Consider the following 112,572-nt stretch of genomic DNA (forward strand, 5'->3'; position numbering starts at 1 on the left):
CGGAGGTGGGTAGGGCGGCACCTGCCGGGGATCGACGAGTGACATCAGCGCCAGCTTGCCATAGTTCGTGCCCACGGTTTCGGTTCCTGCCCCCGCTTCGCGAGGGGGCGGAATCGCAGGCCCGTGGGCACGAAGAGCAAGCGGCTGTCGGCTTACGGGCTGGTGACCGTCCGGCTCAAACCCGCCGTTCCGGTCGTGCCATTACCGTCTCCGCCGTTACCGCCAGTGACGTCCTGCGCGGCGCCTCCCGCGTTGACGGTGAGCGTTGCGTTGCCACCGGTGCCGCCGACGCCGCCGGGGTTGGACCCGTCGCCGCCGTTGCCGCCCGTCACGTCGGTGTCAGCCACTACGGACCCGGTGGCGTTGAGCATCGCGTTGCCGCCGGCACCACCCTTGCCTCCAGCGAAGCCCTGTCCGGCGTCACCGCCGTAGGCGCCGCTATCGGTCACGTGGGAGCCAGCGAAGGCCCTCAACAGTGCACCGCCACCGACTGCGGTCGCGCTGCTCTCGCCGGCTATGGCGACGCTGTTCTCAATGATTCCGTCTCCGCGGCCCTCGACGTAGCCATTCCTACCGATCACACCGGCGATACCGTCGCTACCGGTCGCCGAGCTGCCCGAGACCTTGCTTGTGTCGAAAACCCGAACTCGTCCTTCGCCGCCGTTGGAGCCGTTGACGCCGTTGAGGCCCGCGCCGCCGTCCCCCCCGGTGCCGCTGCTGGTCGTAACCGAGCCACCGGTTGAAAGGTTGCTCGCCCAGACTGCACCAACACCGCCACTGCCGCCGGTGGCCGCGTCGCCGGTACCGCCGTCGCCCCCGCGGCCGGTGCCGTCCGCTGTGGTGTCTGTACCAAGCGCAGCCACTTGGCCCAGGGCGCCCGCACCGCCGGTGCCGCCATTGAAGGCGTCGCCGCCGCGACCACCGAACCCGGAGCCTGACGCGTCACCGCCCGACGTCAGGGTGCCGGAGTTGTTGTAGCCGGAAAGGACGTTGCCTTCTCCGCCCACACCGCCCCGACTACCGGCGCCGTCGGCGTCTCCGCCGTCGCCGCCGACCGCCAGGCCGGACGCCGTGCCGCCGGCGCCGCCCAAAGCTCCCGAGTCGGAGTAGCCCGCGCGCACGACGCCGGAGCCGGCACGGCCACCCGTCGCCGCGAGGCCGTCGGCGTCACCGCCATTGCCGCCCCGGGCCTCTCCGGACGCTTCGCTGTTGTTCACGAGTGCGTAGATCCCGCCGGTGCCCGCGCTTCCGCCTGTGCCTCCGTTGCGTGCTTCCCCGCCAGTACCGCCGTACACGTCACCGTGGGCGTACGCATTGGTGGTCGAGGCAGCGTTGGCCAGCAGCGAAGCCGCGCCACCGTTGCCGCCCGTGCTCGACGGCTCGTACCCATCGCCACCGTTGCCGGCGGTCACCGTGCCTTTAGCCCTGTTGTTCACGCCTTGTGCGAGCAGGCTGGCAGTTCCGCCGAGGCCTCCCGTGCCGCCGTCGATGCCGTCGCCGCCGTTGCCGCCGGTCGCTGACCCGGACGCCGCCGCGCCGCTTCCGGAGGCGCTGACGGTGGCGGTGCCACCTGCGCGGCCGATGCCGCCGTTGACATCCGCACCGCCGTTTCCTCCCTTGGCGTGGGCGTCCGATACGGTGCCGCCATTGCTGCTTGTGAGCGTCGCACTGCCGCCGGCAGCGCTGTCGCCACCGTTGCCGCCGGTCGCGGAGCTGTTCGAGATGATGCCGCCAGTAGACGCGCTCGCCGTGGCGGTTCCACCTGCGCCACCGGGGCCGGCGTCGCCACCGACGACGTGGGTGTCGATGATCGAACTAGCCGGTCCGCCGGTCGCCGTGATGCTTGCGCTACCCCCGACCGCACCGTCGCTGCTGTGCCCCGCCGTCGCGGAGCTGTTGCTCACGGAGCTGCCTGCACCGCCAGTGACGTTGATGCTCGCGGCGGCCCCCGCGCCTCCCGTGGTGCCCTCGCCGCCAGCCGCGGTGCTGTTGATGATCTTGTCGTTGTTACCCCGTGCGGTGAGGCTGGCTCCACCGCCATTGCCGCCGTTGACGCCGTTTTGGCCTGCGCCGCCGTTGCCTCCGGTCGCCTTGCCGTCTGCTTCGCTGTTCACGCCGGCAACGCCGGAGCTTTGTCCCGAACCGATGACGGCTTGACCACCGGCACCACCGGTGACATTCGAGCCGGTACCGCTACCGCCGTCGCCTGCGATGACGGTTCCACTTGCCTGGGAGTTGTTGCCCTGCGCGGTGATCTGCGCTCGCATATTGGCGAGGGAAGACACGTAACCACCGCCGGTCCCGCCGTCCATACCGTCACCGCCGTCGCCGCCGTATGCGCTGCCGGAGGCAGTGGAGCCAGTCCCGGCGGCGATGACGGAGGCAAAGCCGGCGTCGCCGCCATGGCCGCCAGTCGAACCGTTTCCGCCGTCACCACCGCGGGCGTAACCGCTGGCGTTGCTGTTGTCGCCGAGGCCGCTGAAAAGACCGGTCTGGATGTAGCCCGCGCCACCGTTGCCACCGGTGCTGCCCACTCCGTCGGCGTTCCCACCGTTGCCACCGATACCAGAGCCCGAGGCTGTGCTGCCTGCCCGCAGAGCGGAAATCGCGCCCTGAGCGCCGGCCCCGCCGACACCGCCGTTGCTGCCTTGGCCGCCGTCGCCGCCGACTGCGCCGTCACCAGTCGCCGAGGCGTGCCCGCCGTTTTGGGCCAGGATGGAGCCTTCTCCACCGACGCCACCGGTGCCGGTGCCGATCGAGTCGCCCCCGGCGCCGCCAAAGGCGTCGCCTGTAGCGGTGGAGCCGGAACCGTCACTCCAGATGACTGCCGCCCCGCCGGTGCCACCGACGCCACCGACCGCGGCAGTCGTGCCGTCACCGCCCGTGCCGCCCTGACCACCGGTGGCCGTGCCACTAGCCGTGCCGCCGTTGACCGCATCGATGATGGCGGCGCCGCCACCACCACCGCCGCCGCCGCCGCGGCCGGGTTCGCTGGTCGTGCCCGCCGCTCCGGCGCCGCCGGCTCCGCCAGGTCCTCCGGTGGCACCGGCGCCATGGCTCGCGCCCTTGCCGCCGGACCCGCCGGCGCCGCCATCACCGTTCACGCCGCCGGCAAGCGTGGTCACGCCGCCCGTACCTCCTGTGCCGCCGGCCCCACCGGCCTGCGGAATTCTTGAACCAACGAGGTATACGCCGTCGCCGCCGGTTCCTCCTGCACCGCCTTTGCCGGCGATCGGACCGTCACCGCCGTCTCCGCCTTGGCCGCCCTTGCCGGCGGTCAGGGCGGTACCGCCGCCGACGCCGTCGCCGCCACGTCCCCCGTCACCGGCGGCGCTATTGACGGCACCGTTCGCGCCCTCGACACCATTACTCACGAGGAAGCCGAAGAGCCCACTGCCGCTGCCGGCCGCTCCACCGTTACCGGCGCTGCCGCCGGAGGTCCCGCCCTTACCGCCGTTACCGCCGTCGTACTGGCCAATGGAGGCGTCGCCCTTGGCACCCTTTCCGCCGGTTCCACCGGCACCCTGGCTGCCGCCCGCGCCGCCATTGCCCGCACTTACGAAGAAGAATCCGGTGGCGTTGCCGCCGGCACCCCCGTCGCCGCCGGAACCGCCGATGCCGCCATCTTCACCGTTGCCAGGACCGTTGCCCCAGTCCTCATTCCAGTCGCCGTCGCGTCCGGTGGCACCGGTGAGGCCGGTGCCGCCCTGGCCCCCGTCGCCGGCGATGCTCAGGAACCAGCCGCGGCCATCGCCACCGTCGCCACCATCACCTGCGGTAACGCCGGCCGCGGCCGCGCCGCCGTCGCCACCGCCACCTCCGATGCCCATGAATCGACCGCCATCACCGCCGTCACCGCCGTCGAGGCCCGCCCACCCGGCTCCGCCGGTGCCGCCGTTGCCGAACCAGCCGGCATCGCCGCCGTTACCCCCGGCCACGCCAGCGGCCACTCCGTCGTAGCCATCGCCACCGTCGCCAAACCAGAGCCCGCCGTTGCCGCCGTTGGGATTGTCGATGGTGCCGTCTGCGCCGTTGCCGATCAAGTACTGCCCGGAGATTTGGTTGATCGCCCCGCTGATCTGGGCGCCGAGTGGGTTATCGATCAATAACAGCTGTCCCGTGGAGTGCAGCGGCTGGTACACCAGCCAATTGACGACATCCGCGATGTCATACGAAGCGGGACCCATGAGCGTCGGCACGGTCGCCGCTCCGGGAAGCAGGCCCGGCACCTGCTGCTGGCTGGTGACAGCCGACGGTTGGAGGTTCGGCATCAACCGGTTCTCGGCGAGGTTGGTGCCGTCCAACGAGTACGCGGATTGGCGACGCGCCCAGGCCAACACCGCCCACAGGCCTGGTAAGTCGGTAGGCGTCGTCGGTCCGTTGGGTGTCAGGAAGGTGCCGAGGGTAACCACGGAGAGCAGTCCGCTGATCGGGGTGATCGGCGCAGGGGTCACGGGTGTCGGTTCAGGGGACGGGGAAGCGATCGCGGTGATCCCGGATAGGCCCGGTTCTGTTGTTTGGCCGCGACGTGGACCGTCGAGCGTTGGCGAGGGGGACGGGGCGATAGCAGCCAAACGCAGGCGTTCACTCAGAGACGAGGTGGACTCGTGCAGTCCCACGACGACCTTCCCGGCCAGACCGCCCAGCGCTTCGCGGCCGGTCGGCACATCGGCAGACTGGCGTGACAACGTCCCGGACTGCCGGTTGACCTCTGCGACGCCCGATCCTTCAGCAGGCACCTGCGAGTTCGGGTCTTGCACCGGCTCCGCCTCAGGAAGAGGGGCGGCGCCGTCGTCGGTGGCGTCGGCGGGTAAGAGCCCGATATCGCTCGCACCGTCCGCAATGGCATCCCTCGTCTCGGTGACGCGATCGCGCAATCGTTGTTTTACACCGTCGAGCACATCCTGCGGTGAGCTGATCCTGAGTTCGGGGCGCTGTGGTTCGTTGCCGGTGGTGTCGGCATTGGCGAGCTTGCGCTCGATCTGAGCCCCACCATCAGTCGGGGTTTTTTTGCCCTCGGTGAAGCGATCGCGCGGACGGTGTCCAACTCGCTCGCCCTCCCGCGACGAACCGATCGTGACCTTGGGGCGGCGCGGTTTGTCGCCCGTGCTGGCGTCGTTGCTGCTGTCATTCCTGTCGCTGATAGTGCTGCTGTTGCTGTTGTCGTTCTTGTCGTTGGCGTCCGTGGACGAGGCGTTCGAGTCATTCGAGGCGCCGTTCGGTGACGCCAGGGCCGCCGGGCTGCCCACGAGCCACGCGGTGCCCACGCCCATCACCACCGCCAGCGCACCAACCCGACCCACAAATTGACTGTGACCCGACATATCAGGAATCTCTCTCTCGCTTGACCTGCTACAGAATTTGCCAGACGGCCCAGCGGCCCCCGGGGATGGCAGCGTACGCACCCGGCTGAACCCTCACACACAAATTGCCTTCGCGGGCCAGATTCAAGAAATTGACTCCAGCGAGCAAATCAACATCGTCCAAAGTCGCTGTACGCCGGGCCCTCGGACCATCGGCCCAGGTCGGTATCATGCCGGCTTGACCCGCTGAAAGATCCTCTCGGTACACGAGTAACCATTTGTGACGGTCCTCGCCGTGACCTAGACCAGCCACCAAGCGCGCCCGCGGGGTATGTCATCGGCAAACAAGATCAGAAGCGATGTCGAACCTTCGATGTCGTTGCCGAGCCGGTCGATACGGCTGCGATGAACGAAATAGAATCGAAATGATGGCGTTCGGCCGGGCGTTGCCAGGGATAGCCTGACCGTTTCCCGACGCAATGAGAGGACTTTGTGGATCGCGCGGTGAGGGGCTGGCTCGGACCACCGCCTACAGGCGCGGTCTCGGCGCGGCGCGGCGTCTCCTCGGTAAAGTGATAAGTGGAGTGGCCGCCCGATTCGGCATTCGCATCACATTCCCGGGCCAGAGGTGATGACTTGAGTGCGACTGATCGACCCCTGCGCGCCGACGCCGTGCGCAATCGCGCGCGCGTGCTGGAAGTCGCTTACGACAGCTTCGCGGCTGAGGGCCTAGCGGTGCCGATCGACGAGATCGCCCGGCGCGCGGGTGTCGGCGCCGGCACGGTGTACCGCCACTTCCCGACCAAGGCGGACCTCTACCGCGCGGTCCTCAAGAACCGGATCGAGAGCCTCGTCGCGGAGGGCCGCGCCCTTACCGAGGGATTACCGCCCGGTGAGGTGCTATTCGCTCTGCTGCGCTCCCTGGTTCTGCAGTGGGGGGCGACCGACCGCGGGCTGAAGGATGCCCTAGCGGGGGATGGCATCGATGTCACGACCGACATCCCCGAGGCAGAGGAGGCGTTCCTCGAACTGCTCGGCAGCTCGCTGAAGGCGGCCCAGGTTGCGGGGTCCGTCAGGCGCGACGTCGACGTGCGCGACGTGAAGGCGATCCTCGCCGGTTGCTTCGCCATCCAGGACACCAGTCCCGAGGACGCCGAGCGGCTCACCGAAGTCGTGTTGTACGGCCTGCGCCCGTCCCGCTGAGTCCCGCACATCGTGTCGAGAGATTTTGCCGCTCGGCCTCAGCGGTAGTTCCGACCGCAGGTGGAATTTTACAGGCGGCGATGCAGTCGGTGAAGAAAGCCAGCAGGTCGTCGCGCGACGGCGCCACACCCGGCCGTGGCACCACGAAGCCATCGGAACTTTCCCTCGTTTGGATCCTGTGCCAGCACCTCGAGCCGATGGGCATGGACCGTCGCGAAACAGGCGAGGACGTCGGGCGACGTGAGCGCCACGGGTGCGTCCGGGGCCAGTCGGTCGGCGCGCGTCGCTCGGCCAGCACGTCGACGCCAGTGCAAAGGTCGAGGTGCCTGAGCCGGCTGCCGTCCTGGATCAGCGCGGTCGCCTCGCCGCGTGGGGTGTGGCCCAACGCGGGGTGGCTCAACCGCATGCGCCAGTGTCGTCAGATCCGTGTGGATCGACGCCCGACTTGGCACGGAGCGATCTTGCACTCGCCATGGGCGAGTGCTAGAAATGCAGTTGGCACTCGCGACCGGCGAGTGCTAGGTCGGGACGGTGAGGCAACGGGCCGCATCCGCGGAGCACACCCGAGCCGTCCGTCGCGGGCACTGCACCCGACCGCAGATGTGCCATCCCCAATCCGGAGGAACACTTCGCAATGGCCAAGACAATTGCGTATGACGAAGAGGCCCGCCGCGGCCTCGAGCGGGGCCTGAACAGCCTCGCCGACGCGGTAAAGGTGACGCTGGGCCCCAAGGGGCGCAACGTCGTCCTGGAGAAGAAGTGGGGCGCCCCCACGATCACCAACGATGGTGTGTCCATCGCCAAGGAGATCGAGTTGGAGGATCCGTACGAGAAGATCGGCGCTGAGCTGGTCAAGGAAGTCGCCAAGAAGACCGACGATGTCGCGGGCGACGGCACCACCACCGCCACCGTGCTGGCCCAGGCGCTCGTGCGCGAGGGTCTGCGCAACGTTGCGGCCGGCGCCAACCCGCTCGGTCTCAAGCGCGGCATCGAGAAGGCCGTCGAGAAGATCACCGAGACGCTCCTGAAGTCGGCCAAGGAGGTCGAGACCAAGGACCAGATCGCTGCCACCGCCGCGATCTCGGCCGGTGACACCCAGATCGGCGAGCTGATCGCCGAGGCCATGGACAAGGTCGGCAACGAGGGTGTCATCACCGTCGAAGAGGCTCAGACCTTCGGCCTGCAGCTCGAGCTCACCGAGGGTATGCGCTTCGACAAGGGCTACATCTCGGGTTACTTCGTCACCGACGCCGAGCGTCAGGAAGCGGTCCTCGAGGATCCGTACATCCTGCTCGTGTCGTCGAAGGTGTCGACGGTCAAGGATCTGCTCCCGCTGCTGGAGAAGGTCATCCAGTCCGGCAAGCCGCTGCTGATCATCGCCGAGGACGTCGAGGGCGAGGCGCTGTCCACCCTGGTCGTCAACAAGATCCGCGGCACCTTCAAGTCCGTCGCCGTCAAGGCCCCGGGCTTCGGTGACCGCCGCAAGGCGATGCTGCAGGACATGGCCATCCTCACCGGTGGTCAGGTCATCAGCGAAGAGGTCGGTCTGTCGCTCGAGACCGCCGACGTCTCGCTGCTGGGCAAGGCCCGCAAGGTCGTCGTCACCAAGGACGAGACCACCATCGTCGAGGGTGCCGGTGACTCCGACGCCATCGCCGGCCGGGTGGCCCAGATCCGCGCGGAGATCGAGAACAGCGACAGCGACTACGACCGCGAGAAGCTGCAGGAGCGCCTGGCCAAGCTGGCCGGCGGTGTTGCGGTGATCAAGGCCGGCGCTGCCACCGAGGTCGAGCTCAAGGAGCGCAAGCACCGCATCGAGGACGCCGTCCGCAACGCCAAGGCGGCCGTCGAGGAGGGCATCGTCGCCGGCGGTGGCGTGGCCCTGCTGCAGGCAGCCCCGGCGCTGGAGGATCTGAAGCTCGAGGGTGACGAGGCCACCGGCGCGAACATCGTTCGCGTGGCGCTCGAGGCCCCGCTGAAGCAGATCGCCCTCAACGGCGGCCTGGAGCCCGGTGTGGTGGCCGAGAAGGTCCGCAACTCGGAGAAGGGCGTGGGCCTCAACGCCGCGACCGGCGAGTACGAGGACCTGCTCAAGGCCGGCGTCGCCGACCCGGTCAAGGTGACGCGTTCAGCGCTGCAGAACGCGGCGTCCATCGCGGCGCTGTTCCTGACCACCGAGGCTGTCGTCGCCGACAAGCCGGAGAAGGCGGTCGCTGGGCCGGCCGACCCGACCGGCGGCATGGGCGGCATGGACTTCTAAGTCCTGGTCATCACGGAAAGGCCCGGCTCCTCACAAGGGGGCCGGGCCTCTTCCATTTTTCCCGTGACACAAGCCCACACCCGGCGGGGCTGGGGCAGGCCGGGGGTGCCAGCGAGGCAGGGGGCGGACGTTACTTCTTCAGCGGCACGCAGTCGTGCAGGCAGTCGGGACTCGTCGACGGCGACTCCGGGGTGGCCTTGCGGTGCAGGACGGCCTTGATCGGCTCGATTGAGACCGACTCGTCGGCCTGGTGCGCGCGGCCGTCCACGATCAACGAGTAACCGCCGGGCGATGTCGGTGGCCAGACGATCGTGACGTCGCCGTGGCGCGCGGTGTTCTCGCGGGTGTGCCTGCCGACGGTGCCAATGTCGAGCATGCCCTCGCCGAACACCGGGTCGACGGCGACGGTGTGCGCGCGATAGTCGTCGCCGACGGTGATCAGATAGGCGAAGCCGAAGTCGGCCAGCACGTCGGCCAACCGGTCGAGGTCCACCTTCACGCTCATAGCCCGAGAATACGTCGGGGAGGCCCCGCGTTAGGTTCGTGTATGCCTTTGCCGCCGCCGTCGCCCACCACCACCGCCGTCGTCACCGGGGCCTCCTCGGGAATCGGCGCCGACATCGCCCGTGAACTCGCCGCGCGCGGTCACGGCGTCACGCTCGTCGCCCGTCGCGAGGACCGGCTGCGCGACCTGGCCGCCGAACTCGGCGACACGGTCCGGACCGAGACCATCGCGTGCGACGTCGCCGACCCCGAAGCGCGCGCGCAGCTGCACGGCCAGATCGCCGCGCGCGGCCTCACCGTCGGCATCCTCGTCAACAACGCCGGGATCGGCACTATCGGCTCGGTGACGAAATCGCCCGTCGCCGACGAGATCGCGCAGGTGCGCGTCAACGTCGAGGCCGTCATCGACCTCACCACCCGCGCGGTCCAACAGATGGTGCCCCGTGGGCGCGGCGCGATCCTCAACGTCGGGTCCACCGCCGGCTTTCACGGGTTCCCCGGGCAAGCGGGCTACGCGGGAACCAAGGCGTTCGTCAAGACGTACACCGAGGGTGTGCGGGCCGAACTGGAAGGCACCGGCGTCACGGTCGCGATGCTTGCGCCGGGACCGGTGCGCACGGAGTTCCTGCAGGCCGCCGGTATGGACGAGCGCAAGTTCGCGGCGGCGTTCCCGAAGTTCATGTGGATGCCGTCGCGCGAGGTGGCCAGAATCGGCGTCGACGCGCTCGAGCGCGACCGCGGGATCGTGATCGCTGGACGCCAGAATCTGTTGAGTACCCGCTTGCTGCAAGCACTTCCGCGCAGGCTGCTGTTGAGGACGCTCAGTCGCCAACACCCCGGGCTGCGCCGCGACCGCTCAGCCGTCTGAGGTCGGCCAGCGCCGCATCCAGCCGTCGACCGGCAGGGCCATGCCGTTACACAACGTGCAGATCGTCCGGTACCAGCCGACCGCGACCAGCAGCTCCATCCGCTGCTCGTCATCGAGCTTGTCACCCAACGCATTCCAGGTGCGATCCGACCACGTGCCGGTTCGCTCCATCTCGTCGACAGACGCAATCAACACCCGCTCGAAGTCACCGAAACCCGGATCGTCGTCGAGAACCAATGCGTCGCACTCGCGTTCGCTCACGCCGGCGATGGGTCCCCAGAACGCCGCCTGGCCGCCCCATTCGTATTCGCACTGCAGCAGCGCGCAGATCCGCAGGATCGCGATCGTGCGCAACCGGGCCGGCAGCTTGGCATCGACGTAGAGCGACTCGCCCATCTTGCGGAGCCGAGAAGCGAGATTCGGATGTCGTTGCAGGCACCGCACCAGCATCAGCGGCTCATAGGTGCGGTCGGGATGCCCCCCCACGCATTGATGGCCGCGGCGTCTTCCTCGCTCCACGGGAGAGCAAGCGGCGCAACGCGACTCATGCAGTGGGCGCCGGCTGACGCCCGCGGATCAGCTTGCCGGGACGCGCGGCGGTCGGTGTGCCGTTCTCGGCGATGATCTCGCCGGACACGACGGTCGCGACGTATCCCTCCGCGTTCTGATCCAGGCGGCGGCCACCCGCAGGGAGGTCGTAGGCGATCACCGGCCGGTGGAGACGCATCGCGTTGTGGTCGATGACGTTGAGGTCGGCCTTGTAGCCGACGGCGATGCGCCCACGGTCGGCCAGGCCGGCCACCCGGGCGGGCACCGAGGTCAGCTCGCGCACCGCCTCGGGCACCGACAGTCGACCCGACGCGCGATCGCGCGACCAGTGCGTCAGCATGTACGTGGGAAAGCTTGCATCGCAGATCATTCCGTAATGCGCGCCGCCGTCGCCGAGCCCCAGCACGACGTCCTCGCGACGGATCAGGTCCGCGACCGTGTCGAGGCTGCCGTCGCGGAAGTTGGCCAGTGTCACCAGCAGGATGGCGTGGCCGTCGTCGTCGAGCAGCCTGTCATAGGCCTCCTCGAGCGAGGTGACCCCGCGGGCACGGGCCCGGCTTGCGATGCTGTCCGAGCGCGGCGGCTCGTAGTTCGGCGGGTCGCCGAGCGGGAACATCCACTCGAACGCCTGCGCCGCGAACATCAGCGGATGCCCCTCGCCCGCCGGCTGGTCGGACAGGATACGTTCGCGCACTTCGGGTTTACGCATCTCGGCTACACGTTCGGCCAAAGGCAGTGACGCCAGCTCCTGATAGCTGGGGTACATCACGAACGGGTTGCCCGAGAGTTCGAGGCCGAGCACCAGCCCGATGGGTCGGGGGAAGATCTGCGCGGTGATGTCGCCGCCGTCGATGTTGGCCTTCTCGACCATCGTCAGCGCGTCGAGGAAGAACGGGTCGCCGGCGTTGCCGATGGCCAACGTGAACGTCACGGGCAGGCCGACGTCGGCCGCGACCTCGAACACCGTTCGCAGTACGGGCTCGTAGTCGCCGGCCACCAGGTCGGGCACGAACTGGATCAATCCGCCACCGGCATCGTCGACACCGCGTGCGATCGCCTCGATTTCGGCACGGTCGGCGTCGTAACTCGGAATCGGCAGGCCGCTCTCGGTCTTGTGCAAGGTGAAGCGCGACGACGCGAAGCCGAGTGCACCCGCCTGCACCGCCTCCGCGGCGAGTTTGCGCATCATCGCCAGGTCCTCGGCGGTGGCCGGTTCGCGGTCGACACCGCGCCGGCCCATCACGTACACCCGCAGCGGTGAATGCGGCAGCAGCGCCGCCACGTCGATGTCCCGCCGCCCGGCGTCGAGCGCGTCGAGGAACTCCGGGAACGTCTCCCAGTGCCACGGCAGCCCGTCGACCATCACCACCCCGGGGATGTCCTCGACCCCGGCCATCACGTCGACCAGCACGTCGTGGTCCTCCGGACGGCACGGTGCAAACCCCACCCCGCAGTTGCCCATCACGACGGTGGTCACGCCGTGCGCCGACGACGGGGTGAGACGGTCGGACCAGATCGCCTGGCCGTCGTAGTGGGTGTGCAGATCAACGAAGCCCGGGGTGACGAGGAGGCCCATCGCGTCGATCTCCCGCGCTCCCGGTCCGTCGACCTTGCCGACCGCGGCAATGACGCCATCGGCGACCGCGACATCGCCGACGAACGGCTCACCCCCGAGACCGTCGACGATGGTGCCGCCCCTGATGACGAGTTCGTATGTCATACGTCGAATCTACGATGTGCTCGTGATCGACCACTTCGGAATCAACTGCGCCGACTTCCAGACATCGAAGGCGTTCTACGACAAGGTCCTGGGCGTGCTCGGTTACACCCGCCAACTCGACTTCCAGATCGCCATCGGATATGGCCGCGACGGCAAACCGGACTTCTGGATCGCGGATATGAATGCCGGTGACGCGAAGGGCCCCAACCGCGAGGTGCACTTCGCCTTCCAGGCCGCCGATACCGACGCCGTGCAGGCGTTCTACGACGCCGCGATCGAGGCCGGCGCGGAGTCCCTGCATGCCCCGCGACTCTGGCCGGAGTACCACCCCGGGTATTACGGCGCCTTCGTCCGCGACCCGGACGGCAACAACATCGAGGCCGTCTTTCACGGGGCGCGCCCACCCGACTGACGTATACCGTCGGGGCCATGGCTGATTCAGAGGCGGCAGTGGTCCGGGACATCCTGCGCGACGCGTTCACACGGCTCATCGAGCACGTCGAGAACCTCACCGACGGGCTCACCCCCGAGTCCGCGATCTTCCGCCCCACCCCGACGGCCAACAGCATCGCTTGGCTGGTCTGGCACAGCGCCCGCCAGCAGGACGTGCAGCTCGCCGGTCTCGCCGGCACCGAGCAGGTCTGGTTGCGCGACGGGTGGGTCGATCGGTTCGGGCTCGACCTGCCGCGCGAAGACATGGGCTACGGCCACAGCCCCGAGGAGGTGGGCCGCGTCCGCGCACCGGCCGATCTGCTCGCCGGCTACGCCCACGCCGTGCACAAGGCGACCCTCGAGTACATCGCCTCGGTCACCCCCGACGAGCTGAGCCGCGTCATCGACGAGAACTGGGATCCGCCCGTGACCGCCGCCATGCGTCTGGTGAGCATCTTCGACGACGGCGCTCAACATCTTGGCCAGGCGGCCTACGTCCGCGGCATCACGTGATCCGGTGGTGGCCGGCGCTCGCTGTGACGGCGATGCTGCTGCTGGGTTGGCTGGTCGGCAAATCTTCGACTCCCGTTGACGATTGGTTTCAGCGCTTCAGACACAGCCCCCTGCGACGGCTGACGGTGATCGCCGACCCCCGACTGCTTCTCGCCCTCGCGCTGGTGGTGCTGGCGGTCGCCTGTCTGCAGCGTCGTTGGTGCCTGGCGGCGATGACCGTGGTCGCTCCCATCGTCGGCATCACGGTCGTTCGGATTCTCAAACCGGTCTTCGACCGGGACAAGGGCGGCGGGCTCGCCTATCCCAGCGGGCATCTCACCGCGACGACCATCGTGATCGGGTTGGCTGTCATCGCCGCGGGAGCGGCGTGGTGGGCGGTCGTCAGCGCCGTTGTCGCCGTGGCGCTGGCAATGCTCGGTGTGGGGGTCACGTTCCACTACGTCACGGACGTGGTCGGAGGCGTCCTGCTCGGCTCGGCGGTCGTATGCGCCGCGGCCGGCGTCGCCCGTCGAGACCATCGGCACAATCCGTCACCCGGCTCAGCTAACTCGCACTCCGCGACAATCGGTGGATGACGATGCCCGACAAGCCTCCCGGCTTGCGTGAGCGAAAGAAGCTCCGAACGCGGGCGACAATCCGGCGTGAGTACGTCCGCCTGATCGGCCTGATCACCGACGCGCTGACGCAGCGGCCGGGCGCGCCGACCGATCCACTCGAGCGCCGGGTGCTCGCGGGCGCGATCGTCGGCGTGCTGATCGGCGCCCCGCACGGCACTCCGTTGCCCGGCGGTCCCATCTCCGACAGCCTCCAGGCGCTCGACCGGATGCTGAAGAAGCCCGCCGTAGAAACTTGACACGTGTCAACCCCGGTGCGATCTGCGTCACACGCGACGGTTAGCATGGGGTCATGACTGCGACGTCCGACGTTGAGCTGCCCGACACCAGCACCATCCGCAACCCCGCGACCGGCGCCGTCGCGGGCACCGTGCGCTGGACCGACCCCGCCGACGTACCGCGCATCGCGGCCGGCCTGCGCGAGGCGCAGCGGCAGTGGGAGGCCCGCGGCGCCAAGGGCCGCGCGAAGGTGCTGGCCCGCTACGCCGTATGGCTCGGCGAGCACCGCGAGGAGATCGAGTCGCTGCTGATCAGAGAGACGGGCAAGTCCGCCGTCGACGCAGCGCAGGAAGTGCCGCTGCTGATCATGATCGCGTCGTACTACGTCAAGACCATGGAGAAGGCGCTCGCGCCGGAGAAGCGGCCGGCACCGCTGCCTTTCCTGTCCATCAAGAAGATCGAGGTGCACTACCGGCCGCGACCGGTCGTCGGGATCATCGCGCCGTGGAACTATCCGGTGGCCAACGCGCTGATGGACGCCATCGGTGCGCTCGCCGCAGGCTGCGCGGTGCTGCTCAAGCCCTCCGAGCGCACGCCGTTGACCGCCGAACTGTTGCTGCGCGGCTGGCTGGATTCCGGTGCGCCGGAGGTGCTCGCGTTGGCGCAGGGCGCGCGCGAGGTCTCCGAGGCCGTCATCGACAACGCCGACTTCATCCAGTTCACCGGCTCGAGCGCCACGGGTGCGAAGGTGATGGAGCGCGCCGCGCGCCGACTCACGCCTGTCAGCCTCGAACTCGGCGGTAAGGACCCGATGATCGTTCTGGAGGACGCCGACATCGACCTCTCCGCGCACGCCGCGGTGTGGGGCGCGTTCTTCAACGCCGGGCAGACGTGTGTGTCTGTGGAGCGGGTGTACGTCCTCGAATCGGTCTACGACCAGTTCGTCGCGGCGGTGGTGCGCGACGTCGAGAAGCTGAAGATGGGCGCCGGCGACGGCTACGACTTCGGATCGATGATCGACGAATCGCAGGTCGCCGTCACCGCACGTCATGTCGACGACGCGCTGGCCAAGGGTGCGCGGGCGTTGACCGGCGGTAAGCGGCCCGAGGGTGAGGGCAGCTTCTACCCGCCGACGGTGCTCGTGGACGTTGACCATTCGATGCTCTGCATGACGGAGGAGACGTTCGGGCCGACGCTGCCGATCATGAAGGTCGCCAGCGTGGACGAGGCGATCCGGTTGGCCAACGACAGCCCGTACGGCTTGAGTGCGGCGGTGTTCTCCAAGGACATCGAGCGGGCCAAAGACGTTGCGATCGAACTGGATTGCGGCGCGGTCAACATCAACGACGTGATCTCGAACCTGATGTGCACGACGGCTCCGATGGGCGGCTGGAAGACGTCGGGCCTCGGCGCGCGCTTCGGCGGGGCCGAGGGGTTGCGCAAGTACTGCCGCCAGGAGACCGTGGTGGCGCCGCGGACCAACGTCGGTGCGGGGGGCACGTACTACAACAATTCGCACAAGGCGCTGAAGCGGATGAACACGTTGATGACGAAGCTGGCGCTGATCACCCCGAAGCGGGCCGCCAAGTAGCCGACACCCGCCCTTCCCACGGCGAGGGTACGGTTCTTGACGCGTCTACTCGGGTTTCGTGTCCGGAACCGCACTTTCGGTGAGGGGAGGGTCGCGTGCGGTTGTTCACGACCGTGTTCCTGTGGCTCATCACCACGGCATTGCTGGCCGTCGCCGTTGCGACCATGTGGGCGCAACGCAACATTGTCGACGACGGCGGGTTCGCGGCATTGGCGGAATCGGCGGCTGAAGAGCCGCAACTGCAGCACGCGATGGCAAGGATCCTCGCCACCGAAGTGTCCACGGCCATGGACGACACCGGGTACGACGTCGACTACGAGCTGATCATCGGCACGGCCTCGGCTTACACGGCCAACCCGACATTTCCCGGCCAGTTCGCGCTGGCCACCAAGGTCGGACATCGCTGGATGTTCACCGACGCGGCGCAGCGTGTCGAGGGCACCGACCAGTGGATGCTCGACCTCGGTCCGATGCTCGCCGACGAATCGTTCCGGAACACGTTGGGAAATATCGGTGTCTCACCCGTCGAATCTCTGCCGATCCCCATCACGATCTCGGAGGACTGGCGACCCGGTCAGCTGAGGTGGGCGTCGACGTGGGGGCCGTGGATCAGCCTCGGCTCGACCATCCTCACCGGCGTGTTCGCGCTGCTGACACTGGTGGCCGCCCGCAGCCGCGGCAGAGCTCTTGCCGCCCTCGGTGTTTCGGCGCTTCTGGTGGGTGCAGCCGGATGGGCCGGCGTGGAGGTGGCGGGTCGCTCCGTCAACACAGCGCTGAACCGGCTCTCGGGCGACATCCGGGAGGTCGCCGACGTGATGGTGGCCCAGGCGGAGGGCAGCATGCACGACTGGCTGAACCTCACGCTGGCCGCCGGCGGGGTACTCGTGGTGTTCGGCGTACTGGTCGCGGTGCTGGGCGGGTTACGCCGACGCGACGTTTAGCTCAGCTCGGTATTGCTACCGTCGATGCATGCCGTTCGTCACCGACATCGTGGGCCCGCAGCGGCCCGTCGAGGCGTGGCCGCCGTTGGTGGTAGGCGCGCTGCGGCGCACGAGCACCATCGACACCCACCCCGACGGGGCTGATTCCGTCGTCGACCTGCGGGCGCGCGACATCGTCGTGCGGGTTGGCGGGGTGAGCGTCCTCGGCGAGATCGCCCTGCGCGCCCATCTGGCCGACCGGGTGATCGGCGAGATCGCGTCCGCTCCGGACGACGAGCGCCTGGGTCGGCTGATCGGCAAACGCGTGGGGCCCGGATTCCGCTCCGCTGTCGCCGAACTGTTCTCTGATGACGTCCGGCGATCCACCCTGCTGCACCTGCTGCTCGACGACTGGGTCGGGGCGGCGCTGGTCTCCGGTTATGCACGGCAGCACGCGTCGATCGTCGCGGGGACCGAGGAGAAACTGCCACCCGGTACCGCCGACCGCATGGCGGGCATCTGCGCGGGCTTCGCGCCCGACGCGTCGCTGGTGAACTACGCACGGCGCCTCGAAACCATCCCCTCGGTGCACGGGCCGCATGCCCCGCCCATCGACGTCGACGGCGTGCACACCGTGGAACCCCTTCGCGCACATGGCATGCGGCGGATGCGGCGGCTTGATCTGCTGCCAGCAGACGAGGGTTCGGCCCGCTTCGACGCCCATTTCCGCGACTCCCATGTCGACGGCGGCGGCGTCGAGACGATTGTGCACGAGTACACGCTCGGCGGTGCGGTGGATGTGGCGACGCGGATCGTCACGTCGATCAACGCGGACGTCCGTGTGCTGCCGTGGCAGGAGTGTCCCGGCGCGATCGGAAGCGCACAACGGGTGCGCGGGATGAGACTCGCCGAGGTTCGCGACCGCGTCCGGGGCGAGTTCGTCGGCACCAGCACGTGCACCCACCTCAACGACACATTGCGCGCGATCAGCAGCCTCGATGCAATGTTCGACCTGCGCTTACGGCTCGATGACGTGTGACGGATCGGGCCGCTTGTCCGGCGGCGCCTGGCTGTAGTCGCCCCACGGTCCGTCGCGCTGCTCGACCGCGGCCCGAACCCCCTGTGCCCCAGCCGTTTCGATGAACGACAGTGCATCGGGGGTGTTGCGCATCAACCCGTCGAGGATGCCGCCGAGGGTCTGGGTGGAGGCCAGGCCCATGTTCTCGTATGCCTGATTGACGATCAGCTTCTGCGCCTGCAGTTGCGACAACGGGACGGTGGCGAGTTTGTGCGCTACCTCCCTGACGCGCGCCTCGAGGTTCTCGAACGGGACGGACTCATTGATGAGTTCGACTGCGGCGGCTTCCTTTCCGGTCAATGGCTCGCCGGTCAGTGAGTGCCACTTGACCTTTGCGAGGCTCAGCCGGTACAGCCACATGCCGGTGAGATAGGCACCCCACATCCGGGCGTAGGGGGTGCCGATCACAGCGTCGTCGCTGGCGATCACGATGTCGGCGCACAACGCGTAGTCGCTCGCGCCGCCCACGCACCACCCGTGCACCTGGGCGATCACCGGCTTCGATGCCCGCCAGATCGCCATGAACTTCTGCGTGGGACCGGTTTCGCGAGCACTGACCATCGCGAAGTCCTTGCCCGGATCCCAGCGGCCGTCGGTGTTCATCGCCTCGCCCCAGTGCGTGAAACCGCCGCCGAAGTCGTAACCGCCGGAGAAGGCGCGTCCGGCACCGCGCAGCACGATCACCTTGATCGCGGGGTCACGTTCGGCCAGGCCGATCGCCTTCTCGATCTCGTCCGGCATCGGCGGGACGATGGTGTTGAGGTGATCGGGCCGGTTCAGCGTGATGGTCGCGATGGGTGGCTCCGCGGCGTAGAGCAAGGTCTCGAACGGCGCAGTTGTCGACATGGGTGAAGTTTGGCAGAGAACGGAGCGTCCGTTGCCGATGACGTTGGACCGGTCGGCGTTGGAGTTCGGAGTGAGGCGGGCGAGTCAGTCCGCGTCATCGCCGCAATAGAAAGGCGGAACCGCCCGCCCCGGGCCGCACCGCCAAATAAGGCGTGCCTATCCTCTGACCAGCCAGGAATGCTATGTTTTGCCTCTCCTAACTACGAGGTGCGAATGAACCGTTATCTTGCCTGGGCAACCCCCATCGCCGTCGCGGGCCTACTCCTGTCCGGATGCTCGAACGACAGTTCGTCCTCGAGCAGCGAGACGACTTCCGCCAGCGGAACCGCGGCCGAGACCACCAGCGCCGCACGCGCGATCGATCCTGCGGTCCTGGACAAAGCGGCAGCCGACTACAAGGCGTACGCGCAGAGCAACATCGACGAACTCCAGCGTGTGGTCAAGGTCTTCACCGACGCGGTGCGTGCGGGCGATCTGAAGGCCGCCCAGGACGCGTTCGCGCCGTCACGTCAGCCGTGGGAGCGCATCGAGCCGATCGCCGGCCTGGTGGAAGAGATCGACGGCAAGATCGACGCCCGCGTCGACGACTTCGCAGGCGTCGACGACCCGAAGTTCACCGGCTGGCACCGCCTCGAATACCTGCTGTTCGAGAAGAACACCACCGAGGGCGGGGCCCCGTTCGCCGACCAGCTCGACAAGGACGTAGCCGACCTCAAGGCGCAGTTCCCGTCTGTCGAGGTGAAGCCGATCGACGTGTCCAACGGGGCGGCCGAACTGATCGAAGAGGTGTCCGAAGGCAAGATCACCGGCGAAGAGGACCGCTACTCCAAGACCGATCTGTGGGACTTCGACGCGAACCTGCAGGGTGCACGCGATGCCGTCGGGAAGCTGAATCCCGCTCTGGTTCAGGCTGATCCGGCGCTGCTGGGAAAGATCGACGCGGGCCTGAACTCCGTATTCGACACGATGCGGCCGCTGCGCCGAGGTGACGGCTGGGTGCTGTTCTGCACCGAGAAGGACCCCTACCCGTCACCGCGTTGCCCCGAGGTCACCGTGACACCGGACGTCATCGACAAGCTCAAGGCCGAACTCGCCGGACTGTCGGAGAACCTGTCGCAGGTGTCGGGAGTGCTGAAACTGAAGTGACGCAGGGCCGGTCGGGTCTCTCGCGCCGAGGCTTCATCACTTGCGCGTTGGGCACGGGTGCCGCGGTAGGGGCCGGTGCGGCCCTCGCGGGGTGCTCGAAGCAGGAATCCGGTTCGTCCGCCTCGAGCGGGACGTTCGTCCCGTTCGAGGGTCCGCATCAGACCGGTATCACCGCGCTGCCCATCCCCGAACAGGGCCTGATCGCTTCGTTCAACGTCCTGTCGAAGGATCCCGACGGCCTCAAACGCACCCTCGAGGAGCTCACCGAAGAGATCCGCGGTCTGATGGCGGGTAAGCCGCCCGAGGTGCGCGATCCGGAGTATCCCCCGGTCGACTCCGGCATCCTCGGTGAACAACCGCCCGCGGACAACCTATCGGTCGTCGTGGGTGTGGGGGCGTCGCTGTTCGACCACCGGTTCGGGCTGGCCGATCGCAAACCCAAGGAACTGGTCACCATGCCGTTCCTGGCCAATGACCGCTTAGATCCCAAGCTGTCGCACGGTGATCTGTCGATCGTCATCGAGGCGGGTCACAATGACACGGTCGTGTTCGCGCTGCGTCAGCTGATGCGCCGCACGCGCAGCGATCTGGTGTTGCGGTGGATGGTCGACGGTTACGCGCGGGGCATCGGCGCCGGCCAGGCGTCCGAAGCCGCCACCCCGCGAAACCTGCTGGGGTTCAAGGACGGGACTGCCAATCTCGATGTCGACGACGGCGACGTCATGGATCGCCACGTATGGGTCGGCCCGCAGGACGGCGAACCCGAGTGGACCGTCGGCGGCTCGTATCAGGCGATCCGCATCATCCGCATGTTCGTCGAGTTCTGGGACCGAACCCAGCTCGCCGAGCAGGAGGCGCTGATCGGGCGTAGCAAGGTCAGCGGTGCACCCTTGGGCCTGACGGGTGAATTCACCGACCCCAACTATCCAGAAGACCCGGACGGCAAGCGAATTCCGCTCACCGCCCACATCCGGCTGGCGAACCCCCGGACGCCGGAGACCGAGGACAATCGCATCCTGCGCCGCGGCTTCAATTACTCGCGAGGATTCGACGGCGCGGGCCGACTGGACCAGGGTCTGGCATTCATCGCCTACCAGCGCAGTCTGGAGAAGGGCTTCCTGACCGTGCAGCGCCGGCTCAAAGGGGAACCGCTCGAGGAGTACATCCTGCCCGTCGGCGGCGGCTTCTTCTTCATGCTGCCCGGTGTCAGCGGACCCGACCGTTTCCTCGGCGACGGGTTGTTCAGCTGAGCACCGACCACAGGAACTCGTAGATCAACGCCGAGCGAAATGCGGTCTGCGCGTTGTCCGCTGCACCGGCATGGCCGCCCTCGATGTTCTCGTAGTAGTGCACCGGGTGGCCCGCGCTCTCCAGTGCCGCGGTCATCTTGCGCGCGTGCCCCGGATGTACTCGGTCATCCCGCGTCGACGTGGTGATCAGCACCGGCGGGTACCGACGATCGGCCGAAATATTCTGGTATGGCGAATATTTCGAGATGAACTCCCAATCACCCGGCTCGTCGGGATCTCCATACTCGGCCATCCACGAGGCGCCTGCCAGCAGCAGATGGTATCGGCGCATGTCGAGCAGCGGCACGCTGCACACCAGCGCCCCGAAAAGCTCGGGGTATCGCGTCAGCATCACGCCCATCAGCAGGCCGCCGTTGCTGCCGCCCTGGGCGCCGAGCTGCTCGACCGTGGTGATTCCTCGGGCCACGAGATCGCGTGCGACGGCGGCGAAGTCCTCGTAGACGAGATCCCGGTTCTCCCGCATCGCCTGCGTATGCCACTTCGGTCCGTACTCGCCGCCGCCGCGGATGTTCGCCAGGACATAGGTGCCTCCGCGGCTGAGCCACAGCCGGCCGAGCACTCCGCTGTAGCTCGGTGTGTTGGCGACCTCGAAGCCGCCGTACCCGCTCAGTAGCGTGGGACCCGGAGTTTGGCTATGCCGATGCGCGACAACAAAATACGGGATCATGGTGCCGTCGTCAGAGGCGACGAAATACTGATCCACCCGCAGGTCGGCTGCATCGAAGAACGACGGCGCGCGTTTGACCTCGGTGACGGCGTCGCCGGCCACCCCCCACAGCAGCCGAGACGGGGTGTCGAAACCGCTCGAGTCGAGGAAGATCTCGTCTCCGTACTCGTCGGCATCGACCAGCACGGTGTTGGTGTTCGGCGGGATACCGGGTATGTCGGCCCGCTGCCAGGTTCCCGGCGTCACGATCTGCACATGGCTGATCACGTCGACGAGGGTGACCAGGATCAACCGATCGCGCGTCCAGGCGTAGTCCTCCAGGCTGGAGTGCTCGTCCGGCTGGAAGACGACAGCCAGATCCCGTTCGCCATCGAGGAATTCGGCATATTTCGCGGCCAGTAGCGACCCGGCGCCATATGTCATCGACCCCACCGTCCAGTCGGTGCGCGGCCGGATCAACAGCCACTCCCGGTGCACGGAGATCCCGGCGTCGGTCGGCACGTCGATCCGGATCAGCGAGTCGCCGCGCAGCTCGTAGCGCTCCCGGTTGAAGAAGTCGAGCGACCGCGTGATCAGTAACCGCTCGAACCCCGGCGTCGGGTCGTAGCCGCAACCCACGCTGACGTCGGCGGCCTTGCCCTCGAACAGCGTCGACGCGTCGGCCAGCGGCAAACCGCGCTTCCAGCGCTTCACGATGCGTGGATAGCCGCTGTCGGTCAACGAGCCCGGCCCGAAGTCGGTCCCGACCAGCACGGTGTCGCGGTCCTGCCAGGTGACGCTCGACTTGGCCTCCGTCAGGGCGAACCCGTCGGCGACGAACTGGCGTGTGGTCAAATCGAATTCGCGGACGACGGTGGCGTCGGCGCCGCCGCGGGACAATTCGATGAGCGCGAGCGAGAAATCCGGTTCGAGCACTTCGGCACCCGCCCACACCCAGTTTTCGCCGTCTTCGGCGGCAATCGCGTCGATGTCGATCAGCACGTCCCACTCCGGCTGCTCGGTGCGGTAGCTGTCCAGGGTCGTGCGTCGCCACAGGCCGCGGGGATGGTCCGCGTCGCGCCAGAAGTTGTACAGATACTCACCTCGCCGCCGGACGTACGGGATGCGGGCGTCGGTGTCGAGCACCTCGAGCGCCTCGTTGCGCATCTGCTCGAACCGTCGCCCACCGAAGCGGGCGACCGTCGGGTCGTTGTGCTTGCGTACCCAGTCGAGTGCATCGTCGCCGGTGACGTCCTCGAGCCACAAATACGGGTCGGTGCCGGTCTTCTCTTCGCGCAAGCGCTCATCGGTGCCGGTCTTCTCTTCGCGCAAGCGCTCATCGGAACTCACGGGAACCATTGTGGCGGCCGAGCGTAGTGTGAGCTCGGTTACACCGTTCGAGGGAGGTCAACGATGACTGTCTACGCCCGTCCAGGCGCTGCGGACGCGCTGATGTCGTACGAGTCGCGCTACGGCAACTTCATCGGCGGGGAGTGGGTGCCGCCGGCCTCAGGCGAGTACTTCGAGAACCCGACACCGGTGACAGGTCAGGCGTTCTGCGAGGTGCCGCGGTCCAACGAGACCGACATCGAGTCAGCGCTCGACGCCGCGCACGGTGCGGCCCCCGCGTGGGGTAAGACGGCTCCGGGCGAGCGCGCGGTCATCCTCAACAAGATCGCCGACCGCATCGAGGAGAACCTCGAGTCGCTGGCGCTCGCCGAGTCGTGGGACAACGGCAAACCCATCCGCGAGACGCTGGGCGCCGACCTGCCCCTGGCCGTCGACCACTTCCGCTACTTCGCCGGGGCGATCCGCGCGCAGGAAGGCTCGCTGTCGCAGATCGACGACGACACCGTCGCCTACCACTTCCACGAACCGCTCGGCGTCGTCGGCCAGATCATTCCGTGGAACTTCCCGATCCTGATGGCGACGTGGAAGCTGGCCCCCGCGTTGGCCGCCGGTAATGCCGTGGTGCTCAAACCGGCCGAGCAGACACCGGCGTCGATCCTGTATCTGATGAGCCTGATCGGCGACCTGTTGCCCGCCGGCGTACTCAACGTGGTCAACGGTTTCGGGTTTGAGGCGGGCAAGCCGCTGGCGTCGTCGAACCGCATCGCCAAGATCGCATTCACCGGCGAGACCACCACCGGTCGGCTGATCATGCAGTACGCGTCGCAGAACCTGATCCCCGTCACGCTGGAGCTCGGCGGCAAGAGCCCCAACATCTTCTTTTCGGACGTGATGGCCGAGGGAGACGACTACCAGGACAAGGCGCTCGAGGGCTTCACGATGTTCGCCCTCAACCAGGGCGAGGTGTGCACGTGCCCGTCGCGCAGCCTGATTCAGGCCGACATCTACGACGAGTTCCTGGAACTGGCCGCAATCCGCACGAAGGCTGTGCGGCAGGGCGATCCGTTGGACACCGAGACGATGATCGGTTCGCAGGCCTCCAACGATCAGCTCGAAAAGGTGTTGTCCTACATCGAGATCGGCAAGGACGAAGGCGCCCGCGTCGTGACCGGCGGCGAGCGCGCCGAACTGGGCGGCGACCTGTCCGGCGGCTACTACGTCCAGCCGACGATCTTCGAGGGCAACAACAAGATGCGGATCTTCCAGGAGGAGATCTTCGGGCCCGTCGTCGCGGTGACATCGTTCACCGATTACGACGACGCGATCGCCATCGCCAACGACACGCTGTACGGCTTGGGTGCGGGCGTGTGGAGCCGCGACGGCAACACCGCCTACCGCGCCGGGCGTGACATCAAGGCGGGCCGGGTGTGGACGAACTGCTACCACGCCTATCCCGCGCACGCGGCGTTCGGTGGCTACAAGCAGTCCGGCATCGGGCGCGAGAACCACCGCATGATGCTCGACCACTATCAGCAGACCAAGAACCTGCTGGTGAGCTACAGCGACAAGACCCAAGGCTTCTTCTGACGGTGTCACCGTCCGCGCCCCACCCGCCGTCGGCGGAAGAAGGAGCCCCGCCGAAGCGGGCGTTGATCACCCACGCCGCGGCCGAACTGGTGGCGCGACTGCAGGACAGGCACGGCGCGCTGATGTTCCATCAGTCCGGCGGCTGCTGCGACGGGTCGTCACCGATGTGCTACCCCGACGGAGACTTCATCGTCGGCGACCGCGACGTGCTCCTCGCCCTCCTCGACGTCGGACCGGATCTCCAACCCGACGGTGTGCCGGTGTGGATATCCGGGCCGCAGTTCGACGCGTGGAAACACACGCAGCTGGTGATCGACGTCGTGCCCGGACGCGGCGGCGGCTTCAGCGTGGAGGCGCCCGAAGGGGTGCGATTCCTGAGCCGCGGCCGCGCGTTCTCCGAGGTCGAGAACGGCCTGTTGGCCGATGCACCCATCGTGACCGGAGCGGATTTCGCCAGGGGTGTCCGCCCGCCGTCGTCGGACACGCACATCGTCGGTAATGCAATCGATGCATGTCCGATACCTGGCGCGCCGAGCGGATAACGGGGGCACCGCAAGCCGCCCCCGTAGCCTTCCAAACGTGATACCGCTTCCGCGTGCATGGGTGCTGACCAGCGCATTGCTGGTCGGTACGGCGGTGGGCCTGGTCCTCGGGATCGCCGCGACCCTGGTGATTGACACCCCGATCCGACCCGACGTCGTGGTCGCGCTCGTCGTCGGCGTGCCCGGCATGTTGGGGCTGTTGGCGATCCTGACGTCGGCTCGGCGCTGGGTGACGACGGCCGGTGCGTTCCTCCTCGCGATCGCGCCCGGTTGGTTCGGTGTGCTGGTGGCGATTCAGGCGGTGCACGGTGACTGAGACCACCGAGACGCTGTCCGGCGATCCGACCGAGCCCTACACGCCGACGTTCACCACCGGTGAGTTCCAGGCGATAGGAACGACGGCCGTCACGGAGCGCCCGTCCGAGCCGGTGGTCGTTCCCGCGCAGCCCGTCGTGGTTCCCGGCAACTTCCAGTACCTCAAGCGCTGGAAGTTCGTCCTCGTCGTCGCGGCGGTGTGGGCGCTGTCGGCGGTGGCGGGATGGGCGCTGTACCACTGGTGGTACCACTCGATCGACAAGACGGCGCCGGTTTTCGTCGTGCTGGTCTTCGTCGTCACGACGACGGTCGCCGGCCTGCTGCTGGCCATGGCGATCGAACGCCCGCTAGTGTCGGCGCTGTCGATCGCGCTGACGTCGGCACCCTTGGCGGCGGTCGCGGGAGCGGCGGTGCTGCACGGTCTCTACTACTGCGAATGGGCAAGTCGGTGTTTCGCGGGAGTGCTTCCTTACTAGGGTGGGGGAGTGACCCACTATGACGTCGTCGTACTCGGAGCAGGCCCCGGCGGGTATGTCGCGGCCATCCGTGCCGCGCAGCTCGGACTGAACACCGCCATCGTCGAACCCAAGTACTGGGGCGGCGTCTGCCTCAACGTCGGGTGCATCCCGTCTAAGGCGTTACTGCGCAACGCGGAGCTGGCGCACATCTTCACCAAAGAGGCCAAGCAGTTCGGCATCAGCGGCGAGGCGACGTTCGATTACGGCGTCGCGTTCGACCGCAGCCGCAAGGTCGCCGAGGGTCGGGTCGCCGGTGTGCATTATCTGATGAAGAAGAACAAAATCACCGAGATCCACGGGTACGGGAAGTTCAAAGACGACCACACGCTCGAGGTCGACCTCAACGAGGGCGGCACCGAGACCGTCGAGTTCGACAACATCATCATCGCCACCGGTAGCAGCACCCGCCTAGTGCCCGGCACATCGCTGTCGGAAAACGTGGTCACCTACGAAGAACTCATCATGACGCGCGAGCTGCCGTCGTCGGTTGTCATCGCGGGTGCGGGCGCCATCGGCATGGAGTTCGGCTACGTGATGAAGAATTACGGCGTCGACGTCACGATTGTCGAGTTCCTGCCCCGCGCGCTGCCCAACGAGGACGCCGAGGTTTCCAAGGAGATCGAGAAGCAGTTCAAGAAGCTCGGTGTCAAGGTCCTGACCGGTACCAAGGTCGAGTCGATCGACGACGACGGCGGCGGCGAGGTCACCGTGACCGTCAGCAAGGACGGCAAGTCGCAGGACCTCAAGGCTGAAAAGGTGTTGCAGGCAATCGGATTCGCCCCGAACATCGAGGGCTTCGGGCTCGACAAAACCGGCGTCGAGGTCACCGACCGCAAGGCGATCGGCATCGACGACTACATGCGCACCAGCATCCCGCACATCTACGCGATCGGTGACGTGACGGGCAAGCTGCAGCTGGCGCACGTGGCCGAGGCGCAGGGCGTCATCGCCGCCGAAACCATCGCGGGCGCAGAGACTTTGCCGCTCGGGGACTACCGCATGCTGCCGCGCGCGACGTTCTGCCAGCCGCAGGTCGCCAGCTTCGGGCTCACCGAGGAGCAAGCCCGCGAAGAAGGCTACGACGTCAAGGTGGCCAAGTTCCCGTTCACCGCGAACGCCAAGGCGCACGGTGCCGGTGACCCGAGCGGCTTCGTCAAGCTGATCGCCGACGGCAAGTACGGCGAGTTGATCGGCGGCCACCTGATCGGCCACGACGTGTCCGAGCTGCTGCCCGAGCTGACGCTGGCGCAGAAGTGGGATCTGACCGCGACCGAACTGGCCCGCAACGTGCACACGCACCCGACCATGTCCGAGGCGCTGCAAGAGTGCTTCCACGGTCTGCTCGGCCACATGATCAATTTCTGACGTGCTCCCGAGAAGCAACACAGCGAACGTGACTCAGACATCCGGCACGGCGCGAGCCCTCTGGGTCGCCGGCATCGGGGGATTGGTGGTCGGCCATATCCTCTTGCTGGCCGGGATCTCGTATGCCACGTCGACGTCGAACGTCAGCACCTGGGTGCTCGTGGTGGCTGCGGTGTCGTTTCTCGTGGGCGGAGGCGTCGGCTGGTTGGGGTGGCGCAGCTATCAACGCAAGAGCGAAGTGTGGGCGGCGTTCCTGTTGGCGCTGCCGGTGTCCCCGGTGCTGCTGTCGCTGATCGTGCTCGGGATCACGTACCTCTAGTCCGGGAAGTCCAGCGGCACTTTCAGAGTGGTGATCGTCGCGGCCAGCCCGTCGTACTGGGCTGCCAGCATGCAGAACTCGATCAGTTGTGGTTTGGTCAGGTGTCTGGCCAACATCACCCACGTCTCGGAGGAGACGCCCCGGGTCACGACGAACTCGTCGGTGGCGGTGATCAACGCGCGCTGACGGTCGGTCAGCCCCTCGGCGTCGGGTCCCTCGAAGATCTTCTTCTGCACGTCCGGGCCGAGCCCACGGGTGCGCGCCAGGCGGCGGTGTTGCTGAAGTTCGTACTCGCAGTCGCGCAGATGGCCGACGCGCAGGATGACGGTCTCGGCGTCCTGTACCGAGAGCTTGCTCAGGATGCCGAGCAGCACCCCGCTGTACGGCAGCCACGCCAGGAACAGAAGCCGGTGTTGGCCAAGCACATTGAAGAGGCTGAACCGAGGTGCCCGGATGGTGCGCGCACCGAGTTTCGCGATGGCCCAGTTCAGGGGGCCGAGTTCCTTGAATCCACCGGGCGCGATGCGGGCCGACTCGGGTGCGCTCATCACAGCGAGTCTACGTGCCTAGGCCTGACGCACCAGATAAGGCGAGACGGTGCTGCGGTGCTCGTCGATGTCGAGCGCACGGCCCAGCGCGGGGAATGCCCGCTGCGGGCAGTTGTCCCGCTCGCAGACGCGACAACCCGCGCCGATGGGCGTCGCCACCTCGCCGGACAAGTCGAGCCCCTCCGAATAGACCAGCCGGTGCGCGTGGCGGAGTTCGCAGCCCAGGCCGATCGCGAACGTCTTGCCCGGCTGCCCGTAGCGCTGTGCGCGACGCTCCACGGTGCGCGCGACCCACAGGTAATTGCGTCCGTCAGGCATCTGGGCGACCTGCACGAGGATCTTGCCGGGGTTGGCGAACGTCTCGTAGACGTTCCACAGCGGGCAGGTGCCGCCGCTCGATGAGAAGTGGAAACCGGTGGCGGACTGTCGTTTTGACATGTTGCCTGCGCGGTCGACGCGGACGAAGGACAGCGGCACGCCGCGCATGGACGGCCGTTGCAGGGTCGAGAGGCGATGGGCGATCGTCTCGTAACTGACCGAGTAGAACGCCGAGAGCCGCTCGACGTCGTAACGGAAATTCTCCGCGACATCGTGAAACTGCGTATAGGGCAACATCATTGCGGCGGCGAAGTAGTTGGCCAGGCCCATACGCGCCAAGCGAGTCGACTCGTCGCTGGTGAACTTGCCTTCGTCGACGAGCTTGTCGATGAGGCCGCCGAACTCGAGATACGCCAACTCGGCCGCCATCTTGAACACGGTCTGCCCGGAGGAGAGATGGTTGTTGAGCACCAGCGTGTTGGTCTCGGGGTCGTAGCGATGAAGCACCGACTCGCCGAGGTCCGTGCGCTGGGTGATGCGGACGCCGTGCACCATCGTCAACCGGTCCGACAGTTGGCGCGCCAGCTCCGAACGCTGCATCCGCATTCGGATGGTGAGATCTTCGGCCGCGGTGTCGAGTTCGTGCAGATAGTTCTGGCGTTCGTAGAAGTAGTCGCGGACTTCCTCGTGCGGCATGGTGATCGCGCCTGAGCCCGAGCTGAAGCCCCCGCCGGCGTTGAATCGGTCCTCGGTGGCCGCCGCCAGCTGGGTGGTGGTCAGCTGGTAGCGGCGGTGCAGGTTGACCATCGCCCGGGCGAGGTTGGGGTGCGCGGCGACCATGTCCGCGATCTCCGGAAGGTCGACGTCGATGTCGAGATCCCGGTCGAGCGTGACCTCGCGTAGCTCCGCGACCAGCCGGGTGTCGTCTTCGGAGGCGAAGAACGTCGCGTCGACGCCGAACACTTTCGTGATGCGCAGCAGGACCGCGATGGTCAGGGGGCGCACGTCGTGCTCGATCTGGTTGAGATAGCTCGGCGAGATGTCCAGCATCTGCGCCAGCGCCGCCTGGCTGAATCCGCGCTCGCTGCGTAGCTGCCTAACCCGCGATCCGACAAAGGTCTTCGCCACGTCAACCAGGGTAGCAACGTTGCGAAGAGCACCTTCGCATTGTTGGCAGATCGGCCATTGTGGCAGGATCAGCGGTCGTGAGCACCAATCAGGGATCGGGAGCAAGCGCCGTGCAGGGGCTGGCCAAGATCATGATGCCCGTCCCTGATCCGCACCCCGACGTCTTCGATGTCGAGTGGCCGCTGCGGGTCGCCGACGTGGACCGCGAAGGCCGGCTGAAGTTCGACGCCGCGACGCGACACATCCAGGACATCGGCTCGGACCAGCTGCGTGAAATGGGATTCCAGGAAACCCATCCGCTGTGGATCGTGCGCCGCACGATGATCGACATGATCCGCCCGATCGAGTTCCAGGACATGCTGCGGCTCCGCCGCTGGTGTTCGGGCACGTCGAACCGGTGGTGCGAGATGCGCGTGCGCATCGACGGGCGCAAGGGCGGTCTCGTCGAGTCCGAGGCGTTCTGGATCAACATCAACCGCGAGACCCAGGGGCCGGCACGTATCTCCGACGACTTCCTCGAGGGCCTACGGCGCACGACCGATGTCGGTCGGCTGCGATGGAAGGCATACCTGTCGCCGGGCAGCCGCGAGGACGCCGACGAGATCCGCGAGTTCCCGGTCCGGGCGAGTGACATCGACATCTTCGACCACATGAACAACTCGGTGTACTGGTCGGTGATCGAGGACTATCTGCATCATCACCCAGAGTTGGTGCGTTATCCGCTGCGCGCGACGATCGAACACGATGCCGCGGTCGCGCTGGGCGACAAGATGGAGATCCTCAGCCACACCCACCCGGCGGGCTCGACGGACAAATTCGGTCCGGAACTGACGGATCGCACTGTTACAACGCTCACATATGCGGTCGGCGACGAGGCCAAGGCTGTCGCATCGATCTTCAATCTCTGATCACCGCCCGTTTAACAGTACGGGCGTACTGACCTGCGCAAATGGGCTACTGATCGGTAACTTCTGAACCGGTTAAGCGTAGACCGATCTTCGCAAAATTAGCTAAACCGGTGGAGCAGTTGGCGAAAGTTGGCATTCGAAACGGCTGGACCTGCGCTAATAGAGTAAGGCATCCTCGTAGTAGCGAATCCGCTGAACCGTTTGGGCGTTAACAAGCCGGGTACTCCGGCCGCGCCGCAGCGATAGTGAACAGATCGAAGGAGCGCCATGTCAACCGTTGGCAAGCCGAAGAGCGCAGAGGAAATTCAGCGCGACTGGGACACCAACCCCCGTTGGAAGAACGTGACCCGCGAGTACTCCGCAGAGGACGTCGTCGCGCTGCAGGGCACCGTCGTCGAGGAGTCGACCCTGGCTCGCCGTGGCGCTGAGATCCTGTGGAACCAGCTGCACGACATGGAGTTCGTCAACGCGCTCGGCGCGCTGACCGGCAACATGGCCGTCCAGCAGGTCCGTGCCGGGCTGAAGGCCATCTACCTGTCCGGGTGGCAGGTCGCCGGCGACGCCAACCTGTCCGGCCACACCTACCCCGACCAGAGCCTGTATCCGGCCAACTCGGTGCCGCAGGTGGTCCGCCGCATCAACAACGCGCTGCTCCGGGCCGATGAGATCGCCAAGGTCGAGGGCGACACCTCGGTCGAGAACTGGCTGGTGCCGATCGTCGCCGACGGCGAGGCCGGCTTCGGTGGCGCGCTGAACGTCTACGAGCTGCAGAAGGCGATGATCGCCGCCGGTGTCGCTGGCTCGCACTGGGAGGATCAGCTGGCCTCGGAGAAGAAGTGCGGCCACCTCGGTGGCAAGGTGCTGATCCCGACCCAGCAGCACATCCGCACGCTGACCTCCGCGCGTCTGGCCGCGGACGTCGCCGACGTCCCGACCGTCGTGATCGCCCGCACCGACGCCGAGGCGGCCACCTTGATCACCTCCGACGTCGACGAGCGCGATCAGCCGTTCATCACCGGTGAGCGGACCAAGGAAGGCTTCTACCGCGTGAAGAACGGCATCGAGCCGTGCATCGCGCGTGCGAAGGCTTACGCGCCGTACGCCGACCTGATCTGGATGGAGACCGGCACCCCCGACCTCGAGCTGGCCAAGCAGTTCGCCGAGGGTGTGCAGGCCGAGTTCCCGGACCAGATGCTGGCCTACAACTGCTCGCCGTCGTTCAACTGGAAGAAGCACCTCGACGACGCCACAATCGCGAAGTTCCAGAAGGAGCTCGGCGCGATGGGCTTCAAGTTCCAGTTCATCACGCTGGCCGGCTTCCACGCCCTGAACTACTCGATGTTCGATCTGGCCTACGGCTACGCCCGCAACCAGATGAGCGCGTACGTCGAGCTGCAGGAGCGCGAGTTCGCCGCCGAGGAGCGCGGATACACCGCGACCAAGCACCAGCGCGAGGTCGGCGCCGGCTACTTCGACCGGATCGCCACCACGGTGGACCCGACCAGTTCGACCACCGCGCTGAAGGGTTCGACCGAAGAGGGTCAGTTCCACTGACATCTCGGTGAGTTAGCCAAGCCCAGTAGGCTCACGAGGCCCAACGGCTTGTCATCAGGCCCCGTCCTTATATTGGGCGGGGCCTGATGTTGTGGAGAGGACGCAATGAGCATTGAACGAGTGGGCGTTGTCGGCGCCGGACAGATGGGCAGCGGCATCGCAGAGGTGTCGGCGAAGTCCGGGGCGAACGTCGTCGTCTACGAGCCGTCCGAGGAACTCGTCGAGGCTGGGCGCAAGCGGATCACCGGATCGCTGGAGCGGGCGGCGAGCAAGGGCAAGCTCTCCGAAGCCGATCGCGATGCGACGCTGGCGCGGTTGAGCTACACGACCGACCTGTCGGATCTGGCCGACCGCCAGCTGGTGATCGAGGCCGTCGTCGAGGATGAGGCCGTCAAGGCCAAGATCTTCGCCCAGCTCGACGAGATCATCACCGACCCCGACGCCGTGCTGGCATCGAATACGTCGAGCATCCCGATCATGAAAATCGCTGCGGCTACGAAGAATCCGAGCCGTGTGCTGGGGCTGCACTTCTTCAATCCGGTGCCGGTGCTGCCGCTCGTCGAGCTGGTCAACACGCTCGTGACTTCCGACGGAGCGCTCGCGCGGGTTGAGCAGTTCGCCGGCGAGGTGCTGGGCAAGCAGGTCGTACGGTGTTCGGACCGTTCGGGTTTCGTCGTCAACGCGCTGCTGGTGCCGTATCTGTTGTCGGCGATCCGGATGGTGGAGTCGGGCGTCGCCACGGTCGAGGACGTGGACAAGGCGATCGTCGCGGGGTTGTCGCATCCGATGGGGCCGCTGCGGCTTTCGGACCTGATCGGCCTGGACACGATGAAGCTGATCGCCGACTCGATGTTCACCGAGCTCAAAGACCCGCACTACGCGCCGCCGCCATTGTTGCTGCGGATGGTCGAGGCGGGTCAGCTCGGCAAGAAGTCAGGGCAGGGCTTCTACAGCTACTAGCGCCGAGCGCACGCGCCGCAGGACCCCGGCCCGGTCGTATCGCAGTTGCCGGCTGCTGACGCGGATGATGGTCCAACCCTGCGCGGCAAGGTATTCGAGTCGTTCGATGTCGGCGGCGTAGTCGTCGGGATTCGTCCAGTGGTGTTCTCCGTCGTACTCGACGCCGATCTTCCACTGCGGCCAACCCATGTCGACTCGTCGCTTGCCAACGCGGATCTGAGTGACGGGTTGCGGCAATCTACTTCGCACGAGAAGCAGCCGCAATTCGGTTTCCTTCGGAGATTCGGCACCACCGTCGACAAGGGCCAGTGAGCCGCGTAGCCGACGGATATGCCGGGCGCCGGGGTAGCGATCCGCGATCGCATGTACTTCGGCGGGAGTGCAACCGGTCGCGTTGAGCAACGCGTCGATGCGCACGATGGCCGTATCGCCGTCGACGCGACGGCCCAGGTCGTAAGCGGTTCGCGCGGGCGTCGTGCAGTCGAGGCTGCCGCGAACACAGACCTCGTCGTCGGCGAGAGCGCCACGATGAATCACGATCCCCGGCGGGCCGGGCTGGTACGCGTGGGCGATCTCAGCCGGACCATCGTCGGGAAGCCAGCGTGTTCCGAGCATGGCCGCTGCGGAGTGTCCAACCAGCGTCGCTTCACCTCGCGACCACAGCCAAGCGGCGAGTGCTCTATCGGACGCAGTGAGTCGTACCCCTTCTTGTGCATAGATGTTGTTGTAGATCTTGAAGTATTGCTTACGGAGCATCTGGCGCGTCACCACGCCGGCCGCGAGCGCTTCGCTCGCAACGATGATTTTCTGCACACTTATTACGCGCACCAGGCGGCCGATCGGTTCCACCGAGCGTCGTAAAGATGACGAAATTCCGAGCAAATCCGTCATCTTTGCGACTCTCGGCGCCAAAAGCCTCAGGACTCGAGCAGGCGCTTGCGTTCGGCCTCGACATTGAAATCCGCAGGCGGATACGACAAGTCGAGACCCTCGAGCGCCTGGATCAGCAGCTCGGTCACGGCGAGCCGGCTGTACCACCGGCGATCGCAGGGCACGACATGCCACGGCGCGTAGTCCGTCGACGTCCGATCGAGCACCGCCTGGTAGGCCTCCTGATACTGGGGCCACTTGAGGCGCTCGTCGATGTCGCCGGGGTTGTACTTCCAGTATTTCGTCGGGTCGTCGAGCCTCTCGAGCAGCTGCTTCTTCTGCTCCTCGAGCGAGATGAACATCGCGACCTTCACCAACGTCGTTCCGCCGTCGACGAGTTCGCGTTCGAACGCGTTGATCTCGCCGTACCGCGCACCCCACACGTCCGGCGGCACCAGGTCGTGCACCCGGACGATCAGCACATCCTCGTAGTGCGACCGGTCGAACACGCCGATGTGTCCCGCCGGCGGCAGCGCGCGCCGGATGCGCCACAGGAAGTCGTGCGCCAGTTCCTCCTGCGTCGGCTTGCCGAACGCGGTGTAGCGCACACCCATCGGATTCACTGCTCCGACAACGTGTTTGACGATGCCACCCTTACCTGCGGCGTCCATTCCCTGCAGCACCAACAACACCGAGCGGGAGTCGTCGGTGCCCTTCGAGCTCGCGTAGAGCATCTCCTGCAGCCTGGCGAGGCGGTCGCTGCGGTCGGCCTGCACCGGTGCTGCGTCGGACTTGGAGCCGTCGAAACCCGGAGTCGACGAGGTGTCCAGATCGGCGATCTTGTCGCCGGCCCGGAACCGCACCGCGTCAGCGATGGGCAACGCGCCCGATGAGCTCACCGGCCGTCTCGCGGCGGCAGTGCCGGCGACGGGTGCTGCTGACTCCGGAACGCCTCCAGCGACCCGCCCACTTCGACGATGCCGCATAACGCATTCCACGACAGCATCGTCAGGTAGTCGATCAGCTCGTCGGAGCTCATGCGCCGATTCGACATCCACGAGTGCGTGGCCAGCTGAACGCCGCCGACGGTGTGGAAGGCCCACGGCTCGACGCCGCCGGTGTCCATACCGGCCTCCTGCATCCGGCGGCGCAACATCACCGCCAGCATGCGGGCGATGATCTGCTCGGACGTCGCGATCGCGCGACTCTTGCTCGCCGAGTTGTTCGCCATCACGAACTGATAGGGCTCGGGTTCGGCGGCGACCGTCTCGACGTAGACGCGGATGACCTCGCGAGTCAGCGCGAAGCCGTCCAGGTTCGACGACAACGCGGCGGCCATGTTCGGGATCAGGGTGGTCTGGGCGAACCGCATCATCACCGCGGTCGTGAGATCGTTCTTGTCGACGAAGTAGCGGTACAGCACCGTCTTCGAGACACCGATCTCGGCCGCGATCTCATCCATGCTGACGCCGCTTCCGCGGCGCCGAATCGCCTCCAGGGTGCCATCCACCAGCTCGTTGCGACGTTCCACCTTGTGCTTGTGCCAACGCCGCTTGCGGCCGTCTGTCTTGACCGCGATCGCTTCGGACTGTTGTGCCACTATCCCCGTGATCCGTTCCCTAGTTCCTCTCGATAGTACGGCTGATCTTGACACCGTGGGTTGTCGGACCGGGGCCCTGCGCGTCGTAGCGGATGATGGAGGAGTGGCACACAGACCGAGCGCCGGACGACCCGCACCGACGGCTCCGACCGCTCCGCGGAGAAGCTTCGCCGAGTCCCTAGCCGGGGCCGACTCCGCCGCCGACGCGGAACGCCGCCGCGCCCTGCGGCGCATGAAAGTCGTCGCGCTGAGCTTCCTGATCGGTGCCACCGTCGTCTTCCTGCTCTGTACGTGGGCCCAGTCCACGGGCGGTGCGCCCGGATGGGTCGGCTTCGTACGCGCGGCCGCGGAGGCGGGCATGGTCGGCGCGCTCGCGGACTGGTTCGCGGTCACCGCGTTGTTCAAGCACCCGCTCGGCATTCCGATCCCGCACACCGCGATCATCAAGCGCAAGAAAGACCAGCTCGGAGAGGGCCTCGGCACCTTCGTTCGCGAGAACTTCCTGTCGCCCGAAGTCGTGTCGACCAAGTTGCGCGACGCCGATGTCGCCGGCCGGCTCGGCAAATGGCTCTCCGATCGGGCACACGCCGAACGGGTGGCCGCCGAGACCGCGACTGTGCTGCGGGTTCTCGTGGAGATGCTGCGCGACGAGGACGTTCAGGCCGTGCTCGACCGGATGATCGTCAAGCGCATCGCCGAACCGCAATGGGGTCCGCCCGTGGGCCGCGTGCTGTCCACGCTGCTGGCCGAACACCGGCAGGAGGCCCTGCTGCAACTGCTCGCCGACCGCGCCTTCCAGTGGTCGCTCAACGCCGGACCCGTCATCGACCGGGTGATCGAACGCGATTCGCCCACCTGGTCCCCGCGCTGGGTGGACCACCTCGTCGGCGACCGAATCCACCGCGAATTGATGGACTTCACCGATAAGGTGCGCCGCAACCCCGACCACGAACTACGGCGCTCGGCCACCCGGTTCCTGTTCGAGTTCGCCGACGACCTCCAGCACGACGAGGCCACCATCGAGCGGGCCGAGAACGTCAAGGAACAGGTCATGGCGCGCGACGAGGTCGCCCGCGCCGCCGAGACCGCATGGACCGCGGCCAAACGCATCCTGTTCGAGTCGGTCGACGACCCCTCATCCACGCTGCGCACCCGGATCGCGGATTCGGTGATGCTCATCGGGGAGTCGCTGCGCGACGACGCCGACCTGCGCGACAAGGTCGACAACTGGATCATCCGGGCGGCTCAGCACCTGGTCGCCGAATACGGCGTCGAGATCACCGCGATCATCACCGACACCATCGAGCGGTGGGACGCCGACGAGGCCAGTCGCCGCATCGAACTCCATGTCGGACGCGATCTGCAGTTCATCCGGATCAATGGCACCGTGGTAGGTGCACTCGCGGGCCTCGTCATCTATTCGATAGCCCAACTTATGTTCTGACCTGCGCTAACTAGTGCTTGCAAAAGTTAGCACTCCGTCGTACGGTAGGGACGTCGCTTATTGGATACCCGATGCACGGAGGGCTTCGCATGTCGCAGGATGACAATCTTGCCGTCGTCGTGTCCAACGCTGCACAGACCGCCGCGCAGGACATCGGCACGTTCATCCGAACGCAACGCGAGGCCGCTCAGGTATCCGTACGACAGCTGGCCGAGAAGGCCGGCGTCAGCAATCCCTACCTCAGCCAGATCGAGCGGGGATTGCGGAAACCCTCCGCGGACGTACTGAACCAAATCGCCAAGGCGTTGCGGCTGTCGGCGGAGGTGCTCTATGTGCGGGCCGGGATTCTCGAGCCCAGCGAGAAGAGCGAGGTGCGCGACGCCATCGTCAACGACGCGGCGATCACCGAGCGCCAGAAGCAGGTGCTGCTCGACATCTACACGTCGTTCTGCCAGCAGAACGAGGCCGAAGTTAGCGAGTCCGGCAGCGAGACAGAAGAGGGGCTGACGACTGAATAGAGACTCCATCTTCTGATCACCACTGCAATCGAACGACATCCTGGAGGAAGGAACACCATGGCCAAGAACACCCCCGCCAAGAACCAGCCCACCGTCGACGACCTGAAGGCGCCGCTGCTCGCCGCCGTCGGTGCCGCAGACCTCGCCCTCGAGCGGGTCAACGAGATCGTCGCGACGCTTCGTGAGCGCGCGGACGACGCCCGCACCGACTCGCGCAGCCGCGTCGAGGAGACCCGTGCGCGCATCGACCGGCTGCAGGAGGACCTGCCGACGCAGTTCGGTGAGCTCCGCGAGCGGCTGAGCTCCGAGGAGCTGCGCAAGTTCGCCGAGACCTACGCCGAGGCCGCGCAGACCACCTACAACAAGCTCGTCGAGCGCGGCGAGGCCGCTCTCGAGCGTCTGCGCAGCCAACCGGGCATCAGCGAGGCCGCCGGCCGCGTCGAGGGATACACCGACCAGGCCGTCGAGCTGACCCAGGAGGCCCTGGGCAACGTGGCCGCGCAGACCCGTGCCGTGGGTGAGCGGGCCGCCAAGCTGGTCGGCGTCGAGCTGCCGAAGAAGGCCGAGAAGGGCGCCGCGCCGGTGAAGAACACCGCCAAGAAGGCCCCGGCCAAGGCTCCGGCCAAGAAGGCCCCCGCCAAGAAGGCTCCTGCCAAGAAGGCGGCGGCCAAGAAGGTCACCCAGAAGTAACACTCGACAGCGGGTCTGATGGCCCAAAGTCGACCGAGGGGACGTAACCCGCTTAGTCTTGAAGCGTGCAGCTCCAAGGCTTGGTGGGTTACGTCCTCTTCTTTTTGCAGATCGCCGTGCTCGTCACGACGGTGTACGCGTTCGTCCACGCGGCGATGCAGCGGCAGGATGCCTACCCGGCCGCAGACAAGCTGACCAAGCCGGTCTGGCTGGTGATCCTCGGCGTCGCTGGGTTGCTCGCGCTGGTCCTCGGTTCCGTCATGGGCCCCGCCATCGCCGCGGTCGCGTCCGGCGTCTATCTGGTCGACGTCCGTCCCAAGCTGCTCGAGGTCCAGGGGAAGTCCCGGTAATGCGACGTTTTCTAGCGGTCGCCGTCCTGGCGGCCGGCGTGTTCGCGCCTGCGCTGACGGCCCCGGCGGTTTCGGCAGACCCGGCGAACCCGGCGCTTCCCGCCCCGCCGTTCGTCGACCACGTCGAGTGGGCCAAATGGGGCGATCTGTCCTCTCTGCGGGTGTATCCGACGCCGGCGGGCCGCCAAGCCTCCGGATTGGCCACTTCCGCTGCGGGCGAACAGGCGTGGGCCGAGGTGCTGGCGCTCTCGCCCGATGCGGACATCCCGGGAATGAAGCCGCAGTTCATCTGCCACTGGGAGTTCGCCGAGCACTACCAGCCCGGCAAGACCAGTTGGAACCTGGAGCCGTGGCGCCCCGAGGTCCCCTACGAGCAGATGGTCGAAACCGGCTGCAACCCCGGCGGCACCGAAGAACCGTTCTGATGGCCGGCGGCTATCGACGCGACGAGGTCGCCCGACTGGTCGACCACACACTGCTCAAACCCGAAGCGACCGAAGACGACATCGCCGCGCTCGCGGCGGAGGCCGCGGCGCTCGGGGTCTACGCCGTCTGCGTATCGCCCTCGATGGTCTCGATCGCCAAGCGGTCCGGTTCGGCGTCGCAATTGGTGTGCGCGGTGGTCGGATTCCCCTCCGGAAAACACTTTTCGGCGATCAAGGCCGAGGAGGCGCGTCGCGCGGTCGACGACGGCGCCGGCGAGATCGACATGGTGATCGATGTGGGCGCCGCATTGCACGGTGACTTCGCCGCGGTGTGGGCCGACGTGGACGCGGTGCGTGCCGCGATCGGCGCCCGCGTGAAGCTCAAAGTGATTGTCGAATCGGCCGCATTACTGCAACTCGGAGACGAGCAGACGTTGCTGGCGGCATGTCGGGCAGCCGCGGATGCCGGTGCCGATTTCGTGAAGACCTCCACGGGATTTCACCCCGCGGGCGGTGCGTCGGTGCGTGCCGTGGAACTGATGGCGACGGTCGGTCCGCAGGTCAAAGCCAGTGGCGGGATCCGAACCGCTGCGGATGCGATCGCGATGCTGGACGCCGGTGCGACGCGGTTGGGGCTGTCGGGGACCAGGGCGGTGCTGGACGGCTGGCCGAAATTCGACCGCACACAGTAATTTACGCGGTTTGCGGAAATTTGCCGTATGATTGCGGACGCCCCCGACAGGTAAAACCATACGCATCTGCGCACGGGAAACCGTGGATAGGATCTGATCATGACGACCCACACTGGTTTGCTTCGTCGAACACTCGCCGGGGCAGGACTCACTGCGGTGCTCGCTACGGGCGTGTTCACTGCTGGCTGCGCCAAGGAAGAAGAGAAGGCGCCGGAGACGTCGACCACAACGACGACGACCACCACCACAACCACGACAGCGCCGCCTCCCGCCACTCCGACGGAGAAGGCACCGCGCATCAATCCCGATGAGCCGAACCCGTTCTCGCCGACGGTCCACGCGCCGCCGGCACCGGGACCGACGCCCGGTCGACACCGCGGTCCTCACGGCCAGTAGGAGCCGGGCCCACTGGTTCTGGGCCCTAGTCGCCGCCGCGCTGCTGATCGCAGCGTCGGGTGCGTGTGCATCGCGCACCCCGGCGGTGATTTCCGGGCCGTACGCGGCCCTGCTTTCGAGCTCGACCGATTTGGGGCCGTCACGTTCGGCGGACGCCCAAGTCACGGTCACGCTCGATGGACTGGATCGTCCCGCGGCCCTTATGGGCTGGGCCGACGCGCGCAATTTGTGGGTGCGCTGGCGGCCCGGTGACGGATGGGCGATCGTCGAGGGCGGCGCCGGGGATCTCGCACGCGCCTTTTCGGTGCCCGTGCGTGACTACCGGTCCCCGAAGGGTGAAGAGTTCTACGCATCGCCGGAGCAGCCGGCGATACCGCCGCAATTGCGTGACAACGTCACTGCCGTCGGTCGGATCATGAGCTACACCCCGTACCGCATGAAGCGACCCGACGTCGTTCCGCTCGACGTGCCCAAGGGCGGGCTGGCACCCGACGGGCTGCTGTCGGCATACAACGCAACGCCACTGGCCGACGCCGGCTTCACCGGTGAGGGCGCGACGATCGTCATCTTCGCGTTCGACAGCGTCGAGCAGGAGGACCTCGACCTGTTCGCCGACACGTCGGGTCTACCGCGGTTCACGCCGGAGATCGTCGGCGGCAAACCGTCCGAGGTGCACGGTGAGACGGCCATGGATCTGCAAGTGGCGCACGCGATTGCGCCCGATGCACGGCTCGTCGTGGTCAACGCCAGGCCGACCGTGGAGGGCGACGGCACGTACGAAAAGCTCGGGAAGCTGTTCGAGCAGGTCGATCGCGACTACCCGGGGGCGGTGTGGAGCCTGTCGATCGGGTGGGGATGTGAGGCGTTCGCCACCGCAGCCGATCTGGCACCGGTCGAAGCCGCACTGATGGCCGCGCAGCGGCGCGGTACGACGGCGTTCGACGCCAGCGGGGACACCGCCGGTCTGGAATGCAAAGGCGGCGAACGATGGTCGGCCCCGCCTGGGCCGGAGGACATCGGTGTCGACGCAGTCGCCTCGCTGCCGACGATGACGTCCGTCGGAGGCACCACACTGTCGACGGGCACGCGCGGGCAGTGGTTGGGTGAGCACGCATGGGTGGATTCTCCGCTGTCACAGGGCAGTAGCGGTGGGGTGTCGAAACTGTTCGCCCGCCCGGCATGGCAGGGCAATCTGCGCGTCGAGCGTGACACCGAGGGTCGCCGTCTGCTTCCCGACGTCGCTGCGGTCGCCGATCCGTTCACCGGTGGGCGGTTCATCTTCGGCCAGCGCGAGGTGGTCGGTGGTGGCACGTCGCAATCGGCCCCGATCTGGGCGGCGCTCACAGTGCTGATGAATCAGTACCTGGTGGCCAACGGCGGACGGCCGGTGGGCAACCTGAATCCCCTGCTGTACCAGGTGGCTTCGGGGTCGCGACTGCCCGGCTTCCGCGATGTGGGCAAGGGCGGTAATGCCGTCGACCTGGCGATGCCGGGCTACGACCTGGTAACGGGCATCGGCACTCCGAACACCGAGAACCTCGCCCGCAACCTTCTCGACCTCCAGAAGACGTCGCGTTGACCGAAGCGCCGTCACGCCGCCGGTATCGGTGGCGAAAACCGTTGACGGGCATCCTTTTCCCGGATCTCACGGCCTCGTCGAGAACGACGCTTGGGCTGACGCTCGTGGGGCATACCGCGCTGCTCGTCGTCCTGGCGGCGCTGCGGTGGCAGGCGCCCCTGATCGCGCTCGCCGCGGTCGGCGTGACGCTGGTGTTCGCGGTCTATCTCCGTCAAGCGGGCACCGGCCGTGCTCGGCCGTTGGTGATGGCCGCCCTACTCGCCGCGCTCCTCGGTCTCGGGTGGGCGCTGGCCACCGGCAGAATCGTCGCCGAGGCACACGACGTCGCTCTCAGCGGTGGCGAGTTCGACCGCGAGAAACTGTTGACCGGCACCGTGATACCGGTCGGCGGCGCATTGCTGATGCTGATTCCACCGACACTGCTGCGTCTGCGGCGGCCGGCGGCCCACACCCCGCTGGACGGCTATGCGATCGGCGCGTTGAGCGCCGTCGTCTTCACGACCGCGGCGACCCTGGTGAGGCTGGCCCCGCAATTCGCGACGGGCGTCAGGGCCGAAGACCTCTGGGTCAGCGCGCTCATGGTGCAGGCCGGTATCCAAGGCCTCATCCTGCCGCTGACGGCGCTCGCCCTCGGCGGGTCCGTGGGGATCGCACTATGGGCGGGCAGGCGCCGAGCAGTTGCGGCGACTGTCGTTGCGACACTGCTGCTTTACGCGATCACCGGCGTCGCCGAGTACGCCCCCGTCCCGCATGCCGTGCAGCTCGCGGTGCACGTCGCGGTTGCCGCGGTGGCATTGGCTGCGCTCCGCGTCGTACAGGACTCGGCGGACGGAGCGGTGGAACCGCGGGCTGGCCGCGACGGGCGCGCCCGGGTGTTGGCCACGCTCGGCGTCGGCGCCGTCATCGTGGCCGCGGCCGGTGCGGTGGCGGCCGTGCTGACCACACCGGACATTCCGAAGATCGTGTGTCCGCCGGACTGCGGACGGCCACCGATCGGCGAACCCATCGAGTCGAATCCACGCTTCTATGCCGCCGACGGTTCGTTCTCCGTGCAGTATCCGGGCCCGGGTAGCGCGTACGAGGCCACGCTCAACCCCGACGGCGTCGAGCTCGAGTTCACCGGCGGGGACACCGGCACCCTCGAGTTGTTCGGCCTGCCCGCCGACAACCGGACGGCAAAGCAGATCGCCGAGGACCTGATCGACGAGTACTACCCCGACGCCACAACGGAATACGAGATTCCCAACGCGATGGTCGGCTACGAGCCCGGCTACGGCGTCGTCGCCGACGACTATCCACAGGACGCCAGCGGCAGCTTCACCCGGCTCCGGCTGATCGTGATGGTCGCCGTCAAGAACGATTATGCGTTGGTGGCCTCGGCGATCGGGCCGTACCGTGCGTTCAGCCCCGACTTCGGCACCGGCCACCCCTCCGGCGCCAACCTGCAACTGGCGATGGATATGGGCAAGTACGTCAACAGTTTCCGGTGGGGCGGCGTCACCGACTGACGATCACAGTGCCGCGAAGCAAGGATCGTCCTGGTCCTTCGGGATGTCGGCGTTACGCGTCGAGAACCGGCTCTCGACACCGTCGTCGGTGACCTTCACCGAATCGGCCTTGATGCCCATCGGGTAGTTCTTCGTCAGCTCGGAGGTGAACGCGTCCAGCGCCGGTTGCACGGTCTCGCGCGGCAGCGTGAAACCGAGCCCGGTCAGCGAAACCACCTGCAACGAGATGCCGCCGTCGGCGACCGTCGGCCGCGCCTTGATGCCGCCCAGCGCGCCCTCCAGCTCGATCGTGCCGTCGGACGGGTTGGTCGAGACGCCGGAGACGAATGCGCCGATGATCGGAATGGAATCGGAGATGGTGCGCCGGATACCGTCGGAGGACCAGTCGATGTCCGCGACGAGTGAGCCGACTGTGCCGCCCGAGGTGGGCGTGTCCTCGAGGCGGACGTCCTGAATGGACAGCACGACCTTCATGCCCTTGGCATCACGGATCTGGTTCCCGGCCGTCTCGACGTGGATGTTCGTGTAATGGCCGGTCATGTGTTGGATCAGGAACGGCGGCGTGACGCCGAACGATGCACTCGCCTCGTCTTCGACGACGCATGACGTGACACCGGCGACCACCGTATCCGCGCGGTGGCGGGCGTACAGCTCACCGGCCAGCAAACCGGCCAGGACCAGCGCCACCACGATGACGACGACCAGCACGATCGACAGCGGATCGCGCAGGAGACCCCTGAGCTTGGATTCGGAGCGCGGTGGCTCCGTCGGCCCCTGCGGGCCCTGCGGTCCCGGCGGCGGGGTCTGCCCAGGTGGCGGGCCATGCGGGGGAAGCCCCTGGTCAGGCGGGGGAGCCTGGCCCTGGTGTGGTGCGGGCACCTGGGCGGGCTGAGTCGGGGGGACCTGGCCCTGTTGCGGCGACGGCTGGTTCGGGCGGGCCCACGGGTCGGTCACGACCGCGATTCTGCCTTACCGCGGCGAGCAAAGTCCGCGCGGTTGCGCAACACCGCTATCGTCTCGCGCACCTTGCGCCCAGCATCCAGATCGATGTCGGTCACCAGCAACTGCGGGTCGTCGCCCGCGCCGGCCAGGACGTCGCCGGTCGGGGACGCCACCAGGCTGCCCCCCACACCGGTCGGGCCGAGCGCCGCGATCTCGGGGTCGGGGCGGCCCTGATCGACCGCGGCGACGAAGCCGGTCGTGTCGATGGCGCGGGCCCGCGCCAGCAGCGTCCACTGGTCGAGCTTGCCCGCGCCGCTGCCCCACGACGCGTGCACGGTGATCAACTCGGCCCCGCGCTCGGCCAGCTCGACGTACAACTCGGGGAAGCGCACGTCGTAGCACAGCGTCAGGCCGACAGACACTGGTCCCGAGCCACCGTCGACGTCGATCAGCACGGGTTCGTGCCCGGGGGCCACGGTCTTGGACTCCGTGAACCCGAACGCGTCGTAGAGGTGGATCTTCTCGTAGTGCGCGTCGACGCCGTCCCCGGCGGCGATCAGCGTGTTGAGCACGCGTCCGTCACCCGACGGTACGAACATGCCTGCGACGACGACGATGCCCGCGCGCTCGGCGATGGCCCGCACGCCCGAGGCCCACGGCCCGTCGAGCGGTTCGGCGACCGGAGCGAGCGGTACCCCGAACCGGCACATCGTGGCTTCTGGGAACAGCACCATCCGCGCGCCGGCGTCGGCGGCTCGGCGGGTGTAGTCCTCGACCAGCCCGAGGTTCGCCGACGGGTCGGTCCCACTGAGGATCTGCGCGAGGGCAATCCGCATACGGCCCAGCCTACGGCGCTACGGCCCCCAGGCCGGCCGGGGCAGCGCCGCCGCCTTGTTGCCCAGCTTCCCGGAACGCACCTGTGCGGCGAGGCTGTCGAGGATCACCCGCGAGCTCATCAGCGCGGTCTGCTCGGCCCAGTCGTACGGCGGTGAGCACTCGACGACCTCGATACCGGCCAGGCCCGGTTCGGAGACCATCTTGACCAGGTTCAGCGCCTCGCGCGGTAACAGCCCGCCGGGCTCCGGCCAGCCCGTGCCCGGGACGAATCCGGCGTCGATCACGTCGATGTCGAAGGACAGATACACCGCCTTGGCGTCCTTCCACGCGACCTCGAGCGCCATCTCGGCGATCTTCTCGATGCCGACCCGTTCGACGTCACCGACGGTGATCACGGTCGACTGCCGTTCGCGCCCGACCTTCACACCGGCGCGTGGGGCCTGCCACCCGCCGATGCCAATCTGCACGAGGTTGGTGGCCGGGGCGTTCTTGATGTTGGTCGCGTGGAACCACGGCGTGGTGTGCATGCGCTCGTCGAGGTCGGTCTCCTGCGTGTCGACGTGGCGGTCGAAGTGGATGATCCCGACGTTGCCGTCCAGGTACGGGGCCATTCCACGGATGGTGGGGAAGCCGATCGAATGGTCGCCGCCCAGCACGACCGGCATGACGCCCTTGCTCACCACGTGCGCCATGGCCTGGCTGATCTGGTCGAAGGACTTCTCGAGATTCCCGGGGATCGTGAACACGTCGCCGATGTCGACCATATTGAGCTGTTCGCGAAGGTCGACGCCCGACTCATAGTTGTAGGTGCCGAAGAGGTTCGTGGAGCGTCGAATTCCCTGCGGGCCGAAGCGGGTGCCCGGACGGTAGGTGGCGCCGGCGTCGAGGGGGACGCCGAAGATCGCGACCTCGGCGTCGTCGACCTCGTTCACGTCCTCGACGAACGGACACTTGAGGAAGGTGCCACGCTCGCCGGCGAAGTGCGGCAACTCGCCGCGTACGAACGTCGAGATGCGGCGGTCGTTGATGGTCGGGGCGGCCTCGAGGCCGAACGTCAGGCTGCGTTCGATCTCCTCGCGTTCGCGACGGTCGGAGAGCCGGGCCTCGGCCTGTTGTGCCCAGGCGCCTTCGGCGTTGAGGGGCGCATTCTCGTCGGTCATGTCGTCGGTCATAAGGTGCTCCTCACGCGCCGTCTTGTCGCTGACCGGGTACGGCACACCTCGTCCGGGAAGCCGATGGGCTCCTGCCGCTCATTCTTTTCCGACCCGCCGCGATGCGCCACCCGGAATCGCAACAAAGCCGTAACGAGGCGAACGGTCGGTCGTAACAGCCGGGGGTTTCGCTAGTCGGCGACTCACGTTGACCTGTGAGGCGCGTCTAGGGTTCCGCCGCGCGCACGGTGTGCGGGCTGGTCCGAGAGACGCAGGCGGCCGCGGCGCAGCGGACGTTCCACGGCGGGACAAAAGCCCGGGAGACTCCATCGCGTAAAGGAGCTCCACATGATTCTTCTCGGTGTGGCCGTCAGCATCGTGGTCGTCGTCGCCGTCGGTTTCTACGTGTCCAAACGCATCGAGGGTGACAGCTCGAATTTCCTTGTCGGCGGCCGCATGTTGCCCTATTGGCTGATCGGCGGTGCGTTGATGGGTTCGGCCGTCGACACCAACGCCACGCTCGGCAACACCGACCTGGCCTACGAATTCGGCTTCTGGGCCGGTGCGAGCCTGCCGCTCGGGCTGGCCCTGTGCCTGACCATCACCGGTGTGTTCTTCGCCAAACCGATGAACCGCATGGGGTTGACGTCGTTTCCCGACTACTACCGACTCAGATTCGGACGGTCGGTCGAGGTCGGCGCGTCCGCGTTGCTGGCCGTCGGGTTCTGCATGCTGGTGGCGGGCAACCTGGTCGCGGGCGGCTTCCTGTTCAACTACTTCCTCGGTATGCCGTACTGGCTGGGCGTCGTGCTGATCGCCGGAATCGCGGTGGCTTACACCGGCACCGGCGGGCTGATCGCCGACGCATACACCGCGATCATCCAGATGTCGCTGATCCTGATCGGCGCCGTCGGCATGCTGGTGTGGATGGCCTCGACGCACACCTTCGAGATCGCCGAGGGTACTGGCCCGTTGGCGCTCGGGCAGTTGTCGGACCCGGGGCAGGGCGCGGTGATCAACTGGGCAACGCTGATCGCTCTCGGCATCGGCGACATCGTCGCGATCGACTTCATGCAGCGAGTGTTCGCCGCGAAGTCACCGGCGAGCGCGCGCCGCGCGTGTTTCGTGGCGGCGACGGGTACGGTCGCGATCTGCGTGCCGTTCGGTCTGGTGGTGCTGGCCGCCAAGGCGTTCCTTCCCGAAGATCTCGACGGCCCAGTGCTTTTCGTGTTGCTCGGTGAGTACGCTCCGACGGTGCTCACCGTGATCGTGTTGTGCGGTCTCGTCGGCGCGTCGATGAGCACCGCGAACGGGGCGATCCTGGCGATCTCGAACGTCTGCGTGCGCAACCTCGGCGGGATCCGCCGTGTGTACGTGCCCGGTCAGCGCGATCCACTGTTGCGCGCCACCCGCATCGCGATGGTTCCGATGACGGTGTTCTCGATCGCGCTGGCGATCTACGTCAAGCAGACGGGGATCCTCCTCACCCTCGCGTTCGACCTGCTGCTCGCGTGCCTGGTGGTCCCGTTCATCCTCGGGCTTGTGTGGCGGCGCGGCACCACCACCGCGGCGATGGCCGCGATGGGGGTGGGCCTGGTCGTCCGGCTGGTGCTGTTCGTGCTGACCCCGACGATCTACGGTGTCGACAACACGATCCTGTATGTCCAGAACGATCTCGTCGCGGCCAGTTTCGACGGCTGGCCGACGTTCATCGCGTTCGCCGCTTCGATCGTCACCTACGTCGCGGTGTCGCTGATGACCCGGCCCGCGCAGCTGCGCGGTCTGGACATCCAGCTCGCCAAGGACGTCGACGACGCGCTCGACGTCACTGCCGAGGAGATCGAGCACGGCGTTCCGGTGTTGGCGGGCAACGCCGAAGCGCGGTAGCCCGCCTTTCAGGACGGCGCGACGGTGGACCACGGCACGGTCAGCACCCCGTCGCGCATGCGGCGGCGCGCTGTAGCCACCGGGAAGCCGTTGTCGCGCAACAGATCCAACATCGCGCGCCACCGCACCCGCGGGCCGAACACACCATGGCCCGCGACGCTGGCCCACGCTCGGTCGGCTGCGGTCAACAGCGCGTGTACGGGCTGGCCGTCGACGTTGTGGTGGATCAGCGCTTTCGGCAGCCGTTCGGCGAGGTCGGACGGCTGCTCGATCGCGAACGGATCGCAGGCCAGCGTCAGGCTCAACGGGCCGTCGGCGTCCAGCAGGATCCAGCAGCATCGCCGTCCGAGCTCATCGCAGGTGCCGTCGACGATGAGTCCGCCCGGCGCGAGCTGGCGTTGCATCGTCGACCACGCCTCGTGCACCGCGTCGACCGGGTACTGGCGTAACACGTTGAACGCCCGCACCAGCACCGGCCGCATGCCGGCCAGCTCGAAACCGCCGCGGCCGAATCGGATCGCGTCCGTGCCCGCGGCCTGCGCCGCCTGCACGCGGGCGGGGTCGATCTCCAACCCGACGACGCGAATATCGTTGCGCACCACCCGTAATCGCGCCGCAAGCTCCAGCGTCGTCACCGGCAAGGCGCCGTATCCGAGATCGATGACCAGCGGGTCCTCGGCGGCGGCCAGCGTGGCGCGCACCCGCGGCGCGTGGACGAGCCAACGGTCACTGCGGCGCAACCGGTTGTAGGCGGTGGTGCCCCGGGTCAGCTGACCGATGGGCCCGCTCATGGCCCGAGTGTAGGGCCCGCCGGCCCGCGATCTTCGACCCACGCCGCACATCGGGGGGGATCTGACTGATTACCCCGACGTAAAAGTAGAATATGACTCTCGTCAAGCAATAGTGTTGCTATGATCACACCGTCTCTTGGCCGCCTTCGGCAGCAACGGTGCTGCCCGATCACGGGGGATGCTGATGTCGGTTCACGGTCCGTCGGGTCCGCGGATTTCGCGACCGACTGTGGCCGCGCTGTGGCATGCTCGCCGGCGACATCACATCCCGCGTGCCCCCGAGAACGAGCTGCCGTGACGAGCGTATTCAGCGAAGCGACACGGGCGGTCCCCGCCGACCTCCGGAGGCGATACGAAGCCGAGGGATGGTGGACACCCGACACGCTCGGTTCATCGCTGGCCGAGGCGCTGGATGCGCACCCGGAGTTGCCATTTCGGGTCTACTCGTCGTCGCGCCCCTATGCCGGGACTTTCGGTGACGTGGAGACGGTGGCCCGCCGGCTGGCGGGTGGTCTGCGGGCCCGTGGAGTCCAGCCCGGCGACGTCGTGGCGTTCCAGTTGCCGAACTGGATGGAGGCCGCCGCGACGTTCTGGGCGGCCACGCTGCTCGGCGCGGTGGTCGTCCCGATCGTGCACTTCTACGGGCGCAAGGAACTCACGCACATCCTGACCACCGCGCGTCCGAAGGTCTTCGTGACCGCGACAGAGTTCGGTCGGATGACATACGAGCCCGACCTGGCCGCCGACGTCCCGATCGTCGGTGTGGTCGGCCGCGACTTCGACGACCTGCTGGCGTCGACACCCATGGCGGGGGTGATCGACACCGATCCCGCGGGCCCTGCGCTGATCGCCTTCACCTCGGGCACCACCCGCGATCCGAAAGGGGTTGTGCACAGCCATCAGTCGCTCGGGTGCGAGATTCGCCAACTTGCTGCCAACCACCCGCCGAATCCGGCGGGCTCGGTGATGGCGCTGCCCGTCGGCCACTTCATCGGCATGCTGGGCGGGCTGCTGTGCCCGGTGCTCGAAGGCGTTCCGGTGCATCTGTCCGACACGTGGGATCCCGGCCTGGTGCTGGACCTCATGAAGCGCGACGGGATCGGGTTCGGCGGCGGCCCAACCTATTTCATCACCAGCCTGCTCGATCATCCTGGGTTCACGTCGGAACATCTTCGGTACATGCGATATCTGGGCCTCGGCGGCTCGGCGGTGCCGGTGGCGGTGACCCGGCGACTCACCGACCTCGGACTGGTCGTGACGCGCTCCTACGGCAGCACGGAGCACCCGTCGATCACCGGATCCCGGCCCGACGCGCCGTTGGAGAAGCGCTTGCACACCGACGGCGAAGCGCGCCCGGGCGTGGAGATCCGCATCGCCCCGGACGGCGAAATCCTCTCTCGCGGACCGGATCTGTGCATCGGCTATCTCGACCCGCAACTATCGGTCGCAGCCTTCGACGCCGACGGCTGGTACCGCACCGGCGATGTGGGCGTCCTTGATGACGACGGGTACCTCACCATCACCGACCGTAAGGCCGACGTCATCATCCGGGGTGGTGAGAACATCAGCGCGATCGAGGTGGAAGAGGCGTTGCTTGCCATGCGCGGCGTGGCGGAGGCCGTCGTGGTGGCCGCGCCCGACCGCGCATTCGGCGAGCGCGTCGCCGCGGTGTTGAGGCTGCGGCCCGGACATCCGATGCCGACCCGTGACGCCGTGCGCGCGCATTTCTCCTCCGCCGGGTTGGCGCGTCAGAAGTGGCCCGAAGAGCTGCACGAGGTCGACGACTTCCCTCGCACGGCGAGCGGCAAGGTGCAGAAGTACGTGGTGCGGCACAAGGTTCGACAGTTTCACGGATTGTGAGGAGGCTTCGATGACGGGACGAGTTGCGGGCAAGGTGGCGTTCGTCACCGGCGCCGCCCGCGGCCAGGGCCGCAGTCACGCGGTCCGGCTGGCCGAAGAAGGGGCCGACATCATCGCGGTCGACATCTGCCGGCACATCGATAACACCCCCGAACCGGGATCGTCACCCGACGATCTTGCCGAGACCGCCGACATGATCAAGGCGCTGGACCGTCGGGTGGTCACCGCCGAGGTCGACGTCTGTGACTTCGACGCGCTGAGATCCGCCGTCGACGGCGGCGTGGAGCAACTCGGCCGGCTCGACATCGTGATCGCGAACGCCGGCATCGGCACCCCCGGTGCGATGCTCGACGACATGGACGAGCCGCGCTGGCAGCAGACCATCGACGTCAACCTGACAGGCGTGTGGAAGTCGGTCAAGGCCGGTGTGCCGCACATCAAGGCGGGCGGCCGGGGCGGGTCGGTGATCCTGACGAGCTCGGTAGGCGGCCTGAAGGCCTACCCGCATGTCGGTCACTACGTCACCGCCAAACACGGTGTCGTCGGGCTCATGCGGACGTTCGCGGTCGAACTGGGGCAGTTCAACATCCGGGTGAACTCGGTGCACCCCACCCATGTCGGCACGGAGATGCTGTTGAACGAGTCGACGTTCCGGGCGTTTCGACCCGATCTCGAGAACCCCGGCGCCGACGACATCAAGCCGATCTGCCAGATGTTCCACATGCTGCCCATCCCGTGGGTGGAGGCGACCGACATCAGCAATGCGGTGCTGTTCCTGGCCTCCGACGAGTCGCGGTACATCACCGGCGTCCCACTTCCCATCGATGCCGGCAGCTGCCTGAAGTGATCGATGCCGAGGGCGCGTTCGACGGCGTTCGCGTCGTCGAACTCGCGCAGTGGGTGTTCGTGCCGGTCGCCGGTGCGCTGCTGGCCGACTGGGGTGCCGACGTGGTGCGGGTGGAACGCCTCGACGGCGACCCCTACCGTGGGCTGGCCACGCAGGGCATCGGAACGGATCGGGGTGGCGTCAATCTGTCGATGGCGCTGGCCAATCGGGGTAAGCGTTCGATCGCGATGGACCTGCGTAAACCCGAGGGCATCAAGGTGCTCGACGATCTGCTCGCGTCGGCCGACGTGCTTTTGACCAGCCTGCGTCCCGGTGCGCTGGAACGGTTGGGCCTCGGCGCCGACTCCGTTCGCGAGCGTCACCCTCACCTGGTGTACGCCCGCGGGCACGGGTTCGGGGTCCGCGGCCCCGACGCCGACCAACCCGGTTACGACAGTTCGGCATTCTGGGCCCGCGGCGGTGTCGGTCACATGCTCACCCCCGCCGAGCGGGACTACCCGATCAGCCAGCGCGGGGCGATGGGGGATCGCAACGGTGCGATGGCGCTGGGGTTCGGCATCGCGGCCGCGCTGCTGAAACGGTCCCGCACCGGGACGGGTTCGGTGGTGGACGTCTCGCTGCTGGCCACCGCCATGTGGATGCTGTCGTCAGATCTGCTGGCGGCCCTCAACGGCGGGGAGGCACAACCGGTTCGGGGGCGTGGACCGCAGGTGAACCCGTTGACCGCAACGTACCGGACCAAGGACGACAGGCACATCCAGCTGATGTTTTTGCAGGGCGACCGGTACTGGGGCGACTTTTGCCGCGCGGTCGGCCGGCCCGACCTGGGCGAGGATGCAAGGTTCTCCGACCTCGCGGCTCGGCGCGCGAATGCCGCGGCGTGCATCGCCGAGCTCGACGCGCTGTTCGCCGAACGGACGCTCGACGAGTGGAAGGCGGTGCTGGCGACGCTGGACGCGCCGTGGTCACCGATCCAGACCATTCACGAGGTCGTCGACGATCCTCAGGTCGCCGCGAACTCCTACGTCGGCGACGTGGTCATCGACGACGATGTCGCATATCGGTTGCCCACGGTGCCAGTGCAATTCGATGAACAGCCGCCGAAGCTGCGCCGTGCGCCCGAGCACGGTGAACACACCGAGGCGGTGCTGCTGGAGCTGGGATACGACTGGGACCGTATCACCGGTCTGGCCGAGGCGGGCGTCATCCCGTGACCGCGCAGCGTCCGGTGCCGGTGCCCGATGACACCTCTGCTCCGTACTGGGCCGCCGCGGCCCGGCATGTCCTCACGGTCGCACGGTGCACGGTGTGCGGAGTCCTCGCGCTGCCGCCGGACGTTCTGTGCACGGCGTGCGGCAGCACCGACCCGCGCTTCGAATTCACCCCGGTGAGCGGCCGGGGAGTGGTGCGATCGTGGACCGTTGTGCGCCAATCCTTTCTGCCGGGCTTCGAGGTGCCGTTCGTCCTCGTCGACGTCGAACTCGAAGAACAGCCCGACCTGCGGCTGATCGGGCGACTGCTCGGTACCGACGGGTCCGAACTGCACATCGGCGCACGGGTGGTGGTGGCGTTCGAGGACGTGAACGCGGACATCGCCGTACCCGCGTTCGAGTTGGCACCGTGAGCCGCGACCGCGTCGCGATCGCGGGCTATGCGCACAGCGCAATCGAGCGCCGAGCGGCGCGTCCGCTCGGGGCGCTCGCGGTCGATACCGCGCGCGCCGCAATCGCCGACGCCGGCCTGACCGTGGACCTGGTCGACGGTTACGTCGGCTCGAGCATGTTACCCAGTGCGGGCGGGCATCAACCGGTGGACGGCGTCAGCATCGTTTCGCCGATGTGGTTGGCGCGCAGCCTCGGAGCCACACCGCGGTACGTCGCGGGCTTCGACGGCATCGGTCAGGTCAGCGGCTCGGTGGGCATGGCGGTCAACGCGCTGAAGAGCGGGGCGGCCGACTACGTCATCGTGCACCGCGCCCTGCACAACCCGGCGGGCAGTTATCACGGCAGCGCGATGCGCGAGGCTCGCGGTGCGCAGCAGTGGACGGCGCCACAGGGGTTCTTCGGCCCGCTGGCGATGATCGCTTTTCCGTACAACGAGTACCTGCAGCGGTTCGGCGCACGCCGCGAGTCGATGGCCGCCGTGGTGACCGAAGCCCGGAAGAACGGCGCGCGGCTGCGATGGTCCTACTGGCACGGCCGGCCGCTGACGGCGGAGCAGTACCTCGCCGAACCCCCACTCGTGGACCCGGTCTGCCGGCTCGACTGCGACATACCGGTCGACGGCGTCGCCGCGTTCGTGTTGACGACGGCGGATCGCGCGGCCGACTCGCCGAACCGCCCGGTGTATGTGGCGGGTTTCGCGAACAGTGTCGGCGGCCTGCGGCGGCTGCCGCTTCATTGGCCGCTCGACGACATCCTCGACGGTGGTTTCGACACAGCCCAACGGCTGTGGCGACAAACGGGATTGACGATCGGGGATGTCGACCTGCCCCAGGTGTACGACGGCTTCTCGCCGTTCGTGTGGTTCTGGCTGGAAGTGCTGGGCATCTGTCCGGTCGGGGAGGCACACCGGTTCGTCGAAAGCGGCGGGATCGACAGCGACCGACCCGGCGCCGTACCCGCGCTGTCGGGCGGCGGTGCGCTGGGCAACGGACGCATGCACGGTGTGCCGCAGATGCTCGAGTGCTACCTGCAGCTGTCGGGACGCGCGGGCGAGCGGCAGCGTGACGCGTCGATCGGCTTGGCATGCCAGGCCTCTCCGCATTTCGGTGGCGTGGTGGCGTACTCGTCGCACTAGCTCACCGGGGTAGCAGGTCCTGCCACGACGACGCCGCACCGGTCGCGCTCAGGTCGGTCTGCTGATAGACCTGCCCATCGGCGCCGATGTACCGCCCCGTCCTCGGGTCGTACCTGGCCGTCGCCGCGGCGACACCGTGAGGTGCGTCGTCGGGCAGCGCATTCGGTGTGGCCGCCGGTGGTGGTGGCGGCCCGGGCGGAGGCGCAACGGGGACGGGCGGAGGAAGCGGTGTTCCCTGCACCGGGGCGAATATCCGCTCGTCGGCGTCCACCCGTGAGTCGGGTGCCACCCCCTGAGCGATCAAGTTGGGGTCGAAGGGGCTGGGCCCCAGCACGTGCTGGCGCATCGCGGTGGGCTCGAAGGGCCGGTCGCTGTTGCAGATCTCGACGGTGGGGGCACGTTTGCCCGGGTTCGACATGCACGGATTGTTCCGAACGCCGCGCACCGCGATCGGGGAGTCCTGCGGCAGTTTGCAGTACAGGTTGTCCGGTGTGTCGATCACGGTCTCGTCATCGGGCGATCGCCATTCCGACGGCGGGAGAAAGCCGACCGTACAGGGGGGCGGGTCGCCGTTCATCAGCGAGAAGCCGCCGTAGGACAGCCCGAGGGGGTTGTTGAGCTGTGAGAGCGATCCGAAACCCGCGACATACGGCGGCAGCAGCACCAGCAGTTGGCGCAGTGACGGGTTATAGGTCACGCCCACTTCGCCGACGGTGGTGAGGTTGGCCAACAGCACTGGCAGGGTCGGCTTGACCTGCTCGAGCAGCTGGGTGACCTCCTCGGCCATGCCGGGTCCGGCGCCCAGCACCGTGCGGAATTCCGCGTCGTTGTCGACCATCTGCCCCGTGACGGCGGCGAGGCTGTGCGTCCAGACCCGTAGCGCGTCGGTGCTTTTCGCCTGCGCCTCGATGAACGGTTCGCTGTCATCGATCAGTGTTCGGGTGCGTTCCGCGGTGGCATTGCTTTCGGCGGCGATCCGGGAGCCGGAGTCCATCAGCGAGCCGAGGTCGTAGCCGGCGTCGTCGAAGGCCCGATACGACTCGTCGAGCAACTCGGTCAACGCCTGTTTCGGCACGCTCTTCACCAGCGCGCTCAACTCGTCGAGCACGGGCCCCACCCGCAGCGGAATCGTGGTGTCGGACTTCGCGATCACTGAGCCGTCGCGAAGAAAGGGCGGCCCGTCTGAGCGGGGTTCGAGGTCGACGTACTGCTCGCCGACGGCCGACACGCTCCGGACGTTCGCCTGCACATCGGCGGGGATCTTGGGCGAAGACTGCAGCGACAGCGTCGCGGTGGCCCCGTTCACGGTGGGCGAGACATTGGTGACCTTGCCGATTTGTACGCCGCGATAGGTTACGTTGCCGAACCGGTACAGCCCACCGGTGCCCGGCAGGTCCACGGTGACGGTGATGTGGCCGATACCGAACCACGTCGGCACCCGCAGGTAGCCGAAAACCATTGCAGTCATGGCGACCACCGACGCGATCGTGAAGACGATCAGCTGTGTTCGCACGGCCCTGGTCAGCATCAGCCGCCACCACCCGGAAACGGGCCGGCGAAGATGGACGATCCGGGTGCCGGCGCGTCGTCGAACGGAGGCGGTGTGACCGGGAGCAAGGGAGGCGGCGCCTCGGCCCGCATGGGCACCACAGCGGGGGGAGCGTCCGAATCCTCCGGCGGTGCAGGCGCGTTCAGGCCCGAGATCAGGGGGTCGTAGGTGTAGTTCAGATGCACCGGGTCGCCCGGCGCCGGAACCAGTGCGATGTTCGGATCACCCCACCGCGTTCCGAGGAACAGCGACCGCTTGAGCCGGGGCACAGTCAGGTCCATCGTCGCGAAGATGTTGATGTAGTCCCCGCGGATTGCGCGGTCGACGAAGTTCTGCGTGAAAGGGAAGATCGGTAGGTAGGCGATGACCGGTCCAATCTGGCCGACGTCGGCGAGCGCCTTCAACGTCGGATCGAGGTTGGACAGGTTGCGCACGAGATCGTCGCCTGCCGTGTTCACGACATACGTTGCGGTATCGCTGAATTCACCGAGCTTGCGCAAGGCGGTGACGAGCTGGTCGCGATCCTCCAATAGCACGTCCATGGCGGGTGGAACCGTGCGCAGCGCCTCGGTGATGTCGCCCTCCTGGGCGGCCAGCGTCGCGGTGAACCGGTCGAGCTCGGTGATCGACGTGTTGAACCGGTCCCGCTGCGCGTCGACCGTGCCCACGACGGTGTCCAGGCGAGTGATCAGATCGTGAACGTCACCCTCGCGACCGGACAGTGCCGTCGCTGCGCTGTGAACGAAGTCGCCGAGCTGCCCGAGCCCGCCACCGTTGACCACCACGGACAGCGACGACAGCGTCTGCTCGGCAGAGGGATACGTCGATGAGCGGTTCAACCCGATCGTCGAACCCGGCGCCAACCGGCCGGTCGGGGCTTCATCCGGTGGCGGGTCGAGCGCGACGTGCATCGAACCGAGCAGGCTGGTCTGCCCGATCGTGGCCACCGCGTTCCCGGGCACGACGACATCCGGGCGGACGCGAACCTCGACGTCGGCGACCCAGTCGTGCACATCGAGCTTGCCGACACTGCCCACCACCACGTCGTCCAGCATGACCGGTGAATTCGATTCCAACGTACCGATGTTCGCGAACCGGGCGTGGTAGACCGCACCGCCGGACCCGCTGGCCACCGCACCGGGCAGCGGCAGCGAATTCACCCCCTCGAACCCGCACGACGTGGCGGTCACCACGACGCAGACAGCGGCCGCCGCGCGGCGCAACCGTCGCGCGATCACGGGGCACCCCCGTCGACCGTCGGCGGCGCTTCGGCGGGCATCAGGACGTCGTGCAGCGACGGAGCAGGGCCTGGCGGAGCGGAGTAATTCGGCGCCGAGCCAGGTAACCCCGAATAGGCCGACACCGCCGGCGGCTGCTCGGGCGCGGCGGGGACACCTCCGGCGCCGCCCGGTGCCAGCGCAGGATCGGTGTAGGACAGTTTGTCGGGGGTGACGGCCGGCATCAGGAACGGGTTCAACGGCGGTTGAGGTAGCGAGTTGAAGTTGAGGAGCCGCAGCGCGGGCCCGAGATATTTGGCGCACACCTCGGCCGTCTCGGGAGCGGTGATGTTGGCGAGGCCACCGATCGCTCCGCAGATGAAGGCGACGGGATTGGAGAAGTTGCTGAACACGAATGTGCCGAGCGCGCCTGGCACGTTCGGGTTGAGGATGTTGTAGGAGTTCGCGAATGCCGTCGGCGCCACATGCAGGATGTTCTCCACATCGAGGCGATGATCCGCCAACACCTGCGTCACGTTGGCCAGCCGCTGAACCTGTTCGGCTGTCTTGTCCCTGGTGCCCGCCACGAACCGCTGCACCTCACCAACCGCGACCGCGAGTTCCGATAGGGCGGCATCGAGATCGTTTCTGCTGTCGTCCAATACGGCCGAAAAAGTCGCCAGGCGGTCCTGGAACAGCACGAGGTCGTCGCCGCTGTCGCGCAGCGCGGTAACGAACACCTGTAAGTTCTCGATCGTAGCGACGATGTCGCCGCTGCCATCGCTCAAGATGCGGGCCAGCTGGGACAGCTGCGCGAAGGTCTGGCGCAACTTCTCTCCGTTGCCGTCCATGGCGGCGGCGGTGGACTCGATGAACCGGCCCATCGACGTCGTCGACATGGCGCTGTCCGGTCCGAGTTCGGTTGCCAGGCGGGACAACTGATCCTTCACCTCGTCCCATTCCACCGGCACGGCAGTCCGGTCCTGCGGGATCACGCCACCGTCGTCCATGCGCGCCTCACCGGGGCGATACAGCGGGGCCAGTTGCACGTAGCGCGCGGCGACCAGGTTCTGCGCGACGATGACGGCCTTGGCGTCGGCGGGCACACGGATGCCGTGATCGACCTCCATGACCACTTCGGCATCGTTGGCGCGCGGGGTGATGGCACGGATCGTGCCGACCTTCACCCCGGCGATGCGTACGTCGTCGCCGGGATAGAGGCTCGTCGCCGAGGAGAAGTACGCGGTGATCCGCTGTGCCGGGAAATACATCTGGCGCATCAACACCACCGCGCCCGCGACCAGGACGGCGACGAGCACGGCCAATAGCAACCGCTTTGCAATGGGCCTCACCGTCAACCCCCCGGTATTCCGTTGCGCGGCCACGGAAACAGGGCCCGGGGCATGTTCGGGTCATTCGCGCGGAAACCGAACGCGTAGTCGAAGAACGGCTGAAGGAACTGCGGCGGGATCAGATTCGGCACGAACGCGCTGTAGTACGCGCCGCTCGCTACGGACTCGCTGGTGGTGATCTCGAACTTCTTCAACCCCGGCAGCGCCTTCGACAGGTTGTCGCGGTTCTTCTCGAGCATCGCGGTCACGGAGTTCAGCCTGTCCAGTGTCGGGGCGAGTTCGGCCTCGTTGTCCTGGACCAGGCCGGTGAGGTGCCGAGCCACGGCCGCTACGTTGGCCAGCAATTCGCTGATGGCGTGCCTGCGCTCGACAAGCACTGCCAGCAGATCGTTGGCGTTGAGAATCAACGTGTTGACCTGCTCACTGCGCCGGGCGAGCACGTGAGACACCGACGCGGCGTTCTCGAGCAGTGTGTTGAGCCGCTCGCTCCGACTGTTCAACGACCGCGACAGCCGTGTCAGACCGTCGAATGTCGGGCCAAGCCGCGGCGCGACCTGGTCGAGGGTCGCCGACAGCAGGTCGAGCGACTGGTTGAGCGCGGTCGTGTCGGTCGCGGCGACGTTGGTCGTCAGGTCGTTGACGGCTTCGTTCAGCGAGTAGGGCGATCCCGTTCGAGACTGCGGTATGACGTCGCCCACCCGCATCGCGCCGGAGCCCGCCGGTTCCACGGTCAGCACGCGTTCGCCGAGCAGCGAGCCGGTCCTGATGTGAGCCGTGGTCTGATCACCCAGGCGTACTGTGTCTTTGACCGTGAACGTGACCACCGCGCCGCGCTCGCCCAGCGCGACGTCGGTCACACTGCCCACCCGGACCCCCGAGACCTTGACGTCGTTACCGGCACTGAGTCCGCCCGCTTCGGCGAATTCGGCGCGGTAGGTCAGCGCGGTGGCCCAGGCGATCAGCCGTTCGGGCTGTAGCCCGACGGCGATGACGAGCACGATGAGGACCACTCCGATGAATCCGGCTCGAGTCAGGTCGGCGGCGCGGTATCTAAGCATCGGGCTCGGCGCACCTTCCGTACCGTTGCTTCACCCACGGGAAGACCGCGGTCCTTCCCTGAAGATCGGTGACCCGAATCGTGATGCCGCACAGGTAGTAGTTCACGAAGCTGCCGTACGAGCCGACCCGCGCCAGCTTGCGGTAGTTCTCCGGAGCGCGTTGCAGAGCGACGTCGATCTGCCCCTTGCCCTCGTCGAGTTGCGGCGCAAGGCGATTCAGCTGGTCAACGGTCGCGGCGAGCGGCGGACGGGCGCCGGACAGTAACTGCGCGACGGAGGCCGTCCCGGTGCTGAGCGAGTCGATCGCGGTGCCGATCGTGACGCGGTCGGCGGCCAGTTCCGTCGCCAACCGTTCGAAGCGGTCGAGGGCGCCGGAGAATCGTTCGCCTTCCCTGCCCAGTGTGGCCAGCACGGAGTCGAGGTTGTCGATCAGCTGCTCAAGCGCTGCGTTGTTGTCGGCCAATGTGTTCGAGAACGACGACGTCCTGTTCAGCAGAGAGTCCAGCGTGTCGCCCTGCCCCTGAAAGATCTGGAGCAACGCACCGGTGAGCTGGTTGACGTCGGTGGGGTTCAACCCTCGGATCACGGGTTTGAGCCCGCCCAGCAACAGGTCGAGATCAAGGGCCGGCTCGGTGCGCTCGACGGGAATCTGTGCACCCGTAGGTATCACGCGTGTCGAGCCCGGGCCGTCGACGAGCTCGAGGTACCGGTCCCCGACGAGGTTGAGATAACGGACCGCCGCCCTGGTTCCGGTGGTCAGCACGACGTCGTCGTCGGCGTCGAACGACACCACCACGGTGTTGTCAGGGCGCAGCGCCACGTCGTGCACGGTGCCCACCCGCACACCGGCCACTCGCACCGAATCGCCGGGTTCGATGCTGGAGGCATCGCCGAAAACAGCGGAGTAGCCCCTCGTCGACCCGCCACGGAATTCGCCGAAGACGAGGAAGAGGCTCGCGGTCAACGCCGACATGACAGTCACGAACACACCGAACTTGACCGCGGTGCGCGCCGCGCTCATCCGGGCTGTCCGTACTGCGCGGTGTTGCGCGGCGGTCCGTCGATGGGCCCGAACAGCCATTGCTTGAGTCCGTCGGAGTTGAGCAGGAGGCCCTGGTTGCCGTAGCGCGCGGGATTGGTCCCCACGTCGGCGATCACCTTGGCGGGGAATTCGTTGTAGTGCAGGGGCAATTGGCCTTGACACTGCGGGCCGCCGGTAGCGGCGACCTTCGGGAGGTCCTGGGGGTAGCGGTAGCGCTCGATGCCCAGCACCAGGGCGCCGATGTCGTTGACGCCGGGTACGGGGGCCGGCGGCTTGGCGACGAAGTTCTTCAGAATTCCGGTGAGCGAGCAGTTGAGCGCTTCGTGGTACTCGTTGGTGAGGTCGGTGGTCGGGACCATCAAACGCAAGAGATCGGCCAACGAATCTCGGTTTCCGCCGATGACCTCGTTGCCCGCATCGGCCAATCCGATGGCCGACACCATAAAGCGGTCCAGATCGGACCGTTCGTCGACGAGCGTGCGACTGATCGCGCTGGCGTGCCGGAAGATCGTCATCAGGTCCGGGGCCGCGTCGGCGTAGCCCATCGCCACCTCGGGCAGAATCTGCAGCTCGCGGTCCAATTGGGGCAGGCTCGGTTCGATCTTGGCCAGAAATGCGTTGAAGTCCGACAGCGACTGGCCGAATGTTTCACCGCGGCCGCTGAACGCCGTCGACATTGCTCCCAGCGTCTCGTTCAGCTTCACCGGATCGATGTGAGAGAGCACGGAATTCAATTCCGTGAAGATCGTGTTGGGCTCCACGGTCACGTGCTCGGAGTCGAGCACCTGCCCGGCCCGAAGGGTCACGCCGGACGGCTCTGCGGGCGGAAGGAACTCCACCGATTTCGCACCGAAGACGGTGTTGGCGCCGATCTCGACGCGGGTGTTGTCCGGGATGAGGCCGAGGCGCGCCGGTTCGATCGCCAACGTGAGTCTGGCCCGACCGTCCCGCGTCTGATCGACGGCGGCGACGGTGCCGATCTGTGCGCCGTTCAGCTTGACCTTGGCGCCGCGATCCATGAGCAGACCGGCGCGGTCGGTCATGACGGTGATCGGCGCCGACGGCGTGAAGCGTCCGTTGAACATCGCGACGGCGACGGCGATCACGGCGACGATCGCGATGAGGGCGAGCAGCCCGACGACCGGACGGCGGTAACTCCTGGCCCCGAAATCGCGACCGGGAGCCGCGGCCACCGGGCGTGAATCAGTCGCCGCACTCCACGGCGCGCGCCTCAGATTCGGGCGCATCCGAGCAAAGTGCCGGCGGTGATCAACGATGACCCCCTAAGATGTGACCGAAATCTCATACTCGCAGTGACGAGAAGAGTACACAGCGAAAATCAGAAGATCAACATGCTTTGGTCAAGCTATTTACTATTGTTCCGACGAGAGTTACGTTCTACTACGACGTGCACAGTCTAGTGACAGCGGCTGAGGGAGGGCGACGTGCCGATTCTCGACGAGCACCGCACCTTCGTTGCGGGGCGCTGGGTGACCGGTCAGGACGTCATCGCCGTGGAGAACCCCGCCGACGAAAGCCATGTCCACAACCTGACCGCCACACCGCTCAGCGAGGTCGAACGGGCGATCGCCGAGGCTCGGCGCAGCTTCGATGCCGGGGTCTGGGCAGACCAACCCGTCGCCGAGCGGGCCCGCACACTGCACGCGTTCATCGACCACATCGAGGCCAACGCCGACACGGTCGTCCCGACCCTGGTGGCCGAAGCCGGCCAGCCGACGCGCTTCGCCGACATGACCCAGATGCGGTCCGGCGTGGCGGTCGCCCGCCAGACCATCGACCTCTACACGTCGATGTCGCACGAGGAGCCGAGCCCCGTTCCGGTCGACGACCTCGTCCGCGGCCGCGTGGCGCTGAGCATCCGCCGACATGAGCCCATCGGTGTGGTCACCGCGATCACGCCCTATAACGCCGCGCTCATCATGGGGTTCCAGAAACTCATTCCGTCGCTGATGGCCGGCAACTCGGTCATCCTGCGACCCAGCCCGCTCACCCCGATCTCATCGCTGATCTTCGCCAAGGCCGCCGAGGCGGTCGGCCTGCCGAACGGGGTGCTCAGCGTCGTCGCCGAAACCGGCACCGCCGCAGCAGAACTGCTCACCAGCCATCCCGCGGTCGACATGGTGTCGTTCACTGGTTCCACGCTCGCGGGCCGCAGAATCCTGGCCCAGGCGGCGCCGACGGTCAAGCGCGTATCCCTGGAGCTCGGCGGCAAATCGGCGCAGATCTACCTGCCCGACGCCGTCGACCGGGTCGCAATCGGGGCGGCCATGGTCGTGATGAGCACCGCAGGGCAGGCGTGCGTCGCCGCGACCCGCATGCTGGTCCCCGAGGAGCAGCGGGCGCAGGTGCTCGAGGCGGTGGGCGCGGCGTACCGCAATATCAAGGTCGGGCCGCCCGGTTCGGCGGACGCCACGATGGGGCCGGTCATCAGTGCGGCACAACGTGATCGGTGCGAACGCCTCGTGGGTGCCGCCGAGGAGAACGGCGGAAAGGTGGTCTGCGGCGGAGGTCGCCCCGCCGGCCTCGACCGTGGCTACTACTTCGAGCCGACAGTGCTCGACCTGCCGGACAACGCCAATCCCGCCGCGCAGGAGGAGATCTTCGGGCCGGTCATCGCGGTGCTGGGCTACCGCGATATCGATCACGCGGTCGAGATCGCCAACGATACGATCTACGGCCTGTCCGGTCAGGTGTACAGCGCGGATGTGAGCGCGGCTGTGGGCGTCGCGCGCAGGCTGCGCACCGGCGCGGTCAACGTGAACACCACGGTGTTCTCGGCGTACGCGCCCAGCGGCGGATACAAGCAGAGCGGCCTGGGTCGAGAACGCGGCCCCGACGGTATCCGCGAGTTCCAAGAAGTCAAACACATGTCGATAGGGGAGCTTTCACGATGAGCGCGAACGGGAACGGGTCCGGCACCTACGATCTCAACTGGCTGATCTCGGTCGACGACCACATCCTCGAGCCACCGAACCTGTGGGTCGACCGGGTCGCCGCCAAGGACCGCGACCGAGCACCGCACATGGAACCCGACGACAACGGGGTGGACATGTGGGTCTACGACGGCAAGCGCTACCCGAACTCGGGCCTGTCCGCCGTGGTCGGCAAGTCCAAGGAGGAGTTCAGCCCGGAGCCGTTGTCGTACTCGGAGATGCGGCCCGGTTGCTATGACGCCAAGGCCCGCGTCGAGGATATGGACCGCTCGGGTGTCCTTGCCTCGCTGTGCTTTCCGACGATCACACGGTTCTGCGGCCAGCTGTTCATGGAGGCCAGCGACCGCGAGTTCGGCTTCGAATGTCTGCAGCACTACAACGACTGGCTGGTCGAGGAATGGTGTGCGGCTGCCCCGGGACGCTACATCCCCCTCATGCTGATCCCGATGTGGGATCCGAAGCTCGCGGCCAAGGAGATGGAGCGCATGGCCGCGCGGGGGGTGACGTCGTTCGCGTTCTCGGAGAATCCGGAACCGCTGGGGCTGCCGACGATTCACGACCCCAGCGGTTACTGGGAGCCGGTGATGGCGGCGGCCAACGAGACCGGGATGGTCGCCAGCATGCACGTCGGGTCGTCATCGCAACTGCCGAAGATCTGCAAGGACGCGCCGTTCATGGCCAACCTCACCTGGGGTGCCTCCCGAACGTCGGGGACCATGCTCTCCTGGTTGTTCAGCGGCTTGTTCCAGCGCTACCCCAACCTGAAGATCGCGCTCTCCGAGGGCGAGATGGGGTGGATGCCGTACTTCCTCGAACGCGCGGAGCAGGTGCTCGACAAACAGCGGTACTGGGTCAAGCGCGGAACGAAGTTCATGGGGCATGCGGGCAATGATGCCGATCTCGACACCCTCGACATCCGGGAGACCTTCCGCAACCACATCTTCGGTTGCATCATCGAGGATCGGCACGCCATCAAGAGCCTCGACGAACTCGGCGAGGACAACATCATGTGCGAGACCGACTATCCACACTCGGATTCGACATGGCCGAACTGCATCGACGTCGCCCGCGACACGATGAAGGACCTGTCAGAAGAGGTCCAGTACAAGCTGCTCCGCGGGAACGCCGAACGGCTGTACCGCTTCACCCCCGCGGAACCTCCGGTCCTTGCGGGCGTGTGACGTCGTGAGGCTGGACGGCAAGAGCGCCATCGTCACCGGTGCCGGTTCCGGGGTGGGGCGGGCGTCGGCGGCGCTGTTCGCGCGGGAGGGGGCACACGTCGTCGTCGCCGACATCGACCTCGAACGCGCCAAGGAGACGGTGAACGAGATCGAGGCGGGGGGTGGCACCGGCGTCCCCGTCGGCGTCGATGTCTCGGACGAAGATCAGGTGCGTCAGATGATCACCACCGCCGTCGACTGGTTCGGCCGCCTCGACATCCTGTTCAACAACGTCGGAATTCCCACCCCGCGGCTCGGCATGTCCTTCGAGGACCACACCCTCGAGGACTTCAACCGGCTGGTCGCGGTGAACCTGGGCGGGGTGTTCCTGGGTTGTAAACACGCAGTGGTGCAGTTCAAAAAGCAGGGCGACGGCGGGGTCATCCTTAACACGGGCTCGGTGGCCGGCCTTGTCGCCTGGGGCGGCACGGTCTACGGTGCGACGAAAGGCGGTGTGCTGCAGCTGACCCGGGCGGTGGCCGTCGAGGCGGCGCCCTTCGGGATCCGGGTCAACGCCATCTGTCCCGCGGCCATGCCGCTCACCGGTTTCATGGCCGCCGGGGGTCTGCAGGTCGACGAACAACAGCAGGCGCAGATCGCGGAAAAGGTTGGCGCACAGCATCCGCTGGGCCGTGCGATCACCGCCGAGGACTGCGCCGAGGCCGCGCTCTACCTGGTTTCGGACGCGTCGCGCAACATCACCGGGGTCGCGCTGCCGGTCGATGGGGGGTACGTCGCGCGATGACGACCTCGGAGCTTGACTCGGCGGCCCGGCCGCCGGCGCTCGACCGGGAACGCCTGCGGGAACTGTTCGACCTTCGCAGCTCGTACAACGAGTTGAGCGGCGGTGCGTATCAGGACGATCCGTATCCCATCTGGCACCGATTGCGCGAACAAGGCCCGGTATTGCCGGGTGTCCTGCACGAACTGACCGGATGCACCGGACCGATGTACTTCCACGGTCTGCCGTATGCGGACCGGCCGCACTTCACACTGTTCGACTACGAGAGCGGCTTTGCGGCACACCGCGATCCGGAGGTCTTCGCCTCATCGCCGGAGCCCGTCGACCTCGACAACGGACCGCTGGCCATCACCAACAGCATGCTGTCGATGGACGGGGCGGAGCACCGCCGGTACCGTGCCCTGGTCCAGCCGTCATTTCTGTCGTCCAATGGCAAATGGTGGATCGACAACTGGATCGCCTCCACCGTCGACCTGCTCATCGACGGATTCGCCGCCGACGGTCGTGCGGAGCTCAATGTGGACTTCTGCGCGGCGATTCCGATCCTCACGATCACCGGCAGCTTCGGTCTCCCCGTCGAGCAGGCGTTGGAGGTTCGGGCGGCGCTCGCGCACGAACCACAGCGGGTCGTCGACCTGATCCGGCCGGTGATCGCCGCCAGACGCGAACAACCCGAGGACGACCTCATCAGCGTTCTCGTGGACGCGCAGATCACCGACGAGGACGGCAACACCACCCGGCTGACCGAGCGCGAGATCGACTCGTTCGTCCTGCTGCTGCTCGGGGCGGGGTCGGGCACCACCTGGAAGCAGATGGGTACGACGCTGACCGCGTTGCTCCAACGGGCCGAGATGCTCGACGCCGTGCGGCAGGACCGTTCCCTGCTGCGTCCGGCGATCGAGGAGTCGGTGCGGTGGATGCCCACCGATCCGATGTTCTCCCGCTGGGTCACCCGCGACACCGAACTCGGCGGCGTCGACATCCCGGCCGGCTCAGTGGTGCACATCAACATCGGTGCGGCCAACCGTGATCCGCAGCGGTGGGACAACCCGGACGACTACGACATCCACCGGCCGCTGCGACCGAACCTGGGCTTCGGGCAGGGCGCCCACATCTGCCTCGGCATGCACCTCGCTCGGGCGGAGATGGCCGTCGCCATCTCGGCGCTGCTCGACCGGTTACCGAACCTACGCCTCGATCCCGATGCCGAACCGCCCCGTTTCGTCGGTCTCTACGAACGAGGGACCACCGCGATCCCCGTGCTCTTCGACCCCTCCTGAGGACACCATGAGCGAAACCGACTACACCGCACCCGATCTGACTTTGGTGGGTGCCGAGCATGTGGCCGCTTACCGCGAGACCGGAGGCGAGGTCGGATACCTCTGGAATGGCGTCCCGACGCTCCTGTTGACGGTGACGGGTCGGTGCAGCGGCCGGCCGCTGACGTCGGCACTGATCTTCGGTCGCAGCGGCGACGACTATCTGGTGGTCGCATCGATGGGCGGAGCCCCCGTGCACCCGCAGTGGTACCGCAATCTGGAGGTGAATCCCGACGCCGAGATCCAGGTGCGCGATCGTCGGATCGCCGTGACCGCGCGCACGGCCACGCCGGACGAGAAGCCCCGGCTGTGGCGGGTCATGACCGAGGTGTGGCCGAATTACGATGCCTATCAATCGCGTACCGAACGCGATATTCCCGTCGTGGTGTTGACCCCGAGATGAGCACGCCGGACGTTCCCGCGGTGACGTGGGTCGAACGCGCCGTGGAGCGCTCGGCCGCGGTGCAGCGCTCGCGGCTGCGCATCGCCAAGCAGGTGCGGCAGATGCTCGACGCGGCGCGCAGGCTGATCGCCACCAAGGGCGACGAGTTCACCACACAGGAACTTGTGGCCGAGGCAGGCGTCGCATTGCAGACGTTCTACCGCTACTTCGGCAGCAAGGACGAACTGCTACTCGCTGTGATCGGTGATGCGATGACCGAGGCGTGCGAGCGATGGACCGCAGCGGCCGAGGAGTTGTCCGACCCGCTGGCGCGGTTACGGTTCTACCTGACCGCGACGCTCGAGCGCCTCAACGGCGACAGCCGCAATGCCGCTATGGCACGGTTCGTGGTGTCGACGCGGTGGCGACTGCATCGGCAGTTCTCCGACGAACTGGCCGAAGCGGAGAAGCCGTTCGTCGACCTGCTGCGCCGCGCGGTCTCTGACGCGGTGGTCGCCGGTCAGCTCAATCCTCCCGATCCCGAATGGGATTCGTGGTTCCTCGGCGAACTCGTCCGATCGGTTTACCACTACTACGCATTCGTCGAGCACGAGGGCGCCGAACTCGAAATCGCCAAACAACGGTTGTGGCAATTCAGCTTGGCGGCGCTCGGCGGTGCCGTCCGCGCAGAGAAAGGTGAGCAGTGACAGATACCGGGATCGAGGCCGAAACGGACTTCGACGCCATCGACTTCTTCACCAGCCCGACGTTCGTTCCGGACCCGCACCCGTACTTCGATCACCTGCGCAGCAAGGGCCCGGTGGTTCGGGAACCGCATCACGGCGTGGTCGCCGTGACGGGCTACCTCGACACCCTCGAGGTGTTCAAGGAAGCGACGCTGTGGTCGAACTGCGTCGCGGTGGGCGGGCCGTTTCCGCCGCTGCCGTTCACGCCGGAGGGCGACGACATCCGTGCGCAGATCGACGCACACCGCACCCAGATGCCGCTGTACGAACACATGGTGGCGATGGACCCGCCCAACCACACCCGGGCGCGGTCACTGTTGAGTCGGCTGCTGACGCCGAGCAGACTCAAAGCCAACCAGGACTTCCTCTGGGGGCTGGCCGACGATCAGCTCGACGAGTTCGTCGAGAGCGGTGAATGCGAGTTCCTGACCGCCTACTCGAAGCCATTCTCGCTGTTGGCGATAGCAGACCTGCTCGGCGTCCCACGCGAGGATCACAAGGAGTTCCGCGACGCCCTCGCCAATCCGCACCTGATGGGCAACATCGAGGGCGAAGGCGCCGCGATCAACCCCCTGGAGTTCCTCGACGAGAAGTTCAGCGCGTACATCGAAGAGCGGCGCGCCCATCCGCGCGACGACGTGCTCAGCGAATTGGCCAACGCCACCTACCCCGATGGATCTCAACCAGCGGTGACCGATGTGGTGCGCACCGCGAGTTTCCTGTTCGGGGCGGGCCAGGAGACCACCGCCAAACTGCTCGGCGCGGCGCTGAAGATCCTGTGCGAACGGCCGGAACTGCAGCAGGCGCTGCGCGCCGACCCGGCTCTGGTGCCGACGTTCATCGAAGAGACGCTGCGCATGGAGAGCCCGGTGAAAACCGAGTTCCGCCTTGCGGTGCGTACGACCGAGCTTGCGGGTGTGACGATTCCCGCAGGCACCACCGTGATGATCTCGGCGGCTGCGGCCAACCGCGACCCCGACCGGTTCGAATGTCCGCACGAATTTCGGCTCGACCGCAAGAACGTCCGGGAGCAGATCGCGTTCGCCCGCGGCGTGCACTCTTGCCCCGGCGCACCGCTCGCGCGAGTGGAGGGGCGAGTCTCGCTGGAGCGGATCCTGGCCCGCATGAAGGACATTCGTGTCGACGAGCGGTTCCACGGGTCAGACGAGGAGCCCGAGTTCACCTACGAGCCGACGTACATTCTGCGCGGGCTCACCCGACTGCACCTGCGGTTCACCCCTGCCGGCTGATGCGTACGGTCGGTGCGGCGCTGGTGGTCACCGCGATCGTCGCGGTGACCATGCCTGCCCTCGCTCCGTGCGCCCACGCCGCCGACGCCGCGCTCAACGGCCGCTACCTGGCGACGTCGAACGGGGACTGGGCGACGACCAACGACGTCTACCGCGATCTGCCGAGTGTGCGGACCACGTGGACGATCGCGATGACCTGTACCGACGATGTCAACTGCAGCGGAACGGTTTCCAGCGATGCCGGCTGGGCCGCCGACATCATCACCACCAACGGCGAGTACATCGTCAAAAGGGAGCTGCCGAATTGGCAGCACTGCGCGGACGGCACCGGACGGACGGTGACGGGGCATCAGAGCTACCGCTTTTTTCCGGTCGACGACGACGGATTCCTGCTCCCGGGATCTGCCGTGTTCGCCGGGTTCGACAAGACGTCGGGGGAGAGCGGCGCCTGCAGCCTCAACGAGATGACCGAGATCGAGTTGCCGTTCCGGCTCGAGAAACTGGGCTGACGTTACGACAAGGAGGATGCCCATGCCGGTGAGCAGGCTCGACGAACTACCGGTCGGCGGCGACGGCCGATGGCCGTTGTGCGGCAGCGGGTTCCGCTCCGCTCAGTGGGGCGATATGGAGGTCGGGTACACGACCACCGGGATCGGCGACCACACCGCGCTGTACCAAGGGCTGCCCGGAGGGGTGTGCCCCTGCCCGCACTATGGCTACGTCTTCAAGGGTCGCATCCGGTGCCGGTTCCCGGGAAGCGACCGGTCCGACGAAGTCGCCGCCACCGGCGAGGCGTACTTCTTTCCCGCCGGCCACGTCCTGATCTACGAAGAGGAGACCGAGGCCCTCGAACTCAACCCGGCCGCGGCGCTGCAGACGCTGATGGACCACATCGAATCGGTGGCGCGGCGCCACGTCGAGCCGAGGCGATAGCATCGTCCGGTGTCCTGGGTGGAGCGTGCCGTCGAGCGGTCGGCGGCGGTGCAGCGCTCGCGCGAGCGGATCGCCCAGCAGGTCCGCCAGATGCTCGACGCCGCCAGGGCGCTGATCGGCGCCAAGGGCGACGACTTCACCACCCAGGAGCTCGCCGCGGAGGCCGGCGTCGCGTTGCAGACGTTCTACCGCTACTTCGCCAGCAAGGACGAGCTGATCCTCGCGGTGATCGGCGACGCGATGACCGAGGCCGTCGAGCGCTGGAGGGCGGCCGCCGAGGAGCTCCCCGACCCTCTGGCACGGCTGCGGTACTTCATCACCTCGACGCTGGAGCGCCTCGACGGCGACACCCACGATGCCGCGATGTCGCGGTTCGTCGTATCCACCCGGTGGCGCCTGCATCGCCAGTTCCCCAAGGAGCTCGCCGAGGCAGAGAAGCCGTTCGTCGATCTCGTGCGCGCTGAGGTCAGCGCCGCGAGGGAGGCCGGTCTGCTCAATCCCGCAGACCCCGAGTGGGATTCGTGGTTGATGACCGAACTCGTCCGATCCGTCTACCACTACTACGCGTTCGCCGACCACGCCGAAGGCGAACTCGACACCGTCAAGGAGCAGCTGTGGCGGTTCTGCGTCACCGCGCTCGGCGGTACAACCGAATGACCCTGAGTATCAGGCGTTCTCGGTGATCCACTGCGTGGTGAAGCGTTGTTCGGCGATCAGCAGGTCGACCAGTTGCCCGCCGATGAAGTTCTCGATCTTGCCGCCCACCAAGGGAACTCGTACCTCGACCTCGACGGTGAACTCCAACCGCGAACCGCTGCCCGCAGGCGACAGCACCGCGGTGCCCGTCAGGTTCGCAGGAGCACCGGGGATGGACCCCTTGACCGTCGCGGTGGCCTTCCCGTCGAGCACCGGGGTCCACGTCTCTTCACGCACGAAGCTCAGGTCCCCGCGGTGGAACTGGGTCACCACACCCGGCAGCCGATCGGCGCGCAGCGTCTGCGTGGTGACCACGTCGATGCCGCCCTGCTCGTCGAGGACCATCGAATCCAGCGAGTACATATCGGCGCCGGAATCGGTGAGCCGCGCGAGCCAATAGCGCTCGTCGCCGAACGCCCGGTGAACCTGCTCGACGGTGCCCCCGTATTCGGCGGCCATGTCGAATGAGCGCGGCATAGCTGGTCAGGCTACCGTTACCGCCCGTGGTCGGTTCGCAACTAGGGGGTGCCTCCGTCGAGGAGCGGGTTCCGCTCGCGCCGTTGACGACGCTGCGGATCGGACCCGTGGCACGCCGGCTGATCACCTGCGACACCACCCAGAAGGTCATCGACGTGGTTCGCGAGATGGGTCCCGACGCCGACGCTCTGGTTCTCGCGGGCGGCTCCAACGTCGTGTTGTCCGACGCGCTGACCGACCTGTCGGTCATCCATCTCGCCAATACCGAGATCACCGTCGATGGCGACGTGCTGCGCGCCGAGGCCGGAGCGGTATGGGACGACGTCGTGGTCACCTCGCTGGCGCACGGCCTTGGCGGCCTCGAATGCCTGTCGGGCATCCCCGGCTCCGCGGGCGCCACGCCGGTGCAGAACGTCGGCGCATACGGCGCCGAGGTGGCCGACACCATCCGGCGGGTGCGGCTGTTGGACCGTCGTACCGGAGACGACCGCTGGGTTGCGCCCGAGGCCCTGGGGTTCGGCTACCGCACCAGCGTCCTCAAACACGCGCACGACGCGATCGTGCTCGAGGTCGAGTTCGCATTGGACCCCGGAGGACGCAGCGCGCCGCTGCGCTATCGCGAGCTGGCCACCGCGTTGGGCGCCGAACAGGGCACCCGCGCCGATCCGCTCGAGGTTCGCGACGTGGTGCTGGCCCTGCGGTCGAGCAAGGGCATGGTGCTCGACGCGGACGACCACGACACCTGGAGCGTGGGCTCGTTCTTCACCAACCCTGTGGTTCCCGCCGCGGAATTCGACCGGCTGCGCGCCTCCTTCGACGGGCCAGTGCCCAACTATCCGGCGCCCGACGGCGTCAAACTCGCTGCGGGCTGGCTGGTCGAACAGGCCGGCTTCGGCAAGGGCTACCCGGGCGACGGCGCCGCCGTCCGGCTGTCGACCAAGCACGCCCTGGCGCTGACCAACCGCGGCGCGGCCACCACCGCCGACGTGCTCGCGCTGGCCAGGGCGGTACGTGACGGAGTTCGAACGAAATTCGGGATCGACCTCACACCCGAGCCGGTCCTGGTCGGGTGCTCGGTGTAGGTACCCTCGGTTCACGTGAGTACTCCCGAACCCCAACCGCCGGGGTTCAATCGGCGGCGCGCCCTGGCCGCACTGGCGGTCGGTGTCGTCGCGCCGGGTGTGCTGGCCGCGTGCACGTCGAAAAACGACGGCTCGCCTGCGGCGCAATCCGATGAAGCGCCCGACGCCCCTTCGTTGAAGTTCACGCCCGACAACGACGCCTCCGACGTCGCGCCGACCGACCGTGTCGGGGTTCAGGTCGTCGACGGCTGGTTCCAGCGCGTGACGCTGACCAACTCCAGCGGCAAGGCCGTCGCCGGTTCGCTCAACCGCGACCGCACGGAGTTCACGATCACCGAACCGCTCGGCTACGGCGTCGAGTACACGTGGAAGGGTTCGGCCGTCGGCCGCGACGGTAAGGCGGTGCCGGTCGAAGGCTCGTTCTCCACCGTCGACCCGAGCACCCAGGTGAACGGCAGCTTTCAGCTCGCCGACGGCCAGGTCGTCGGGGTGGCGGCCCCGATCATCATCCAGTTCGACGCGTCGATCAGCGACAAGGCCGCGGTCGAGAAGGCGCTCAAGGTCACGACCGATCCACAGGTGGAGGGCAGCTGGGCGTGGCTGCCCGACGAGGTCGGTGGCTCACGGGTGCACTACCGCACTCGCGAGTACTACCCGCCGGGCACCAAGGTCAGCGTCGACGCGAAGCTCTACGGCGTGCCGTTCGGTGACGGGGCGTACGGCGCGCAGGACATCTCGTTGCACATCGAGATCGGCCGTCGCCAGGTGGTCAAGGCCGAGGCGTCGTCGCACCGCATTCAGGTGCTCGACGGTGCCGGCGCGGTGTTCATGGACTTCCCCTGCAGTTACGGCGAGGGCGACGTGGACCGCAACGTCACCCGCAGCGGCATCCACGTCGTGACCGAGAAGTATGAAGACTTCTACATGACCAATCCCGCGGCGGGCTACGCCAACATCCGGGAGCGGTTCGCTGTCCGGATCTCCAACAACGGCGAGTTCATCCACGCCAACCCGGCCAGTTCCGGGGCGCAGGGCAACAGCAACGTCACCAACGGCTGCATCAACCTGTCGACCGAGGACGCTCAGCAGTACTTCAATACCGCGATGTACGGCGATCCCGTCGAGGTCACCGGTACGCGCATCCAGCTTTCCTACGCCGACGGCGACATCTGGGACTGGGCCGTGCCGTGGGACGAGTGGAAGGCGATGTCGGCGCTGTCGGACGCGAACGCGCCGGACATCCCGAGCACCGCGCCCGCGACGCCGTCCGGCGCACCGGAGCCGGTGAACGGCCGCCCGCCCCGCCCCGGCCGCTAGTGTGCGCTCCGATCGGGAAACCGGCCCAGCGGCCACCGAATCGCGATCTGGATGCACACCAGACGGCGAAGCTCAGGTGCGGCGGTTGAAACGTGAGCCGCTGGCCCCGCTGACCTGATCGCGCGGCCGAACCACGATCAGGTCGAGGTCGACGTGCGACGGCCGGCTCGCGACGAACCCGATGATCTCGGCGATGTCCTCGGCCACCAGCGGAGTGACGCCCTCGTAGACCTTGGCGGCGCGTTCCTCATCGCCCTCGAACCGGTTCAGCGAGAAGTCGGTCTTCACCATGCCGGGCGCTACTTCGGTGAGCCGCACCGGTTTTCCGATCAGCTCGCTGCGCAGCGTGCGGTGCAACACGCCCTGCGCGTGCTTGGCGGAGGTGTACCCGCCGCCGTTGTCGTAGATCTCCACCGCCGCGATCGACGTGACGGTCACGATCAGCCCGTCCCCGGACGCGATCAGCTTCGGCAGCAGCGCCCGGGTGACCAGCAGCGTGCCGAGCACGTTGGCCTCCCACATCCAGCGCCAGTGCTCGACATCGGCCTCGGCGACCGGGTCCAGCCCGCGGGCCCCGCCGGCGTTGTTGACCAGCACGTCGACCCGGTCCACGGCCGCTGCCAGCGCCGATACCGCCTCTTGCGATGTGACGTCCGCCACAATTGCGGTACCGCCGATCTCCTCCGCGAGGGCCGTGATGGGCGCTTCCCGGCGGGCCACGCAGACGACGTGAAAGCCTTGTGCGGCAAGGGTTCTCGCGGTCGCTTCACCGATCCCTGCGCTGGCGCCGGTGACCACCGCGACACGACCGTCGGCCTGGAAAGTCGTCATCTGCCCAACCTTAGTTGGCGTGCTAAGTTCACCTCGTGTTGTCCAGTCAGGCCTCTATGCGGCGTGCGTGTTGTTGTTGTCGCACGCCTCGCCGCGCCTGACTGTTTCGTAGACGACATCGCTGTCCTGCTGAATCGCCGGGTGTGGCTCGAAGACCCCCCGCAGGCCGATTTTCCTCGAAGGACAAGCAGATGCGCACTTCCGTCACCACCGCCCTCCCCGCCAAGAGCCCTGTGCGCAGCGCCCAGCACGCGAAGCGCACGCTGTCGCCCGCGACGCCGCGGTTCCCGCAGGCCCGCACGCGGATCGTCGCGCCGTCGCTGAAGGTTGCCGACGCCGCCGCCGCCTCGGTGTTCAGCGCCGCCCGGCTGCGCGGACCCATCGCCCGTGACGTGATCGCCCAGGTCACCGGCCTGAGCATCGCGACCGTCAACCGCCAGGTCACCGCGCTGCTCGAGGCCGGTGTGCTGCGGGAGCGCGCCGACCTCGCGGTCTCCGGCGCGATCGGCAGACCTCGGGTGCCTGTCGAGGTGAACCACGAGCCGTTCCTCACGCTCGGCATCCACATCGGCGCGAAGACCACCAGCATCGTCGCCACCGACCTGTTCGGCCGAACCCTCGACGTGGTGGAGACACCGACCCCGCGGGGCACGCAGGCCCCGGCGCTGGCCTCGCTGGCCGCCAGTGCTCGCCGCTACCTGGGCCGCTGGCATCGTCGACGCCCGCTGTGGGTTGGAATCGCCGCCGGCGGTGTCGTCGACAGCGCGACCGGTTACCTCGACCACCCGCGGCTGGGATGGATGGACGCGCCGGTCGGACCCGTGCTCGCCGAAGCGCTCGGACTGCCGGTGTCGGTCGCCTCGCACGTCGACGCGATGGCGGGCGCCGAACTCCTGCTCGGGGTGCGCAGGCCGCCGTCGTGGCCGGACGCGCTGCTGGCTCCCGCCGGCACGAGCCTGTACGTCTACGCCCGCGAGACCGTCGGCTACGCGCTGTCGATCGGCGGCCGGGTGCACTCACCGAGCAGCGGCCCCGGCACCATCGCGGGGCTGCCCGCCCACTCCGAATTGCTGGGCGGCACCGGACAATTGGAGTCCGCTGTCAGTGACGAGGCCGTGCTGACCGCCGCCCGCAAGGCGCGCATCATCGCGAGCGAGGGTCCGGGTTCGACCATGCAGGCACTGCTCAAGACGGCGCGTCAGGGCAACGGACCGGCGCAGGAACTGCTCGCCGAGCGCGCTCGCGTGCTTGGGGAGGCGGTCGCACTGCTGCGCGACATGCTCAACCCCGATGATCTGGTGGTCGGGGGTCAGGCCTTCACCGAGTACCCGGAGGGCATGGCCGCCGTCGAGGCCGCGTTCGCACAGCGTTCGGTGATGCCCGCCCGCGAGATCCGGCTCACCGCCTTCGGCAACCGCGTGCAGGAGGCCGGTGCCGGCGTGGTGTCGCTCGGCGGGTTGTACGCCGACCCGATCGGCGCCATGCGGCGCGCTCAGCCGCGCAGGCCCGACGCCAGGCCCGAAGTCCCTGCCTGAGGGGTCCTTTCCGCCGACGGTGTAGACATGTCTGTGTGCGCCTAGCGACGGATCCGCCCCGTTACGATGCCGCCGGACTGCCGGTCCCGAGGCGCGTGGCCGTGCTCTCGGTGCACACGTCGCCGCTGGCCCAGCCCGGAACCGGCGATGCGGGCGGAATGAACGTCTATGTGCTCCAGAGCGCGCTGCAAATGGCGCGCTGCGGCGTCGAGGTGGAGATCTTCACCCGTGCGACGTCGTCGGCCGACCAGCCGATCGTGCGGGTCGCGCCCGGTGTGCTGGTGCGCAACGTGGTGGCCGGGCCGTTCGAGGGGCTCGACAAGTACGACCTGCCCACCCAGCTGTGCGCGTTCACCGCGGGGGTGTTGCGGGCCGAGGCCACCCACGAGCCCGGCTACTACGACGTCGTCCATTCGCACTACTGGCTCTCCGGTCAGGTGGGCTGGCTGGCCCGCGACCGCTGGGCGGTGCCGCTGGTGCACACCGCGCACACGCTGGCCGCGGTCAAGAACGCCGCTCTCGCCGAGGGCGACTCACCCGAACCTCCGCTGCGCGCGGTCGGGGAGCAGCAGGTGGTCGACGAGGCCGACCGGTTGATCGTCAACACCGAACATGAAGCGCAGCAACTGGTTTCGGTTCATCACGCCGATCCGGCGAGGATCGATGTGGCGCATCCGGGCGTCGACCTCGAGACCTTCACGCCTGGGGATCGCAACGCCGCGCGCGCCGCGCTGGGACTCGACGCCGACGAGAAGATCATCGCGTTCGTCGGTCGCATCCAGCCGCTGAAGGCGCCCGACATCGCGCTGCGTGCCGCCGCCAAATTGCCGGGCGTGCGCGTGCTCGTGGCGGGCGGACCGTCGGGCAGCGGGCTGCAGGCCCCCGACGGGCTGGTTCGGCTGGCTGCGGATCTGGGTATCTCGGACCGTGTGACGTTCCTGCCGCCCCAGTCGCGCGGCCAACTCGTGAACGTGTACCGGGCCGCCGACCTGGTCGCGGTGCCCAGCTATTCGGAGTCCTTCGGGCTGGTCGCGATCGAAGCCCAGGCGTGTGGAACGCCGGTGGTGGCCGCGGCGGTCGGCGGCCTGCCTGTCGCCGTGCGCGACGGTGTCACCGGGACGCTGGTCGACGGGCACGACGACGGCGACTGGGCGCACGCGATCGGCGATCTGCTGCAGCGCGCCGACGACCTTCGGGCCGACGCCGTCGCGCATGCCGCCACGTTCTCGTGGGCTCGCACTGTCGACGCGCTGCTGGCCAGTTACGGACGCGCAATGGCCGACTACCGGGGGCGTCATCAGGTGCGGGACGGCGCACGCCGCACCGGCCGACGATTCGCGAGGCGGCGGGGGGTGCGCGCGTGATGAGCACCCGAAGACGAGTGCGAGTGAGGATCGCAGCGAAGCGAGGACCGGTGGGCCCACGTCCGGAGGGCAGGGGACGAGCGGGAGTCGAGGCGTGAGCACCGACGCGGCGAAGGTCATCGAGCAGGCGTGCAAGGAGAACGACCTCGTCTGCACGTATCACGAAGGCGCGCACGGCGGGTTGCCCGGCGTCATCGTCGAACTCCCCGGCGAGCGACGCCTCAAGACCAACACCATCCTGTCGATCGGCGAGCACTCGGTGCGGATCGAGGCGTTCGTCTGCCGCAAACCCGACGAGAACCACGAGGGCGTCTACCGGTTCCTGCTCAAGCGCAACCGGCGCCTGTACGGCGTGGCGTACACGCTCGACAACGTCGGCGACATCTATCTCGTCGGCCGGATGTCGCTGGAATCGGTGACGTCCGACGAGGTCGACCGGATCCTCGGCCAGGTGCTCGAAGCCGTCGACAGCGACTTCAACACCTTGCTGGAGTTGGGTTTTCGCTCGTCGATCCAGAAGGAGTGGGAGTGGCGGGTGTCACGCGGCGAGTCGCTGAAGAACCTGCAGGCGTTCGCCCACCTCATCGACGACGAGGACGACTGACCGACCTCCGATAGGCTTCGGCGCATGGGTGACTGCACGCTGATCCTGCTCCGCCACGGCGAGAGCGAATGGAACGAGAAGAACCTGTTCACCGGATGGGTCGACGTCGACCTCACCGAGAAGGGCCGCGCCGAAGCCGTGCGCGCCGGTGAACTGATCAAAGAACTCGACCGCCAACCCGATGTGCTTTACACCTCGCTGCTGCGCCGCGCCATCACGACCGCGAACCTGGCGCTGGACAAGGCCGACAGGCACTGGATCCCCGTGCACCGCGACTGGCGCCTCAACGAGCGGCACTACGGCGCGCTGCAGGGTCTGAACAAGGCCGAGACCAAGGAGAAGTACGGCGAGGAGCAGTTCATGGCGTGGCGACGCAGCTACGACACGCCGCCGCCGCCGATCGAAGAGGGCAGCACCTACAGCCAGGACGGCGACCCCCGCTACGCCGACGTGCCCGGCGGCCCGCCGCGCACCGAATGCCTCAAGGACGTCGTCGAGCGGTTCGTGCCGTACTACACCTCGACGATCGAACCGGACCTGCGGGCCGGTAAGACCGTCCTGATCGCCGCGCACGGCAACTCGCTGCGCGCGCTGGTCAAACACCTCGACGGCATGTCCGACGAGGATGTCGTCGGGCTCAACATCCCGACCGGCATCCCGCTGCGCTACGACCTGGACTCCGATCTGAAGCCGACGATCGTCGGCGGCACCTACCTCGATCCCGAGGCCGCGGCCGCCGGCGCAGCCGCGGTGGCGTCGCAGGGCGCCAAGTAGACACTGCTCCGCGCGACGGCGAACGGACGGTTAACGGGGAAGGACGAGAGGCCGAATTTCCGTCTTTCCGTCTGTGACTTGTTCCGGTTTGGCCGCACGCTGCTGGGATGACGTTCACCCGATGCGTACGATTTTCGCGTGAGTGTCGTCTCGGCACTGCTGCTGGCAGCGGTGGTCGCACTGCTCGCTCTGGCGACCGGTGTCGCGCTCGGGGCGCAACTGAGGCCCCGTCTCATGGACCGCCGACAGCGGCGCGCCACCGCGCAGACCGGCATCACCGTCTCGCAGATGCTGTCCCACATCGCATCGCGCGCGCCCACCGGGATCGTCGTGGTCGACCACTTCCGTGACGTCGTATACGCCAACGACCGGGCGCGCGAGCTCGGGCTGGTGCGCGACCGGCTGCTCGACGACCGCGCGTGGCGGGCCGCAGAACGCACGCTGGCCACCGGCGAGCCCGTCGACGTCGACCTGGCCGCCGACAAGCGGGCCAACCCCGGCCGGTCCGGTCTGTCGGTGCGGGGACACGTCCAGCTGCTGACCGACCAGGACCGTCGCTTCGCGGTCGTCTACGTCGACGACCACTCCGAGTACGCCCGCATGGAAGCCACCCGACGGGACTTCGTCGCCAACGTCAGCCATGAGCTCAAGACGCCGGTCGGCGCGATGGGCCTACTGGCCGAGGCGCTGCTCGCATCGTCCGATGACCCCGAGACCGTGCGACGGTTCGCCGAGAAGATGGTCGCGGAGTCCAACCGGCTGGCCAACATGATCGGCGAGCTGATCGAGCTGTCCCGGCTGCAAGGCGCCGAACGGCTGCCCGACCTGACCGCGGTCGACGTCGACACCGTGGTGGCCGAGGCGCTGTCGCGGCACAAGGTGCCCGCCGACAACGCCGACATCAAGATCACCACCGACGCGCCGACCGGTTTCCGCGCCCTCGGCGATCAGGCGCTGCTGGTCACCGCGATCGCGAACCTGGTCTCCAACGCGATCGCCTACTCCCCGCACGGGTCATCGGTGTCGATCAGCCGCAGGCGCCGCGGGAACCACATCGAGATCGCCGTGACCGACCGCGGTATCGGCATCGCCCGCGAGGACCAGGAGCGGGTGTTCGAGCGATTCTTCCGCGTCGACAAGGCGCGGTCCCGGGCCACCGGCGGCACGGGGCTCGGGTTGGCCATCGTCAAACACGTGGCGGCCAACCACAACGGAAGCATCCGGCTGTGGAGTCAGCCGGGAACGGGATCGACGTTCACCCTGTCGATTCCGGCCTATCCCGATCATGAATCGGACGAACGAGAGGACCAGCGAGACCAATGACCAGTGTGCTGATCGTGGAGGACGAGGAGTCCTTGGCCGATCCCCTGGCCTTTCTTCTTCGCAAAGAGGGCTTCGAAGCCACCATCGTCACCGACGGACCGGCGGCCCTGGCCGAATTCGAGCGTTCCGGCGCCGACATCGTGCTGCTCGACCTGATGCTGCCCGGGATGAGCGGCACTGACGTGTGTCGTCAATTGCGTTCGCGCTCAAGCGTTCCGGTGATCATGGTGACCGCCCGCGACAGCGAGATCGACAAGGTCGTCGGGCTCGAGCTCGGCGCCGACGACTATGTCACCAAGCCGTACTCGGCCCGCGAACTCATCGCCCGCATCCGCGCGGTGCTGCGGCGCGGCGCCGACAACGAGGACACCGGCATCGGCGACGGCGTGCTGGAGGCGGGACCCGTCCGGATGGACGTCGAACGCCACGTCGTATCGGTGAACGGCGAGCCGGTCACGTTGCCGCTCAAGGAGTTCGACCTGCTCGAGTACTTGATGCGCAACAGCGGCCGGGTGCTGACCCGCGGCCAGCTCATCGACCGCGTATGGGGTGCCGATTACGTCGGCGACACGAAAACCCTTGACGTCCATGTGAAGCGGCTGCGGTCGAAGATCGAGGCCGATCCGGCCAACCCCGTGCACCTGGTCACGGTCCGCGGCCTCGGCTACAAACTCGAGGGCTGAGTTCCCTCGCGAGCAGACGCGTAACTGCCCCTTCTTGGCGATTTTTGGGCAGGTTTGCGTCTGCTCGCGGATAAAAAGAAGCGGCCCGTTAACCCGTGGTCGGCGCGAAATCCGCGCGGCGGGATCAGCCGAAACAGGAAGAGGTTCATCCGGCCAGGCGGGTCGCGGGGTGCACGGCGATGAGTCCTAACCCGCTGCGCCGCTTGCACATTGCCGCCAGCTCCGCGTACGCCTTCTCGCCGAGCAGCTCGGTCAGCTCGGGACCGTAGGACTCCCAGACCTGCTTGGCGCCGACGTGCGCGTTCGGATCACCGGTGCAGTACCAGTGCAGGTCTGCGCCGCCTTCACCCCAACCGCGACGGTCGTATTCGGTGATCCAGGTCTTGAGGATCTCCGTCCCGTCGGGCCGCTCCACCCACTCCTGCGTGCGTCGGATCGGCAGCTGCCAGCACACGTCGGGCTTCATGGTCAGCGGTTCGACGCCGAGCTTGAGCGCCTTGCTGTGCAGCGCACAACCGATGCCGCCGGGGAAGCCCGGCCGGTTGAGGAAGATGCAGGCGCCCTTGTACTTCCGGGTCCGCAGGTTGGGCTTGTCGTCGTACTCGTCCATCTCTAGGTAGCCCTTTTTGCCGAGCCCCTTCTCGCGGAACTGCCAGTCCTCGTCGGTCAGCGTCTTGACCGCGTCGTCGAGGCGGGCGATGTCGTCGTCGTCGGACATGAACGCCCCGTGCGAACAGCATCCGTCGTCCGGACGACCCTCCACGGTGCCCTTGCACGCGGGCGTTCCGAAAACGCACGTCCACCGGGAGAGCAGCCACGTCAGATCGGCGGCGATCAAATGCTCGGGATTGTCGGGGTCATAGAACTCGACCCACTCACGGGCGAAATCGAGTTCGACCTCTCCACGGTGCGGTGCAGTCACAATTCCCAACGGTAGACCCATTAAGTTGGATGAGTGCGATTAGGCGTGCTCGACGTGGGCAGCAATACCGTCCACCTTCTGGTGGTGGACGCGCGCCGTGGTGGGCACCCGACGCCGATGAGTTCGACCAAGGCCTCGCTGCGCCTCGCCGAGGCCATCGACAGCGATGGCAAGATCACCCGCAAAGGCGCCGACAAACTGATCGGCACCATCGACGAATTCGCCAAGATCGCCACGAGTTCCGGTTGCGCCGAGCTGATGGCGTTCGCCACCTCCGCGGTGCGCGACGCCAAGAACTCCGAGGAACTGCTCGCCCGGATACTCGCCGAGACCGGAGTGGCGCTGCGCGTGCTCGCCGGCGTCGACGAATCGCGGCTGACGTTCCTGGCGGTGCGGCGGTGGTACGGGTGGAGCGCCGGACGCATCATCAACATCGACATCGGCGGAGGTTCGCTCGAACTGTCCAACGGCGTCGACGAGGAGCCCGAGGTCGCGCTGTCACTTCCGCTCGGCGCGGGTCGGCTCACCCGCGAATGGCTGCCCGACGATCCGCCGGGCCGGCGGCGCGTGGCGATGCTGCGCGACTGGCTGACGACCGAACTGGCCGACGCCGGCGCCGAGATGCTCGAACCCGGCGCCCCCGACCTGGCCGTGGCCACCTCGAAGACGTTCCGCTCGCTTGCCCGGCTCACCGGCGCGGCGCCGTCCGGGGCCGGTCCGAGGGTCAGACGAACCCTCACGGCCACCGGATTAAGGCAGCTCATAGCTTTCATCTCTAGGATGACCGCGGCCGACCGAGCGGAATTGGAAGGAGTGAGTGCCGAACGGGCGCCACAGATCGTGGCCGGAGCTCTGGTTGCTGAGGCGAGCATGAAAGCCCTCGGCGTCGAGAGCGTGGACATCTGCCCCTGGGCGTTGCGGGAGGGGCTGATTCTGCGGAGACTCGACAGCGAAGCCGATGGCAGCGGTTTCGTCGGCGGTGCCGACAATCCGGCCTCAGTACAGACGTTTGTGCGTAATGCTGGACGATAGGTGACGAGGCCCGAAGGCAAACACCATGACAGGAACTGAAGACGATCACAGCAATACGCGACCCATCTCGGTCGCGGAGTTGCTGGCGCGCAACGGAACGATCGGCGCCCCGCCGATCGGCGGTCGGCGCCGTCGTCGCCGCGGCGCGGACTCGATCACCGTCGCCGAACTGACCGGCGAGATCCCGATCGTCCGCGACCACGACGACGACGCCCCCGCCGAGACCGAGGACGACGCCCCCGCCGAGACCGAGGCCGCCGCTCCCGCCGAACCGGAGGAGGCCGCGACCACCAACGGCGCCGTCGACCACGTCGAAGACACCGTCGAGGAGGCCGAACCCGAGGAGGCTCCCGAGGCGGTCGACACCTTGGAGGCTCCCGAAGCACAGGCCGACAAAGACGACGACTATGCCGAAGCCGTCGCCGACTACCAGAGTCACATCGAACAGCGCGACGCCGACGAGGACCTGGACTTCTTCGCCCCACCGCGGCGCTCCACCTTCGCGCGGCGGCGCTTCGGCATCCTCGGGCGCAGCGCACCGGCCCAGCGCAGCGAGCCCGAAACCGCCGAGATCAGTCAGGTTGCGGACGAAACCACAGAGCTCAGCGCGGTGGACGAGGTCACCGACGAGGCGACGGTGGACAGCGACACCGCGGTCGGCGCCGAGGAGATGAGCCCGGACCCACTCGACTGGGCCGATCCGCAGGCCGACGAGGACGAGGCCGAAGATGCGGCGGTCGCCGTGGCCGAGCCCGAAGACGACGATGACCGCGAGGACCTGCCGTCGTATCTGCGGTCCCCGGACAACGCGTTGTTCGGCGGACCCGATGCCGCGGACGACGTGGCCCACCGCGGCAACGGCCTGAGCCCGGCCGACATCGACCTCGACGAAGACGAGGACGAGGAATCCGCCCCCTCGGGCGCGATGTCGAGGTTCCTGCGCGGCGCGCTGGTGGTCGGTCAGTGCGTCGTCGCGGTCGGGTTCGGCGCCGGGCTGTTCATCGCCTTCGATCAGCTGTGGAAGTGGAACAGCATCGTCGCGCTGGTGCTCGGCGTGCTGGTGATCCTCGGCCTGGTCGTCGGCGTGCGGGTGGTCCGCAAGACCGAGGACATCGGCAGCACTCTGATCGCCGTCGCGGTCGGCGCGATGGTGACATTCGGGCCGCTGGCACTGATGCAGGCGGCCTGAGGCGCCCTATAACTCGTGCGTCCAGCCATCAAGGTCGGTCTGTCGACGGCCTCCGTCTATCCGCTGAGAACCGAGGCCGCTTTCGAGTACGCGGCGAAGCTCGGCTACGACGGCGTCGAGCTCATGGTGTGGGCCGAGACGGTCAGCCAGGACGTCGACGCGATCGAGGAGCTGTCGAAGCGGTACGAAATGCCGGTGCTCTCGGTGCACGCGCCGTGCCTGCTGATCTCACAGCGGGTGTGGGGTGCCAACCCGATCCCGAAACTGGAACGCAGTGTGCGCGCGGCCGAGCAGCTGGGCGCACAGACCGTCGTCGTGCATCCGCCGTTCAGGTGGCAGCGCCGCTACGCCGAGGGGTTCTCCGACCAGGTCGCCGAGCTCGAGGAGTCCAGCGAGGTGATGGTCGCCGTCGAGAACATGTTCCCGTTCCGCGCCGACCGCTTCTTCGGCGCCGGGCAGACCTCCATCGAGCGCATGCGCAAACGTGGCGGCCGACCGGGACCGGGCATCTCGGCGTTCGCCCCGTCCTACGATCCGCTCGACGGTAACCACGCCCACTACACCCTCGACCTGTCGCACACCGCGACCGCCGGGTCCGACGCCCTCGAGATGGCGCGCCGCATGGGCGAGGGCCTGGTGCACCTGCATCTGTGCGACGGCAGCGGCGCCTCCACCGACGAGCACCTGGTGCCCGGACGCGGCACCCAGCCGACCGTGGAGGTCTGCGAGATGCTGGCCGCCAGCGACTTCAACGGCCACGTGATCCTCGAGGTGACGACGTCGGGCGCGCGGACCGCGGCCGAGCGCGAGGCGCTCCTCGTGGAGTCGCTACAGTTCGCGCGCAGGCACCTGCTGCGCTGACCGCTCGCTTCCGAAGGATTCACCAGATGGCCGGCTCCACCCTGTTCACCGACGCCATGGCGCTCACCAAAGCCGACGACGGCGTGTATCACGGTGAGCTGAACGAACATTGGACGATCGGGCCAAAGGTGCACGGCGGCGCGATGCTCGCGCTGTGCGCCAACGCCGCCCGAACCGAGCACGCTGGGGACGTCCAACCGATCGCGGTGTCGGGAAATTTCCTGTGGGCACCCGATCCCGGGCCGATGGAATTGGTCACCACGGTGCGCAAGCGAGGACGTCGCGTCAGCCTGATCGACGTCGAACTCAGACAAGGCGACCGCACGGCGGTGCGTGCCGCGGTCACCCTCGGCGACCCGGAACACCGTGTGGCGCCGCTGCTCTCGGTCAATCCCGTGATCCCGTTGATGCAACCCGAACCCCCGCCCGGCCTGGAGCCGATCGGCGAGGGCCATCCGATGGCCGACATCGTCCATCTCGCGCACGGCTGCGACATCCGACCGTCGCTGACCACCATGCAGCCGCGGTCCGACGGCGGACCGCCGGTGATCGAGTATTGGGTGCGGCCAAAAGGCGTTGCCCCGGACGTCCTTTTCGCGCTGCTGTGCGGCGATGTGTCGGCCCCGGTGACCTTCGGCGTCAACCGGTTCGGTTGGGCGCCCACAGTCCAACTGACGGCCTATCTGCGCACCCTTCCCGCCGACGGGTGGCTGCGGGTGCTCTGCACGACGGTGCAGATCGGCCAGGACTGGTTCGACGAGGATCACATCGTCGTCGACTGCGAGGGCCACATCGTCGTGCAGACGCGCCAACTCGCGCTGGTGCCGCAGGCCTGAGACGGCCGCGCCGGCCGTCGAACCTGCGCTCAGGACGAATAAGTCGGCCCGGATCTCGCGCTGAGCGCACGCTCGGCGCACCCCGCGGTGGGTGGTCGCACGCGCCCGTGCCCGCCCGTCTGCAATGCTTTGCGGCATGGCCAGAATCGCGATCGTCGGCGGTGGAAGTATCGGTGAGGCTCTGCTGTCCGGGCTGCTGAGGGCCGGACGACAGGTCAAGGACCTGGTGGTGGCGGAGAAGGACCCGAACCGGGCGCAGTACCTCGCCGACACCTATTCGGTGCTGGTGACGACGGTGGCCAACGCGGTGGACCACGCGAGCTACGTGATCATCGCCGTCAAGCCCGCCGACGTCGCCGGACTCGTCGACGAAATCGTCGACGCGGCGACCAACGCCGAAAGCGACACGGCCGAACAGGTTTTCGTGACCGTCGCCGCCGGGGTCACCACCGAATACTACGAGAACAAGCTGCCAGCCGGCGCCCCGGTGATCCGCGTCATGCCGAACGCCCCGATGGTCGTGGGCGGCGGTGTGAGCGCGCTGTCCTCGGGACGGTTCGCCACCGCCGAGCAGATGAAGGAGGTCTCGGCGATCTTCGACGCGGTCGGCGGGGTGCTCTCGGTTCCGGAGTCCCAACTCGACGCGGTCACCGCGATCTCAGGCTCGGGGCCGGCCTATTTCTTCCTGATGGTCGAGGCGCTCGTCGACGCCGGCGTCGACGCCGGGCTGTCGCGCTCGGCGGCCACCGATCTCGTCGCGCAGACCATGGCCGGCTCCGCCGCGATGTTGCTGGATCGCCTCGATCAGGCCGCGGACGCCGGAGGAGGCGCAGCGGGTTCGTCGGGTGCCGGAATGGACACCACGCCCGCCCAGCTGCGCGCGACCGTCACTTCGCCGGGCGGGACCACCGCGGCCGGTCTGCGCGAACTCGAGAGGGCCGGATTGCGGGCAGCGGTTGCCAGGGCGGTCGAGGCCGCGAAAAAGCGTTCTGAGCAGCTCGGAATTACAACTGAGTAATTCTATAAATTGCCCACACCCGTCGCAGTAACACCATCTGCCACGCTATTCTCCTCGTGTAAGCACGGGTCGGTGCCAGCGGTGGGGAAGCCGCTGGAACTGCCCGTGCCTGAATGATTGGGTTGCGATGACGTCTATGAACGGGCCATCCGCGCGGGATTCGGCCAGTGGGAAGTCGACTCGGGACTCCGGATCCGACGGTCAACAGCCACGGGCGCAATTCCTCACCGTCGCCGAGGTGGCGAGCCTGATGCGGGTCAGCAAGATGACGGTGTACCGGCTGGTGCACAACGGCGAGCTGCCTGCCGTCCGGGTCGGCCGCTCGTTCCGGGTGCACGCGAAGGCTGTTCACGACATGTTGGAGAGCTCGTACTTCGACGCAGGCTGATCGATCCCGCGTACTCGGCGCGACGCCCACCAGGCGATGGGCGCGTTTCGCGGTTACCTGCGCAGCCCGGTAAAGTAGCCGGGTCAGTCAACGATGCTCATCGGGCAGGTAAGGCGTAGGTAGCGGAGTTCATGGGTTCAGTCATCAAGAAGCGGCGCAAGCGCATGTCGAAGAAGAAGCACCGCAAGCTGCTTCGTCGCACCCGGGTCCAGCGCAGAAAACTCGGCAAGTAATCGCCACCCGCGGTCGCTAGGCTGACCGGACATGGATTCCGAGGGCCGTTCCAATGGACACGTCAACGGGACTGACCCCCGCGACGCCGCGCAGTACCCGAAGGTCGTCCTGGTCACCGGGGCGTGCCGGTTTCTGGGCGGCTATCTGACGGCCAGGCTGGCGCAGAACCCGTTGATCAACCACGTGATCGCCGTCGACGCGATCACGCCGAGCAAGGATCTGCTGCGTCGGATGGGCCGCGCGGAATTCGTCCGCGCCGACATCCGCAACCCGTTCATCGCGAAGGTCATCCGCAACGGCGACGTCGACACCGTGGTGCACGCCGCCGCGGCGTCCTACGCGCCCCGCTCCGGCGGCCGGGCGACGCTCAAGGAACTCAACGTGATGGGCGCGATCCAACTGTTCGCGGCCTGCCAGAAGGCGCCATCGGTGCAGCGCGTCGTGCTCAAGTCCACCTCGGAGGTGTACGGCTCGAGCGCGCGCGACCCGGTGATGTTCACCGAGGACACCAGCGCGCGGCGGCCACCTGGGGAGGGCTTCGCCCGCGACAGCATCGACATCGAGGGCTACGCGCGTGGGCTGGGCCGTCGCCGGCCGGACATCGCCGTCACCATTCTGCGGTTGGCCAACATGATCGGGCCGGGGATGGATACGGCGCTGTCGCGCTACCTGGCCGGCCCCGTGGTGCCGACGGTCATCGGGCACGACGCCCGCCTCCAGCTGCTGCACGAACAGGACGCGCTCGGGGCGCTCGAGCGCGCGACGATGGCGGGCAAGGCGGGCACGTTCAACGTCGGAGCGCCCGGGATCGTGATGATGAGCCAGGCGATCCGGCGGGCGGGGCGGATCGCGTTGCCGGTGCCTCGATCCGCGCTGGCCGCTGTGGATTCGCTGAGGCGTGCGACTCGCTACACTGAACTCGATCGTGAGCAGCTGAACTACCTCAGTTATGGCAGAGTCATGGATACATCGCGGATGCGAAACGAACTCGGCTATAACCCGAAGTGGACGACGGTCGAGGCTTTCGACGATTACGTCAGAGGTCGCGGATTGACTCCGATCGTCGACCCGCGGTGGGTACGCTCAATGGAGAGTCGCGCCATTGCTGCGGCGCAAAGGTGGGGACGCTAGGCGCATCAACTGATCGGGTGGGGAGAAGGAAACGATCGTGGCGGGCGAGTCCAAGGCGAAAGTTATTCCGCTGCATGGTAATTCGGGTCGTGCAGCGGCTCAGCGGCGAAACGCCGCGCGAGCGCAGGGCTCTCGCCGACATCCGTCGCAGCTCTCCGATCCCGTCAGCGGCGCCTCCGCCGAGGAGATCGCCGCCGTCGTCCGCGAGATGGACGAGCACCGCGGGGGGGTGACCGGCGGCGCACCGATCGTCGACGAGACGCCCACCGAACTCGCCAAGAACATCGGGGCCGTCGCCGAATTCGTCCGCAAACGGATGACGGGCGATTACACCGTCGACGAATTCGGGTTCGACGCCCACCTCAACAACGCAATCTTTCTGCCTTTGCTGAGAGTCCTCTTCAAGTCGTGGTTCCGCGTCGAGGTCAGCGGCATCGAGCATCTGCCCGAGACCGGCGCCGCGCTGGTGGTGGCCAACCATGCCGGCGTGCTGCCGTTCGACGGGCTGATGGCGTCGGTGGCGGTGCACGACCACCACCCGACACACCGCGACCTGCGCCTGCTGGCCGCCGACATGGTGTTTGACCTGCCCGTCGTCGGTCAGGCCGCCCGCAAGGCCGGCCACACCATGGCCTGCACCGCCGACGCACACCGGCTGCTGGCCGCGGGCGAGCTGACCGCGGTGTTCCCCGAGGGCTACAAAGGCCTGGGCAAACACTTCAAAGACCGCTACAAGCTGCAGCGATTCGGCCGCGGGGGCTTCGTCTCGGCGGCGCTGCGCACCAAGGCGCCCATCGTGCCGTGCTCGATCGTCGGATCCGAGGAGATCTATCCGATGATCGCCGACGTCAAGCTGCTGGCCCGGCTGCTCGGGCTGCCGTACTTCCCGATCACACCGTTCTTCCCGCTGGCGGGGCCCGCGGGAATGATCCCGCTGCCGTCGAAGTGGCACATCCAGTTCGGTGAGCCGATCGAGACCGCGGACTACGACGAGTCGGCCGCCGACGATCCGATGGTCACGTTCGAGCTCACTGACCAGGTGCGCGAAACCATCCAGCAGACGCTGTACCAACTGCTCACTCAGCGCAGGAACACCTTCCTCGGCTGAGCGTGCGGAGAGTTGCTAGCTCTCCGAACTACTTTGCTTGGCAATCATTTTCGCGATCGCCTCGTCGCGTGCGGCCGCGATGCGCTGGCTCACCTCGTCGGCCTCGGTGTCCGATTGAGCCTCACCCATGACGGTGACGACGCTCGTGAGGACGGGCTTGCCCTCGGCGTCGGTGACCTCGCCGCGGACCTCGGTGACGATGGCGCCGTGCGACTCGGTCACCGAGTCGAGATAGGAGTCGAAGAACAGCTTGTCGCCGGCCAGGATCGGGCGGTGGAAGGTGATCTTCTGGTCGCGGTGCAGCACGCGTTCCATGTTGATCGGCACGTCGAACTGGTTGAAGATCTCCAACTGGACCCGGCGGCCCGCGACGGCGAGGAAGGTCAGCGGGGCGATCAACGCGTCGTAGCCGTACTCGGCGGCGGCCTCCTCGGTGAAATGCGCCGGGTGCTCGTCCTTGACCGCCTGCGCGAACTCACGGATCTTCTCCCGGCCCACCTCGAAGTAATCGGGATACCGGTAGTGCGTTCCGATGATGTTCTCTGCGATTGCCATCCGTGACCTGCTCCTCGCCTGCGCGGGCTGCCGTCCCTCCTGACGGAGTCAGCGGCGCGAGCCTATCAGCGGGTCGCGATCACCAGCGCGAGCAGAGCGGCTCCTCAGCGGCCTTCCTGACGGCGTGAGACCACCGCCGCCAGCGCACCGCCGGCCGCGCCGAGCGCCAGCGCCGACGGCACCCCGATGCGCGCGGCCTTGCGTGCGGTGCGGAAGTCGCGGATCTCCCAGCCGCGCTCGCGGGCGAGGTCGCGCAGGTCGGCGTCGGGGTTGATCGCCACGGCCGTGCCCACCAGCGAAAGCATCGGCACGTCGTTGAAGCTGTCGGAGTAGGCCGTGCAGCGGCGCAGGTTGAGCCCTTCGCGGATGGCCAACGAGCGCACCGCGTGCGCCTTGCCCGTGCCGTGCAGGATGTCGCCGACCAGGCGGCCGGTGAACACCCCGTCGACGGATTCGGCGACGGTGCCCAGCGCGCCGGTGAGCCCGAGCCGTTTGGCGATGGTCGCGGCCAGCTCGTACGGGGTCGCGGTGACCAGCCACACCTGCTGGCCGGCGTCGAGGTGCATCTGCGCGAGCGCCCGGGTGCCGGGCCAGATCTTGTCCGCGATGATCTCGTCGTAGATCTCCTCGCCGACTGCCATCAGCTCGGCCGTCGAGCGGCCTTCGATGAATGCCAGCGCCTTGCGACGGCCCGCCGCCACGTCCTCGCTGTTCTCGCGGCCGGTCAGCTGGAACTTCGCCTGCGCATAGATGAACCGCGCGATGTCGCCGTAGGTGAAGAACTTGCGGGCGGCCAGGCCCCGGGCGAAGTGCAGCAGCGACGACCCCTGCACCATAGTGTTGTCGACGTCGAAGAACGCCGCTGCGGTCAGATCCGGTGGCGGAGCGGGCGGGGCCGCGTCGGCTTCGGCCGCCAGATCGGTGACGGCCGCCTCCGCGCTCGCCTCGCCGGCAAGTTGCTGTTCAGCAGCTTCGCGGTCGCCGATTCCAGACACGAATCAACCCTAAGTCACCGGTGCGGAGATACTGGCGAGGTGGAGCACACGGTGGAGTTGCTGACGCGCGACGGGTGCACGATCTGCACGGGCGCGGCGGCGCGGCTGGCCCAGCTGGCCGACGAACTGGGGTTCGCGCTGGCCGTCACCGATGTCGACGCCGCCGCGAAGGCCGGCGATCCGGGACTTCGAGCGGAGTTCGGCGACCGGCTACCGGTGGTTCTGCTCGACGGGCGCGAACACAGCTATTGGGAGATCGACGAGCCACGCCTACGGGCCGATCTGGCGACGTGAGCGCCGTGGCCGCGAAGCGGGATACCAGCACGGGTTTCGCCCTGGGAATACGGGTCCGACGAAAAGAGCGCGGAATTTGGTGAGCTAACTGTTTACCGACTACCTTGGATGACGTGGTGATGAAGCCGTGAGCGTGCTGCTTTTCGGGGTTTCGCACCGCAGCGCGCCGGTGTCCGTGCTCGAGCAGCTGAGCACCGACGAGTCCGATCAGGCAAAGATCATCGACCAGGTGCTGCAATCCTCCCTCGTCACCGAGGCCATGGTGCTGTCCACGTGCAACCGCGTCGAGGTCTATGCGGTCGTCGACGCGTTCCACGGCGGTCTGTCGGTGATCGGGCAGGTGCTTTCCGACCATTCCGGGATGAGCCTCAACGACCTGACCAAATACGCCTACGTCCGGTACGCCGAAGCGGCCGTCGAGCACCTGTTCGCGGTGGCGTCCGGCCTCGATTCCGCGGTCGTCGGCGAGCAGCAGGTTCTCGGCCAGGTCCGCCGCGCCTACGCCGCCGCCGAGGCCAACCACACCGTCGGGCGCACCCTGCACGAACTGTCGCAGCGCGCGCTGGCCGTCGGCAAGCGGGTGCACACCGAGACCGGCATCGACGCCGCGGGCGCCTCGGTCGTCTCCGTCGCGCTGGACACCGCCGAAAGCAAGCTCGGTTCGCTGGCGGGCCGCACCGCGGTGGTCATCGGCGCGGGTTCGATGGGCTCGCTGGCCGCAAAGCACCTGGCGCGGGCGGGCGTCGAGCGCATCCACGTCGTGAACCGCAGCCAGCCCCGGGCCAAGCGCCTCGCGGCCAACGTCCGCGAGCTGGGTATCGAGTCACAACCCTTCCCGTTCGACCACTTGCCGCCGCTGCTCACCGACGCCGACGTCGTCGTCTGCTGCACCGGAGCGGTTCGGCCGGTGGTTTCGCTGGCCGACGTCCACCGCGGTCTGGCGCACGGCCAAGAGCTCAAGCAGCTGGTCATCTGCGACCTCGGCATGCCCCGCGACGTGGACCCCGCGGTGGCGGGTCTGCCCGGCGTCTACGTCGTCGACATGGAACGCATTCAGCGCGAACCGGCGGCCCGAGCCGCGTCGTCCGACGCCGAGGCCGCCCGCGCGATCGTCGCCGCGGAGGTCGCCAAGTACCTTGCCGGCCAGCGGATGGCCGAGGTCACCCCGACGGTCACCGCGCTGCGTCAGCGCGCCGCCGACGTGGTCGAGGCCGAGCTGCTGCGTCTCGACAACCGGCTGCCTGACCTGGACACCGCGCAGCGCGACGAGGTCGCCAGGACGGTGCGCCGGGTGGTCGACAAGCTCCTGCACGCCCCGACGGTGCGCGTCAAGCAACTGGCCAGCGCACCCGGCGGGGACAGTTACGCCGAGGCGCTGCGTGAGCTGTTCGAGCTCGACCAGCAGGCCGTCGATGCTGTCGCCGGGCCCGAATTGCCTTTGCTCGCATCGGATCTCGACAAGGCCGAGTAACGCTTGACTGTAATTCGGATAGGCACTCGCGCCAGTCTCTTGGCGACCACCCAGGCGGGAACGATTCGGGACGCGCTGATCGCGAACGGGCACGCCGCCGAGCTCGTCCCGGTGTCCACCGAGGGCGACCGCAACCAGGGCCCGATCGCCGAGATCGGCGTCGGCGTGTTCACCGCGGCCCTGCGGGAGGCCATCCACGAGGGCCGGGTCGACGCCGCCGTGCACTCATTCAAGGATTTGCCGACAGCGGTCGACCCGCGCTTCGTCATCGCCGCCAGCCCCCCGCGCGAAGACCCGCGAGACGCGCTGGTGGCGCGCGACGGACTGGTGCTCGGGGAGTTGCCCGCGGGGTCGGTCATCGGCACATCGAGCCCGCGACGGGCCGCACAGCTTAGAGCACTGGGTCTCGGTTTGGAAATCCGCCCCCTAAGAGGCAACCTGGATACCAGGTTGAACAGGGTTAGCAACGGTGATCTCGACGGCATCGTAGTCGCACGGGCGGGACTGGCCCGCATCGGGCGGCTGGCAGATGTCACCGAGACTCTCGAGCCGGTGCAGATGTTGCCAGCGCCGGCTCAAGGTGCGCTCGCGGTCGAGTGCCGCGCAGGCGACACCGAGCTTGCCGCGCTGCTGGCGGAGTTGGACGACGCCGACACGCGCGCCGCAGTCACCGCGGAACGGGCCCTGCTCGCCCGACTGGAGGCGGGTTGTTCCGCACCGGTGGGAGCGATCGCGGAGGTGGTCGAGTCCATCGATGAGGACGGCAACGTCTTCGAAGAGGTGTCGCTGCGCGGCTGCGTAGCGGCGCTGGACGGATCCGACGTGATCCGCGCGTCCGGCGTCGGCACTCCCGACCGGGCCCGGGAGCTGGGGCTCTCGGTCGCCGAGGAGTTGTTCGACCTCGGGGCGCGCGAACTCATGGCGGACGCCAACTGAGCTGTAGAGCTGCGATGAGCGATAAGCGAAGAGCAGAGAGATGAGTGAGTGAGATGACAGGCCAGACCAGCGGGCGGGGGCGCAAGCCGAAGCCGGGCCGCATCACGTTCGTCGGATCGGGTCCCGGCGACCCCGGTCTGCTGACGACGCGGGCCCACACCGTGCTCGCCAACGCCGCCCTGGTGTTCACCGACCCCGACGTGCCGGAAGCCGTGCTGGCCCTGGTGGGTTGCGAGCTGCCGCCCCCGTCGGGGCCCGAACCCGCCGAGGCCCCCAAAGACGGCGAGGCCTCCGACGCCGATGCGCCGGCCATCACGGGCGGGCCCGACATCCGCTCGGCCGTCGGCGATCCGGCCGAGGTGGCCAAGACGCTGATCACCGAGGCCCGTACCGGCGTCGACGTGGTGCGCCTGGTCGCGGGCGATCCGCTGTCGGTGGACGCGGTGATCACCGAGGTGTCGGCGCTGGCGAAGTCGCACCTGAACTTCGAGATCGTGCCGGGCCTGCCGGACACCACCGCGGTGCCCACGTATGCGGGGCTGCCGCTGGGATCGGCGCACACCGTGGCCGACGTCCGCGATCCCGACGTCGACTGGGCCGCACTGGCCGCCGCGCCCGGCCCGCTGATCCTGCACGCGACGGCGTCGCATCTGCCCGACGCGGCGCGCACGCTGATCGAGTACGGGCTGACCGACACCACGCCGTTGGTGGTGACCGCGAACGGTACGACGTGCCAACAGCGTTCGGTCGAGACGACGCTGGCCGGGCTGCTCGACAAGGCGACCCTGGCCGGCACCGAGCCGTCGGGCCCGTTGTCCGGACCTCTCGTCGTGACCATCGGCAAGACCGTGGCCAACCGCACCAAGCTGAACTGGTGGGAGAGCCGCGCGCTGTACGGCTGGACCGTGTTGGTACCGCGTACCAAGGATCAGGCCGGCGAGATGAGCGAGAAGCTGGTGGGCCACGGCGCATTGCCGATCGAGGTCCCCACCATCGCGGTCGAGCCGCCGCGCAGCCCCGCCCAGATGGAGCGCGCAGTCAAGGGTCTGGTCGACGGCCGGTTCCAGTGGGTGGTGTTCACCTCCACCAACGCCGTGCGCGCGGTGTGGGAGAAGTTCAACGAGTTCGGCCTCGACGCGAGGGCGTTCTCGGGCGTGAAGATCGCCTGCGTCGGCCAGGCCACGGCCGACCGGGTGCGAGCGTTCGGTATCAATCCCGAGCTGGTGCCGGCCGGTGAGCAGTCGTCGCTGGGCCTGCTCGATGAATTCCCGCCGTACGACGACGTTTTCGACCCGGTGAACCGCGTGCTGCTGCCGCGCGCCGACATCGCCACCGAGACGCTGGCCGAGGGCCTGCGCGAACGCGGCTGGGAGATCGAGGACGTCACGGCGTACCGCACGGTGCGTGCCGCACCGCCGCCCGCGCACACCCGCGAGATGATCAAGACCGGCGGCTTCGACGCGGTCTGCTTCACCTCGAGCTCCACGGTGCGCAACCTGGTCGGTATCGCGGGCAAGCCGCACGCGCGCACCATCGTCGCGTGCATCGGACCCAAAACCGCCGAGACTGCAGCGGAATTCGGCCTGCGCGTCGATGTGCAGCCCGAGGTCGCCGCCGTCGGTCCGCTGGTGGAGGCGCTTGCCGAGCACGCCGCCCGGCTGCGCGCCGAGGGCGCCCTGCCCCCGCCGCGTAAGAAGAGCCGCCGCCGCTGACCGCGATGGGCTTTCCCAGGCATCGTCCCCGCAGGCTGCGCGCGACTCCGGCGTTGCGGCGGCTGGTCGCCGAAACCGCCTTGGAGCCACGCCAACTGGTGCTGCCGATGTTCGTCGCCGACGGCATCGACGAACCCCGCGAGATCTCCTCGATGCCGGGCGTCGTGCAGCACACCCGCGATTCGCTGCGCCGTGCCGCCGCCGATGCGGTGGCGGCCGGTGTCGGCGGCTTGATGCTGTTCGGCGTTCCGCGTGACGAGGACAAGGACCCCACCGGTTCGATCGGCGTTGCCGAGGACGGCATCCTCAACGTCGCACTGCGCGGCCTGGCCGGCGACCTCGGCGACGACACCGTCCTGATGGCCGACACCTGCCTCGACGAGTTCACCGACCACGGCCATTGCGGGGTGCTCGACGGTGCGGGCAGGGTCGATAATGACCTGACCAACAAACGCTACGTGGAACTTGCTGTGGCGCAAGCGGATTCGGGTGCCCACGTCGTGGGTCCGAGCGGCATGATGGACGGCCAGGTCGCCGCGATCCGCGACGGCCTGGACGCCGCGGGGCACACTGACACGGTCATCCTGGCCTACGCCGCGAAGTTCGCCTCGGGTTTCTACGGCCCGTTCCGCGATGCGGTGGGGTCGAGCCTGCGCGGCGATCGCCGTACGTATCAACAGAACCCGGGCAATGCGCGCGAGGCGTTACACGAGATCGAACTCGACATCGACGAAGGCGCCGACATCGTGATGGTCAAACCCGCGATGGGCTATCTCGACGTCGTGCGCGCGGCGGCAGACCTGTCGCCCGTGCCGGTGGCCGCCTACCAGGTCTCCGGCGAGTACTCGATGATCAGCGCGGCCGCCGCCAACGGCTGGATCGACCTGCAGACCGTCGCCCTCGAGACACTGACCAGTATCCGGCGGGCCGGGGCGGACATCGTCTTGACGTACTGGGCGGCCGACGTCGCCGCCTGGCTGGCGTGAGCCCGGAGTCACACGGCCGTTCGGATCCCGCCGGGCAGCCGCCACGCGAACCCGACACCCGCCCCGACGACGTGGACACCGGCTTCTGGCTCTGGGTCGCGTCGCTTCCGCTGCTGATCATCGGCCACATCGTCGACCTGCTGGTCGATGACCGCACCGACAAGCTGCCGGCGCCGGTGCTCGCGCTCTCGGTGGTGTTCATCGTGATCATCGGCGCCATCGTGCTGACCTTCCAGATCCTGATGCGTCAGGGCTACCGGTGGGCCCGCACCGTGTTGACCGGTACGGGCGTCGCGGCCGTCGTCTACGTCGCGAGCAGCCTGTTGCGCGGCGACCGTCCGCCGGCCGCCGCAGTCTCGTACGCGGTCACCGCGATCCTCGGCTCGGTGCTGATCGTCGGCGGCGTGTATCTGCTGCACCGCAAAGACGCCACCGACTTCTTCACCCGGTGACCCGATAGGCTGACCCGACCATGACCGCTCCTGCGCCGCGAAACCGCGTCGTCACCGCCGCCTTCTGGTGCTGGGTCGTCGCTTCGGTGATGTTGATCCTCGGCGGTCTGATCGCCGCCTCGGTGAACCTGCCGACGCTGTTCCGCGGCGCGGGGATCCTCACCGTCGCCGCGGGTGCGGGGATGGCGTTTCTCGCCGGCCACAGCCGCACTGGCGATGTCCGATTTCGCCGGGCAGGCGTGGCGCTGGCGTCGACGATCGTCGTGTTCGTTGCGCTGCTCGCCCTGAGCGGCGTCGTCCACTTCGTCACCGTGCTCGCGGTGCTCCCGTTGATCGCGGGGGCGGTCCTGATCTCGCGGCCGGCGGCCGACCAGGGGGAAGCGACATGACCGAGAAGGCGCCGCAGGTGCTGTTCTACGAGCAGGGTGCAAGCTGGTGGTGGTTGGCGGCCGGACCGGCCTCGGCGATCGCCATGGGGCTGATTCAGGCGTCGGCCGGTTACGGCTTCCAGTGGATGGTGCCCGGCATGTTCCTGCTCCTCGTCACGGGCTTCCTCGCCATCCAGGTCAAGGCCGCGCGCATTCACACCTCGGTCGAGCTGACGCCGGACACCCTGCGGCAGGGCACCGAACGGATCCGCACGGACGAGATCGTGCGCATCTACCCCGAACCCACCGGCGCCGAGGCCCCGAAATGGCAGTCGGCGCGCGCGCTCGGCGAGCTCACCGGCGTCCCCCGCGGCCGCACCGGCATCGGGCTGAAGATGACCAATGACCGCACCGCACAGGCGTGGGCCCGCAAGCATCAGAAGCTCCGCGAGACGCTGACCCAACTGGTCGAAGAGCGCATCCCGCCCGCATGAGGGTCCGGGCAGCGCTCGAGCTTGTGCTGGCCGTCGCCGCGGCGGCGGGCAGCGTGCTGAGCTGGACGGCGGCCGCGACGACAGTCGCGGTGGCGCCAGTGCTCGAAGGCGAGCCCGAGATGTCCTCGATTGAGTACAGCGCGCCGATGCTCGGCCTGGCGCTACTGCTGGCGGCGGTCGCCGGGGTGCTCGTGGTGATGGCCGTCGCCCACGGGCGTCGTGCTCGCGCGAGCTGACGCGAAATAGCATTCCCGGTCGGTGATCGACGGCTTTCACGACCACGGCTTCTCTTCCGCGCGCCGATCCTGTTTGTCGTGAGCCCTCTCACAGCCGCTTGGTACAAAGTGCGAAATTTGTAACACTGTTTCACATGACCGAGTTGGTGGAGACGAACAGACCCGTCGACGACGCGCTGCCGCTGGGCCCGCAGTCGCTGGTGTGGCGCTATTTCGGGGACAACCGGATGTACCTGATCGGGCCGCGGCCCGCGGTGCTGCAGAACATGCTCGCCGAACTCGGCCAGGGCGTGCTCGACCATTCGGTGTTCTTCGACGACACCGCCGCGCGGGTGAAGCGTTCGCTGCCGCCGATCTTCAACACCGTCTACGGATCCGACGACGACAATCCGGGGACGCAGGTCCGTGACTTTCACACCGAGATCAAGGGTGAGATGCCTGACGGCAAGCGCTACCACGCGCTGGAACCGGAGACCTACTTCTGGGCGCACGCGACGTTCGTCGAACAGGTGCTGTACTTCGCCGACACCTTCGTCAAGCGGCTGAGCCGCGAGGAGAAGGAGCAGATCTATCTCGAGTCGAAGACCTGGTACCGCCGCTACGGCGTGAGTGAGCGGCCGATGCCGGCCACCTACGACGAGTTCGAGCGCTACTGGGACCGCATGCTCGACGAGATCGTCGTCGCACACAAGACCGCGGTGTACGGCGTCGGCTACGTCACCAAGGGCTTCCCGTGCCCCAAGGGCGTTCCCGCGTGGGCATGGCGGCTGATCGGGCCGCTGTTCAACCCGCTGGCGGCGTTCCTGACCACCGGCGGGTTGCCGCCCCGTGCTCGCGAGCTGCTGCAATTGCCGTGGAGTGAGCGTCAGGAGCTTCGCTACCAACGCTTCGCGGCGTTCTGGCGCTCGCGACCGGTCAACTGGGTGTGGGATCGTCTGCCTATGAAGTGGCGCTACAACGGCTACGCCCAAAAGGGTTATGCCCGAGCCTGACCCGGCTGTGGGCAACGACCCGGCGATGGAAGCCATCCTCGACGCCGCCGTCATCGAGTTCGAGCGGCACGGCTTCCGTCGGGTCGCGCTCGACGACGTCGCGCGCCGCGCAGGCGTCAGCCGCACGACGATCTACCGGCGCTTCGCCAACCGCGACGAGCTCGTGGCCGCGGTGATCGAGCGCGAGAACATCGCGCTGTTCGCCGACATCGCCGAGGAGGTCAAACGAGTTGGGCCGCAGTCGAATTACTATGTCGAGGCGTTCACCCTGTCGATCTTGAAGTTCCGCCGCCATCGCGTGCTGTACCGGATACTGACCGACGAGCCCGCGCTGCTGCTCGAACTCGCCCGCAAGCACTACGACGCGGCGATCGCCCGGATGGCCGCCGCGTTGCGGATCATCTTCCCCGCCGGATTCGCCGAGCGGATCGGGGAGGAGGCCTTCGAGGAGTTGGCCGACACCATCCTGCGGTATGCGGCGATGGTGTTGCTGCTGCCCAGTTCTCAGCCGCTGGAGTCCGCCGACGACATCCGAGTTTTCGCTCGCAAACACTTTCTTCCGAGCCTGCCCGCCGCTTTGCGGTCGGTTCCCACCGGTTAGCCGAAACTGCGTTTCGTTTTTCGGCTCTCCGGGCAGTCGTAGTCCATGACCAGCGAACAAGGGCAGGACAAGGAAGGGTTCCTCGAGGAGCAGAGGAAGGCCGAACCGGAGACCGACGAACATCACCAGGTCACCAGCGAGCAGGAGACGCCGCCGCCCACCGAGAAACCAGAAGTGACCGACGAGCATCGGGAAAAGGCCAAAGAGATGCACAAGGCCTACGAAGAGGAGCGGCCGACCGCCAAAATGCCCGGCACCGGCGGTGCCGTTGCGGGCACCGCGGTCAACGATTGGCTCGACGACGACGGAAACCCGAAGTTCAGCAAGGAATCCGCAGACAGCGAGGCCTCGGAGAGCGGCGGCAACTGACCGGCCGGTACGGCGCTTGCCTACGCTAGGCACCGTGACCACCCTGCAGCAGATCGCGCCCGCGTTCGTCGAGATGGCTCATTCCATTGTGTGGGCCTCGGTGGCCACCGTCGATGCCAACGGCAGGCCACGTACCCGCATCCTGCATCCCATCTGGGAGTGGGACGGCACCGACCTGTTCGGCTGGATCGCCACGGTGCCGTCGCCGATCAAGAAGCGCCATCTCGCCGTGCACCCGGAGATCTCGGTGAGCTACTGGAGGCCCGACCACGACACCTGCAGCACGGAGTGTCTGGTCGAGTGGTACGTCGACGACGAGACCAAGGCGGCGGTGTGGGACAAGTTCGCGACCGCGCCCGCACCGGTCGGCTACGACCCGCGAATCATCCCGATGTGGCAGGACGGTCCGACCTCCGAGCAGTTCGCCGCGCTCCGGCTGTCGCCCTACCGCATTCGGGTCATGCCCGGTGCTGTGATGATGAAAGGTGAAGGCGCGCCGCTCACCTGGTCGGCGTGAATATCCCGTACCGGTGCCGAGCCGACGCGCCCCAGGGGGTGATGATCTGGACATGACCACCACGCTCGACGTCACGGCGTTGCCGCTGGTGCCCAAGAACCCGCTGCCGATCTTGCGGCTGGCCCGACTCCTTCGCCGGCTCGACACCGGGCAGGACGTCATTCGCGACGCAGGCGGCCCCATCACCCGCATTCAGATCGCGCCGAAGTGGGTGTATCCGCCGATCGTCGCCGTGATGTCGCCCAACGGCATGCGCGACGTGCTCACCCGCTCCGACAACTCCTCGGAGCGGTGCATCTACCACGACGAGGTCCGCAAGATGGCGGGCGACAGCCTTTTCGTGTTGCCCAACGACCTGTGGAGGCCCCGCAAGCGGGCGCTGCAGCCGGTGTTCGCCAAGCAGAACGTCCGCAAGTTCGGCGGTTACATGTCCGCGGCGGCCCAGGCGTTCGTCGACCGCTGGCCCGATGGCGGCGAACTCGATCTCGACGACGAGTGCCGCCGCGTGGCGATGCAGTCGTTGGGCCACTCGGTGCTCGGCATCGACCTCAACGAGCGCGCCGACACCATCGCCCGGTGTATGCACGTCGCGTCGTCCTATACCGCCGACCGTGCGCTGCGACCGGTGCGGGCACCGCGTTGGCTGCCCACACCCGCTCGCCGCCGCGTGCGCCGCGCGGTCGCGGAGATGAAGGAGATCACCGACGACATGGTGCGCGCGTGCCGCACCGACCCGACGCGGGACGCGCCCCTGGTGCGGGCGTTGATGGCGGCGGTGGACCCCGAAACCGGGTTGCCGCTGTCCGACGACGACATCTCGAATGACCTGCTGATCTTCATGCTCGCCGGGCATGACACCACCTCGACCGCGCTCACGTTCACGCTCTGGGTCCTCGGACGTCACCCCGACATTCAGGACCGCGTCGCAGCGGAGGCCGCCGCCATCGGTGACCGGGAACTGACCCCCGACGATGTGCCGCGGCTCCAATACACGGTGCAGGTGCTGCACGAGGCGATCCGCCTGTGCCCACCCGCGGCCGGCGTGGCCCGGTTGGCGACCCGCGACATCGCGGTCGACGGCTACCGCGTCGAGGCCGGCACCCTGGTGGCGCTCGGCATCTACGGGCTGCACCATGACCCGGCCCTGTGGCCGAATCCGAAGGTCTTCGATCCCGACCGGTTTAGTCCCGAGAACACCCAGAACCGCGATCGCTGGCAGTTCCTGCCGTGGCTGGCCGGCGGGCGGCCGTGCATCGGCGAGCACTTCGCGCGACTGGAGACGACGTTGGCGCTGGCCACGATCGTGCGCGCCGCCCGGATCGAATCGCTCAACGACACGTTCGAAACCGACGTGCCGTTCACCACGATCGCCAAGGGCCCGGTTCGGGCGCGGATGCGGCCGCGACACTGACGTCTACCGCATTGCGACAGCGCCCAAACGCGTTGTGCCGCCGGGTATCTCGCCGCGGTGCCAATCGGCGACCGCCTCGGCGATCGGTCGTACCTGCCGGTCGGTTTCGACCACCGCATACGACGTCACCAGCCCGGTGAGCCCGTTGATCGAGCCTTCGTAACCGATTCGGTGCGCGAGATCGCGTAACCATCGCTCGGCGCGGGCCCCGCGTCCGAACGAAAGACCACGCGCGTCGCCGATGACGAGGACGCGACGCGCGCCCGACTCGAGGGCCGCCGTACTCGCCGCCTCGCAGAGGGCGTCGCCGCACTGGCGTAGTCGCCGGCGCGCCGCGTGGTGCCCGCCGAACATGGAATCGACGCAGTCGGCGTCGACGATCGCGACGGCGGAATCGAGTGCAGTGACGTCGTGCGGCAGATTCGGTGTCGTGGCCGCGCTGAGTCGGTGTCGAACCACCGCGATGCCGCGGTCTCGACAAGCCGCGGCGATCGCCTCGGACAGGCTCGATGCTCGTCCGACCACCATCACCGGCGCGTGGCCCGAATCTTGGAATTCCATCCACCCACCCTCCGCTCACTCAACTGGCGATTCGTTCCTGTTTGCCCACGCGCATGCCGGCATTCACCGTCCCTCACACATGCAAACTGTCCTCCAAATGCCCAAAAAATGGCGCATTGCTTCTAGTGACGCGAGATATGCGAGACGCGGAATTTCAATGATCCAGAAACGATCAACTGTTCTGAACGGTCGCGCAACAGTTCGCGCGTGAATACCGGAAAACCGTCACATCAATACCGGCCACCGGCCCTCAGCCAGCGTGTTTTCGGCGCGGCAAGAATTCGTCCACCGACTTCTCGCGTTTGGCGGCACGGCGTTCCTTCAGCGTCATCGCCGGCTTTTTTCGTTCGCGACCCTGCGACTTACTAGCCATTTTTTCCCTTTCGCTAGCACCCGCTTCCAATGCGCGACCATACCCGAGAAAAAAACAAAATCCAGTCCGGTTGCGACCGCCGCGATGACGTTTCTCAGCCAGCCGCGCTCAACCCGATCGCCATGACGGTCGGGGTGGGTGAACCGCTGACCGTCACCACCCGCCGGAGCGGACGCCCTCAAGGAGCCGGTCGAGTTTTATTCCGCAGGTTGCCGCACCAGGCCGCACCACCCGGTCTTCGTGCTGCGTCCGAAAGGTTGACCACTACACCCTGTAGTTGACGGCTTGCACGAGGCTGGGACACTGGTGGCCATGCGTGCTGACCAGATGACCACCGAGGTGTCGGCGCGGTTGTTCGCCGAGGCGTCGGCCGTCATCCCGGGCGGGGTGAACTCGCCCGTACGGGCCTTCACCTCGGTCGGCGGCACCCCGCGGTTCATCACCTCCGCCAACGGCTATTGGTTGACCGACGCCGACGGTAACCGCTACGTGGACCTGGTCTGCTCATGGGGACCGATGATCCTGGGTCACGCGCACCCCGACGTCGTCGCCGCGGTGCAGCGGGTGGTCACCGACGGGCTGTCGTTCGGCGCGCCGACCCCGTCGGAGTCGGAGCTGGCCCGCGAGATCATCGACCGGGTCGCCCCGGTCGAGCGCCTGCGGCTGGTGAACTCCGGCACCGAGTCCACGATGAGCGCGATCCGGCTGGCCCGCGGCTTCACGGGCCGGGCCAAGATCGTGAAGTTCTCCGGCTGCTATCACGGCCACAGCGACGCGCTGCTGGCCGACGCGGGTTCCGGTGTCGCCACGCTCGGGCTGCCGTCCTCGCCGGGGGTGACGGGCGCTGCGGCCGCGGACACGATCGTGCTGCCCTACAACAACGTCGCCGCGGTCGAGGAGATCTTCGGCCGGTTCGGCGACGAGATCGCCTGCGTGATCACCGAAGCCAGCGCCGGAAACATGGGCACCGTGCCGCCGCTGCCCGGATTCAACGCCGCGCTGCGACGCATTACGACGGAACACGGCGCACTGCTGATCGTCGACGAGGTGATGACCGGATTCCGCGTCAACCGATCCGGTTGGTACGGCGTCGATCCCGTCGATGCCGACCTCTTCACCTTCGGCAAGGTGATGAGCGGCGGGCTGCCCGCGGCGGCCTTCGGCGGACGCGCCGAGGTGATGGACCGCCTCGCGCCTCAGGGGCCGGTGTATCAAGCAGGCACGTTGTCCGGGAACCCCGTTGCCATGGCGGCCGGGCTGGCGACACTGCGCGCAGCCGACGACGCGGTCTACGCCAAGCTCGACGCCAACGCCGACCGCCTCACCGACCTGCTGGGCCGCGCACTGGCCGAGGCCGGTGTGGCACACACGGTTTCGCGGGCCGGAAACATGCTCAGCGTGTTCTTCACCGACCAGCCCGTCACCGACTTCGCGTCGGCGCGCGCGTCGGAGACATGGCGCTTTCCAGCGTTCTTCCACGCGCTGCTAAACGCCGGTATCTACCCGCCGCCGAGTGCTTTCGAGACCTGGTTCGTGTCAACGGTTTTGGATGACGAGGCGTTCGACCGTATCGCTACCGCGTTGCCCGGCGCGGCCCGCGCCGCGGCTGAGGCGGTCAAACCGGCATGACCGAGCAGCCGTCAGAGGCCGGCGAGGCCGTGAAGACCGTGGTGCACGTGATGCGTCACGGCGAGGTGCACAACCCCGAGAAGATCCTCTACGGCCGCCTCCCCGACTACCATCTCTCCGAGCGCGGCAGGGCCCAGGCACAGGCGGTGGCTGACTGGCTGGCGCTGCGCGACATCGTGTATGTGGTCGCCTCGCCGCTGGAGCGGGCGCAGGAGACCGCGGCCCCGATAGCGGCGGCGCTGGGGCTGTCCATCGACACCGACGATGAGCTCATCGAATCGACGAACATCTTCCAGGGACAACGGGTTTCGCCGGGCGACGGCGCGCTGCGCGATCCCCGTAATTGGTGGCATCTCCGCAATCCACGCACGCCGTCGTGGGGAGAGCCGTACCGCGAGATCGCCGAGCGGATGACCGGCGCCGTGCACCGGGCCAGGGCCAAGGCGGCCGGCCACGAGGCGGTGTGTGTCAGCCATCAGCTGCCAGTCGAGACCCTGCGCCGGGCGATGACCGGGCGACCGCTGCACCATTTGCCGACTCGGCGGCTGTGCAACCTGGCGTCGGTGACGTCGTTCTACTTCCACGGGGACACCTATGTCGGCTGGGGCTACGCGGAGTTGGCCGGGCAGTGAAACGGTGGGTCCTGCTGGCCTGCGCGGCGATGCTCGCGCTGGCCGGTTGCTCCACCGGTGACGACGCCGTCGCACAGGGCGGCACCTTCGAATTCGTCGCACCCGGTGGCCAGACCGACATTTTCTACGACCCACCGCAGGATCGTGGTCGCCCCGGCCCACTGAGTGGCCCCGATCTGATGGACCCGGACAAGACCATCGCCCTCGACGACTTCGCCGGCAAGGTCGTCGTGCTCAACGTATGGGGTCAGTGGTGTGGCCCGTGCCGCACCGAGATCGGCCAGCTGCAACAGGTTTACGACGCCACGGAGGGTCGCGGGGTGCAGTTCCTCGGCATCGACGTCCGGGACAACAACCGGGACGCGGCGCGGGACTTCATCGTCGACCGCAAGATCACCTTCCCCTCGATCTACGACCCCCCGATGCGGACCATGATCGCGTTCGGTGGCCGGTATCCGACGACGGTGATCCCCTCCACGGTGGTGCTGGACCGCGAGCACCGCGTCGCCGCGGTGTTCCTGCGCGAACTGCTCGCCGAGGATCTGCAGCCGGTAGTGGAACGCATTGCGGCTGAACAGGATGGCGCGGGGCCGGGGGAGAAGGCCGGCGCATGAGCCTCGACCAGGTGGACCAATTGATCGCCGGCGGTCCGGTCCTGCTGGCCCTTCTGGTCAGCGCGCTCGCCGGGCTGGTGTCGTTCGCCTCGCCGTGCGTGGTGCCGTTGGTGCCGGGATACCTGTCGTATCTGGCTGCGGTCGTCGGCGTCGACGACACCGGCGCCGCGGGCTCTGTCAGCACCAAGACCACCCGGTTGCGGGTGGCCGGCGCGGCCGCGCTGTTCGTCGCCGGCTTCACGATCGTCTTCGTGCTCGGCACCGTCGCGGTGCTCGGCATGACGACGTCGCTGATCACCAATCAGCTTCTGCTGCAGCGCATCGGAGGGGTGGTGACGATCGTGATGGGGCTGGCGTTCGTCGGGTTCATCCCGGCGCTGCAGCGCGAGGCCCGCTTCACTCCGCGGCAGATCTCGACGCTGGGTGGCGCGCCACTGCTCGGCGCGGTGTTCGCCCTGGGCTGGACGCCGTGCCTCGGACCCACCCTCACCGGCGTGATCGCGGTCGCGTCGGCGACCGACGGCTCCAACGTCGCTCGCGGTGTCGCGCTGGTCGTCGCCTACTGTTTGGGCCTCGGAATCCCGTTCGTGCTTCTGGCGTTCGGGTCTGCCCGCGCAATGCAGGGTCTGGCGTGGCTGCGCAAGCACACCCGCGCGATCCAGATCTTCGGCGGTGTGCTGCTGATTCTGGTCGGTGCCGCGCTGGTCACCGGAGTGTGGAACGACTTCGTGTCCTGGGTCCGCGACGCGTTCGTCAGCGACGTGACGCTGCCGATATGAGCGCTCTTTCCCCGCCAGGGCCCACGCGTAAGCAGCGAACAGACGGAAAGCTGCCCGAGAGTCCCAGAAATGGGGCAGTTTCGCGTGTGCTCGCGCTGGTTCGGAACACCTGGCGGACCCTCACGTCAATGGGTACCGCCCTGGTGCTGCTGTTCCTGCTCGCGCTGGGCGCGATCCCCGGGGCCCTGCTGCCGCAGCGCAGCCTCAACGAGTCCAAGGTCGACCAGTACATCGCCGAGCATCCGACGATCGGGCCCTGGCTCGACCGCGTGCAGGCGTTCGACGTGTTCTCCAGCTTCTGGTTCACCGCGATCTACGTTCTGCTGTTCGTCTCACTGGTCGGCTGCCTGACGCCGCGCCTGGTCGAGCACTTCCGCAGCATGCGCGCCAATCCCGTGTCCGCCCCTCGCAACCTGAGCCGACTGCCCAAACACCACAGCGCCGAGGTATCCGCCGACGCGGACGATCTGGCGACGACCATCAGCGAGCGGTTGCGGGGCTGGCGCAAGGTCACCCGCGAAGACGAGGGCACGATCGAAATCGCCGCGGAGAAGGGCTATCTGCGCGAGTTCGGCAACATCGTCTTTCACTTCTCACTGCTGGGTCTGCTCGTCGCGGTCGCAGCGGGCAAGCTGTTCGGTTACGAGGGCAACGTCATCGTCATCGCCGACGGCGGTCCCGGATTCTGTTCGGCCTCGCCCGCGGCGTTCGACTCCTTCCGCGCGGGCAACACCGTCGACGGCACCTCGCTGCATCCGATCTGCCTGCGGGTCAACGATTTCCAGGCCGACTATCTGACGACCGGTCAGGCGACCTCCTTCGCCGCCGACATCGAATACCAGGCGGGCGCCGACCTGCAGTCCGGCGATTGGCGGCCGTACCACCTGAAGGTCAATCATCCGCTGCGCGTCGGCGGCGACCGCGTGTACCTGCAGGGCCACGGTTATGCGCCGACCTTCACTGTGACGTTCCCCGACGGGCAGACGCGCACGCAGACGTTGCAGTGGCGGCCCGAAGACCAGATCACGTTCCTGTCGTCGGGCGCCATGCGCTTCGACCCGCCCGCCGGCACGTACCCGGACCCCGACGACCGCCGTAAGAACCAGCTCGCGATCCAAGGTTTGTTCGCGCCGACCGAACTGCTGCACGGCACGCTGCTGTCCTCGAGCTTCCCGGCTCTCAACGATCCCGCCGTGGCGATCGACGTCTACCGCGGCGACACCGGCTTGGACACCGGGCGACCGCAGTCGCTGTTCAACCTCGATGCCCGCTTGATCGAGCAGGGCCGGCTCACCAAGAAGGCGCGCGTCAACCTGGGTGCGGGCGAGTCGACGCGGCTCGACGACGGCACGGTGGTGCGGTTCGACGGCGCGGTCCCGTTCATCAACGTTCAGGTCTCCCACGACCCGGCGCAGGTCTGGGTGCTGGTGTTCGCGCTGACCATGATGGCCGGGCTGCTGGTGTCGCTCGTCATCCGTCGTCGCCGCGTCTGGATTCGGATCAACCCCGCAGGTCCGGGTACCGTAACCGTCGAGCTGGGCGGGTTGGCGCGCACCGACAACTCGGGGTGGGGCGACGAGTTCGAGCGGTTGACGCAGCGTCTGCTTCCCGACGCGGCGCCGGCGAATCGTGCAGGAGAGAAGGTCACATGAACGGCGAGCGAGAAGCGGAGGCGGATCGCGCATGAACGGCGAGCGAGAAGCGGAGGCGGATCGCGCATGAACAGCGTGAACATCGATATCGACCTGGCCCGGTACTCGGACTGGGCGTTCACGTCGTCGGTGCTGGTGCTGGTGGGTGCGCTGCTGTTGCTTGCGGTCGAGCTGGCCTACAGCCGCGGTCGGAAGGTCGAGGCTCGCGAGCTCGTCGGAGCCGCGGCGGCGGCGACATCGGGGCTCGGAGCCGCGGCGGCGGCGACATCGGGGCAGGGAGCCGCGGCGGCCGGCGTGCGCGCGGACAGCGCCGCGCCCGGGGTCGTGTCCGATGCGCCGCGACGCCCGCTGGACGAGCGGATCGGCGGCGCGGGTCTCGCGCTGACCTACCTCGGCATCGGCCTGCTGCTGGTCTGCATCGTGTTGCGCGGTGCGGCGACCGCACGGGTGCCGTGGGGCAACATGTACGAGTTCATCAACCTGACCAGCTTCTGCGGACTGGTCGCCGCTGCGGTGGTGTTGCGCCGGCGCCAGTACCGCACGCTGTGGGTGTTCGTGCTCGTTCCGGTTCTGATCCTGCTGACGGTCTCCGGCCGTTGGCTCTACACGAACGCCGCACCGGTGATGCCCGCGCTGCAGTCCTACTGGCTGCCCATCCACGTCTCGGTGGTCAGCCTCGGCTCTGGGGTGTTCCTGGTCGCCGGTGTCGCGAGCATCCTGTTCCTGCTGAAGATGTCGCGGTTCGGCGACCCGCAGCGCCGGGGCGCCTCCGACGGCGTGCTCGCCCGCGCCCTGGACAGGCTCCCCGATCCGCAGACCCTGGACCGAATCGCCTACCGCACCACGATCTTCGCGTTCCCGGTGTTCGGGTTTGGCGTCATCTTCGGCGCGATCTGGGCCGAAGAGGCGTGGGGCCGGTACTGGGGCTGGGACCCGAAGGAAACGGTGTCGTTCATCGCCTGGGTCGTCTACGCCGCGTATCTGCACGCGCGTTCGACGGCCGGTTGGCGGGACAAGAAGGCCGCGTGGATCAACGTCGTGGGCTTCATCGCGATGGTGTTCAACCTGTTCTTCATCAACCTGGTCACCGTAGGGCTGCACTCTTACGCCGGAGTGGGCTGAGTCGCCGCACCGTGCTTGGCTAAGATCGGGCGCGTAAGCCTTTGAAGCCATGGGGGATCGCCGGCGTGCCTGAAAATCGTCTCGGTAACGACGCGACTTCGGCGGCCATCATTCCCGAAAACGCCTACGCGCCAGGTGGTTTCCGCGCACAGAGCCGTTTCAGCGATCCCTCGGCCGATCCACCGCCGCAGTGGACGGCGCCGACACCGCCTGAGGGCGTGCCGGTCGCCTCCCCGCCGCAGGACAACGCCGAGGCCGACCCGCCGCCGTATCTCGATCTGTCGACGGTCGCGCTGCTGGGCCGACCCAAGCGAGCCCCCGCAGAGGGCTGGCGCAGGTGGCTGTATTACGCGTCGTTCACATTGATCAACCTCGGTAACGGGCCCCAGGCGCGACGCCGGCAGCAACTCACGGCGCAGATCGAACGCCCGTTGCGCGGGTGCCACCGCATCGCGGTGCTGTCGCTCAAGGGCGGAGTGGGCAAGACGACGATCACCGCGACGCTGGGCGCGACCCTGGCGTCGCTGCGCGGTGACCGCGTGATCGCCGTCGACGCGAATCCCGACCGCGGGACGCTGAGCGAAAAGGTCCCGCTGGAGACGCCGGCCACGGTGCGTCACCTGCTGCGCGACGCCGAAGGCATCCAGGCCTACAGCGACGTGCGCGCCTACACCTCTCAGGGCCCGAGCCGGCTGGAGGTGCTCGCCTCCGAAAGCGACCCGGCGGTGTCGGAGGCGTTCAGCTCCGACGAATACAGCCGAACGCTGGAGGTCCTCGAGCGCTTTTACAGCCTGGTGCTCACCGATTGCGGCACGGGTCTGATGCACTCGGCCATGGCCGCGGTGTTGGCCAGCGCCGACACGCTGATCGTGATCAGTTCCGGTTCGGTCGACGGTGCCCGCAGCGCCTCGGCCACGCTGGACTGGCTGGACGCCCACGGGCACCAGGACATGGTGCGCAATTCGATCGCGGTGATCAACGCGGTGCGGCCGCGGTCGGGAAAAGTCGACATGAAAAAGGTCGTCGACCACTTCAGCAGGCGATGCCGGGCGGTGCACGAGGTGCCATTCGACCCACACCTCGAAGAAGGAGCGCAGATCAGCCTCGAACGCTTGAAACCGGAAACGAGGGAAGCGCTACTCGAACTCGCCGCCGCCGTCGCGGCCGGATTTCCCGCCGCCCGACGCTGAAGCGCTAAACCGCGCCCGTCACGGTCGTGGGTTGTCCTCCTGGCCGAGCCGACGCAGAAACTCTGGATCGTCGTCCGGCCCGATCACCCGGGTGCGCGGACGGCTCGAAGAGACTCGCATCAGCCGCCAGCCCACATACGCCAGCGTGCCCAGTACGAGAATCAGGAGCAGATACGCCACGAGAACAAAACCTCCTTGGTTCGAATATACGCGCCGTCGGTAGGCTCGGTCCGTGTCTGACGGTCGCCAAGGAACTCGGCTCGTGCTCAACGTGCTGGCCTATGTGCTGGCACGGCTCTTGCTCGTCGCGGCGCTGGCGGCGGCGATTCTCGGCGTCGGACATCTGCTCGGGTTGCGCGAATTTCCGCTCGTCGTCGCGCTGCTCTTCGCGCTGGTGATCGCGCTGCCGCTGGGCATTTGGCTGTTCGCGCCGCTTCGCCGTCGCGCCAACGAGAGCATCGCGGTCTTCGACGAACGCAGGCGCCGCGACAAAGAGCAACTCCAGGCCAGATTGCGCGGCGAAGAGCCACCCTCGCAACGATGACCGCCACCGCGGCGCGGGAGGCTTTTGGGGCCCAATTCGCCGGTGCGGCAGGGTATCTCAACACCCCCACCTACGGTCTGCCGCCGCATTTCGTCGTCGAGGCGCTGCACGACTTCATCGGCAGATGGCAGTCGGGCACCATGGACGTCCCGTCGTTCGACGACCATGTGCGCGCCGGACGGGCCGGTTACGCGGCGTTGACGGGCGTGCCCGTGGAATCGGTGACCATGGGCAGCACCGTTTCCGGGGCGCTCGGACTGGTCGCGGCCGCGATCCCCGACAACAGCCGCGTCGTCGCGCTGCCGGGGGAGTTCACCAGCACGACGTTCCCGTTCGCCGCACAGGCCGGCCGCGGCGTCACGGTCACCGAACTCCCCGCCGACCAGCTGGTCTCGTCGGCCGGGGATTTCGACGTGGTGGTGGTGAGCCTGGTGCAATCGGCGACCGGGACGCTGCTCGACGCCGATGCGTTGCGCCGAAGTATCGCGGGCACGGACAGCGTAACCGTCATCGACGTCACCCAGGCGGTCGGCTGGAAGGCGCTCAATCTCGGCTGGGCGGACGTCACCGTCGCCGCGGCATACAAGTGGCTGCTCGCGCCGCGCGGCGTCACCTGGATGTCGCTGAGCGAGCGCGTGAGTCGCACGATGACGCCGCACGCCGCGAACTGGTACGCCGCCGAGGAGCCCTGGCAGGCGATCTACGGGCTTCCGCTCCGGCTCGCCGGCGACGCGCGGCGGTTCGACATCTCGCCGACCTGGTTCAGCGCGCTGGGTACCGGGCTGACGCTGCCGTGGCTCGCCGCGCTCGACCCGGTCGCCGTCGAGCGCCACACCGTCGGCCTGGCCGCCCGGTTGCGTGCTGCGCTGCAGCTGCCTCCGCAGGACTCGCCGATCGTGTCGCTGCCCATCGACGGGGCGGCCGACAGGCTCGCCGCCGTGGGCATCCGCGTCTCGGTCCGGGCCGGGGCCGTGCGGGTCGGGTTCCACCTCTACAACGATGACGACGACCTGGACCGATTGCTCGACACGCTGCGAAGTCGCGGCGCAAGCCACCGCTTCTGAGGTCGCCGCATTCGTCGGGAGGATTGCGTACCGCCGCGCCGAGCCGGGTAGAACTTCACCATGATTTCGCCTGAAGAGCTCTACGGACGATGGATAGACGAACTGTGGGCAGGTGAACCCGTGGCGGCCGAGCTGGTCACCGACGATTTCGTGGGGCATTGGCCAGGGCGGGTCGTGCGAGGCCCGGCGCAGCTGCAGGACGTCGTCGGGGAGACCCATCGCATGCTCAGCGACCTGAAGTTCGTGATCGAGGTCGAGCCGTTCGTCGACGGCGACATGCTGGCGGCGAGGTGGGTCGGGACGGGCGCGGCCCAGGACGGGCCGAAACGGTTCACCGGTAACGACATCCTGCGCATCGAGGACGGCCGCTTCGCCGAGTACTGGACCGGCACCAGCACCGGCTAGCCGGCGGCGTCGCGCAACACCTGCTGCAGCTTTTCGAGCGAATCCCCGGCACCGGGATCCAGCCGCAACGCATCGCGGGGCAAGTCGGGGTCGGGCACCGTCGGTGCGGGCGCAGGGGCGGAGCGACCC

115 protein-coding genes and 2 riboswitches are annotated in these 112,572 nt (G+C 67.6%); of the genes, 87 read left to right on the plus strand and 28 right to left on the minus strand.

Translation table 11 applies throughout. The features are described 5' to 3' along the window. Nucleotides 1-152: 152 nt before the first annotated feature. The gene (locus tag A5650_RS27510) at nucleotides 153-5,303 is read right to left on the minus strand and encodes a beta strand repeat-containing protein (protein WP_067289407.1); all 5,151 of its coding nucleotides are present in this window, start codon (nucleotides 5,301-5,303) and stop codon (nucleotides 153-155) included. 636 nt (nucleotides 5,304-5,939) lie between these two features. Here A5650_RS27510 and A5650_RS09240 point away from each other — a divergent pair. Both A5650_RS09240 and groL read left to right on the plus strand, forming a co-directional pair. Further along, nucleotides 5,940-6,506 carry a TetR/AcrR family transcriptional regulator gene (locus A5650_RS09240; protein WP_067289410.1) on the plus strand — a complete coding sequence of 189 codons (567 nt, stop codon included), beginning with the start codon at nucleotides 5,940-5,942 and terminating at the stop codon, nucleotides 6,504-6,506. 634 nt (nucleotides 6,507-7,140) lie between these two features. Continuing rightward, on the plus strand, nucleotides 7,141-8,766 hold the full coding sequence (gene groL, locus A5650_RS09245) for a chaperonin GroEL (RefSeq protein ID WP_067289412.1): 1,626 nt from the start codon (nucleotides 7,141-7,143) through the stop codon (nucleotides 8,764-8,766). A gap of 130 nt (nucleotides 8,767-8,896) precedes the next feature. On the opposite strand, the gene A5650_RS09250 is transcribed toward groL, so the two are convergent. After that, nucleotides 8,897-9,271: a hypothetical protein gene (locus A5650_RS09250; protein ID WP_067289414.1), complete on the minus strand. Its 375-nt coding sequence runs from the start codon at nucleotides 9,269-9,271 to the stop codon at nucleotides 8,897-8,899. A gap of 42 nt (nucleotides 9,272-9,313) precedes the next feature. On the opposite strand from A5650_RS09250, the gene A5650_RS09255 reads away from it, so the two are divergent. Further along, nucleotides 9,314-10,138, plus strand: a complete 825-nt coding sequence (locus A5650_RS09255) for an SDR family NAD(P)-dependent oxidoreductase (protein WP_067289416.1) — start codon at nucleotides 9,314-9,316, stop codon at nucleotides 10,136-10,138. Here A5650_RS09255 and A5650_RS09260 read toward each other — a convergent pair. Further along, nucleotides 10,127-10,624 (minus strand): carboxymuconolactone decarboxylase family protein, encoded by a 498-nt coding sequence (locus A5650_RS09260; protein WP_231992579.1) that lies wholly within the window; start codon nucleotides 10,622-10,624, stop codon nucleotides 10,127-10,129. The two genes, A5650_RS09255 and A5650_RS09260, sit on opposite strands and share 12 nt — an antisense overlap. Nucleotides 10,625-10,682: 58 nt before the next feature. Then, nucleotides 10,683-12,407 (minus strand): N-acyl-D-amino-acid deacylase family protein, encoded by a 1,725-nt coding sequence (locus A5650_RS09265; RefSeq protein WP_067289418.1) that lies wholly within the window; start codon nucleotides 12,405-12,407, stop codon nucleotides 10,683-10,685. Between the two features lie 22 nt (nucleotides 12,408-12,429). Here A5650_RS09265 and A5650_RS09270 point away from each other — a divergent pair, with 22 nt between their 5' ends. The 7 genes from A5650_RS09270 to A5650_RS09300 all read left to right on the plus strand — a co-directional run bounded on the left by A5650_RS09270 (nucleotide 12,430) and on the right by A5650_RS09300 (nucleotide 17,735). Beyond that, nucleotides 12,430-12,819: a VOC family protein gene (locus A5650_RS09270; RefSeq protein ID WP_067289734.1), complete on the plus strand. Its 390-nt coding sequence runs from the start codon at nucleotides 12,430-12,432 to the stop codon at nucleotides 12,817-12,819. Nucleotides 12,820-12,836: 17 nt separating this feature from the next. Next, nucleotides 12,837-13,352, plus strand: a complete 516-nt coding sequence (locus tag A5650_RS09275) for a mycothiol transferase (protein WP_067289420.1) — start codon at nucleotides 12,837-12,839, stop codon at nucleotides 13,350-13,352. A gap of 32 nt (nucleotides 13,353-13,384) precedes the next feature. Beyond that, nucleotides 13,385-13,927: a phosphatase PAP2 family protein gene (locus tag A5650_RS09280; RefSeq protein WP_231992582.1), complete on the plus strand. Its 543-nt coding sequence runs from the start codon at nucleotides 13,385-13,387 to the stop codon at nucleotides 13,925-13,927. Continuing rightward, nucleotides 13,924-14,205, plus strand: a complete 282-nt coding sequence (locus A5650_RS09285; protein WP_082950683.1) for a hypothetical protein — start codon at nucleotides 13,924-13,926, stop codon at nucleotides 14,203-14,205. The genes A5650_RS09280 and A5650_RS09285 overlap by 4 nt, the downstream gene beginning before the upstream one ends. A gap of 53 nt (nucleotides 14,206-14,258) precedes the next feature. After that, a complete protein-coding gene (locus A5650_RS09290; protein ID WP_067289431.1) occupies nucleotides 14,259-15,776 on the plus strand; it encodes an aldehyde dehydrogenase family protein in 1,518 nt (505 codons plus the stop codon). Between the two features lie 95 nt (nucleotides 15,777-15,871). Further along, on the plus strand, nucleotides 15,872-16,717 hold the full coding sequence (locus tag A5650_RS09295) for a hypothetical protein (RefSeq protein WP_067289433.1): 846 nt from the start codon (nucleotides 15,872-15,874) through the stop codon (nucleotides 16,715-16,717). Nucleotides 16,718-16,745: 28 nt separating this feature from the next. Then, nucleotides 16,746-17,735 (plus strand): DUF2889 domain-containing protein, encoded by a 990-nt coding sequence (locus A5650_RS09300; protein WP_067289435.1) that lies wholly within the window; start codon nucleotides 16,746-16,748, stop codon nucleotides 17,733-17,735. Here A5650_RS09300 and A5650_RS09305 read toward each other — a convergent pair. Continuing rightward, complete coding sequence (locus tag A5650_RS09305) at nucleotides 17,715-18,620, minus strand: crotonase/enoyl-CoA hydratase family protein (RefSeq protein WP_067289438.1); 906 nt, start codon at nucleotides 18,618-18,620, stop codon at nucleotides 17,715-17,717. The genes A5650_RS09300 and A5650_RS09305 overlap by 21 nt on opposite strands. Before the next feature lie 213 nt (nucleotides 18,621-18,833). Here A5650_RS09305 and A5650_RS09310 point away from each other — a divergent pair, with 213 nt between their 5' ends. Both A5650_RS09310 and A5650_RS09315 read left to right on the plus strand, forming a co-directional pair. Next, a complete protein-coding gene (locus A5650_RS09310) occupies nucleotides 18,834-19,766 on the plus strand; it encodes an EfeM/EfeO family lipoprotein (RefSeq protein WP_067289441.1) in 933 nt (310 codons plus the stop codon). Continuing rightward, on the plus strand, nucleotides 19,763-21,016 hold the full coding sequence (locus A5650_RS09315) for a Dyp-type peroxidase (protein WP_067289444.1): 1,254 nt from the start codon (nucleotides 19,763-19,765) through the stop codon (nucleotides 21,014-21,016). The genes A5650_RS09310 and A5650_RS09315 overlap by 4 nt, the downstream gene beginning before the upstream one ends. Here the strand turns inward: A5650_RS09315 and A5650_RS09320 are convergent. Next, nucleotides 21,009-23,021 (minus strand): prolyl oligopeptidase family serine peptidase, encoded by a 2,013-nt coding sequence (locus tag A5650_RS09320; protein WP_067289740.1) that lies wholly within the window; start codon nucleotides 23,019-23,021, stop codon nucleotides 21,009-21,011. The genes A5650_RS09315 and A5650_RS09320 overlap by 8 nt on opposite strands. 114 nt (nucleotides 23,022-23,135) lie before the next feature. Between A5650_RS09320 and adh the strand changes: the two genes are divergently transcribed. Genes adh through A5650_RS09350 form a run of 6 tightly spaced genes read left to right on the plus strand, consistent with a single transcriptional unit; the run spans nucleotide 23,136 to nucleotide 27,718 of the window. Further along, the gene (gene adh / locus A5650_RS09325; RefSeq protein ID WP_067289447.1) at nucleotides 23,136-24,659 is read left to right on the plus strand and encodes an aldehyde dehydrogenase; all 1,524 of its coding nucleotides are present in this window, start codon (nucleotides 23,136-23,138) and stop codon (nucleotides 24,657-24,659) included. Nucleotides 24,660-24,661: 2 nt separating this feature from the next. Continuing rightward, nucleotides 24,662-25,201, plus strand: coding sequence for a DUF779 domain-containing protein (locus A5650_RS09330; protein WP_067289450.1), 540 nt, complete (start codon nucleotides 24,662-24,664; stop codon nucleotides 25,199-25,201). Between the two features lie 37 nt (nucleotides 25,202-25,238). Beyond that, nucleotides 25,239-25,517, plus strand: coding sequence for a putative holin (locus A5650_RS09335; protein ID WP_067289453.1), 279 nt, complete (start codon nucleotides 25,239-25,241; stop codon nucleotides 25,515-25,517). Continuing rightward, nucleotides 25,510-25,992 (plus strand): hypothetical protein, encoded by a 483-nt coding sequence (locus A5650_RS09340; RefSeq protein WP_067289457.1) that lies wholly within the window; start codon nucleotides 25,510-25,512, stop codon nucleotides 25,990-25,992. The genes A5650_RS09335 and A5650_RS09340 overlap by 8 nt, the downstream gene beginning before the upstream one ends. Before the next feature lie 9 nt (nucleotides 25,993-26,001). Further along, nucleotides 26,002-27,399, plus strand: coding sequence for a dihydrolipoyl dehydrogenase (gene lpdA, locus A5650_RS09345; RefSeq protein WP_067289460.1), 1,398 nt, complete (start codon nucleotides 26,002-26,004; stop codon nucleotides 27,397-27,399). Nucleotides 27,400-27,427: 28 nt separating this feature from the next. Continuing rightward, nucleotides 27,428-27,718, plus strand: a complete 291-nt coding sequence (locus A5650_RS09350) for a hypothetical protein (RefSeq protein WP_067289743.1) — start codon at nucleotides 27,428-27,430, stop codon at nucleotides 27,716-27,718. Here A5650_RS09350 and A5650_RS09355 read toward each other — a convergent pair. Beyond that, nucleotides 27,715-28,266, minus strand: a complete 552-nt coding sequence (locus tag A5650_RS09355) for a carboxymuconolactone decarboxylase family protein (RefSeq protein ID WP_067289463.1) — start codon at nucleotides 28,264-28,266, stop codon at nucleotides 27,715-27,717. The two genes, A5650_RS09350 and A5650_RS09355, sit on opposite strands and share 4 nt — an antisense overlap. 18 nt (nucleotides 28,267-28,284) lie before the next feature. Next, on the minus strand, nucleotides 28,285-29,712 hold the full coding sequence (ramB, locus tag A5650_RS09360; RefSeq protein ID WP_067289466.1) for an acetate metabolism transcriptional regulator RamB: 1,428 nt from the start codon (nucleotides 29,710-29,712) through the stop codon (nucleotides 28,285-28,287). A gap of 131 nt (nucleotides 29,713-29,843) precedes the next feature. Between ramB and A5650_RS09365 the strand changes: the two genes are divergently transcribed. The 3 genes from A5650_RS09365 (at nucleotide 29,844) to A5650_RS09375 (ending at nucleotide 33,134) form a co-directional block, all read left to right on the plus strand. Then, nucleotides 29,844-30,620 carry an acyl-[acyl-carrier-protein] thioesterase gene (locus A5650_RS09365; protein WP_067289746.1) on the plus strand — a complete coding sequence of 259 codons (777 nt, stop codon included), beginning with the start codon at nucleotides 29,844-29,846 and terminating at the stop codon, nucleotides 30,618-30,620. A gap of 267 nt (nucleotides 30,621-30,887) precedes the next feature. Beyond that, nucleotides 30,888-32,174 carry an isocitrate lyase gene (aceA, locus tag A5650_RS09370; RefSeq protein WP_067289469.1) on the plus strand — a complete coding sequence of 429 codons (1,287 nt, stop codon included), beginning with the start codon at nucleotides 30,888-30,890 and terminating at the stop codon, nucleotides 32,172-32,174. Nucleotides 32,175-32,279: 105 nt separating this feature from the next. Beyond that, on the plus strand, nucleotides 32,280-33,134 hold the full coding sequence (locus A5650_RS09375; RefSeq protein ID WP_067289472.1) for a 3-hydroxybutyryl-CoA dehydrogenase: 855 nt from the start codon (nucleotides 32,280-32,282) through the stop codon (nucleotides 33,132-33,134). Here A5650_RS09375 and A5650_RS09380 read toward each other — a convergent pair. The 3 genes from A5650_RS09380 to A5650_RS09390 all read right to left on the minus strand — a co-directional run bounded on the left by A5650_RS09380 (nucleotide 33,108) and on the right by A5650_RS09390 (nucleotide 35,604). Further along, nucleotides 33,108-33,947 carry an endonuclease domain-containing protein gene (locus tag A5650_RS09380; protein WP_156744063.1) on the minus strand — a complete coding sequence of 280 codons (840 nt, stop codon included), beginning with the start codon at nucleotides 33,945-33,947 and terminating at the stop codon, nucleotides 33,108-33,110. The genes A5650_RS09375 and A5650_RS09380 overlap by 27 nt on opposite strands. A 104-nt stretch (nucleotides 33,948-34,051) precedes the next feature. Continuing rightward, nucleotides 34,052-34,903, minus strand: a complete 852-nt coding sequence (locus tag A5650_RS09385; RefSeq protein ID WP_067289476.1) for a polyphosphate kinase 2 family protein — start codon at nucleotides 34,901-34,903, stop codon at nucleotides 34,052-34,054. Then, a complete protein-coding gene (locus tag A5650_RS09390; RefSeq protein ID WP_067289480.1) occupies nucleotides 34,900-35,604 on the minus strand; it encodes a TetR/AcrR family transcriptional regulator in 705 nt (234 codons plus the stop codon). Before A5650_RS09390 ends, A5650_RS09385 begins: the two co-directional genes overlap by 4 nt. A gap of 76 nt (nucleotides 35,605-35,680) precedes the next feature. Here A5650_RS09390 and A5650_RS09395 point away from each other — a divergent pair, with 76 nt between their 5' ends. The 9 genes from A5650_RS09395 to A5650_RS09430 all read left to right on the plus strand — a co-directional run bounded on the left by A5650_RS09395 (nucleotide 35,681) and on the right by A5650_RS09430 (nucleotide 43,206). Then, entirely contained in the window at nucleotides 35,681-37,048 is a 1,368-nt protein-coding gene (locus A5650_RS09395; RefSeq protein WP_197501829.1) for a DUF445 domain-containing protein, read from the plus strand. Nucleotides 37,049-37,137: 89 nt separating this feature from the next. Further along, the gene (locus A5650_RS09400; protein ID WP_067289486.1) at nucleotides 37,138-37,566 is read left to right on the plus strand and encodes a helix-turn-helix domain-containing protein; all 429 of its coding nucleotides are present in this window, start codon (nucleotides 37,138-37,140) and stop codon (nucleotides 37,564-37,566) included. A gap of 57 nt (nucleotides 37,567-37,623) precedes the next feature. Then, entirely contained in the window at nucleotides 37,624-38,256 is a 633-nt protein-coding gene (locus A5650_RS27670; RefSeq protein WP_067289491.1) for a heparin-binding hemagglutinin, read from the plus strand. Nucleotides 38,257-38,321: 65 nt separating this feature from the next. Then, nucleotides 38,322-38,606 carry a DUF2516 family protein gene (locus A5650_RS09410; RefSeq protein WP_067088547.1) on the plus strand — a complete coding sequence of 95 codons (285 nt, stop codon included), beginning with the start codon at nucleotides 38,322-38,324 and terminating at the stop codon, nucleotides 38,604-38,606. Next, nucleotides 38,606-39,031 carry a DUF2599 domain-containing protein gene (locus tag A5650_RS09415; protein WP_067289495.1) on the plus strand — a complete coding sequence of 142 codons (426 nt, stop codon included), beginning with the start codon at nucleotides 38,606-38,608 and terminating at the stop codon, nucleotides 39,029-39,031. Before A5650_RS09410 ends, A5650_RS09415 begins: the two co-directional genes overlap by 1 nt. Continuing rightward, a complete protein-coding gene (gene deoC, locus A5650_RS09420) occupies nucleotides 39,031-39,723 on the plus strand; it encodes a deoxyribose-phosphate aldolase (RefSeq protein WP_067289499.1) in 693 nt (230 codons plus the stop codon). Before A5650_RS09415 ends, deoC begins: the two co-directional genes overlap by 1 nt. Before the next feature lie 99 nt (nucleotides 39,724-39,822). Continuing rightward, nucleotides 39,823-40,119: a hypothetical protein gene (locus A5650_RS26360; protein ID WP_082950687.1), complete on the plus strand. Its 297-nt coding sequence runs from the start codon at nucleotides 39,823-39,825 to the stop codon at nucleotides 40,117-40,119. Further along, on the plus strand, nucleotides 40,031-41,698 hold the full coding sequence (locus A5650_RS09425; RefSeq protein WP_502687061.1) for a S53 family peptidase: 1,668 nt from the start codon (nucleotides 40,031-40,033) through the stop codon (nucleotides 41,696-41,698). The genes A5650_RS26360 and A5650_RS09425 overlap by 89 nt, the downstream gene beginning before the upstream one ends. Nucleotides 41,699-41,802: 104 nt before the next feature. Beyond that, on the plus strand, nucleotides 41,803-43,206 hold the full coding sequence (locus tag A5650_RS09430) for a zinc ribbon domain-containing protein (RefSeq protein ID WP_231992580.1): 1,404 nt from the start codon (nucleotides 41,803-41,805) through the stop codon (nucleotides 43,204-43,206). Between the two features lie 3 nt (nucleotides 43,207-43,209). Here A5650_RS09430 and A5650_RS09435 read toward each other — a convergent pair whose 3' ends face one another. From A5650_RS09435 to A5650_RS09445, 3 genes are read right to left on the minus strand one after another with little or no spacing between them, the layout of a single operon-like run. Beyond that, a complete protein-coding gene (locus A5650_RS09435; protein WP_067289501.1) occupies nucleotides 43,210-44,160 on the minus strand; it encodes an LmeA family phospholipid-binding protein in 951 nt (316 codons plus the stop codon). After that, nucleotides 44,157-44,984: a carbon-nitrogen hydrolase family protein gene (locus A5650_RS09440; RefSeq protein WP_067289504.1), complete on the minus strand. Its 828-nt coding sequence runs from the start codon at nucleotides 44,982-44,984 to the stop codon at nucleotides 44,157-44,159. Before A5650_RS09440 ends, A5650_RS09435 begins: the two co-directional genes overlap by 4 nt. Nucleotides 44,985-45,002: 18 nt before the next feature. Beyond that, on the minus strand, nucleotides 45,003-46,157 hold the full coding sequence (locus A5650_RS09445; protein ID WP_231992581.1) for an agmatinase family protein: 1,155 nt from the start codon (nucleotides 46,155-46,157) through the stop codon (nucleotides 45,003-45,005). 11 nt (nucleotides 46,158-46,168) lie between these two features. Next, nucleotides 46,169-46,232, minus strand: a riboswitch (guanidine-III (ykkC-III) riboswitch). A gap of 119 nt (nucleotides 46,233-46,351) precedes the next feature. Further along, nucleotides 46,352-46,461: riboswitch (guanidine-I (ykkC/yxkD leader) on the plus strand. 23 nt (nucleotides 46,462-46,484) lie between these two features. Between A5650_RS09445 and A5650_RS09450 the strand changes: the two genes are divergently transcribed. Continuing rightward, complete coding sequence (locus tag A5650_RS09450; protein ID WP_067289507.1) at nucleotides 46,485-48,023, plus strand: high affinity choline transporter 1; 1,539 nt, start codon at nucleotides 46,485-46,487, stop codon at nucleotides 48,021-48,023. Nucleotides 48,024-48,031: 8 nt separating this feature from the next. Here A5650_RS09450 and A5650_RS09455 read toward each other — a convergent pair whose 3' ends face one another. Continuing rightward, nucleotides 48,032-48,814, minus strand: a complete 783-nt coding sequence (locus tag A5650_RS09455; RefSeq protein WP_067289510.1) for a methylase — start codon at nucleotides 48,812-48,814, stop codon at nucleotides 48,032-48,034. Nucleotides 48,815-49,108: 294 nt separating this feature from the next. On the opposite strand from A5650_RS09455, the gene A5650_RS09460 reads away from it, so the two are divergent. Genes A5650_RS09460 through A5650_RS09480 form a run of 5 tightly spaced genes read left to right on the plus strand, consistent with a single transcriptional unit; the run spans nucleotide 49,109 to nucleotide 54,320 of the window. Next, a complete protein-coding gene (locus tag A5650_RS09460) occupies nucleotides 49,109-50,674 on the plus strand; it encodes an AMP-binding protein (protein WP_067289513.1) in 1,566 nt (521 codons plus the stop codon). Between the two features lie 10 nt (nucleotides 50,675-50,684). Further along, nucleotides 50,685-51,521, plus strand: a complete 837-nt coding sequence (locus A5650_RS09465) for a mycofactocin-coupled SDR family oxidoreductase (protein ID WP_067289516.1) — start codon at nucleotides 50,685-50,687, stop codon at nucleotides 51,519-51,521. After that, nucleotides 51,521-52,735 (plus strand): CaiB/BaiF CoA transferase family protein, encoded by a 1,215-nt coding sequence (locus tag A5650_RS09470; RefSeq protein ID WP_067289757.1) that lies wholly within the window; start codon nucleotides 51,521-51,523, stop codon nucleotides 52,733-52,735. Before A5650_RS09465 ends, A5650_RS09470 begins: the two co-directional genes overlap by 1 nt. Next, complete coding sequence (locus A5650_RS09475) at nucleotides 52,732-53,145, plus strand: Zn-ribbon domain-containing OB-fold protein (RefSeq protein WP_067289519.1); 414 nt, start codon at nucleotides 52,732-52,734, stop codon at nucleotides 53,143-53,145. The genes A5650_RS09470 and A5650_RS09475 overlap by 4 nt, the downstream gene beginning before the upstream one ends. Then, a complete protein-coding gene (locus tag A5650_RS09480) occupies nucleotides 53,142-54,320 on the plus strand; it encodes a thiolase family protein (protein ID WP_067289522.1) in 1,179 nt (392 codons plus the stop codon). The genes A5650_RS09475 and A5650_RS09480 overlap by 4 nt, the downstream gene beginning before the upstream one ends. Nucleotide 54,321: 1 nt before the next feature. Here A5650_RS09480 and A5650_RS09485 read toward each other — a convergent pair whose 3' ends face one another. Genes A5650_RS09485 through A5650_RS09510 form a run of 6 tightly spaced genes read right to left on the minus strand, consistent with a single transcriptional unit; the run spans nucleotide 54,322 to nucleotide 61,785 of the window. Next, a complete protein-coding gene (locus A5650_RS09485; protein ID WP_067289525.1) occupies nucleotides 54,322-55,848 on the minus strand; it encodes an MCE family protein in 1,527 nt (508 codons plus the stop codon). Further along, entirely contained in the window at nucleotides 55,848-57,107 is a 1,260-nt protein-coding gene (locus tag A5650_RS09490; RefSeq protein ID WP_156744064.1) for an MCE family protein, read from the minus strand. The genes A5650_RS09485 and A5650_RS09490 overlap by 1 nt, the downstream gene beginning before the upstream one ends. Then, complete coding sequence (locus A5650_RS09495) at nucleotides 57,104-58,444, minus strand: MCE family protein (RefSeq protein ID WP_082950693.1); 1,341 nt, start codon at nucleotides 58,442-58,444, stop codon at nucleotides 57,104-57,106. The genes A5650_RS09490 and A5650_RS09495 overlap by 4 nt, the downstream gene beginning before the upstream one ends. Next, nucleotides 58,441-59,496 carry an MCE family protein gene (locus A5650_RS09500; protein ID WP_067289532.1) on the minus strand — a complete coding sequence of 352 codons (1,056 nt, stop codon included), beginning with the start codon at nucleotides 59,494-59,496 and terminating at the stop codon, nucleotides 58,441-58,443. Before A5650_RS09500 ends, A5650_RS09495 begins: the two co-directional genes overlap by 4 nt. After that, nucleotides 59,489-60,517, minus strand: coding sequence for an MCE family protein (locus A5650_RS09505; protein ID WP_067289536.1), 1,029 nt, complete (start codon nucleotides 60,515-60,517; stop codon nucleotides 59,489-59,491). The genes A5650_RS09500 and A5650_RS09505 overlap by 8 nt, the downstream gene beginning before the upstream one ends. Next, nucleotides 60,514-61,785, minus strand: coding sequence for an MCE family protein (locus A5650_RS09510; RefSeq protein ID WP_082950689.1), 1,272 nt, complete (start codon nucleotides 61,783-61,785; stop codon nucleotides 60,514-60,516). Before A5650_RS09510 ends, A5650_RS09505 begins: the two co-directional genes overlap by 4 nt. A gap of 198 nt (nucleotides 61,786-61,983) precedes the next feature. On the opposite strand from A5650_RS09510, the gene A5650_RS09515 reads away from it, so the two are divergent. The 10 genes from A5650_RS09515 to A5650_RS09560 are packed head-to-tail and all read left to right on the plus strand — an operon-like array spanning nucleotide 61,984 to nucleotide 70,741. Then, on the plus strand, nucleotides 61,984-63,453 hold the full coding sequence (locus tag A5650_RS09515; RefSeq protein ID WP_067289543.1) for an aldehyde dehydrogenase family protein: 1,470 nt from the start codon (nucleotides 61,984-61,986) through the stop codon (nucleotides 63,451-63,453). Beyond that, nucleotides 63,450-64,673 carry an amidohydrolase family protein gene (locus A5650_RS09520; RefSeq protein ID WP_067289547.1) on the plus strand — a complete coding sequence of 408 codons (1,224 nt, stop codon included), beginning with the start codon at nucleotides 63,450-63,452 and terminating at the stop codon, nucleotides 64,671-64,673. The genes A5650_RS09515 and A5650_RS09520 overlap by 4 nt, the downstream gene beginning before the upstream one ends. Nucleotides 64,674-64,677: 4 nt before the next feature. Next, a complete protein-coding gene (locus A5650_RS09525) occupies nucleotides 64,678-65,457 on the plus strand; it encodes an SDR family NAD(P)-dependent oxidoreductase (protein ID WP_067289551.1) in 780 nt (259 codons plus the stop codon). Then, nucleotides 65,454-66,734 (plus strand): cytochrome P450, encoded by a 1,281-nt coding sequence (locus tag A5650_RS09530; protein ID WP_067289554.1) that lies wholly within the window; start codon nucleotides 65,454-65,456, stop codon nucleotides 66,732-66,734. The genes A5650_RS09525 and A5650_RS09530 overlap by 4 nt, the downstream gene beginning before the upstream one ends. A 7-nt stretch (nucleotides 66,735-66,741) precedes the next feature. Then, nucleotides 66,742-67,176 carry a nitroreductase family deazaflavin-dependent oxidoreductase gene (locus A5650_RS09535; RefSeq protein WP_067289559.1) on the plus strand — a complete coding sequence of 145 codons (435 nt, stop codon included), beginning with the start codon at nucleotides 66,742-66,744 and terminating at the stop codon, nucleotides 67,174-67,176. 59 nt (nucleotides 67,177-67,235) lie between these two features. Continuing rightward, nucleotides 67,236-67,862 carry a TetR/AcrR family transcriptional regulator gene (locus A5650_RS09540; RefSeq protein WP_067289761.1) on the plus strand — a complete coding sequence of 209 codons (627 nt, stop codon included), beginning with the start codon at nucleotides 67,236-67,238 and terminating at the stop codon, nucleotides 67,860-67,862. Further along, entirely contained in the window at nucleotides 67,859-69,151 is a 1,293-nt protein-coding gene (locus A5650_RS09545) for a cytochrome P450 (protein ID WP_067289576.1), read from the plus strand. Before A5650_RS09540 ends, A5650_RS09545 begins: the two co-directional genes overlap by 4 nt. Further along, the gene (locus tag A5650_RS09550; RefSeq protein WP_067289578.1) at nucleotides 69,151-69,660 is read left to right on the plus strand and encodes an Rv2253/PknI dimerization domain-containing protein; all 510 of its coding nucleotides are present in this window, start codon (nucleotides 69,151-69,153) and stop codon (nucleotides 69,658-69,660) included. The genes A5650_RS09545 and A5650_RS09550 overlap by 1 nt, the downstream gene beginning before the upstream one ends. Nucleotides 69,661-69,682: 22 nt before the next feature. Next, nucleotides 69,683-70,084 carry a cupin domain-containing protein gene (locus A5650_RS09555; RefSeq protein ID WP_082950690.1) on the plus strand — a complete coding sequence of 134 codons (402 nt, stop codon included), beginning with the start codon at nucleotides 69,683-69,685 and terminating at the stop codon, nucleotides 70,082-70,084. 48 nt (nucleotides 70,085-70,132) lie between these two features. Beyond that, nucleotides 70,133-70,741 (plus strand): TetR/AcrR family transcriptional regulator, encoded by a 609-nt coding sequence (locus A5650_RS09560; protein ID WP_067289765.1) that lies wholly within the window; start codon nucleotides 70,133-70,135, stop codon nucleotides 70,739-70,741. A 9-nt stretch (nucleotides 70,742-70,750) separates the two neighbouring features. Here A5650_RS09560 and A5650_RS09565 read toward each other — a convergent pair whose 3' ends face one another. Continuing rightward, the gene (locus tag A5650_RS09565) at nucleotides 70,751-71,257 is read right to left on the minus strand and encodes a DUF2505 domain-containing protein (RefSeq protein WP_067289582.1); all 507 of its coding nucleotides are present in this window, start codon (nucleotides 71,255-71,257) and stop codon (nucleotides 70,751-70,753) included. A 26-nt stretch (nucleotides 71,258-71,283) separates the two neighbouring features. Here A5650_RS09565 and A5650_RS09570 point away from each other — a divergent pair, with 26 nt between their 5' ends. Continuing rightward, complete coding sequence (locus A5650_RS09570) at nucleotides 71,284-72,339, plus strand: UDP-N-acetylmuramate dehydrogenase (RefSeq protein ID WP_067289585.1); 1,056 nt, start codon at nucleotides 71,284-71,286, stop codon at nucleotides 72,337-72,339. A 15-nt stretch (nucleotides 72,340-72,354) separates the two neighbouring features. Further along, nucleotides 72,355-73,656 carry a L,D-transpeptidase gene (locus A5650_RS09575; protein WP_067289588.1) on the plus strand — a complete coding sequence of 434 codons (1,302 nt, stop codon included), beginning with the start codon at nucleotides 72,355-72,357 and terminating at the stop codon, nucleotides 73,654-73,656. Nucleotides 73,657-73,728: 72 nt separating this feature from the next. Here A5650_RS09575 and A5650_RS09580 read toward each other — a convergent pair whose 3' ends face one another. Beyond that, nucleotides 73,729-74,487, minus strand: coding sequence for an SDR family oxidoreductase (locus A5650_RS09580; RefSeq protein WP_067289591.1), 759 nt, complete (start codon nucleotides 74,485-74,487; stop codon nucleotides 73,729-73,731). 191 nt (nucleotides 74,488-74,678) lie between these two features. Here A5650_RS09580 and A5650_RS09585 point away from each other — a divergent pair, with 191 nt between their 5' ends. The 6 genes from A5650_RS09585 to regX all read left to right on the plus strand — a co-directional run bounded on the left by A5650_RS09585 (nucleotide 74,679) and on the right by regX (nucleotide 80,770). After that, nucleotides 74,679-76,022, plus strand: coding sequence for an ROK family protein (locus A5650_RS09585; protein WP_067289593.1), 1,344 nt, complete (start codon nucleotides 74,679-74,681; stop codon nucleotides 76,020-76,022). A 35-nt stretch (nucleotides 76,023-76,057) separates the two neighbouring features. Continuing rightward, nucleotides 76,058-77,386: a D-inositol-3-phosphate glycosyltransferase gene (gene mshA / locus A5650_RS09590; RefSeq protein ID WP_067289596.1), complete on the plus strand. Its 1,329-nt coding sequence runs from the start codon at nucleotides 76,058-76,060 to the stop codon at nucleotides 77,384-77,386. Between the two features lie 94 nt (nucleotides 77,387-77,480). Continuing rightward, the gene (locus tag A5650_RS09595) at nucleotides 77,481-77,990 is read left to right on the plus strand and encodes a type III secretion system chaperone family protein (RefSeq protein WP_067289600.1); all 510 of its coding nucleotides are present in this window, start codon (nucleotides 77,481-77,483) and stop codon (nucleotides 77,988-77,990) included. A gap of 24 nt (nucleotides 77,991-78,014) precedes the next feature. Continuing rightward, nucleotides 78,015-78,764, plus strand: a complete 750-nt coding sequence (locus tag A5650_RS09600) for a phosphoglyceromutase (RefSeq protein ID WP_067289605.1) — start codon at nucleotides 78,015-78,017, stop codon at nucleotides 78,762-78,764. A gap of 138 nt (nucleotides 78,765-78,902) precedes the next feature. Beyond that, nucleotides 78,903-80,087 carry a sensor histidine kinase gene (locus A5650_RS09605; RefSeq protein WP_067289608.1) on the plus strand — a complete coding sequence of 395 codons (1,185 nt, stop codon included), beginning with the start codon at nucleotides 78,903-78,905 and terminating at the stop codon, nucleotides 80,085-80,087. Continuing rightward, on the plus strand, nucleotides 80,084-80,770 hold the full coding sequence (regX, locus tag A5650_RS09610; RefSeq protein WP_067289612.1) for a two-component sensory transduction protein RegX: 687 nt from the start codon (nucleotides 80,084-80,086) through the stop codon (nucleotides 80,768-80,770). Before A5650_RS09605 ends, regX begins: the two co-directional genes overlap by 4 nt. 145 nt (nucleotides 80,771-80,915) lie before the next feature. On the opposite strand, the gene A5650_RS09615 is transcribed toward regX, so the two are convergent. Beyond that, nucleotides 80,916-81,713: a DUF3109 family protein gene (locus A5650_RS09615; protein WP_067289615.1), complete on the minus strand. Its 798-nt coding sequence runs from the start codon at nucleotides 81,711-81,713 to the stop codon at nucleotides 80,916-80,918. 12 nt (nucleotides 81,714-81,725) lie between these two features. Between A5650_RS09615 and A5650_RS09620 the strand changes: the two genes are divergently transcribed. The 9 genes from A5650_RS09620 (at nucleotide 81,726) to A5650_RS09655 (ending at nucleotide 89,489) form a co-directional block, all read left to right on the plus strand. Then, on the plus strand, nucleotides 81,726-82,724 hold the full coding sequence (locus tag A5650_RS09620) for a Ppx/GppA family phosphatase (protein WP_067289621.1): 999 nt from the start codon (nucleotides 81,726-81,728) through the stop codon (nucleotides 82,722-82,724). Between the two features lie 25 nt (nucleotides 82,725-82,749). Continuing rightward, entirely contained in the window at nucleotides 82,750-83,913 is a 1,164-nt protein-coding gene (locus tag A5650_RS09625) for an Rv0497 family membrane protein (RefSeq protein WP_067289624.1), read from the plus strand. A 15-nt stretch (nucleotides 83,914-83,928) separates the two neighbouring features. Next, nucleotides 83,929-84,774 (plus strand): sugar phosphate isomerase/epimerase family protein, encoded by an 846-nt coding sequence (locus A5650_RS09630; RefSeq protein ID WP_067088505.1) that lies wholly within the window; start codon nucleotides 83,929-83,931, stop codon nucleotides 84,772-84,774. A 26-nt stretch (nucleotides 84,775-84,800) separates the two neighbouring features. Next, the gene (locus A5650_RS09635; RefSeq protein WP_067289627.1) at nucleotides 84,801-85,610 is read left to right on the plus strand and encodes a thioesterase family protein; all 810 of its coding nucleotides are present in this window, start codon (nucleotides 84,801-84,803) and stop codon (nucleotides 85,608-85,610) included. Nucleotides 85,611-85,746: 136 nt separating this feature from the next. After that, a complete protein-coding gene (gene proC / locus A5650_RS09640; protein WP_156744066.1) occupies nucleotides 85,747-86,628 on the plus strand; it encodes a pyrroline-5-carboxylate reductase in 882 nt (293 codons plus the stop codon). A gap of 127 nt (nucleotides 86,629-86,755) precedes the next feature. Next, the gene (locus A5650_RS09645) at nucleotides 86,756-87,016 is read left to right on the plus strand and encodes a helix-turn-helix domain-containing protein (RefSeq protein WP_067289633.1); all 261 of its coding nucleotides are present in this window, start codon (nucleotides 86,756-86,758) and stop codon (nucleotides 87,014-87,016) included. Between the two features lie 131 nt (nucleotides 87,017-87,147). Next, complete coding sequence (locus A5650_RS26365; RefSeq protein WP_003402602.1) at nucleotides 87,148-87,249, plus strand: 30S ribosomal protein bS22; 102 nt, start codon at nucleotides 87,148-87,150, stop codon at nucleotides 87,247-87,249. A gap of 31 nt (nucleotides 87,250-87,280) precedes the next feature. Next, complete coding sequence (locus tag A5650_RS09650) at nucleotides 87,281-88,381, plus strand: SDR family oxidoreductase (RefSeq protein WP_067289637.1); 1,101 nt, start codon at nucleotides 87,281-87,283, stop codon at nucleotides 88,379-88,381. 37 nt (nucleotides 88,382-88,418) lie between these two features. Beyond that, a complete protein-coding gene (locus A5650_RS09655; RefSeq protein ID WP_067289641.1) occupies nucleotides 88,419-89,489 on the plus strand; it encodes a lysophospholipid acyltransferase family protein in 1,071 nt (356 codons plus the stop codon). A 15-nt stretch (nucleotides 89,490-89,504) separates the two neighbouring features. Here the strand turns inward: A5650_RS09655 and A5650_RS09660 are convergent, their stop codons facing one another. Together A5650_RS09660 and A5650_RS09665 are read right to left on the minus strand one after the other, a co-directional pair. Beyond that, on the minus strand, nucleotides 89,505-90,044 hold the full coding sequence (locus A5650_RS09660; RefSeq protein ID WP_067289645.1) for an FAS1-like dehydratase domain-containing protein: 540 nt from the start codon (nucleotides 90,042-90,044) through the stop codon (nucleotides 89,505-89,507). A 104-nt stretch (nucleotides 90,045-90,148) separates the two neighbouring features. Next, entirely contained in the window at nucleotides 90,149-91,039 is an 891-nt protein-coding gene (locus tag A5650_RS09665; protein WP_067289649.1) for an HAD family hydrolase, read from the minus strand. Nucleotides 91,040-91,078: 39 nt separating this feature from the next. Here A5650_RS09665 and A5650_RS09670 point away from each other — a divergent pair, with 39 nt between their 5' ends. From A5650_RS09670 to A5650_RS09735, 14 genes are all read left to right on the plus strand, one after another. After that, nucleotides 91,079-91,333: a glutaredoxin family protein gene (locus A5650_RS09670; protein ID WP_067289653.1), complete on the plus strand. Its 255-nt coding sequence runs from the start codon at nucleotides 91,079-91,081 to the stop codon at nucleotides 91,331-91,333. Between the two features lie 127 nt (nucleotides 91,334-91,460). Then, the gene (locus A5650_RS09675) at nucleotides 91,461-92,804 is read left to right on the plus strand and encodes a glutamyl-tRNA reductase (protein WP_067289656.1); all 1,344 of its coding nucleotides are present in this window, start codon (nucleotides 91,461-91,463) and stop codon (nucleotides 92,802-92,804) included. A gap of 3 nt (nucleotides 92,805-92,807) precedes the next feature. Beyond that, the gene (gene hemC, locus A5650_RS09680) at nucleotides 92,808-93,740 is read left to right on the plus strand and encodes a hydroxymethylbilane synthase (RefSeq protein WP_067289660.1); all 933 of its coding nucleotides are present in this window, start codon (nucleotides 92,808-92,810) and stop codon (nucleotides 93,738-93,740) included. Nucleotides 93,741-93,793: 53 nt separating this feature from the next. Then, on the plus strand, nucleotides 93,794-95,452 hold the full coding sequence (locus A5650_RS09685; protein WP_067289664.1) for a bifunctional uroporphyrinogen-III C-methyltransferase/uroporphyrinogen-III synthase: 1,659 nt from the start codon (nucleotides 93,794-93,796) through the stop codon (nucleotides 95,450-95,452). 5 nt (nucleotides 95,453-95,457) lie between these two features. Then, a complete protein-coding gene (hemB, locus tag A5650_RS09690) occupies nucleotides 95,458-96,438 on the plus strand; it encodes a porphobilinogen synthase (protein ID WP_067289672.1) in 981 nt (326 codons plus the stop codon). After that, nucleotides 96,435-96,890, plus strand: coding sequence for a hypothetical protein (locus tag A5650_RS09695; protein ID WP_067289680.1), 456 nt, complete (start codon nucleotides 96,435-96,437; stop codon nucleotides 96,888-96,890). Before hemB ends, A5650_RS09695 begins: the two co-directional genes overlap by 4 nt. A 20-nt stretch (nucleotides 96,891-96,910) precedes the next feature. Further along, a complete protein-coding gene (locus tag A5650_RS09700) occupies nucleotides 96,911-97,279 on the plus strand; it encodes a hypothetical protein (protein ID WP_067289683.1) in 369 nt (122 codons plus the stop codon). Then, nucleotides 97,276-97,752 (plus strand): transport-regulating membrane protein Mce1N, encoded by a 477-nt coding sequence (mce1N, locus tag A5650_RS09705; RefSeq protein WP_067289687.1) that lies wholly within the window; start codon nucleotides 97,276-97,278, stop codon nucleotides 97,750-97,752. Before A5650_RS09700 ends, mce1N begins: the two co-directional genes overlap by 4 nt. Continuing rightward, nucleotides 97,749-97,988: a hypothetical protein gene (locus A5650_RS09710; RefSeq protein WP_067289690.1), complete on the plus strand. Its 240-nt coding sequence runs from the start codon at nucleotides 97,749-97,751 to the stop codon at nucleotides 97,986-97,988. The genes mce1N and A5650_RS09710 overlap by 4 nt, the downstream gene beginning before the upstream one ends. 134 nt (nucleotides 97,989-98,122) lie before the next feature. Beyond that, nucleotides 98,123-98,980 carry an oxygenase MpaB family protein gene (locus A5650_RS09715; protein ID WP_067289692.1) on the plus strand — a complete coding sequence of 286 codons (858 nt, stop codon included), beginning with the start codon at nucleotides 98,123-98,125 and terminating at the stop codon, nucleotides 98,978-98,980. Beyond that, the gene (locus tag A5650_RS09720; protein ID WP_067289694.1) at nucleotides 98,967-99,581 is read left to right on the plus strand and encodes a TetR/AcrR family transcriptional regulator; all 615 of its coding nucleotides are present in this window, start codon (nucleotides 98,967-98,969) and stop codon (nucleotides 99,579-99,581) included. The genes A5650_RS09715 and A5650_RS09720 overlap by 14 nt, the downstream gene beginning before the upstream one ends. A gap of 45 nt (nucleotides 99,582-99,626) precedes the next feature. Beyond that, nucleotides 99,627-99,950, plus strand: coding sequence for a hypothetical protein (locus tag A5650_RS09725; RefSeq protein WP_067289696.1), 324 nt, complete (start codon nucleotides 99,627-99,629; stop codon nucleotides 99,948-99,950). A 34-nt stretch (nucleotides 99,951-99,984) separates the two neighbouring features. Further along, the gene (locus tag A5650_RS09730) at nucleotides 99,985-100,467 is read left to right on the plus strand and encodes a pyridoxamine 5'-phosphate oxidase family protein (RefSeq protein WP_067289698.1); all 483 of its coding nucleotides are present in this window, start codon (nucleotides 99,985-99,987) and stop codon (nucleotides 100,465-100,467) included. 52 nt (nucleotides 100,468-100,519) lie between these two features. Continuing rightward, nucleotides 100,520-101,878, plus strand: coding sequence for a cytochrome P450 (locus A5650_RS09735; RefSeq protein WP_067289702.1), 1,359 nt, complete (start codon nucleotides 100,520-100,522; stop codon nucleotides 101,876-101,878). A 3-nt stretch (nucleotides 101,879-101,881) separates the two neighbouring features. Here the strand turns inward: A5650_RS09735 and A5650_RS09740 are convergent, their stop codons facing one another. Then, on the minus strand, nucleotides 101,882-102,439 hold the full coding sequence (locus tag A5650_RS09740) for a hypothetical protein (RefSeq protein WP_067289704.1): 558 nt from the start codon (nucleotides 102,437-102,439) through the stop codon (nucleotides 101,882-101,884). Nucleotides 102,440-103,124: 685 nt separating this feature from the next. On the opposite strand from A5650_RS09740, the gene hemL reads away from it, so the two are divergent. From hemL to A5650_RS09775, 7 genes are all read left to right on the plus strand, one after another. Beyond that, nucleotides 103,125-104,441, plus strand: a complete 1,317-nt coding sequence (gene hemL / locus A5650_RS09745) for a glutamate-1-semialdehyde 2,1-aminomutase (RefSeq protein ID WP_067289707.1) — start codon at nucleotides 103,125-103,127, stop codon at nucleotides 104,439-104,441. Further along, a complete protein-coding gene (locus A5650_RS09750) occupies nucleotides 104,438-105,073 on the plus strand; it encodes a histidine phosphatase family protein (protein WP_067289709.1) in 636 nt (211 codons plus the stop codon). Before hemL ends, A5650_RS09750 begins: the two co-directional genes overlap by 4 nt. A 29-nt stretch (nucleotides 105,074-105,102) precedes the next feature. Further along, the gene (locus tag A5650_RS09755; RefSeq protein ID WP_156744074.1) at nucleotides 105,103-105,687 is read left to right on the plus strand and encodes a TlpA disulfide reductase family protein; all 585 of its coding nucleotides are present in this window, start codon (nucleotides 105,103-105,105) and stop codon (nucleotides 105,685-105,687) included. Continuing rightward, on the plus strand, nucleotides 105,684-106,466 hold the full coding sequence (locus tag A5650_RS09760) for a cytochrome c biogenesis CcdA family protein (protein WP_067289714.1): 783 nt from the start codon (nucleotides 105,684-105,686) through the stop codon (nucleotides 106,464-106,466). Before A5650_RS09755 ends, A5650_RS09760 begins: the two co-directional genes overlap by 4 nt. Before the next feature lie 128 nt (nucleotides 106,467-106,594). Next, entirely contained in the window at nucleotides 106,595-108,118 is a 1,524-nt protein-coding gene (gene resB, locus A5650_RS09765) for a cytochrome c biogenesis protein ResB (RefSeq protein WP_197501828.1), read from the plus strand. Between the two features lie 66 nt (nucleotides 108,119-108,184). Continuing rightward, nucleotides 108,185-109,240, plus strand: a complete 1,056-nt coding sequence (gene ccsB, locus A5650_RS09770) for a c-type cytochrome biogenesis protein CcsB (protein ID WP_067289717.1) — start codon at nucleotides 108,185-108,187, stop codon at nucleotides 109,238-109,240. Nucleotides 109,241-109,350: 110 nt separating this feature from the next. Next, nucleotides 109,351-110,430, plus strand: coding sequence for a MinD/ParA family ATP-binding protein (locus tag A5650_RS09775; RefSeq protein ID WP_082950695.1), 1,080 nt, complete (start codon nucleotides 109,351-109,353; stop codon nucleotides 110,428-110,430). Between the two features lie 18 nt (nucleotides 110,431-110,448). On the opposite strand, the gene A5650_RS27110 is transcribed toward A5650_RS09775, so the two are convergent. Continuing rightward, the gene (locus A5650_RS27110) at nucleotides 110,449-110,610 is read right to left on the minus strand and encodes a hypothetical protein (protein WP_090276363.1); all 162 of its coding nucleotides are present in this window, start codon (nucleotides 110,608-110,610) and stop codon (nucleotides 110,449-110,451) included. A 52-nt stretch (nucleotides 110,611-110,662) separates the two neighbouring features. Here A5650_RS27110 and A5650_RS09780 point away from each other — a divergent pair, with 52 nt between their 5' ends. The 3 genes from A5650_RS09780 to A5650_RS09790 are packed head-to-tail and all read left to right on the plus strand — an operon-like array spanning nucleotide 110,663 to nucleotide 112,443. Beyond that, the gene (locus tag A5650_RS09780) at nucleotides 110,663-110,974 is read left to right on the plus strand and encodes a DUF4229 domain-containing protein (protein ID WP_067289723.1); all 312 of its coding nucleotides are present in this window, start codon (nucleotides 110,663-110,665) and stop codon (nucleotides 110,972-110,974) included. Continuing rightward, nucleotides 110,971-112,038 carry an aminotransferase class V-fold PLP-dependent enzyme gene (locus A5650_RS09785; protein WP_067289727.1) on the plus strand — a complete coding sequence of 356 codons (1,068 nt, stop codon included), beginning with the start codon at nucleotides 110,971-110,973 and terminating at the stop codon, nucleotides 112,036-112,038. The genes A5650_RS09780 and A5650_RS09785 overlap by 4 nt, the downstream gene beginning before the upstream one ends. A 60-nt stretch (nucleotides 112,039-112,098) precedes the next feature. Next, nucleotides 112,099-112,443, plus strand: a complete 345-nt coding sequence (locus A5650_RS09790) for an ester cyclase (RefSeq protein ID WP_067289731.1) — start codon at nucleotides 112,099-112,101, stop codon at nucleotides 112,441-112,443. The last annotated feature ends 129 nt before the right edge of the window (nucleotides 112,444-112,572 follow it).

Source organism: Mycobacterium sp. 1164985.4, from assembly GCF_001668575.1.
Classification (GTDB): domain Bacteria; phylum Actinomycetota; class Actinomycetes; order Mycobacteriales; family Mycobacteriaceae; genus Mycobacterium.

What these genes read in the sequence shown, in the direction of transcription:
- groL (WP_067289412.1), top strand. Translation starts at nt 7,141, where the DNA reads ATGGCCAAGACAATTGCGTATGACGAAGAGGCCCGCCGCGGCCTCGAG.
- A5650_RS09250 (WP_067289414.1), bottom strand. Translation starts at nt 9,271, where the DNA reads ATGAGCGTGAAGGTGGACCTCGACCGGTTGGCCGACGTGCTGGCCGAC.
- A5650_RS09255 (WP_067289416.1), top strand. Translation starts at nt 9,314, where the DNA reads ATGCCTTTGCCGCCGCCGTCGCCCACCACCACCGCCGTCGTCACCGGG.
- A5650_RS09265 (WP_067289418.1), bottom strand. Translation starts at nt 12,407, where the DNA reads ATGACATACGAACTCGTCATCAGGGGCGGCACCATCGTCGACGGTCTC.
- A5650_RS09275 (WP_067289420.1), top strand. Translation starts at nt 12,837, where the DNA reads ATGGCTGATTCAGAGGCGGCAGTGGTCCGGGACATCCTGCGCGACGCG.
- A5650_RS09280 (WP_231992582.1), top strand. Translation starts at nt 13,385, where the DNA reads ATGCTGCTGCTGGGTTGGCTGGTCGGCAAATCTTCGACTCCCGTTGAC.
- A5650_RS09285 (WP_082950683.1), top strand. Translation starts at nt 13,924, where the DNA reads ATGACGATGCCCGACAAGCCTCCCGGCTTGCGTGAGCGAAAGAAGCTC.
- A5650_RS09290 (WP_067289431.1), top strand. Translation starts at nt 14,259, where the DNA reads ATGACTGCGACGTCCGACGTTGAGCTGCCCGACACCAGCACCATCCGC.
- A5650_RS09300 (WP_067289435.1), top strand. Translation starts at nt 16,746, where the DNA reads ATGCCGTTCGTCACCGACATCGTGGGCCCGCAGCGGCCCGTCGAGGCG.
- A5650_RS09305 (WP_067289438.1), bottom strand. Translation starts at nt 18,620, where the DNA reads ATGTCGACAACTGCGCCGTTCGAGACCTTGCTCTACGCCGCGGAGCCA.
- A5650_RS09310 (WP_067289441.1), top strand. Translation starts at nt 18,834, where the DNA reads ATGAACCGTTATCTTGCCTGGGCAACCCCCATCGCCGTCGCGGGCCTA.
- adh (WP_067289447.1), top strand. Translation starts at nt 23,136, where the DNA reads ATGACTGTCTACGCCCGTCCAGGCGCTGCGGACGCGCTGATGTCGTAC.
- A5650_RS09355 (WP_067289463.1), bottom strand. Translation starts at nt 28,266, where the DNA reads ATGAGCGCACCCGAGTCGGCCCGCATCGCGCCCGGTGGATTCAAGGAA.
- A5650_RS09365 (WP_067289746.1), top strand. Translation starts at nt 29,844, where the DNA reads ATGATGCCCGTCCCTGATCCGCACCCCGACGTCTTCGATGTCGAGTGG.
- aceA (WP_067289469.1), top strand. Translation starts at nt 30,888, where the DNA reads ATGTCAACCGTTGGCAAGCCGAAGAGCGCAGAGGAAATTCAGCGCGAC.
- A5650_RS09375 (WP_067289472.1), top strand. Translation starts at nt 32,280, where the DNA reads ATGAGCATTGAACGAGTGGGCGTTGTCGGCGCCGGACAGATGGGCAGC.
- A5650_RS09400 (WP_067289486.1), top strand. Translation starts at nt 37,138, where the DNA reads ATGTCGCAGGATGACAATCTTGCCGTCGTCGTGTCCAACGCTGCACAG.
- A5650_RS27670 (WP_067289491.1), top strand. Translation starts at nt 37,624, where the DNA reads ATGGCCAAGAACACCCCCGCCAAGAACCAGCCCACCGTCGACGACCTG.
- A5650_RS09415 (WP_067289495.1), top strand. Translation starts at nt 38,606, where the DNA reads ATGCGACGTTTTCTAGCGGTCGCCGTCCTGGCGGCCGGCGTGTTCGCG.
- deoC (WP_067289499.1), top strand. Translation starts at nt 39,031, where the DNA reads ATGGCCGGCGGCTATCGACGCGACGAGGTCGCCCGACTGGTCGACCAC.
- A5650_RS26360 (WP_082950687.1), top strand. Translation starts at nt 39,823, where the DNA reads ATGACGACCCACACTGGTTTGCTTCGTCGAACACTCGCCGGGGCAGGA.
- A5650_RS09425 (WP_502687061.1), top strand. Translation starts at nt 40,031, where the DNA reads ATGAGCCGAACCCGTTCTCGCCGACGGTCCACGCGCCGCCGGCACCGG.
- A5650_RS09440 (WP_067289504.1), bottom strand. Translation starts at nt 44,984, where the DNA reads ATGCGGATTGCCCTCGCGCAGATCCTCAGTGGGACCGACCCGTCGGCG.
- A5650_RS09445 (WP_231992581.1), bottom strand. Translation starts at nt 46,157, where the DNA reads ATGACCGACGACATGACCGACGAGAATGCGCCCCTCAACGCCGAAGGC.
- A5650_RS09450 (WP_067289507.1), top strand. Translation starts at nt 46,485, where the DNA reads ATGATTCTTCTCGGTGTGGCCGTCAGCATCGTGGTCGTCGTCGCCGTC.
- A5650_RS09455 (WP_067289510.1), bottom strand. Translation starts at nt 48,814, where the DNA reads ATGAGCGGGCCCATCGGTCAGCTGACCCGGGGCACCACCGCCTACAAC.
- A5650_RS09465 (WP_067289516.1), top strand. Translation starts at nt 50,685, where the DNA reads ATGACGGGACGAGTTGCGGGCAAGGTGGCGTTCGTCACCGGCGCCGCC.
- A5650_RS09485 (WP_067289525.1), bottom strand. Translation starts at nt 55,848, where the DNA reads ATGCTGACCAGGGCCGTGCGAACACAGCTGATCGTCTTCACGATCGCG.
- A5650_RS09500 (WP_067289532.1), bottom strand. Translation starts at nt 59,496, where the DNA reads ATGCTTAGATACCGCGCCGCCGACCTGACTCGAGCCGGATTCATCGGA.
- A5650_RS09505 (WP_067289536.1), bottom strand. Translation starts at nt 60,517, where the DNA reads ATGAGCGCGGCGCGCACCGCGGTCAAGTTCGGTGTGTTCGTGACTGTC.
- A5650_RS09510 (WP_082950689.1), bottom strand. Translation starts at nt 61,785, where the DNA reads ATGCGCCCGAATCTGAGGCGCGCGCCGTGGAGTGCGGCGACTGATTCA.
- A5650_RS09520 (WP_067289547.1), top strand. Translation starts at nt 63,450, where the DNA reads ATGAGCGCGAACGGGAACGGGTCCGGCACCTACGATCTCAACTGGCTG.
- A5650_RS09530 (WP_067289554.1), top strand. Translation starts at nt 65,454, where the DNA reads ATGACGACCTCGGAGCTTGACTCGGCGGCCCGGCCGCCGGCGCTCGAC.
- A5650_RS09535 (WP_067289559.1), top strand. Translation starts at nt 66,742, where the DNA reads ATGAGCGAAACCGACTACACCGCACCCGATCTGACTTTGGTGGGTGCC.
- A5650_RS09550 (WP_067289578.1), top strand. Translation starts at nt 69,151, where the DNA reads ATGCGTACGGTCGGTGCGGCGCTGGTGGTCACCGCGATCGTCGCGGTG.
- A5650_RS09555 (WP_082950690.1), top strand. Translation starts at nt 69,683, where the DNA reads ATGCCGGTGAGCAGGCTCGACGAACTACCGGTCGGCGGCGACGGCCGA.
- A5650_RS09565 (WP_067289582.1), bottom strand. Translation starts at nt 71,257, where the DNA reads ATGCCGCGCTCATTCGACATGGCCGCCGAATACGGGGGCACCGTCGAG.
- A5650_RS09580 (WP_067289591.1), bottom strand. Translation starts at nt 74,487, where the DNA reads ATGACGACTTTCCAGGCCGACGGTCGTGTCGCGGTGGTCACCGGCGCC.
- A5650_RS09585 (WP_067289593.1), top strand. Translation starts at nt 74,679, where the DNA reads ATGCGCACTTCCGTCACCACCGCCCTCCCCGCCAAGAGCCCTGTGCGC.
- A5650_RS09600 (WP_067289605.1), top strand. Translation starts at nt 78,015, where the DNA reads ATGGGTGACTGCACGCTGATCCTGCTCCGCCACGGCGAGAGCGAATGG.
- regX (WP_067289612.1), top strand. Translation starts at nt 80,084, where the DNA reads ATGACCAGTGTGCTGATCGTGGAGGACGAGGAGTCCTTGGCCGATCCC.
- A5650_RS09615 (WP_067289615.1), bottom strand. Translation starts at nt 81,713, where the DNA reads ATGGGTCTACCGTTGGGAATTGTGACTGCACCGCACCGTGGAGAGGTC.
- A5650_RS09625 (WP_067289624.1), top strand. Translation starts at nt 82,750, where the DNA reads ATGACAGGAACTGAAGACGATCACAGCAATACGCGACCCATCTCGGTC.
- A5650_RS09635 (WP_067289627.1), top strand. Translation starts at nt 84,801, where the DNA reads ATGGCCGGCTCCACCCTGTTCACCGACGCCATGGCGCTCACCAAAGCC.
- proC (WP_156744066.1), top strand. Translation starts at nt 85,747, where the DNA reads ATGGCCAGAATCGCGATCGTCGGCGGTGGAAGTATCGGTGAGGCTCTG.
- A5650_RS09645 (WP_067289633.1), top strand. Translation starts at nt 86,756, where the DNA reads ATGACGTCTATGAACGGGCCATCCGCGCGGGATTCGGCCAGTGGGAAG.
- A5650_RS26365 (WP_003402602.1), top strand. Translation starts at nt 87,148, where the DNA reads ATGGGTTCAGTCATCAAGAAGCGGCGCAAGCGCATGTCGAAGAAGAAG.
- A5650_RS09650 (WP_067289637.1), top strand. Translation starts at nt 87,281, where the DNA reads ATGGATTCCGAGGGCCGTTCCAATGGACACGTCAACGGGACTGACCCC.
- A5650_RS09660 (WP_067289645.1), bottom strand. Translation starts at nt 90,044, where the DNA reads ATGGCAATCGCAGAGAACATCATCGGAACGCACTACCGGTATCCCGAT.
- A5650_RS09685 (WP_067289664.1), top strand. Translation starts at nt 93,794, where the DNA reads ATGACAGGCCAGACCAGCGGGCGGGGGCGCAAGCCGAAGCCGGGCCGC.
- hemB (WP_067289672.1), top strand. Translation starts at nt 95,458, where the DNA reads ATGGGCTTTCCCAGGCATCGTCCCCGCAGGCTGCGCGCGACTCCGGCG.
- A5650_RS09700 (WP_067289683.1), top strand. Translation starts at nt 96,911, where the DNA reads ATGACCGCTCCTGCGCCGCGAAACCGCGTCGTCACCGCCGCCTTCTGG.
- mce1N (WP_067289687.1), top strand. Translation starts at nt 97,276, where the DNA reads ATGACCGAGAAGGCGCCGCAGGTGCTGTTCTACGAGCAGGGTGCAAGC.
- A5650_RS09710 (WP_067289690.1), top strand. Translation starts at nt 97,749, where the DNA reads ATGAGGGTCCGGGCAGCGCTCGAGCTTGTGCTGGCCGTCGCCGCGGCG.
- A5650_RS09715 (WP_067289692.1), top strand. Translation starts at nt 98,123, where the DNA reads ATGACCGAGTTGGTGGAGACGAACAGACCCGTCGACGACGCGCTGCCG.
- A5650_RS09720 (WP_067289694.1), top strand. Translation starts at nt 98,967, where the DNA reads ATGCCCGAGCCTGACCCGGCTGTGGGCAACGACCCGGCGATGGAAGCC.
- A5650_RS09725 (WP_067289696.1), top strand. Translation starts at nt 99,627, where the DNA reads ATGACCAGCGAACAAGGGCAGGACAAGGAAGGGTTCCTCGAGGAGCAG.
- A5650_RS09735 (WP_067289702.1), top strand. Translation starts at nt 100,520, where the DNA reads ATGACCACCACGCTCGACGTCACGGCGTTGCCGCTGGTGCCCAAGAAC.
- A5650_RS09740 (WP_067289704.1), bottom strand. Translation starts at nt 102,439, where the DNA reads ATGGAATTCCAAGATTCGGGCCACGCGCCGGTGATGGTGGTCGGACGA.
- hemL (WP_067289707.1), top strand. Translation starts at nt 103,125, where the DNA reads ATGCGTGCTGACCAGATGACCACCGAGGTGTCGGCGCGGTTGTTCGCC.
- A5650_RS09750 (WP_067289709.1), top strand. Translation starts at nt 104,438, where the DNA reads ATGACCGAGCAGCCGTCAGAGGCCGGCGAGGCCGTGAAGACCGTGGTG.
- A5650_RS09755 (WP_156744074.1), top strand. Translation starts at nt 105,103, where the DNA reads ATGCTCGCGCTGGCCGGTTGCTCCACCGGTGACGACGCCGTCGCACAG.
- A5650_RS09760 (WP_067289714.1), top strand. Translation starts at nt 105,684, where the DNA reads ATGAGCCTCGACCAGGTGGACCAATTGATCGCCGGCGGTCCGGTCCTG.
- resB (WP_197501828.1), top strand. Translation starts at nt 106,595, where the DNA reads ATGGGTACCGCCCTGGTGCTGCTGTTCCTGCTCGCGCTGGGCGCGATC.
- ccsB (WP_067289717.1), top strand. Translation starts at nt 108,185, where the DNA reads ATGAACAGCGTGAACATCGATATCGACCTGGCCCGGTACTCGGACTGG.
- A5650_RS09785 (WP_067289727.1), top strand. Translation starts at nt 110,971, where the DNA reads ATGACCGCCACCGCGGCGCGGGAGGCTTTTGGGGCCCAATTCGCCGGT.
- A5650_RS09790 (WP_067289731.1), top strand. Translation starts at nt 112,099, where the DNA reads ATGATTTCGCCTGAAGAGCTCTACGGACGATGGATAGACGAACTGTGG.